The sequence below is a fragment of the Nocardia sp. NPDC059177 genome, assembly GCF_042755165.1.
Lineage (GTDB): Bacteria > Actinomycetota > Actinomycetes > Mycobacteriales > Mycobacteriaceae > Nocardia.
The window spans coordinates 57389-172731 of the sequence record NZ_JBHZBX010000011.1; the positions used below are offsets into that span (position 1 = coordinate 57389).

General features: G+C 70.3%; 103 protein-coding genes and 1 pseudogene (2 of these 104 running past the window's edge). 80 read left to right on the forward strand and 24 right to left on the reverse strand.

The window, feature by feature from the left end; translation table 11 throughout:
- On the forward strand, nt 1-197 hold the 3' end of the coding sequence (pdxS, locus tag ACFXK0_RS16020; protein WP_379411035.1) for a pyridoxal 5'-phosphate synthase lyase subunit PdxS. Its footprint begins 706 nt before the window's first position; the window shows 197 of its 903 coding nt (coding positions 707-903); the start codon falls outside the window, past its left edge; its stop codon occupies nt 195-197.
- A 114-nt stretch (nt 198-311) separates the two neighbouring features.
- Here the strand turns inward: pdxS and ACFXK0_RS16025 are convergent, their stop codons facing one another.
- Nucleotides 312-1139, reverse strand: a complete 828-nt coding sequence (locus ACFXK0_RS16025; RefSeq protein WP_379411036.1) for an SDR family NAD(P)-dependent oxidoreductase — start codon at nt 1137-1139, stop codon at nt 312-314.
- Nucleotides 1140-1247: 108 nt separating this feature from the next.
- On the opposite strand from ACFXK0_RS16025, the gene ACFXK0_RS16030 reads away from it, so the two are divergent.
- A complete protein-coding gene (locus ACFXK0_RS16030) occupies nt 1248-1823 on the forward strand; it encodes a TetR family transcriptional regulator (protein ID WP_379411037.1) in 576 nt (191 codons plus the stop codon).
- A gap of 9 nt (nt 1824-1832) precedes the next feature.
- Here ACFXK0_RS16030 and ACFXK0_RS16035 read toward each other — a convergent pair whose 3' ends face one another.
- Nucleotides 1833-2624 carry a hypothetical protein gene (locus tag ACFXK0_RS16035; RefSeq protein WP_379411038.1) on the reverse strand — a complete coding sequence of 264 codons (792 nt, stop codon included), beginning with the start codon at nt 2622-2624 and terminating at the stop codon, nt 1833-1835.
- Nucleotides 2625-2731: 107 nt separating this feature from the next.
- Here ACFXK0_RS16035 and ACFXK0_RS16040 point away from each other — a divergent pair, with 107 nt between their 5' ends.
- The 8 genes from ACFXK0_RS16040 (at nt 2732) to ACFXK0_RS16075 (ending at nt 10426) form a co-directional block, all read left to right on the forward strand.
- A complete protein-coding gene (locus ACFXK0_RS16040) occupies nt 2732-3466 on the forward strand; it encodes a sulfite exporter TauE/SafE family protein (protein ID WP_379411039.1) in 735 nt (244 codons plus the stop codon).
- 36 nt (nt 3467-3502) lie between these two features.
- The gene (locus tag ACFXK0_RS16045; RefSeq protein WP_379411040.1) at nt 3503-4456 is read left to right on the forward strand and encodes a hypothetical protein; all 954 of its coding nucleotides are present in this window, start codon (nt 3503-3505) and stop codon (nt 4454-4456) included.
- Between the two features lie 45 nt (nt 4457-4501).
- Nucleotides 4502-5302: an inositol monophosphatase family protein gene (locus ACFXK0_RS16050; protein WP_379411041.1), complete on the forward strand. Its 801-nt coding sequence runs from the start codon at nt 4502-4504 to the stop codon at nt 5300-5302.
- Between the two features lie 45 nt (nt 5303-5347).
- Nucleotides 5348-7300, forward strand: a complete 1953-nt coding sequence (locus ACFXK0_RS16055) for a nucleotidyl transferase AbiEii/AbiGii toxin family protein (protein ID WP_379411042.1) — start codon at nt 5348-5350, stop codon at nt 7298-7300.
- Between the two features lie 169 nt (nt 7301-7469).
- Nucleotides 7470-7970 (forward strand): hypothetical protein, encoded by a 501-nt coding sequence (locus ACFXK0_RS16060; protein WP_379411043.1) that lies wholly within the window; start codon nt 7470-7472, stop codon nt 7968-7970.
- 85 nt (nt 7971-8055) lie between these two features.
- Nucleotides 8056-8877: an acyl-CoA thioesterase gene (locus tag ACFXK0_RS16065; RefSeq protein WP_379411044.1), complete on the forward strand. Its 822-nt coding sequence runs from the start codon at nt 8056-8058 to the stop codon at nt 8875-8877.
- An 82-nt stretch (nt 8878-8959) separates the two neighbouring features.
- The gene (gene pdxT, locus ACFXK0_RS16070) at nt 8960-9577 is read left to right on the forward strand and encodes a pyridoxal 5'-phosphate synthase glutaminase subunit PdxT (protein WP_379411045.1); all 618 of its coding nucleotides are present in this window, start codon (nt 8960-8962) and stop codon (nt 9575-9577) included.
- A 93-nt stretch (nt 9578-9670) separates the two neighbouring features.
- Nucleotides 9671-10426 carry a YebC/PmpR family DNA-binding transcriptional regulator gene (locus ACFXK0_RS16075; protein WP_379411046.1) on the forward strand — a complete coding sequence of 252 codons (756 nt, stop codon included), beginning with the start codon at nt 9671-9673 and terminating at the stop codon, nt 10424-10426.
- A gap of 62 nt (nt 10427-10488) precedes the next feature.
- Here the strand turns inward: ACFXK0_RS16075 and ACFXK0_RS16080 are convergent, their stop codons facing one another.
- Nucleotides 10489-10989, reverse strand: a complete 501-nt coding sequence (locus ACFXK0_RS16080) for an SRPBCC domain-containing protein (RefSeq protein WP_379411047.1) — start codon at nt 10987-10989, stop codon at nt 10489-10491.
- A gap of 334 nt (nt 10990-11323) precedes the next feature.
- Between ACFXK0_RS16080 and ruvC the strand changes: the two genes are divergently transcribed.
- The 4 genes from ruvC to ACFXK0_RS16100 are packed head-to-tail and all read left to right on the forward strand — an operon-like array spanning nt 11324 to nt 14140.
- Nucleotides 11324-11893: a crossover junction endodeoxyribonuclease RuvC gene (gene ruvC / locus ACFXK0_RS16085; RefSeq protein WP_379411184.1), complete on the forward strand. Its 570-nt coding sequence runs from the start codon at nt 11324-11326 to the stop codon at nt 11891-11893.
- Nucleotides 11890-12489, forward strand: a complete 600-nt coding sequence (ruvA, locus tag ACFXK0_RS16090) for a Holliday junction branch migration protein RuvA (RefSeq protein WP_379411048.1) — start codon at nt 11890-11892, stop codon at nt 12487-12489. Before ruvC ends, ruvA begins: the two co-directional genes overlap by 4 nt.
- 3 nt (nt 12490-12492) lie before the next feature.
- Nucleotides 12493-13575, forward strand: coding sequence for a Holliday junction branch migration DNA helicase RuvB (gene ruvB, locus ACFXK0_RS16095; RefSeq protein WP_379411049.1), 1083 nt, complete (start codon nt 12493-12495; stop codon nt 13573-13575).
- 52 nt (nt 13576-13627) lie between these two features.
- Nucleotides 13628-14140: a GtrA family protein gene (locus ACFXK0_RS16100; protein ID WP_379411050.1), complete on the forward strand. Its 513-nt coding sequence runs from the start codon at nt 13628-13630 to the stop codon at nt 14138-14140.
- Nucleotides 14141-14148: 8 nt separating this feature from the next.
- On the opposite strand, the gene ACFXK0_RS16105 is transcribed toward ACFXK0_RS16100, so the two are convergent.
- A complete protein-coding gene (locus ACFXK0_RS16105) occupies nt 14149-14727 on the reverse strand; it encodes a DivIVA domain-containing protein (protein WP_379411051.1) in 579 nt (192 codons plus the stop codon).
- A 151-nt stretch (nt 14728-14878) separates the two neighbouring features.
- On the opposite strand from ACFXK0_RS16105, the gene ACFXK0_RS16110 reads away from it, so the two are divergent.
- The 6 genes from ACFXK0_RS16110 (at nt 14879) to ACFXK0_RS16135 (ending at nt 22208) form a co-directional block, all read left to right on the forward strand.
- The gene (locus tag ACFXK0_RS16110; protein ID WP_379411052.1) at nt 14879-16369 is read left to right on the forward strand and encodes a flavin-containing monooxygenase; all 1491 of its coding nucleotides are present in this window, start codon (nt 14879-14881) and stop codon (nt 16367-16369) included.
- Between the two features lie 156 nt (nt 16370-16525).
- Nucleotides 16526-16867, forward strand: coding sequence for a preprotein translocase subunit YajC (yajC, locus tag ACFXK0_RS16115; protein WP_379411053.1), 342 nt, complete (start codon nt 16526-16528; stop codon nt 16865-16867).
- 103 nt (nt 16868-16970) lie between these two features.
- Entirely contained in the window at nt 16971-18716 is a 1746-nt protein-coding gene (gene secD, locus ACFXK0_RS16120) for a protein translocase subunit SecD (RefSeq protein WP_379411054.1), read from the forward strand.
- Nucleotides 18713-19876: a protein translocase subunit SecF gene (secF, locus tag ACFXK0_RS16125; RefSeq protein ID WP_379411055.1), complete on the forward strand. Its 1164-nt coding sequence runs from the start codon at nt 18713-18715 to the stop codon at nt 19874-19876. The genes secD and secF overlap by 4 nt, the downstream gene beginning before the upstream one ends.
- 23 nt (nt 19877-19899) lie before the next feature.
- Nucleotides 19900-21612, forward strand: coding sequence for an ABC transporter substrate-binding protein (locus ACFXK0_RS16130; protein ID WP_379411056.1), 1713 nt, complete (start codon nt 19900-19902; stop codon nt 21610-21612).
- Nucleotides 21613-21635: 23 nt separating this feature from the next.
- Complete coding sequence (locus ACFXK0_RS16135) at nt 21636-22208, forward strand: adenine phosphoribosyltransferase (protein WP_379411057.1); 573 nt, start codon at nt 21636-21638, stop codon at nt 22206-22208.
- Here ACFXK0_RS16135 and ACFXK0_RS16140 read toward each other — a convergent pair.
- A complete protein-coding gene (locus tag ACFXK0_RS16140; RefSeq protein WP_379411058.1) occupies nt 22198-22809 on the reverse strand; it encodes a GNAT family N-acetyltransferase in 612 nt (203 codons plus the stop codon). The genes ACFXK0_RS16135 and ACFXK0_RS16140 overlap by 11 nt on opposite strands.
- Before the next feature lie 283 nt (nt 22810-23092).
- Between ACFXK0_RS16140 and ACFXK0_RS16145 the strand changes: the two genes are divergently transcribed.
- The 4 genes from ACFXK0_RS16145 (at nt 23093) to ACFXK0_RS16160 (ending at nt 27835) form a co-directional block, all read left to right on the forward strand.
- Entirely contained in the window at nt 23093-24670 is a 1578-nt protein-coding gene (locus tag ACFXK0_RS16145; RefSeq protein ID WP_379411059.1) for an ABC-F family ATP-binding cassette domain-containing protein, read from the forward strand.
- Nucleotides 24671-24798: 128 nt separating this feature from the next.
- Complete coding sequence (locus ACFXK0_RS16150; protein ID WP_379411060.1) at nt 24799-25746, forward strand: hypothetical protein; 948 nt, start codon at nt 24799-24801, stop codon at nt 25744-25746.
- Nucleotides 25743-27077 (forward strand): adenylosuccinate synthetase, encoded by a 1335-nt coding sequence (locus ACFXK0_RS16155; RefSeq protein WP_379411061.1) that lies wholly within the window; start codon nt 25743-25745, stop codon nt 27075-27077. The genes ACFXK0_RS16150 and ACFXK0_RS16155 overlap by 4 nt, the downstream gene beginning before the upstream one ends.
- 128 nt (nt 27078-27205) lie before the next feature.
- Nucleotides 27206-27835 (forward strand): NUDIX domain-containing protein, encoded by a 630-nt coding sequence (locus ACFXK0_RS16160; RefSeq protein WP_379411062.1) that lies wholly within the window; start codon nt 27206-27208, stop codon nt 27833-27835.
- A 124-nt stretch (nt 27836-27959) separates the two neighbouring features.
- On the opposite strand, the gene ACFXK0_RS16165 is transcribed toward ACFXK0_RS16160, so the two are convergent.
- Nucleotides 27960-28700 (reverse strand): metallophosphoesterase, encoded by a 741-nt coding sequence (locus tag ACFXK0_RS16165; RefSeq protein ID WP_379411063.1) that lies wholly within the window; start codon nt 28698-28700, stop codon nt 27960-27962.
- Nucleotides 28701-28872: 172 nt separating this feature from the next.
- Between ACFXK0_RS16165 and ACFXK0_RS16170 the strand changes: the two genes are divergently transcribed.
- From ACFXK0_RS16170 to ACFXK0_RS16265, 20 genes are all read left to right on the forward strand, one after another.
- Nucleotides 28873-30549: a fatty acyl-AMP ligase gene (locus ACFXK0_RS16170; protein ID WP_379411064.1), complete on the forward strand. Its 1677-nt coding sequence runs from the start codon at nt 28873-28875 to the stop codon at nt 30547-30549.
- Between the two features lie 27 nt (nt 30550-30576).
- Nucleotides 30577-30843: an acyl carrier protein gene (locus tag ACFXK0_RS16175; RefSeq protein ID WP_379411065.1), complete on the forward strand. Its 267-nt coding sequence runs from the start codon at nt 30577-30579 to the stop codon at nt 30841-30843.
- Nucleotides 30840-35426: an aminotransferase class I/II-fold pyridoxal phosphate-dependent enzyme gene (locus tag ACFXK0_RS16180; protein WP_379411066.1), complete on the forward strand. Its 4587-nt coding sequence runs from the start codon at nt 30840-30842 to the stop codon at nt 35424-35426. Before ACFXK0_RS16175 ends, ACFXK0_RS16180 begins: the two co-directional genes overlap by 4 nt.
- Before the next feature lie 243 nt (nt 35427-35669).
- Nucleotides 35670-38039, forward strand: coding sequence for a RelA/SpoT family protein (locus tag ACFXK0_RS16185; protein WP_379411067.1), 2370 nt, complete (start codon nt 35670-35672; stop codon nt 38037-38039).
- A 277-nt stretch (nt 38040-38316) separates the two neighbouring features.
- On the forward strand, nt 38317-39900 hold the full coding sequence (locus ACFXK0_RS16190; protein ID WP_379411068.1) for a cutinase family protein: 1584 nt from the start codon (nt 38317-38319) through the stop codon (nt 39898-39900).
- A 56-nt stretch (nt 39901-39956) separates the two neighbouring features.
- Nucleotides 39957-41171, forward strand: coding sequence for a hypothetical protein (locus tag ACFXK0_RS16195; protein WP_379411069.1), 1215 nt, complete (start codon nt 39957-39959; stop codon nt 41169-41171).
- Nucleotides 41172-41180: 9 nt separating this feature from the next.
- The gene (locus tag ACFXK0_RS16200) at nt 41181-42032 is read left to right on the forward strand and encodes a MinD/ParA family protein (RefSeq protein WP_379411070.1); all 852 of its coding nucleotides are present in this window, start codon (nt 41181-41183) and stop codon (nt 42030-42032) included.
- A gap of 8 nt (nt 42033-42040) precedes the next feature.
- Nucleotides 42041-42673 carry a hypothetical protein gene (locus ACFXK0_RS16205; protein WP_379411071.1) on the forward strand — a complete coding sequence of 211 codons (633 nt, stop codon included), beginning with the start codon at nt 42041-42043 and terminating at the stop codon, nt 42671-42673.
- A 94-nt stretch (nt 42674-42767) separates the two neighbouring features.
- Nucleotides 42768-43064 (forward strand): hypothetical protein, encoded by a 297-nt coding sequence (locus ACFXK0_RS16210; protein WP_022566424.1) that lies wholly within the window; start codon nt 42768-42770, stop codon nt 43062-43064.
- On the forward strand, nt 43061-43315 hold the full coding sequence (locus ACFXK0_RS16215) for a hypothetical protein (protein ID WP_379411072.1): 255 nt from the start codon (nt 43061-43063) through the stop codon (nt 43313-43315). The genes ACFXK0_RS16210 and ACFXK0_RS16215 overlap by 4 nt, the downstream gene beginning before the upstream one ends.
- Before the next feature lie 11 nt (nt 43316-43326).
- On the forward strand, nt 43327-43929 hold the full coding sequence (locus ACFXK0_RS16220; RefSeq protein WP_379411073.1) for a hypothetical protein: 603 nt from the start codon (nt 43327-43329) through the stop codon (nt 43927-43929).
- Nucleotides 43926-44741 carry a hypothetical protein gene (locus ACFXK0_RS16225; RefSeq protein ID WP_379411074.1) on the forward strand — a complete coding sequence of 272 codons (816 nt, stop codon included), beginning with the start codon at nt 43926-43928 and terminating at the stop codon, nt 44739-44741. Before ACFXK0_RS16220 ends, ACFXK0_RS16225 begins: the two co-directional genes overlap by 4 nt.
- Nucleotides 44742-44830: 89 nt before the next feature.
- Complete coding sequence (locus tag ACFXK0_RS16230) at nt 44831-46252, forward strand: hypothetical protein (RefSeq protein ID WP_379411075.1); 1422 nt, start codon at nt 44831-44833, stop codon at nt 46250-46252.
- The gene (locus ACFXK0_RS16235) at nt 46249-47745 is read left to right on the forward strand and encodes an SCO6880 family protein (protein ID WP_379411076.1); all 1497 of its coding nucleotides are present in this window, start codon (nt 46249-46251) and stop codon (nt 47743-47745) included. Before ACFXK0_RS16230 ends, ACFXK0_RS16235 begins: the two co-directional genes overlap by 4 nt.
- Nucleotides 47746-47752: 7 nt before the next feature.
- Nucleotides 47753-50095 (forward strand): hypothetical protein, encoded by a 2343-nt coding sequence (locus ACFXK0_RS16240; RefSeq protein WP_379411077.1) that lies wholly within the window; start codon nt 47753-47755, stop codon nt 50093-50095.
- Nucleotides 50092-50400, forward strand: coding sequence for a transposase (locus ACFXK0_RS16245; protein WP_379411078.1), 309 nt, complete (start codon nt 50092-50094; stop codon nt 50398-50400). Before ACFXK0_RS16240 ends, ACFXK0_RS16245 begins: the two co-directional genes overlap by 4 nt.
- A gap of 58 nt (nt 50401-50458) precedes the next feature.
- Nucleotides 50459-52126 carry a peptidoglycan DD-metalloendopeptidase family protein gene (locus ACFXK0_RS16250; protein WP_379411079.1) on the forward strand — a complete coding sequence of 556 codons (1668 nt, stop codon included), beginning with the start codon at nt 50459-50461 and terminating at the stop codon, nt 52124-52126.
- 68 nt (nt 52127-52194) lie between these two features.
- Nucleotides 52195-52707: a hypothetical protein gene (locus ACFXK0_RS16255; RefSeq protein ID WP_379411185.1), complete on the forward strand. Its 513-nt coding sequence runs from the start codon at nt 52195-52197 to the stop codon at nt 52705-52707.
- Nucleotides 52708-52741: 34 nt separating this feature from the next.
- A complete protein-coding gene (locus ACFXK0_RS16260) occupies nt 52742-54568 on the forward strand; it encodes a type IV secretory system conjugative DNA transfer family protein (RefSeq protein ID WP_379411080.1) in 1827 nt (608 codons plus the stop codon).
- A complete protein-coding gene (locus tag ACFXK0_RS16265) occupies nt 54565-54981 on the forward strand; it encodes a DUF4913 domain-containing protein (RefSeq protein ID WP_379411081.1) in 417 nt (138 codons plus the stop codon). The genes ACFXK0_RS16260 and ACFXK0_RS16265 overlap by 4 nt, the downstream gene beginning before the upstream one ends.
- A gap of 51 nt (nt 54982-55032) precedes the next feature.
- Here the strand turns inward: ACFXK0_RS16265 and ACFXK0_RS16270 are convergent, their stop codons facing one another.
- On the reverse strand, nt 55033-55590 hold the full coding sequence (locus ACFXK0_RS16270) for a hypothetical protein (RefSeq protein ID WP_379411082.1): 558 nt from the start codon (nt 55588-55590) through the stop codon (nt 55033-55035).
- Nucleotides 55591-55680: 90 nt separating this feature from the next.
- Nucleotides 55681-56577 (reverse strand): peptidylprolyl isomerase, encoded by an 897-nt coding sequence (locus ACFXK0_RS16275; protein ID WP_379411083.1) that lies wholly within the window; start codon nt 56575-56577, stop codon nt 55681-55683.
- Between the two features lie 85 nt (nt 56578-56662).
- On the opposite strand from ACFXK0_RS16275, the gene hisS reads away from it, so the two are divergent.
- Together hisS and ACFXK0_RS16285 are read left to right on the forward strand one after the other, a co-directional pair.
- Nucleotides 56663-57937 carry a histidine--tRNA ligase gene (hisS, locus tag ACFXK0_RS16280; RefSeq protein ID WP_379411186.1) on the forward strand — a complete coding sequence of 425 codons (1275 nt, stop codon included), beginning with the start codon at nt 56663-56665 and terminating at the stop codon, nt 57935-57937.
- A gap of 78 nt (nt 57938-58015) precedes the next feature.
- A complete protein-coding gene (locus tag ACFXK0_RS16285) occupies nt 58016-58654 on the forward strand; it encodes a hypothetical protein (protein ID WP_379411084.1) in 639 nt (212 codons plus the stop codon).
- Nucleotides 58655-58668: 14 nt separating this feature from the next.
- Here ACFXK0_RS16285 and ACFXK0_RS16290 read toward each other — a convergent pair whose 3' ends face one another.
- Together ACFXK0_RS16290 and ACFXK0_RS16295 are read right to left on the reverse strand one after the other, a co-directional pair.
- The gene (locus ACFXK0_RS16290; RefSeq protein WP_379411085.1) at nt 58669-59682 is read right to left on the reverse strand and encodes an Rv2578c family radical SAM protein; all 1014 of its coding nucleotides are present in this window, start codon (nt 59680-59682) and stop codon (nt 58669-58671) included.
- A gap of 31 nt (nt 59683-59713) precedes the next feature.
- A complete protein-coding gene (locus ACFXK0_RS16295; protein WP_379411086.1) occupies nt 59714-60688 on the reverse strand; it encodes an NAD-dependent epimerase/dehydratase family protein in 975 nt (324 codons plus the stop codon).
- Nucleotides 60689-60881: 193 nt separating this feature from the next.
- Here ACFXK0_RS16295 and ACFXK0_RS16300 point away from each other — a divergent pair, with 193 nt between their 5' ends.
- A complete protein-coding gene (locus ACFXK0_RS16300) occupies nt 60882-61211 on the forward strand; it encodes a type VII secretion target (RefSeq protein WP_379411087.1) in 330 nt (109 codons plus the stop codon).
- On the forward strand, nt 61208-62827 hold the full coding sequence (locus ACFXK0_RS16305) for a hypothetical protein (RefSeq protein WP_379411088.1): 1620 nt from the start codon (nt 61208-61210) through the stop codon (nt 62825-62827). Before ACFXK0_RS16300 ends, ACFXK0_RS16305 begins: the two co-directional genes overlap by 4 nt.
- Before the next feature lie 96 nt (nt 62828-62923).
- On the opposite strand, the gene ACFXK0_RS16310 is transcribed toward ACFXK0_RS16305, so the two are convergent.
- A complete protein-coding gene (locus ACFXK0_RS16310; protein ID WP_379411089.1) occupies nt 62924-63418 on the reverse strand; it encodes a hypothetical protein in 495 nt (164 codons plus the stop codon).
- A gap of 47 nt (nt 63419-63465) precedes the next feature.
- On the reverse strand, nt 63466-64395 hold the full coding sequence (locus tag ACFXK0_RS16315) for a neutral zinc metallopeptidase (RefSeq protein WP_379411090.1): 930 nt from the start codon (nt 64393-64395) through the stop codon (nt 63466-63468).
- Nucleotides 64396-64592: 197 nt separating this feature from the next.
- On the opposite strand from ACFXK0_RS16315, the gene aspS reads away from it, so the two are divergent.
- Nucleotides 64593-66404: an aspartate--tRNA ligase gene (gene aspS, locus ACFXK0_RS16320; RefSeq protein WP_379411091.1), complete on the forward strand. Its 1812-nt coding sequence runs from the start codon at nt 64593-64595 to the stop codon at nt 66402-66404.
- Nucleotides 66405-66476: 72 nt separating this feature from the next.
- Nucleotides 66477-67445: a DUF389 domain-containing protein gene (locus ACFXK0_RS16325; RefSeq protein WP_379411092.1), complete on the forward strand. Its 969-nt coding sequence runs from the start codon at nt 66477-66479 to the stop codon at nt 67443-67445.
- A 3-nt stretch (nt 67446-67448) separates the two neighbouring features.
- On the opposite strand, the gene ACFXK0_RS16330 is transcribed toward ACFXK0_RS16325, so the two are convergent.
- Nucleotides 67449-68468 carry a hypothetical protein gene (locus ACFXK0_RS16330; RefSeq protein WP_379411093.1) on the reverse strand — a complete coding sequence of 340 codons (1020 nt, stop codon included), beginning with the start codon at nt 68466-68468 and terminating at the stop codon, nt 67449-67451.
- Between the two features lie 193 nt (nt 68469-68661).
- Here ACFXK0_RS16330 and ACFXK0_RS16335 point away from each other — a divergent pair, with 193 nt between their 5' ends.
- Nucleotides 68662-69831, forward strand: a complete 1170-nt coding sequence (locus ACFXK0_RS16335; protein WP_379411094.1) for a phosphotransferase family protein — start codon at nt 68662-68664, stop codon at nt 69829-69831.
- Between the two features lie 73 nt (nt 69832-69904).
- Nucleotides 69905-70729, forward strand: coding sequence for a siderophore-interacting protein (locus ACFXK0_RS16340; RefSeq protein WP_379411095.1), 825 nt, complete (start codon nt 69905-69907; stop codon nt 70727-70729).
- Between the two features lie 7 nt (nt 70730-70736).
- Here the strand turns inward: ACFXK0_RS16340 and ACFXK0_RS16345 are convergent, their stop codons facing one another.
- Nucleotides 70737-72404: an alkaline phosphatase D family protein gene (locus tag ACFXK0_RS16345; RefSeq protein WP_379411096.1), complete on the reverse strand. Its 1668-nt coding sequence runs from the start codon at nt 72402-72404 to the stop codon at nt 70737-70739.
- 142 nt (nt 72405-72546) lie between these two features.
- Between ACFXK0_RS16345 and ACFXK0_RS16350 the strand changes: the two genes are divergently transcribed.
- The 6 genes from ACFXK0_RS16350 (at nt 72547) to ACFXK0_RS16375 (ending at nt 80327) form a co-directional block, all read left to right on the forward strand.
- Nucleotides 72547-73893, forward strand: a complete 1347-nt coding sequence (locus tag ACFXK0_RS16350) for a replication-associated recombination protein A (RefSeq protein WP_379411097.1) — start codon at nt 72547-72549, stop codon at nt 73891-73893.
- A 70-nt stretch (nt 73894-73963) separates the two neighbouring features.
- Nucleotides 73964-76630, forward strand: coding sequence for an alanine--tRNA ligase (gene alaS / locus ACFXK0_RS16355; RefSeq protein ID WP_379411099.1), 2667 nt, complete (start codon nt 73964-73966; stop codon nt 76628-76630).
- On the forward strand, nt 76630-77178 hold the full coding sequence (gene ruvX, locus ACFXK0_RS16360) for a Holliday junction resolvase RuvX (protein WP_379411101.1): 549 nt from the start codon (nt 76630-76632) through the stop codon (nt 77176-77178). Before alaS ends, ruvX begins: the two co-directional genes overlap by 1 nt.
- Nucleotides 77175-78719 carry an endolytic transglycosylase MltG gene (mltG, locus tag ACFXK0_RS16365; protein WP_379411103.1) on the forward strand — a complete coding sequence of 515 codons (1545 nt, stop codon included), beginning with the start codon at nt 77175-77177 and terminating at the stop codon, nt 78717-78719. Before ruvX ends, mltG begins: the two co-directional genes overlap by 4 nt.
- Nucleotides 78712-79530 (forward strand): shikimate dehydrogenase, encoded by an 819-nt coding sequence (locus ACFXK0_RS16370; RefSeq protein WP_379411105.1) that lies wholly within the window; start codon nt 78712-78714, stop codon nt 79528-79530. The genes mltG and ACFXK0_RS16370 overlap by 8 nt, the downstream gene beginning before the upstream one ends.
- 353 nt (nt 79531-79883) lie before the next feature.
- Nucleotides 79884-80327 (forward strand): B-4DMT family transporter, encoded by a 444-nt coding sequence (locus tag ACFXK0_RS16375; RefSeq protein ID WP_379411106.1) that lies wholly within the window; start codon nt 79884-79886, stop codon nt 80325-80327.
- A gap of 52 nt (nt 80328-80379) precedes the next feature.
- On the opposite strand, the gene aroB is transcribed toward ACFXK0_RS16375, so the two are convergent.
- From aroB to ACFXK0_RS16395, 4 genes and pseudogenes are all read right to left on the reverse strand, one after another.
- Nucleotides 80380-81495 (reverse strand): 3-dehydroquinate synthase, encoded by a 1116-nt coding sequence (gene aroB / locus ACFXK0_RS16380; protein WP_379411107.1) that lies wholly within the window; start codon nt 81493-81495, stop codon nt 80380-80382.
- A 446-nt stretch (nt 81496-81941) separates the two neighbouring features.
- Nucleotides 81942-82592: pseudogene (locus ACFXK0_RS16385) on the reverse strand (shikimate kinase); the annotation flags it as partial.
- A 98-nt stretch (nt 82593-82690) separates the two neighbouring features.
- Nucleotides 82691-83899, reverse strand: coding sequence for a chorismate synthase (gene aroC, locus ACFXK0_RS16390; protein ID WP_379411108.1), 1209 nt, complete (start codon nt 83897-83899; stop codon nt 82691-82693).
- A gap of 188 nt (nt 83900-84087) precedes the next feature.
- Nucleotides 84088-84561, reverse strand: coding sequence for a prepilin peptidase (locus ACFXK0_RS16395; protein ID WP_379411109.1), 474 nt, complete (start codon nt 84559-84561; stop codon nt 84088-84090).
- Between the two features lie 176 nt (nt 84562-84737).
- On the opposite strand from ACFXK0_RS16395, the gene ACFXK0_RS16400 reads away from it, so the two are divergent.
- From ACFXK0_RS16400 to ACFXK0_RS16415, 4 genes are read left to right on the forward strand one after another with little or no spacing between them, the layout of a single operon-like run.
- On the forward strand, nt 84738-85859 hold the full coding sequence (locus ACFXK0_RS16400) for a M24 family metallopeptidase (protein ID WP_379411110.1): 1122 nt from the start codon (nt 84738-84740) through the stop codon (nt 85857-85859).
- Between the two features lie 52 nt (nt 85860-85911).
- Complete coding sequence (gene efp, locus ACFXK0_RS16405; RefSeq protein WP_302870843.1) at nt 85912-86475, forward strand: elongation factor P; 564 nt, start codon at nt 85912-85914, stop codon at nt 86473-86475.
- Nucleotides 86476-86477: 2 nt separating this feature from the next.
- A complete protein-coding gene (nusB, locus tag ACFXK0_RS16410; RefSeq protein ID WP_379411113.1) occupies nt 86478-86987 on the forward strand; it encodes a transcription antitermination factor NusB in 510 nt (169 codons plus the stop codon).
- Between the two features lie 3 nt (nt 86988-86990).
- A complete protein-coding gene (locus ACFXK0_RS16415) occupies nt 86991-87257 on the forward strand; it encodes a YciI family protein (protein WP_379411114.1) in 267 nt (88 codons plus the stop codon).
- Nucleotides 87258-87323: 66 nt separating this feature from the next.
- On the opposite strand, the gene ACFXK0_RS16420 is transcribed toward ACFXK0_RS16415, so the two are convergent.
- The 4 genes from ACFXK0_RS16420 to ACFXK0_RS16435 all read right to left on the reverse strand — a co-directional run bounded on the left by ACFXK0_RS16420 (nt 87324) and on the right by ACFXK0_RS16435 (nt 93663).
- The gene (locus tag ACFXK0_RS16420; RefSeq protein WP_379411115.1) at nt 87324-87908 is read right to left on the reverse strand and encodes a hypothetical protein; all 585 of its coding nucleotides are present in this window, start codon (nt 87906-87908) and stop codon (nt 87324-87326) included.
- Nucleotides 87909-88144: 236 nt separating this feature from the next.
- Complete coding sequence (locus ACFXK0_RS16425; RefSeq protein WP_379411117.1) at nt 88145-91261, reverse strand: NERD domain-containing protein; 3117 nt, start codon at nt 91259-91261, stop codon at nt 88145-88147.
- Between the two features lie 111 nt (nt 91262-91372).
- Nucleotides 91373-92563 carry a serpin family protein gene (locus tag ACFXK0_RS16430; RefSeq protein WP_379411118.1) on the reverse strand — a complete coding sequence of 397 codons (1191 nt, stop codon included), beginning with the start codon at nt 92561-92563 and terminating at the stop codon, nt 91373-91375.
- 134 nt (nt 92564-92697) lie between these two features.
- Nucleotides 92698-93663, reverse strand: coding sequence for a zinc-binding alcohol dehydrogenase family protein (locus tag ACFXK0_RS16435; RefSeq protein ID WP_379411119.1), 966 nt, complete (start codon nt 93661-93663; stop codon nt 92698-92700).
- A gap of 100 nt (nt 93664-93763) precedes the next feature.
- On the opposite strand from ACFXK0_RS16435, the gene ACFXK0_RS16440 reads away from it, so the two are divergent.
- The gene (locus tag ACFXK0_RS16440; protein ID WP_379411120.1) at nt 93764-94339 is read left to right on the forward strand and encodes a TetR/AcrR family transcriptional regulator; all 576 of its coding nucleotides are present in this window, start codon (nt 93764-93766) and stop codon (nt 94337-94339) included.
- A 69-nt stretch (nt 94340-94408) separates the two neighbouring features.
- Here the strand turns inward: ACFXK0_RS16440 and ACFXK0_RS16445 are convergent, their stop codons facing one another.
- Nucleotides 94409-95032, reverse strand: a complete 624-nt coding sequence (locus tag ACFXK0_RS16445; protein WP_379411121.1) for an alpha-ketoglutarate-dependent dioxygenase AlkB — start codon at nt 95030-95032, stop codon at nt 94409-94411.
- Between the two features lie 93 nt (nt 95033-95125).
- Between ACFXK0_RS16445 and ACFXK0_RS16450 the strand changes: the two genes are divergently transcribed.
- The 17 genes from ACFXK0_RS16450 (at nt 95126) to ACFXK0_RS16530 (ending at nt 114651) form a co-directional block, all read left to right on the forward strand.
- A complete protein-coding gene (locus ACFXK0_RS16450) occupies nt 95126-95629 on the forward strand; it encodes a VOC family protein (protein WP_379411122.1) in 504 nt (167 codons plus the stop codon).
- A gap of 29 nt (nt 95630-95658) precedes the next feature.
- Nucleotides 95659-96456 (forward strand): MerR family transcriptional regulator, encoded by a 798-nt coding sequence (locus ACFXK0_RS16455; RefSeq protein WP_379411123.1) that lies wholly within the window; start codon nt 95659-95661, stop codon nt 96454-96456.
- Nucleotides 96457-96716: 260 nt separating this feature from the next.
- The gene (pyrR, locus tag ACFXK0_RS16460) at nt 96717-97352 is read left to right on the forward strand and encodes a bifunctional pyr operon transcriptional regulator/uracil phosphoribosyltransferase PyrR (RefSeq protein ID WP_379411124.1); all 636 of its coding nucleotides are present in this window, start codon (nt 96717-96719) and stop codon (nt 97350-97352) included.
- Nucleotides 97353-97428: 76 nt separating this feature from the next.
- Nucleotides 97429-98385, forward strand: a complete 957-nt coding sequence (locus tag ACFXK0_RS16465; RefSeq protein WP_379411125.1) for an aspartate carbamoyltransferase catalytic subunit — start codon at nt 97429-97431, stop codon at nt 98383-98385.
- Between the two features lie 70 nt (nt 98386-98455).
- Nucleotides 98456-99754, forward strand: coding sequence for a dihydroorotase (locus ACFXK0_RS16470; protein WP_379411126.1), 1299 nt, complete (start codon nt 98456-98458; stop codon nt 99752-99754).
- 12 nt (nt 99755-99766) lie between these two features.
- The gene (locus ACFXK0_RS16475) at nt 99767-100273 is read left to right on the forward strand and encodes a transporter (RefSeq protein ID WP_379411128.1); all 507 of its coding nucleotides are present in this window, start codon (nt 99767-99769) and stop codon (nt 100271-100273) included.
- Complete coding sequence (carA, locus tag ACFXK0_RS16480) at nt 100270-101385, forward strand: glutamine-hydrolyzing carbamoyl-phosphate synthase small subunit (RefSeq protein WP_379411129.1); 1116 nt, start codon at nt 100270-100272, stop codon at nt 101383-101385. The genes ACFXK0_RS16475 and carA overlap by 4 nt, the downstream gene beginning before the upstream one ends.
- Nucleotides 101385-104747 carry a carbamoyl-phosphate synthase large subunit gene (carB, locus tag ACFXK0_RS16485; protein WP_379411131.1) on the forward strand — a complete coding sequence of 1121 codons (3363 nt, stop codon included), beginning with the start codon at nt 101385-101387 and terminating at the stop codon, nt 104745-104747. The genes carA and carB overlap by 1 nt, the downstream gene beginning before the upstream one ends.
- A gap of 28 nt (nt 104748-104775) precedes the next feature.
- Nucleotides 104776-105600, forward strand: a complete 825-nt coding sequence (pyrF, locus tag ACFXK0_RS16490; RefSeq protein ID WP_379411132.1) for an orotidine-5'-phosphate decarboxylase — start codon at nt 104776-104778, stop codon at nt 105598-105600.
- Nucleotides 105601-106275: 675 nt separating this feature from the next.
- Nucleotides 106276-106596, forward strand: a complete 321-nt coding sequence (mihF, locus tag ACFXK0_RS16495) for an integration host factor, actinobacterial type (protein ID WP_030203531.1) — start codon at nt 106276-106278, stop codon at nt 106594-106596.
- Between the two features lie 5 nt (nt 106597-106601).
- Nucleotides 106602-107186, forward strand: coding sequence for a guanylate kinase (gmk, locus tag ACFXK0_RS16500; protein ID WP_379411133.1), 585 nt, complete (start codon nt 106602-106604; stop codon nt 107184-107186).
- 28 nt (nt 107187-107214) lie between these two features.
- Nucleotides 107215-107493, forward strand: coding sequence for a DNA-directed RNA polymerase subunit omega (gene rpoZ / locus ACFXK0_RS16505; RefSeq protein ID WP_067493623.1), 279 nt, complete (start codon nt 107215-107217; stop codon nt 107491-107493).
- Between the two features lie 28 nt (nt 107494-107521).
- On the forward strand, nt 107522-108739 hold the full coding sequence (gene coaBC / locus ACFXK0_RS16510) for a bifunctional phosphopantothenoylcysteine decarboxylase/phosphopantothenate--cysteine ligase CoaBC (protein WP_379411134.1): 1218 nt from the start codon (nt 107522-107524) through the stop codon (nt 108737-108739).
- Nucleotides 108740-108912: 173 nt separating this feature from the next.
- Nucleotides 108913-110124 (forward strand): methionine adenosyltransferase, encoded by a 1212-nt coding sequence (gene metK / locus ACFXK0_RS16515; RefSeq protein ID WP_379411135.1) that lies wholly within the window; start codon nt 108913-108915, stop codon nt 110122-110124.
- 14 nt (nt 110125-110138) lie between these two features.
- Entirely contained in the window at nt 110139-112721 is a 2583-nt protein-coding gene (locus tag ACFXK0_RS16520; RefSeq protein WP_379411136.1) for a primosomal protein N', read from the forward strand.
- Nucleotides 112722-112962: 241 nt separating this feature from the next.
- Nucleotides 112963-113775 carry an acyl-CoA thioesterase domain-containing protein gene (locus tag ACFXK0_RS16525; RefSeq protein WP_379411137.1) on the forward strand — a complete coding sequence of 271 codons (813 nt, stop codon included), beginning with the start codon at nt 112963-112965 and terminating at the stop codon, nt 113773-113775.
- Between the two features lie 219 nt (nt 113776-113994).
- Nucleotides 113995-114651: a maleylpyruvate isomerase family mycothiol-dependent enzyme gene (locus ACFXK0_RS16530; RefSeq protein WP_379411138.1), complete on the forward strand. Its 657-nt coding sequence runs from the start codon at nt 113995-113997 to the stop codon at nt 114649-114651.
- 241 nt (nt 114652-114892) lie between these two features.
- Here ACFXK0_RS16530 and ACFXK0_RS16535 read toward each other — a convergent pair whose 3' ends face one another.
- Nucleotides 114893-115343, reverse strand: partial view of an SDR family oxidoreductase gene (locus tag ACFXK0_RS16535; protein WP_379411139.1) — the 3' portion only. It continues 395 nt past the right edge of the window; 451 of the gene's 846 nt are visible here — the last part of the coding sequence; its start codon lies off the right edge, out of view; the stop codon is at nt 114893-114895.

Consider the following 115343-nt stretch of genomic DNA (forward strand, 5'->3'; position numbering starts at 1 on the left):
AGGGCGTCTTCGTCGGCTCGGGCATCTTCAAGTCCGGCAACCCCGCCGAGCGCGCCGCCGCCATCGTCAAGGCCACCACCTTCCACGACGACCCCGACGTGCTCGCCAAGGTTTCGCGCGGCCTGGGCGAGGCCATGGTCGGCATCAATGTCGAAGAGATCCCGCAGCCGCACCGTCTGGCCGAGCGCGGCTGGTGATCCGGCGCCCGATGTTGTTCGGGCACTGAGAATTCTGTCCCGTGGGCGTCGTGCGATGCGGCGCCCACGAGGCGTTTCGGCGGTATGGCACCGAACGGAATCGGGCCCGCCGAGTCAGGCGCCCACCAGTTCGGCGGTGATCGCGTCGAGGCGTGTGGCCCGCTCGGGGTCGAAGTCCCGGCCCGTCAACGGGATCGCCTTGCGGCGCCGCAAAGCGATCACCGGGTCGAAGGGTGGCTGGTCGAGGATTCCGACCAGGGGCGCGACCGCCTTGCGCACCGATTGCCCGACGACGTATCCGATTGCCTTGGTCAGCAGCCGCTGTGGTGTCGGCAGCGGATCGGCCATCGCGGTGCGGACCATCAGCGGGTTGTAGAGCACATAGCGGGTGCGCGCCGTGGGATGACGCTGCGCGAAGGCGACGCCGAGCAGGTCGTTGCCGCGCGAGGCCTGCATGGCGGCGCGGGTGCCGGTGTAGCCCGTGCGCAGGTGCAGGTCGTCCCAGTGGATCCGGCCCGGCATGCCACCGGGGCCCGCGATATTCAGCACGACCGGGGCCTGCGCGCGTTCCAGCGCGTCGTACAGGCCGTGCCCCAGCACATATCGGCTCAGATAGTGCAGCGCGAGGGTGAACTCGAACCCGTCCTCGGTCTCCTCGCGGCGCGGCCGGACGCGCTGGGCGCCGAACACCAGTCCGTCGACCACCTCGGTCGATGCGCTGATCCGGGTGAGCGCGGTCCGCATCCCGTCGAGGGTGCTCAGATCGGCGCGTACGAACACCGCGCGTTCGGCCGCGCCGAGCTCGGCGGCGTCGCGGGTGAACGCCGCGCCCTTCTCCGCGCCGCTGGCGACGGCGATCACCCGGTCGCCGCGTTCCAGTAGGCGTAGTCCGAGCCCTTTACCCATGCCGTCGGTGCCGCCGGTGATGACATACGTGCGCATCGAATCCTGTTCTCCTCGAATCGCTCTGGATGGTGGTCATCGGCCGATGATTCGAGGCTAGAAACCGGTGGGTCATCAAGTCAACATCTGATGACTTACCATGACTTCATGGCAGAGACCCCGCCCGCACCTCGACGCCGTGACCGCGCCGCCACCCGCGCCGCCCTGCTCGACGCCGCCCGGATCCGTTTCGCCGCACAGGGTTTCGACGGCACTGGGCTGCGCGAGATCGCCGCCCAAGTCGGGGTCGACCCGGCGCTGATCGCCCGCTACTTCGGTTCCAAACGGCAGCTCTACGCCGAGGCCATGCATGTGGAGATCCCGGTGGGGGTGGCTGCCGATCCGCACCGGCCCGTGGTCAGCATCGCCGACGCCCTGCTCCACGACGTGGTCTACCAGGACTGGTCGGCGTTCGGCGGCGAGCATCCCCTGCTGGTCATGCTGCGCTCGGCCGGGCACGAAGCGGTCCGTGACCAGCTGCGCATCCAACTCTGCGACGGCTATCTCGCCGAGATCACCGACCGGCTCGACGGCCCCGACCCTGCGCTGCGCGCGGAACTGATCGGTGCGCTGCTGATCGGTATGGGTGTGCTGCGCTCGGTGATCGGCGCGCCCGCGATGTCGGGGGCGCCGATCGACCGGACCAGGGTGCTCGCGGCGCGGATGGTCGACGCCCTTACCTGAGGTGGCGCGCTAGGGCTGTTCGAGATCGAGCGCGCTGCCGAAGTCCTCCGCGTATCCGAGCACGAGCATGTCGCGGGCGGGGAGCAGCACGGCCAGTTCGTGCCAGGCGATGGCGTCGGGCAGGCCGTAGAGGTGGACGAGATCGGAGACCACGGCGGCGGCCTCCGCGGCGCTCGGCGCGGTAGGCCGGTCGAAGGCCAGCAGCGCGGCGCCGATCGCGAGGTGCCGGTAGCCGTGCCCGGCCATCCGCCGGACGACAGCGTGATTGGTGAAGATGTTCCAGTCGTCGGCGAAGTAGCCGTTCGGGATTCCCGCGAGGGCGAGGTCGTCGCGCTCCACCGGGACGCGCTGCACCAGGACGGTGGCGTCCAGGGCCTTGTCGGGGGAGCTGTTGAGCCGTACGAGATCGTCGAGGTCGGCGTCGGTGGCCGCACGACTGCCCGCCAGCGACGGCCAGTCGACGCGGCGGTCGGGGGCGTCCAGGAGTGCGGCGATGTGGGCGAGGGTGGCGTTCTCGGCGCGATGCACCGCCACCGGGTCGTCGAAGTCGTAGTCCTCGGCCTGCTCCGCGGCTTGTTCGAGCACGAGCGTGGCGTGCATGCTCGTATAAGCGCACTGGTCCGGGTCGTCGTAGGTGCACAGCAGCCGGGCGTCGGGGTAGGTGGCGCGCAGGGCCGTCAGTGCCTCGCGCACGTCGGCGAAACCGGTGACGCCGTCCAGCCGGGCGACGGTGTTGGAATCGAGGCGATCTCGCACGCCGGGCTCACGGGGTTGGCCGGGTTCGAACAGCGTTGTCTGCACCGTGTCATCGTGGCACGCGTCACCGACAGTGTGGGTTGTCACCAGCTGACACCCACCCGAGGCGACCGGGAAGTCGCTGCCGGCTGGACGTACCGTACAGTCGGTCTGTGACCGCGCTCGACTTCTTCTTGCTGGTCGTCGCGGGTGTGTTCACCGGTTTGATCGGATTCGTCACCGGGATGGCCTCGATCGTCTCCTACCCGGCCCTGCTGGCGGTCGGGCTGCCGCCGGTTGCCGCCAATGTCACCAACACCGTCGCCATGGTCGCGGTCGGGGTGGGCGCGACGGCGAACTCCGGCCGGGAACTGACCGGGCGCGGACCGACATTGGTGCGCTGGGCGGTGTTGTCGGCGATCGGTGGTCTGCTCGGCGCGCTGGCGTTGCTCGTCGCGCCCGCGGGCGCGTTCGAAGTCGTCGTCCCGTTCCTGGTGGCCATCGCCTCGCTCGCGCTGCTGGTGCAACCGGTGGTGCGGCGGCACGTGGGTGAGCTGAACGCGCCGTGGATCGTGCCGCTGGGGGTGCTGCTCATCTCGGTCTACGGCGGCTATTTCGGTGCGGGCGCGGGGGTCATCTATCTGACGCTGATGCTGCTGTGCACCTCCGAATCTCTCTGGAGCGCTTCGGTACTCAAGAGTTTCCTGCTCGGCATCGCCAATCTCGTCGCCGCGGTCGGGTTCGCCGCCTTCGGGCCGGTGCACTGGGGTGCGGCGGTGGCGCTGGGCGCGGGGGCGTTCGTCGGCGGCTGGTGCGGGCCGCCGGTGGTGAAGGTGATCCCGCCGAGCGTGCTGCGGGTGGCCATCGGCATCGCCGGGCTCGGCCTCGCGGTGTACCTGGCACGCTGACGGACGTGTCGGTGCCGGCCCCTAGGGTGCTGAAACATGGGTTACGACATCAGTTTTCATCCGATCGACGTCCGGCTGGCCGAGGAGCGGATCACTCCGTTCCTGGCGGGGCGGGGCAGCGACGACGATCTGGACGACCTGGTCGCCGACGCGGTCCGCCAGGCCAAGGTGCGGTTCCGGGCGAACGCGTGGGGGCTCGGCACGAGCAAAGTCGTCGATCGCGCCGATTTCGATACGTCCCTCTACATCTGGGGCCGCCCGTTCTTCGTCACCGCCGAGTCCCCAGCCGCGGTCGCCGAGACCGTCCTGCGCTACACCAGGGCCGATACCGACACCGTCGACGAGCTGGCCCGCACCCAGCTCGCCCAGCTCGACCGGGCCCTGCTCGACCGGGTCGAACCCGATCCGAGCGGCACCCTGCCCGCCGACGAGCACCTGGCCACCGGTTTCCGCTGGAAACTCGACCTGCTGCGCGCGGCCGCCGTCGCGGTGCGCGCGGGCCGCCCGACGGTGCGCAACGGCGACGACGAGCTCGCCGCCGCCGACGTCCTCACCGGCAACGCGCAGTTCTGCACGGTCGAATTCCTCGCCGCGCTGCTGCCCGGCTGGATCGACCGCGGCCGGGTCTGGCCGACCGAACTCGCCGAGAACGCCGCGACCGACGGCTACGCTCCGCTCGGCGGCAACGATCCGCTGCTCGGTGTACTCGCGACCGAATTCCCCACGCTCACTTGGGAATCCAACTGGACCATTCCCACCAACTACGCCGTCGGCGGCTACACGGCACCGACCGAGGTCCGGCCGCTGCGTGACTGGCTCGCGCGGAATGCCGAACCGCTCGCGGCGGTGGGGGACCAGTGGAACGACCGCGCGCCGGTCCGGCGGACGCTGCGCAAGATCGACGAGGCGCTGGCCCTGGCCGAGTCGACCGGCACCGCCTTCGTCGAGGCCGCCGAGATCTATATCCCTATACAGGGCACGATCAACTGAAAAGTTCGGCTGTCGAAGTGCGCCGCGGTCCGTAGCCTGGAAGAGGTGCACCACTCCGATATCGAAATCGCTATTCGCGCAACACAAGTCGCTTCCGGAGTGATCCGGGACGCGTTCCGGGAGCCGGTCACCCGGCACGCCAAGCACGGCGACGACTTCGCCACCCATGCCGACCTGGCCGCCGAACGCGCCATTCTCGACCTGCTCACCACCGCCCGCCCCGGCGACCGTTTCGTGGCCGAGGAATCCGGGATCACCGGCGCCGAGGACACCGACCGCAGCTGGTTCGTCGACCCGCTCTGCGGCACCCGCAATTTCGCGGTCGCGACCTCGTTCGTCGCGGTCAATGTCGCCCTGCGGGTCGGCGGCCGGGTCAGCGCGGCCGCGACGGCGGATCCCTTTGCCGCCGAGGTGTTCTGGGCCGCGGACGAGGGTGCGTTCGTGCGCCGCGACGGCCGCGACGAACCACTCGCCCCGCGCGCGGACAGCCGGCTCGTCGACGTCGACCTGGACCAGCCGTTCCCCTGGTCGACGCCGGCGCGCCTGCTCGACGCGAACGGTTTCGCCGGCCGTTTCCACGCCCGTGTGCTGTCCACCTCACTGGCCCTGGTCTGGGTTGCCGCCGGCCGTCGCGCCGCCTATGTGACCGGCGGTGACCTCCGCGACAGCGTGCACTTCACCAGCGCCATCGCCATCTGCCAGGCCGCCGGCTGCGTCGTCACCGGTGTAGCGGGTCAGCCGTTACACACCGCCCCGCACGGCCTCATCGCCGCCGCCGACGCCGAAACCCATGCCCGTCTGGTCGAGGCGATCGGCGGACTGCGCGGGATCCGCGCCGCGGGCTAGGTGTGCGGCGCGAAATCCGGTTGCCCGCCCTGTGATCATGGACAAGTGAGTACCGAGGTCGACTTCGCCGGCAATTTCGAGATCCATCTGACCGTGCGCGCGGACGGGCCCGACGTCCTGGCGGCCCTGGAAAGCCATGGCGCGCAACGGGAGATGAAGTTCACCCACATCGTCCTCGCGCGCGGTCGCGTGGCCGATCAGCCGATGCTGACCCTGCGTCACACCGGTGATCTGGCCTCGGTCACCGCGACAGCGCGGTCGGCGGCCGAGGAACTCCGTGCCGCCGGATTCCCGCTGATCCGCACGAAGATCGAGGCCGATCGGTGGGCGAAAGGGGTGCCCGCCACCGATCGGGCGGCACGCGCGCTGGGGCCACACCGGTACTTCGAACACCACATCAAGGTGCTGCTGCCCGACGGCGCGGCACCGGCGGCGCTGATCGCCGCCTGCGCCGGGCACCAGGCGCACGTGTCCGCTAATGCCTGGCGCACCAGGCCGGACGGGCGCACCGAACGTTTCGTCACCCAGCGGTTCCGGCTGACAGGTGCGTGCAGCGCGGACAGCCGGCTGTCGCTGCTGGAAGCACGATTGCGTGCGGACGGCTACGAGATCCTGTCCACCGAACGGGAATTCGTCGTCCACGACAGCGACGAATCGGTCGATGACGGCTGGCTGGCCGAGGACCCGAGCGCGCTGCCGCCGACGCCGTGGCGGCACTTTCCCAGTGGTCCGTGGCGGGCCGAGCAGCAGCGGGTGCCTGCCGAACCGCCGTCGGTGGCACTCGCCGACGCGGGCAAGTTCCCGGCGACATTGCTGCCGGTCGGCGCCGACGGGGTCGGGCAGCGGCCGGTCTTCGACCCGGCCTACGCGGACCGGTGGTTCGGGGTGCGGCTGAGCGAGCCGTATTTCGACGACGACACGATCGCCGGGAAGTGGCGGGTGGCCCGCCGCGCCGCGCTCGACCACGTCCTGGCCGGCCTCGCCGCCACCCGGTGGGCCGAGCAGGTGATGGTGCGCGGCAGCGTGCTGCTGCGGGCCTGGTTCGGCGAGGACGCCAGGGAGCCCGGCGATCTGGATTTCGTGGTGCTGGACGCGGACTGGACCTTGGAGGACCCGCGCACCACCGCCGTGTTCGACGAGGTCGCCCGCGCCGCCGAGCGGTGTGGCACGTCGTCGTCGGTGCGCATCGATGCCGCGGGCGCGGTCTCGGACCGGATCTGGACCTATGACCGGGTGCCCGGCCGCCGGCTGGTGCTGCCCTGGTCGAGTACCGAACCCGGTGTGCCCGGTGGCAGTGTGCAACTGGACTTCGTCTTCGGCGAGCAGCTGCCGGAACCGCCGATCCGCGCCGAGGTCGCCCGGATCGGCTCGCCCGGACCGGGCGCGGTGCTGCTCACCGCGAGCCCACAGCTGTCGCTGGCGTGGAAACTGCTGTGGCTGGCGACCGATCGGTACCCGCAGGGCAAGGATCTCTACGACGCGGTACTGCTGGCCGAATGCACCGAGCTGCCGCCCGAGCTGATCCGGGCGGTCACCGCCGAGGCCGAGGACGGCCCGTGGGAAGCCGATTTCGCCGACGGTGTGATCTGGGCGCAGGAGGCCGACTGGCCCGAATTCGCCAAGGACCACCCGCTGCTGGCCGACGAACACGACGCGTTCGTCTGGCGCCTGGCCACCGCGCTCGCGGCGCACCGGCCCGACGGCACGGCCGGCGCCCTGGACCGGCTCACCGCGCGCTGTGGATATCGGCTCGACGAGTTGCGCGAGGTCTACCGCGCGGGCGGGCTGAGCGCGCTGGCACCTGCGCTCGACCGGTATCCGCAGTCCACGGTGTTCCGGCTGGTCACCCTGCACGCGGTGCTCGGACCGCAGCGGTGCACGCTGTGCGAGGCGGCGCGGCTGCTGACCGAGATGCCGGTGCCCGCCGACAGTGAGATGCCGGCCCGGGTCGACCCGGCGGTGATCGCCGCGGCGCTGGAATCGGTTGCCGCGCCCTGACGCTCGGCACGAAGTCCACAGAGCGTCGTTGTATGTGTCTCAGGGTTTCCTCAATTTCACTCGGTAGCGTCACCGCCGTGGCATCGTGGCCGGGCGTCGTGCGGGCGGACGGTGCGATGCCGTCGCCCGTAGGGTGAGAAACGAACGACCCGACATGAAGGACGAGTGGATGAAGTTTCGTAGGACCGGACGTGTGGCGATCGCTGGCCTGGCCGTGGTTGCCGCGCTCGGACTGAGCGCGTGCAGCGACGACAAGGGCGAGACGGTCGCCAAGCCCACCACGAGCACCAAGAGCTCGGCGGCAGGCACGCCCACCGTGAACCTTCCCGCGGTGCCGACCGTCGAGGAGCTCAACGAGAAGCTCACCACCGCCCTCGACCCGTCGATCCCGAACGAGCAGAAGCTCGACTTCGTCCAGGGCGTCGAGGCCGATCCCGAGCTGCCCAACCGCCTGGCCGTGGCCGCACAGGACGCCGGCGTGCAGGTGAAGGTCACCGACGTGACCTCCTTCGGCGACAGCGTCAACGCCAAGGCCGACTTCACCATCAACGGCCAGACCAATGTCGTCGACGTGCCGTTCGTGGCCGAGGACGGCAAATGGAAGGTCCAGAAGGCGTGGGCCTGCACCATGCTGACCAACCTCGGCCAGCAGTCGGCCGCCTGCGCCTGAGTCACGCACCCGGCGAACCCCGATCGGACTCGTGTCCGGTCGGGGTTTTTCGTGGTCCGGCCGGCGAGGCGATAATCTCGAGCACATGGCGACAATCGAAGAGGCGCTCGCGATCGAGCGGCTGGAGCGCGACATCTTCCGCGGTGCGTCCACCGAGTCCCAGTTACCGCGCACCTTCGGTGGACAGGTGGCGGGGCAGGCGCTGGTGTCGGCGGTGCGTACCGTGGACGCGAGCTTCCAGGTGCACTCGCTGCACGGCTACTTCCTGCGGCCGGGCAACCCCGAGGAACCCACCGTGTACCTGGTGGAGCGGATCAGGGACGGTCGTTCGTTCTGTACCCGCCGGGTCACCGGGGTCCAGGACGGGCAGGCGATCTTCATGATGTCGGCCTCGTTCCATCATGGCGACGAAGGACCCGAGCATCAGGATGTGATGCCGAAGCTCGAGGGTCCCGACGACCTGCCCGACGCCAGCGTGACCATGAGCCCGGAGCGGCTGTGGGCGATGCGCGAATGGGAACACTGGGACATCCGCACCGTCCCGCAGGACCAGGTGGTCGCGCGCGACGGCGCGGTCTCGCCACAGCAGGTGTGGTTCCGCTACCGGCACGCGCTGCCCGACGACCCGCTGTTCCACGTGTGCACCCTGGCCTACATGAGCGATATGACGCTGCTCGGTTCCTCGAAGGTGATCCACCCCGACGAACCCACCCAGAACGCCTCGCTCGACCACGCCATGTGGTTCCTGCGCCCGTTCCGCGCCGACGAATGGCTGCTCTACGACCAGTCCTCGCCCTCGGCGGGCTTCGGCCGCGCGCTCACCGGCGGCAAGATCTGGGATCGCGAGGGCAACCTGGTCGCCGCGGTCGTCCAGGAGGGCCTGATCCGGACACCGCGCCACCAGTAGCGCGAATGCACCCGCCGTCGGCACCACCGTGACGGTGACCGTGAGCGGGCGCACATCGGCCCGGCTCGTAAGCTCAGCGGCTGTGAACGCATTCCCGTCCGACCGGCCCACCATCGGTGTCCTCGCCCTGCAGGGTGATGTGCGCGAACACGTTGCCGCGCTGGAGCACTGTGGCGCCGAACCGGTGCTGGTGCGGCGCGAGGCCGAGCTGGCCGCCGTCGACGGGCTGGTACTGCCCGGGGGTGAGTCCACTGCCATCTCCAAGCTGCTGGTGGCCTTCGACCTGCTCGAACCCCTGCGCGCGCGGCTGCGTGACGGGCTGCCCGCGTTCGGGTCCTGCGCGGGCATGATCCTGCTGGCCTCGGAGGTGCTCGACACCAGGGCCGACGCCCAGCATCTGTCCGGCATCGATATGACGGTGCGGCGCAACGCCTTCGGCCGCCAGGTGGATTCCTTCGAGACAGACCTCGACTTCACCGGGCTCGACACGCCGGTGCGTGCGGTGTTCATCCGCGCACCGTGGGTCGAGCGGGTGGGGCCCGGCGTCGAGGTGCTGGCGCGGGTGCCGCACGGACCGGCGCAGGGCACGATCGTGGCCGTGCGGCAGGGCGATGTCGTGGCGACCTCCTTCCATCCCGAGGTCACCGGCGATCTGCGCGTGCACGAACTGTTCGTGGATCTGGTCCGCAAGTCTCGGTGAACGCCCGCGGCCACTCCTCGCGCGCGGCCCGAGTAGGCTGGTTCGAGCTTGTCCGCCCGGGCAGACGCGCAACCGACCTGAAGGAAGTAGGGCATGAGCGGCCACTCCAAATGGGCCACCACCAAGCACAAGAAGGCGGGAATCGATGCCAAGCGCGGCAAACTCTTCGCCAAGCTGATCAAGAACATCGAGGTGGCGGCCCGCACCGGTGGTAGTGACCCTGCGGGTAACCCGACGCTGTACGACGCCATCCAGAAGGCGAAGAAGTCGTCGGTCCCCAACGACAACATCGAGCGTGCCCGCAAGCGCGGCGGCGGCGAGGAAGCCGGCGGCGCCGACTGGCAGACGATCATGTACGAGGGCTACGGCCCCAACGGTGTCGCGGTGCTCATCGAGTGCCTCACCGACAACCGCAACCGCGCCGCCGGCGAGGTCCGCGTGGCGATGACCCGCAACGGCGGCAACATGGCCGACCCGGGTTCGGTGGCGTACCTGTTCGGCCGCAAGGGCGTGGTGACCCTCGACAAGAACGGCCTGTCCGAGGACGACATCCTCGAGCACGTCCTCGACGCGGGCGCCGAAGACGTCAACGACCTGGGCGATTCCTTCGAGATCATCAGCGAGCCCGGCGATCTGATCGCCGTGCGCAGCGCGCTGCAGGCCGCAGGCATCGACTACGACTCCGCCGAGTCCGGCTTCCAGGCCTCGGTGTCGGTCGCGGTCGACGCCGAGGGTGCCCGCAAGGTGCTCAAGCTGGTCGACGCGCTCGAGGACAGCGACGACGTGCAGAACGTCTACACCAATGTCGACATCTCCGACGAGGTCGCCGCCGAACTCGACGACGAGTAGATCCGGCAACAACGCTGAAACCGCCCCGGCCGTGACATCGGCCGGGGCGGTTCACGTTTCGGCTAAGACGCGCGTTTCTCGTAGTACCCCGCCATGGCCGGGTAGTAGTCCGCGAAGTCCGGTCGCTCGGTGTGGGTGCAGGCGGCGACGAACATGTCCGCGTAGTACTCCCAGCCGGGACCGATCTGCGGGATCTCGGTCAGCTGGTACTCCGAAGTGAGGTGGTGGACCAGACGGACCTCGGTGGCCGCCCCGGTGTCGAGCAGCGTCACCTCCAGCTGCCACACCCCGATCTGGTCGGTGGCGGACAGGCCCAGGTGGATCGGCGGCGTGCAGTCGTCGATGTTCATCCCGGTCCACGGCTCGCCCTCCTCGAACCGCATCTGCACGCGGATGGTGTTGCCGGTGCCCGCGTCGCCCTCCCAGGTGCCGTACCAGGCCACGGTCAGGTGCGGATCGGTCAACCGGGCCCAGACCTCCTCGATCGGCAGACCCAGGGAGCGGGTGATCACCAGATCCCGGCCGTCGGATGTCGGCAGGACCTCGCCGGTGGGTACGGGCATGCGCGGTTCTCCTCGGCTCGGTGGAGCGACGATCGGCGACGCAGTCGACGGTACGCCGCGGTATCCGCTGGTGTCGTGCCCGGCGCGGCCAGCACAATGGACCTGTGACACGAATCGAGGCGATCCGCCGGGGCCGAGGTGGAGCAGGTGCGATTCGTGCTGTTCGACGACCGTGCGCTCACGGTCTTCCGCGCGGCGCTGACCTAGCCTGAGCTGCCGGATCCTGCGTGGCGGCGAGGTTCTCGACGAGGAGGGGCTCGTGTCGCTGGTCGGGGGTCGCGGCGGAATGCTCTAGACTTTCGAACAACTGTTCGTGTCTTCGAAGGGGCTGCCGGTGCGGGTGATGGGCGTCGATCCCGGGCTCACCCGGTGCGGGCTCAGCATGGTCGACAGCGGACCGGGGCGCAAAATCGTCGCGCTCGATGTCGGGGTGGTGCGGACGCCGCCGGAGGCGGAGCTGGCGCTGCGGCTGATGGCGGTCGCCGATGCCGCCGAGGAGTGGATGGACACGCACCGTCCCGAAGCCGTCGCCATCGAACGAGTCTTCGCCCAGCACAACGTGCGGACCGCGATGGGGACCGCGCAGGCGGGTGGCGTGATCGCACTGGCCGCGGCGCGGCGCGGGATCAAGGTCGCCTTCCACACGCCCAGCGAGGTGAAGGCCGCCGTCACCGGCAACGGCACCGCGGGCAAGGCGCAGGTCACCGCCATGGTGACCCGGATTCTCGGCTTGCAGGTCGCCCCGAAACCGGCCGACGCCGCCGACGCGCTCGCCCTGGCGATCTGTCATTGTTGGCGGGCGCCGCTGCTGGACCGGATGGCGGCCGCGCAGGCGCAGGCCGACGAGGTGCGGCGCCGCTACGAACAACGGCTGGCCGAACAACGGAAGGTGGTGCGCGGGTGATCGCGTCGGTACGCGGTGAGGTACTCGAGATCGCGCTCGATCACGTGGTGCTCGAGGCCGCCGGGGTCGGCTACCGGCTCAATGTCACGCCGGCGACGCTGGCCGGGCTCACCCGCGGGGAGGACGCCCGGCTGTACACGGCGATGATCGTGCGCGAGGACTCGATGACGCTGTTCGGCTTCGCCGACACCGAGGCCCGCGACCTGTTCGGCCTGCTGCAGACCGTTTCTGGTGTCGGCCCGCGCCTGGCCATGGCGGTCCTGGCCGTCCTGGAACCCGAAGCGCTGCGCAAAGCGCTCGCCGAGAGCAATGTCTCCGCGCTGACCCGGGTGCCCGGCATCGGCAAGCGCGGCGCCGAACGCATGGTCGTCGAACTGCGCGACAAGGTGAACCTGGTGCCCGTCCCGGCCGGTCCGCCCGGTGCGCAGGCCCCGATCACGCCGGTGCGCGACCAGGTCGCCGAGGCGCTCGTCGGCCTGGGCTTCCCGGCCAAACAGGCCGAACAGGCCGTCGACACCGTGCTCGCCGAACAGCCCGCCGCGACCACCTCGGTGGCCCTGCGCGCCGCGCTCGGCCTGCTCGGCAAGAACAGGTAGGCCATGGATTCCGATTTCGACGCCGACGAATCCGCCGTCACCGCGAGCTATCTGCACTCCGACGGCGAGACCGAGACCGGCCTGCGCCCCACCTCGCTCGACGACTTCATCGGCCAGCCGCGCGTGCGCGAACAACTGGCCCTGGTGCTGCGCGGTGCCCGGCTGCGCGGCGCCACCCCCGACCACGTCCTGCTCTCCGGCCCGCCCGGTCTCGGCAAGACCAGCATGGCGATGATCATCGCCACCGAACTCGGCACCGCCCTGCGGATCACCTCCGGGCCCGCCCTGGAACGCGCCGGCGATCTGGCCGCGATGCTGTCGAACCTGGTCGAAGGCGATGTGCTGTTCATCGACGAGATCCACCGGATGGCCCGGCCCGCCGAAGAGATGCTGTACCTGGCGATGGAGGACTTCCGCGTCGACGTGGTCGTCGGCAAAGGGCCCGGCGCCACCTCGATCCCGCTCGACATCGCCCCGTTCACCCTGGTCGGCGCCACTACCCGGGCCGGCGCGCTGACCGGCCCGCTGCGCGACCGCTTCGGCTTCACCGGCCACATGGACTTCTACGAACCCGCCGAACTGCTGCGGATCCTGCAACGTTCGGCGCGCATCCTCGGCGTGCGGATCGACCACGCGGCCGCCGCCGAGGTGGCCGGACGCTCGCGCGGCACCCCCCGCATCGCCAACCGGCTGCTGCGCCGGGTACGTGACTTCGCCGAGGTCAGAGCCGACGGCGTCGTCACCACCGAGATCGCCTGCGCGGCGCTCGAGGTCTACGACGTCGACGCGCTCGGCCTGGACCGGCTCGACCGCGCGGTGCTCGGCGCGCTGGTGCGCGGCTTCGGCGGGGGACCGGTCGGTGTCTCGACCCTGGCCGTCGCCGTCGGCGAGGAAGCGGCCACCGTCGAGGAGGTGTGCGAACCGTTCCTCGTGCGCGCCGGACTCGTCGCGCGCACCCCGCGCGGACGCGTCGCCACCGCCGCCGCCTGGGAACATCTGGGCCTGGTGCCGCCGCCGGATCTGGTCATCGGTGCGATCGAAGTGCGTGGGCGCGAACCGCAACCGAGCGCGGAACTGCTGGACTGACCCGCCCGGACCCGGTGGGCACGGCGCGCCGCGGTCGTCTACTGTCGGCGTGGTGGCAGTCCATGCGGTGGTGCAGCGTCTTCCCGAGCCGTTGCGTTCCCTGCTGTTGAAGCACCGGGAACTCCTGAAATTCGCGGTCGTCGGCGCGATCACCTGGTTCATCGACACCGGCGTGGTCTACGCGGTGAAGCTGACCGTCCTCGGCGACAAGCCGCTGACCGCGCGGCTGCTCGGCGCGCTGATCGCGACCATCGCCTCCTACATCCTCAACCGCGAATGGTCCTTCCGGGCCCGCGGCGGGCGCCAGCGCAGCCACGAGGCCGCGCTGTTCTTCACCGTGAGCGCGCTGGGCATCGTGGTCACCATGATCCCGCAGGCACTGTCGCTGTACGTGCTGAATCTGCGTGTGCCGCATGTGGGTCCGACGGTGCAGATGGTCGCCAACTTCACCAGCGGCCAGATCCTCGGCGTCCTGCTGGCGATGGCGTTCCGCTTCTGGGCGTTCCGCCGCTACGTCTTCCCCGACGACCTGCGCGCCGCTGAACTGCAGAGCATCCAGGGGTAGGGGTTGGTTCAGCTCCGCCGTTCGGCGCGATCGAGCGCGGTGATCACCAGGTCGACGAAGGCGTCGACCTCCTCGCGGGAATAGCCGCGGGTACTCAGCCGCGCGTCGGTGAACCGCACGCTGCGCACATCGGCGGCGGTGAGACTGCCCGGCCCGTTGTGGGCCAGGGTCGCCGCGACCAGGTCGAGGAACGCGTCGACCTCGTCCTCGTGATAGCCGCGCCTGCCCACCGCGGACATGCTGAACCGCATCCGGTGCACGTCGTCGGGGGTGAGCATCTCGGCCAGATCGTCGCCGGTCCGCGCGGCCGGCACGGGCGCGCCGCCCTTCTGGCGGTATTCCAGTTCGGTGCGGACCCGGTCGAGGAAGTCGTCGACCTGATCGGCCTGGTAGCCGCGCCCACCGAAACGGGGTGCGCCGAAATGCACGTGACGGATGTCGTCGGCGGTGAGTGCGCCCTGACCGTCCAGGGTGGCCGAGACCAGTTCCAGGAAGGCGTCGACCTCGTCTGCGTGGTAGCCGCGATGCCCCAGCGTCGGCATGGCGAAGTGGGTGCGGCTCACATCGTCGGGCGTCACAGCGGTCATTGTGTCAGGAGTGTCCTTCTATCCCAGGGGTTTTCGGCACGGCCGGGCGGTACGGACATCGCTGGGGAACAGTCGCCGCCGGGCGTGACTGTACACCGGTACAATAGTGTGTCATCTTGTAACAGACACTTGTTTCGCTGGGAGGTCGGTCATGGCACCTCAACTGGACGCGGTCGTGGTGGGGGCGGGTTTCGGTGGCATCGGCGCCGCCATCGAACTCGACCGGCTCGGTCTGCGCGATTTCGTCATCCTGGAGCGGGAGGACGACCTGGGCGGTACTTGGCATGTGAACCGGTACCCAGGCCTGGCGGTCGACATCGCCTCGGTCACCTACTCCTATTCCTTCGAGCCGAACCCGTTCTGGAGCAGACTCTTCGCCCCGGGCGCCGAGCTGAAGAAATACGCCGAGCACGTGGCCGACAAGTACGACCTGCGCGGGCGGATGCGGTTCGGCACCGTCGTCGACGGCGCGCGCTGGGACGAGGACAACCAGCACTGGGTGGTGAGCATCGCCGGCGGGCAGACCCTGACCGCGCGCTACCTGCTCACCGCCACCGGGTTCCTGTCCCAGCCCTACACCCCGCCGTTCCCCGGCATCGAATCCTTCGCCGGCAAGATCATCCACACCACCGCCTGGGACGACTCCTACGACCTGACCGGGCGCAAGGCCGCGATCATCGGCACCGGCGCCACCGCGGTCCAGCTGGTGCCCGAGGTCGCCGAGCGGGTCGCCGAGCTGACCGTCTTCCAGCGCACGCCGATCTGGGTGGTGCCCAAGATCGACGCGCCGATCCCGGGCGCGGTCCAGCAGCTCTTCGCCAAGGTGCCGCTGACCCAGAAGGCCGCCCGCCTGGTCAACACCGGCATGCTCGAGGCGCTCATGGTGGTCGGCGTGCTGCACTACGCGCAGGCCAAACCGCTCAACAAGGCCGCCGCCGCGCTGGCCAAGGCACACCTGTTCGCGCAGGTCCGTGACCCGCAGACCAGAGCGCGGCTGACCCCGCACTACGACTTCGGCTGCAAACGGCCCACCTTCTCCAACCAGTACTTCAAGACCTTCAACCAGCCGCACGTGCGGCTCGAGACCAACTCGATCGACCACATCGAACCCGACGGCATCGTCACCGCCGACGGGCACAAGACCGAGATCGACACGTTGCTGCTGGCCACCGGCTTCAACCTGTGGGACGTGAACTTCCCGGCCATCGAGATCGTCGGGCGCGACGGGGTGAATCTCGGGAAATTCTGGCGCGACAACCGTTTCCAGGCCTACGAGGGCATCACCGTGCCCAAATTCCCCAACTTCCTCAGCCTCAACAGCCCGTACTCCTACAGCGGGCTGTCCTACTTCACCACCATCGAGGCCCAGATGAAGCACATGGGCAGGCTGTTCACCGAGCTGTTCCGGCGCGGCGAGGACACCTTCGAGGTCACCGAGCGGGCCAACGCCGCATTCCTCGACCGGGTCACCGCGAAGCTGGGCGCCTCGGTGTTCTACGGCGGCGACTGCTCCACCGCGCGCAGCTACTACTTCAACCAGCACGGGGAGGCGGCGCTGCTGCGCCCGACCAGCACCGCCAGCGCGCACCACGAGGCGGTCACCTTCCCGCTCGACGACTACACCTACGGCCGCACCGCCTGAACGGCCGTCCGAGGCCACCGGCCCCGGTCCGCACCCACGCGGACCGGGGCCGTTTTCGCCCGCGTGGCGGTGTCCGGTGTGTCGGCGCGGCGGAGAACTGGCAGACTGTCAGGCGTACTTGCACGTCCACCCACTGACTAGGGACTGACTTCGACGATGGACTTCCTGTTTCCGCTGCTGATCCTGGCCCTGCTCGTGCCGATGTTCTTCGGTATCCGCAAACAGAAGCGGGAGGCCGAGAAGGTCTCGAGCATGCAGGAAGGGCTGAAGGTCGGCGATCAGGTGATCACCACCTCCGGTCTGTACGGCACCGTCGTCGACCTCGACGAAGCCAGCGTCGACCTGGAGATCGCCGAGGATGTCGTCACCACCTGGCTGCGCCAGGCGATCCGTGAGGTGCGTGCCGAGGAGCAGGCCGCCGACGAGACCCCCGACGTGACCGACGCCCCGGTCGAGGAAGCCCCGGAGCAGACCGAGACCCGGCTGACCAAGGACTGACCTGTGCCACCCCCGCCGGGTCGCGCGCCGTCGTCGTGTGCCCGGCCGGGCACCGCTGTGCCCACCGATCCATCCTCGACTTCCGCCTAGGAGATGACCTGCTGTGCCACCTTCCCAGGGATCGGCGCATCCGTTCCGGCTGCTCGGCGTCTACGCCGCGCTGCTGGCCGTGATCTACGCGCTGGTGTTCTTCACCGGTGACCATTCCCCCACGCCCAAGCTCGGCATCGACCTGCAGGGCGGTACCCGCGTCACCTTGACCGCGCGCACCCCCGACGGCAGCCAGCCCAGCCAGGACAGCCTGAAGAAGGCCCAGGAGATCATCGAGAACCGCGTCAACGGTCTCGGCGTCTCCGGCTCCGAAGTGGTCATCGACGGCGACAACCTCGTCATCACGGTGCCCGGCGAGGACGGCCAGCAGGCCCGTGCGCTGGCCACCACGGCCAAGCTCTACATCCGGCCGGTGCTGGCCGCCACCCAGCCGCAGGCGGGCGGCACCACGCCGCAGACGCCGGCGCCCGGTGAAACCCCGGCCACCGAGACACCCGCGCCTGGTGAAACCCCGGCCTCCGAGACGCCGGCGCCCGGCGAGACTCCCGCCGAGACTCCGGCGCCCACCGCCGACCCGAACGCCCCGGCGGCGGGCGAGCCGACCACCCCGGCCCCGCAGTCGCGGGTGTTCCCGGCCCAGGCACCCACGCCGACGCCCGCGCCCGGTGCCCCCAGCGCCGCCGAGCAGCAGGCCAAGGAGATCGCCGACGCCAAGGCGCTGCGCCAGAGCACCGATCAGGCCACCCAGCAGCTCGCCATGGCGAGCATGGACTGCACCGTGCCCGACCCGCTGGCCGGCAACGACGACCCGGCCCTGCCGCTGGTCACCTGCTCGCAGGACGGCACCGAGGTGTTCCTGCTCGGCCCCAGCCGCATCGACGGCCAGGAGATCGCCGACGCCACCTCCGGCCTGAACTCCCAGCAGGCCCGCCACGAGGTGAACCTGGAATTCCGGTCCGCCGGCGCCGACGCGTGGGCGGACCTGACCGGCGAGTACGTGTACAAGCGGGTGGCCTTCGTGCTCGACTCGCAGGTGGTCAGCGCGCCGCAGGTGCAGCAGGGCCCGCAGCTGGGCGGCCGCACCTCGATCTCGGGCAGCTTCACCGCCGACAGCGCCGCCGAGCTGGCCAACACGCTCAAGTACGGTTCGCTGCCGCTGTCGTTCCAGACCTCCGAGGCCGAGACGGTCTCGGCGACGCTGGGCCTGTCCTCGCTCAAGGCCGGTCTGCTGGCCGGCGCGGTCGGCCTGATCGCGGTGCTGCTGTACTGCCTGTTCGTCTACCGGATGCTCGGCCTGCTGGCCGGGTTCTCGCTGATCGCGGCCGGTGTCGCCGTCTACGGCATCATCGTGCTGCTCGGGCGCTGGATCGGGTTCACCCTCGACCTGGCCGGGATCGCCGGTCTGATCATCGGTATCGGCCTGACCGCCGACTCGTTCGTGGTGTTCTTCGAACGCATCAAGGACGAGATGCGCGAGGGCCGCAGCTTCCGCTCGGCCGTGCCGCGCGGCTGGGCCCGCGCCCAGCGCACCAACCTCTCCGGTAAGACGGTCAGCCTGATCGCCTCGGTCGTGCTGTACCTGCTCGCCGCAGGCCAGGTGAAGGGCTTCGCCTTCACCCTCGGTGTCACCACCGTCCTCGACGTGATCGTGCTCTACCTGGTCACCGCCCCGCTGATGATGCTCGCCGCGCGCTCGCCGTTCTGGGCCAAGCCGTCGGTGAACGGGCTGGGGTCGATGCAGCAGATCGCCAGGGAGCGCGGCGCCGGGCAGTCCCGGCCGAAGGAGATGTCTCGATGAGCAACGACAAGCCCACCGACGAGTCGGTGTTCCTGGACAAGGCCGAGCCCACCCAGGGCCCGAAGCACGGTTTCTTCGAACGTCTCTACACCGGTACCGGTGGCTTCCCGATCGTCAGCAAGCGCAAGTTCTTCTACGGGGTGGCGGCAGTGCTGCTGCTGATCTCGGCGCTCAGCATCGGGCTGCGCGGATTCACCCTCGGTATCGACTTCGCCGGTGGCTCGCGTATCCAGGTGCCCGCCGCCGATGTCACCACCCAGCAGGTGGAGGACACCTACGCCGCCGCCCTGGGCCACGGCCCGGTCTCGGTGCAGCAGGTCGGCTCCGGTGACTCGGCCACCATCCAGGTGCGCTCGGAGACCCTGGACCGCGACCAGACCGCGCAGGTGCAGGAATCGCTGCGCACGCTGCTCACCCAGGAATCCGGCACCGAGGTCAGCGTCGACGCGATCAGCATCGCCGAGATCAGCGAGACCTGGGGCGGTCAGATCACCCAGAAGGCGCTGATCGCGCTGGTGGTGTTCGTGCTGCTGACGATGATCTACATCGCCATCCGCTTCGAACGCGACATGTCGATCGCGGCGATCGTGTCGCTGTTCTTCAACCTGATCGTCACCGCCGGCATCTACTCGCTGGTCGGGTTCGAGGTGACCCCGGCCGCGGTGATCGGTCTGCTCACGATCCTCGGTTACGTGCTCTACGACAACGTGGTCGTCTTCGACAAGGTCGAGGAGAACACCCGCGGCGTCCTGCACCTGAACAAACGCACCTACGCCGAACAGGCCAACCTGGCCGCCAACCAGACCCTGATGCGCTCGATCAGCACCACCGTCATCGGCATCCTGCCGATCATCGGCATGCTGGTGATCGCGGTGTGGCTGCTCGGCGTCGGCACCCTCAAGGACCTGGCGCTGGTGCAGCTGGTCGGCATGATCGTCGGCGCCTACTCGTCGATCTTCCTGGCCGTGCCGGTGCTGGTGTCGATCAAGGAACGCTGGGGCCCGGTGGCCGCGCACACCAAGAAGGTGCTCGCCAAGCGCGCCGCCGGTGACACCCGGGTACCGGTGTCCGCCGGTGCGCCGCGTGGTCCACGACCGGTCGACGCGGGCGCGCCCCGGCCGGGTGCGCGCCCGAGCGGAAAGCGGCAGAGAAGGCACTGACGGCGACAGCAGGGGGTCTCACCATGCGACGCAGCACGATTCGACTGATCGCCACGGTGGCCACGGCGGCGGTGGCCACCGGTGTCGTGGCCGGATGTTCGAGCAAGAACCAGGTGCCCTCCATCGGGTACGCCGTGGACGCGACGATCGCCAGTTACAACGGCGGCAGCACGCTCGGCGCGACCAGCGGCGCCACGGCCGTGTTCGGTCGGGTGCTCACCGGGTTCTTCTACACCGGACCCGATGGCCAGCAGGTAGCCGACACCGACGCGGGCACGGCCAAGGAGGTGCCCGGCGAGACCCAGACGGTGCAGTACCGGCTCAATCCGGACGGGGTGTACTCCGACGGGGTGAGCACCTCCTGCGACGATCTGGTGCTGGCCTGGTCGGCGCGCTCGGGCCGGTTCACCCGGCCCGGTGACAACGGCCAGGTGCCGCTGTTCGACGCGGCGAGCACCGCAGGCTACGAGGACATCGAACGGGTCGACTGCCAGCCCGGATCCAAGGACGCCACCGTGGTGTTCCGGCCCGGCAAGCACTACCTGCCCTGGCGCACCCTGTTCACCGCAGGCGAGCTGATGCCCGCGCACGTGGTGGCCCAGGCCGTTGGCGTGCCGAACGTGGTGGACGCGCTGCGGACCGGTGACGGCGCCGTGGTCGGCCGGATCGCCGACTTCTGGAACGCGGGCTGGACCATGGCGCCCGGTGCGCTGGATCTGGCGAAGTTCCCGTCCTCGGGGCCCTACCGGATCGAATCCTTCGGCGCGCAGGACGGTTTGGTGCTCGTCGCCAACGAGAAATGGTGGGGCGCTGCCCCGAAGACCAGCCGGATCGTGGTGTGGCCAAGGGGCACCGACTACGCGGCCAAGGCGAAGGAGAACGCGCTGGGCGTCGTCGACGTGGGCGCGGGCTCGGTCGCGGAGCTCGACCTCGACGGATTCGACACGCGGACCGTCCCCGGACGCGGTGCCGAACAGCTGATCCTCGCCAGCGGGGGAGTGTTCGGGCCCGCGGAGGTGCGCCGCGCGTTCGCGCAGTGCGTGCCGCGCCAGGCGCTGTTCGACACCCTGGGCAAGCCGGCCGAACCGGTCGAACACGGCCTCGGTGCCGGACCGCTGAACACCCATGTCGTGCAGCAGGATTCGCTGTACTACGCCGCGGTGGCCGGTGCCGCCGACCAGTACCGGGGCGCCGACATCCCCGCCGCCACCGCCACACTGGCCTCCGCGGGTGCCGCCCAGCCGACCGTGCGGATCGGTTACCGGACCCCGGACGCGCGCCGGGCGCAGACCGTGGCGATGATCGCCGAGTCCTGCCGGGGCGCGGGGATCACCGTGGTCGACGCGGGCGCACCGGATTTCACGCCGCGCAAGCTCGCCGAGGGCGCGGTCGACGCCGTGCTCGCCGGGCCGGGCGGGGCGCCGGGACCGGCCGGATCCACGACGAACGTCGCCGCGTTCGCGGCGTTGCGGGCCGGTAGCGGGCTCGATGTCGGCGGCTTCGCGAACGGTCGCTACGATGCCATCACCGATCAGCTTGCGGGCGAGGCCAACTCGGCCGTGACGCTGGATCTGCTCACCGAGGCCGAGAATCTGCTGTGGGCGCAGCTGCCGAGCATTCCGTTGTTCGCCACGCCGCGCACCATCGCCTTCGGCAACGGCATGCAGAACGGGATCGCCGGGCCGACACAGGCCGGTACCGGGTGGAACATGGATCGCTGGGTGTTGCAGCGGTGAGTGGACGTGATGGAGAGGTGTCGATGAGCAAGCACGCGGTGGTCGAGTCCGACGACCAGGTGGTCGCGCGGACGGAGAAGGCCGCCGACGCGGTGGCCCGGCTGACCCGCTGGCACGACGACTTCCCCACCCCGGGTGTGCGTTTCGCCGACCTCACGCCCGTGTTCGCCGATGCGGAGGGCTTCCGCGCCGTCATCGACTGCTTCGCCGCCGTCGCCCCCGATGCCGATCTCGTCGCCGGTGTCGACGCGCGCGGTTTCCTGCTCGGCGCCGGTGTCGCCGCGACCCTGGGCACCGGTGTGCTCGCCATCCGCAAGGGCGGCAAACTGCCGCCGCCGGTGGTCTCGCGCGAGTACCAGCTCGAATACGGTTCCGCCGCACTGGAAATCCCCGCGAACGGGGTCGACCTCGCCGGCAAGCGGATCCTGCTGCTCGACGACGTGCTGGCCACCGGCGGCACCCTGGCCGCGGCGGCCGCGCTGTTCCAGGCGGTCGGCGCCGAGGTGGTCGCGGCCGCCGTCGTGATGGAACTGGAGTTCCTGAAGGGCCGCGAGCACCAGGGCCACTACCCGGTGACCTCGATCGTCAAGCTGTAGTGGCGGGGCGCCACATCGGCCACAGCTTCGGCCCGCCCGGGATCTGGATCTCGCCGGTCACGGTGAAGCCGAAGCGCTCGTAGTACCCGATGTTGTCGGGATTGCTGGATTCGAGATAGGCGGGGCTGCCCACGGCGTCGACCCGGTCGAGGCGTGAGCGCAGCAGCGCCTGTCCGTGGCCGCCGCCGCGCGCCTGGGGTGTCGTGCCGATCATCGACAGATACCAGTGCGGCTCGGTCGGGTGGTGCTGCTTCATCAGGTCGCTGAGCTCACCGCCCGCGCGGGACCGCCGCCCGAACGCGCGGATCAGGCTCGGGGCCAGCCGCAGATCGGTTCCAGGCGAGGTCTGCCAGCGGTCCGGCGGTGCCCACAGGGCCGCCCCTGCGGCGGTGCCGTCCGGGTCGGCCGCCAGCTCGGCGCCGCCGAGTGGCACGTACACGTGCCGCGCGACGGCGGCGAAGAAGCGCGGGATACCCGCAGCCCGGCGGCGCGGGTCGGGCAGCAGCCAGCACGTCACCGGGTCGTCCTGGAACGCGGCGGCGAGGGTCGCGGCGACCGCTCGCACATCCGCTCGCGTGGCCTCGCGCACTGTGCCTGCCATTGTCGGCCTCCGTTGTCGTGGGCATTCGACGGCACCGAAAACGCCGGTCGTGGCGTGGATTCGCGGGTGCGCCGGGGTGTCGAACAGTCCCGGACGACTGTACCGGCACCGTGTGAACGCCCTCACCCTCGCGGAAAAGGGGGTGGCGCGTGCTGGCTCGCGGTGTTATCAATGAAAGGTCTTGTTCCCGACGATCGGAGTCGTGCGTTGATTTCTTGAGGTAGCGCTTCGGACGGTCCGCATTCCGCGCACCGTGTATCCGCCGCACCTCGAGGGGATCCGCATGGGCACTCTTTCTTTTTCCGATCTCACATTTCACTGGCCGGACGGCACCGTCGTGTTCGACGGTCTCGACGCCACCCTCGGCCCCGGGCAGATCGGCCTGGTCGGCGCCAACGGTGCCGGGAAATCCACGCTGCTGCGCCTGATCAGCGGTGAGCTCACGCCGCTGCGCGGGTCGGTCACGGTGCCGGGCAGTCTCGGCTATCTGCGTCAGGACCTGGGCATGCAGACCGGGCACCGGGTCGACGCGGTCCTCGGCATCGCCGAGGTACGGGCCGCGCTGGGGCGCATCGAGCGCGGCGCGGGCACCCCCGCGGACTTCGACATCGTCGGCACCGGCTGGCAGGTCGAGGAGGAGGCGGTGGCGCTGCTCGGCAAGCTCGGGCTCGACTATGTCGCCGGGTCGGTCGCCGACTTGGACCGCACCGTCGAGACCCTCTCCGGGGGCGAGACGGTGCTGCTCGGACTCGTCGCCGAACTGCTGCGCGAACCCGATGTGCTGTTGCTCGACGAGCCGACCAACAATCTCGACACGGCCGCGCGCGAGCGCCTCTACGCGGTGATCCGGCAGTTCGCCGGCACCGTGATCGTGGTCAGCCACGACCGGGAACTCCTGGAACGGATGGACGGCACCGCCGAACTGCGCGCGGGTGAGATCCGGTGTTTCGGTGGGGCTTTCAGCGAGTACGAGCGGATCATCGCGCAGGAACAGGAGGCCGCCAGGGCCGCGGTGCGCGATGCGCGCAGCGATGTGCGCAAGCAGGCGCGCGAGCTGGTCGACGCCCGGACCAAACTGGATCGCCGGGCCCGGTTCGCGCAGAAACAGCAGGACAACAAGCGGGTGCCGAAGATCGTCGCCGGCCTGCGCAAGAACGCCGCCGAGGTCTCGGCGGGCAAATTGCGCAACTCCCATCTGGAGAAGCTGGACTCCGCGCGCGAAACCCTCGACCATGCCGCGGAACTGGTGCGCGCGGACCGGGAGATCCGGGTGGACCTGCCCGGCACCCGGCTGTATCCGGGGCAGGAGGTGATCGAGCTCGAGCAGGTGCGCCTGGCCAACGGACCGGTGGTCGACCTGCGGGTCAGCGGACCCGAACGGATCGCGCTGACCGGGCGCAACGGGGCGGGCAAGACCACTCTGCTGCGCCGGATCATCGAGGAGGGGCCGAAGGTGGCGTGGCGGTTGCTGCCGCAGCGGCTGGATGTGTTCGACGAGGAGCGCACGGTCTTCGAGAACGTGGCCGCGGCGGCCCCGCACGCGAGTGTCGAGCAGATCCGCGCGCAGCTGGCGCGCTTCCTGTTCCGCGGCACCGATGCCGACCGCGCGGCCGCGGCCCTGTCCGGCGGGGAGCGGTTGCGGGCCGCGCTGGCGACGCTGCTGCTCGCCGAGCCTGCGCCCAAACTGCTCATGCTCGACGAACCGACCAACAATCTCGACCTGCCCAGCCTGGCCCATCTGACCCAGGCGCTGGCCGGATTCGAGGGCGCGCTGCTGGTGGTCAGCCACGACGCGCGGTTCCTGGACGACATCGGGGTCACCCGCACGCTCGAGCTGACATCCGACGGTCTGGTCGAATAGCCGGCGCAACAGCACGGTGGCCCGGCATCGGAAATGGTGCCGGGCCACCGCCGTTCGGGCGGCAGCCCTTGACGTCGTGAGTTATGGTCGTCTAGACTAAAACAAGCGAACGAGAGGGAGTGGTTCACATGGGGTACGGACACTGGAATGACACCGCGTACCGGGCGGGTAAGACGTACCGGGCCCGTCAGGGCCTGGACGACTTCGGCTACACGGCCGAGATGCGCGCCGAGCCGTACGAGACGTGGTGCGCGCACCCGCTGCTCGATCCGTTCGGGGTGACGGCGCGCGAATGCCGGGATTCGGCCGAGCACGGGAACTCGCTGCCGGTGGCGGTGCTGTTCGACGTCACCGGGTCGATGGGCAAGGTGCCGCGGATCATGCAGGACAAGCTCGGCAAACTGCACGGGCTGCTGAAGAACAAGGGCTACGCCGAGGACCCGCAGCTGCTGTTCGGGGCGATCGGCGACGCCGACACCGACCGGGTGCCGTTGCAGGTCGGGCAGTTCGAATCCGACAACCGGATGGACGAACAGCTGCGCGCCATTCTGCTGGAAGGCGGCGGTGGCGGCCAGAAGTCCGAAAGCTACGAGCTGGCCGCCTATTTCATGGCCCAGCACGTCGCGACCGACGCGTGGGACAAGCGCGGCAAGCGCGGCTATCTGTTCCTGATCGGCGACGAGCTGAACAAGCCGCGCCTGGCCGCCCGCCACATCCGCGCGGTCGTCGGGGACCACGTGCGCCGCGATGTCTCGGTCGAGTCGATCTACCGCGAGCTCGAGCAGCGCTGGCACGTGTACTACATCCTGCCGAACCAGTCTTCGTACTACCGGGATCCGGAGATCGCCGAGCACTGGCGGGCCCTGTTGGGGCAGAACTTCCTGAAGCTCGACGACCCGGCCGCGGTCTGCGAACTGATCGCGCTGACCATCGGGCTGGGGGAGGACCGGGTCGACCTCGACACCGGCCTGGCCGATCTGCGCGATATCGGTTCGGTGGACGAAGCCGACGCGGTGAGCCGGGCGCTGGGCTCGAACCCGGTACGGACGGTCCGGGCACTGCCGCCCGGCAAGTGAACGACGAGAAGGAAAGGGGCACAGCGGTGTTCGGTGGGCAGCATCTGGTCGTCGTCGACCTGGGATTCGGCGACGCGGGCAAGGGCGCGACGGTCGACTGGCTGTGCGCACCGGAAGCCGGTCTCGAGGTGGCGGCGGTCGTGCGGTTCAACGGCGGTGCGCAGGCCGCACACAATGTCGTCGCCGACGGCCGCCACCACACCTTCGCCCAGTTCGGGGCGGGCACCTTCCACGGCGTGCCGACCCTGCTCTCCCAGCACATGCTGGTGGAGCCGATCGCGCTCGCCGCCGAAGCCGAACAGCTGGCCGCCCTCGGCGTGCGCGACCCACTCGGCCTGCTCGCGGTCGACGGTCGCGCCCTGCTGACCACCCCGATCCACATCGCGGCCAACCGTGCGCGCGAGGACGCGAGGGGTTCCTCGCGGCACGGTTCCTGCGGGCGTGGCATCGGCGAAACCGCCTGGTACGCACTCGAACACGACGCGCCGACGGTCGCTGACTGCCGGACACCTGCGGTGCTGCGCGCCAAACTGGACCGTCTCGCCGCGCACTACGACACCCTGGTCGGGCCGAGCGCGCACGGCTACGAAGCCGTCGACGACCTGGTGGCGATGTACGGCGACTTCGCCCGGGCGGTCCGCGTCACCGACGACGGGGCGCTCGCGCAGTTCGCGGCGCGCGGCAGGCTGGTCTTCGAAGGCGCGCAGGGGGTGCTGCTCGACGAATGGCGTGGCCTGCACCCGCACACCACCTGGTCGACGGTGGAACCACGCAACGCCCGCGCCATGATCGCCGGGATCGGCGGCACCGCCACCGTGCTGGGCGTCACCCGCACCTACATGACCCGTCACGGCGCGGGCCCGTTGCCGACCGAGGCGCCACTGGGAAACCCGGAGCCGCACAACGGCACCGGCCCCTATCAGGGTGCGTTCCGGCAGGGTCACCTCGACCCGATCCTGCTGCGCTACGCCGTCGAGGTCTGCGGCGGGGTCGACGGGCTGGTCGTCAACCATCTCGACGTGCCCGGAACACTGTGTGCCGCAGGGGCATACGCGACCGGATCGGGTCATATCACCGAGCTGATCCCGGGTCGGTGGCGTGATCTCGAGCACCAGCGGCGGCTCACCGACCGGCTGGCGACGGTGACACCGATCCTCGAACCGATCGCCGGTGACCCCGCGGATCTGCTCGCCGGACGACTGGGTGTGCCGGTCGTCTTGACCGGCCACGGACCCGATCGGCGGGACCGGATCGTGCGCCGACCAGTGGTCGGCCCGGATACGGCGGGTGCCGCGCGCCGGGTCGTCACGACGGGCGCGCGGCCCGCATGAGCGGCACCGGGCAGCCGGTCCACACTCGGGGACGGCGCGGTGGTGGTCCACGTATCGAAGGCCCGCCCTGTCGGTCCGCGGAAACGGAGGTTCCCATCAGCGGCGCGCGTGCGGCAGGATGGCACGACGTGGAGCAATCCGTCGTATCGATCGATGTCGTCACGTTGCGGTGCTGGGAAACCGACAGCGCGGTGCGCATCGGAATCGCCGAGCGCGAGTTCGAGCCGTTCACCGGCGAACTCGCGCTGCCCGGCGTGCTGCTGGGCCGCGGCGAGCGGCTGGCCGAGGCCGCCCGGCGCGCGGTGCGCACCAAACTCGGGGTGCCCGCCGAGGCGATCGGGGCGGTCGGCCAGCTGGTCACCTTCGACGAACCACACCGCGATCCGCGCGGACCGACGCTGTCGATCGCCATGTGGGCGGTCGTCGCCGAGCACACCGGCCCCGCCGACTGGGTCGAGTTCGACGCGGTCCCCCCGCTGGCCTTCGACCACAACCGGATCGTCGAGACCACCCGCGGCCTGCTCGCCGGCCTGCTGTGGAAGGACCTCACCCTGACCAGGGCACTGGCCGGCGCGGAATTCCCCGCCACCCGCGCCGTCGACCTCAGCACCTCACTCCACGGCACCCGCCCCGACCCCGCCAATCTCAATCGCACCCTCGCCGCGATCCCCGGCCTGGAACGCACCGGCGAACGACGCCGGGTGAAGGCCACCGGCCGTCCCGCAGTCGTGTGGGCCTTCGGCGAAACGGAGCACTAGCACGGCCACCGAGCCGCCGACCTCCCACGCCGGGTGTAGGCCACGGCCGACCTGCCGTCGCCTGGGTCTTCGGCGAGACGGAGCACCAGCACGGCCACCGATCCGCGCCGACCTGCTCCGTGGGCTAGACCGCGTCGACGGGCAGTTCGTAGATCGCGCAGGTCCGGCGCAGCACCGGATACGAGACATTGCGCACGGGAACTCCGCCGACGGTCTGCCCGTGCTCGGTGCCCGCGTGGGCATGGCCGTGCAGCGCGAGGTCGGCGCGACCGGCGTCGATCGCCTCGCCCAGCGCCTGACACCCCAGTCCCGGGTAGATGGACGGTCGCTCGCCGACGAGTGTGTCGACGACGGGGGAGAAGTGCGTGACGGCGATCCGGGTGGCGCAGTCCAGCTCGTCGAGGGCCGTGCGCAGGCGGGCCGCGTCGATCGGGCCGCGGCGCATCCTGGCCCGGTGCTCGGCCGACCCGGTGTCTGGATCACCAGGATGACCGGCGAAGCCACCGGCACCGCCCATCACTCCCGCGATCCCGATCCGGTGCCCGCGGATCGTCAGCGTCGTCGAATCACCGTCCAGGACAACGACTCCGGTCTCGGTGAGCCGCCGCGTGACGAACTCGCCGCGATTCTCGTCATGGTCGTGATTGCCCAGCACAGCGACCACCGGCACCGGCAGATCGGCGAGTTCGGCGCACAGCAGCTCGGTGGCGGCCCGGGTACCGCCCTCGGTGAGATCCCCGGCCAGGATCAACAGGTCGGCCTGCCCGTCGAGTGCCAGGAGATCAGGCCGGAACCGCCCGGCGACGGCGGGCCGCAGGTGCAGGTCGGCGGTGGCGGCCAGCCGGATCGGCGCGATGTTCCCCACCGGCCAAGGAGGCCACAGCGGAGGGTGGCTGTCAATCCGATTCCGAGGCCACCCCAGGGGTTGGGAGTGCCCACCCCGAGGGTTCGGCGGGTGGCCCCTGAGGGCACTTCCGACGGGTGGTCGAGGAGCGCAGAGTGATAGCTACGCCATCGACCCCCGAAGGAACTCCTCTATGCAGTCCAGCTACGTGCAGCATGTCAGGCAGCAGTTCACCCGGTACGCGGACACCCGTTCTTACACCTACCTGCGGGAATCCGGACGGGACCTGGTCGAGGAGGTCGTCACCTACCGTGAGCTCGACCGGTCGGCCCGGGCATTTGCCCAGTGGTTGTCCGGGCGGCCCGAGGCGGCCCAGCCGGTGGTACTGCTCTACCTCGACGGGATGGCCTTCCTGCGGGCCTTCCTCGGCTGCCTGTACGCCGGTGTCGTCGCCGTTCCCGCGCCGCTGCCGCACGAGGAGCGGGCCGCGGCACGGGTGAACGGCGTGATCGCCGACTCCGGCGCCCAGCTCGTGCTCACCACCGGCGACTTCGCCGCGCTCGTCGCCGCGCACACCACAGCCACCGTCGTCGCGACCGATCGGCCGCTCGGCGACGCCGACGCCTGGGAGCTGCCCGACCTCGATCCTGGCACGATCGCGTTCCTGCAATACACCTCGGGATCGACCGGCACACCCAAGGGCGTCGTCGTCACCCACCGCAACCTGCTGCACAACGAGGCGGCCATCGCCCAGCGCGGGATCAGCGCGGACTCGACCGCCGTCAGCTGGATTCCGCAGTTCCACGACATGGGCCTGATCGGCATGCTGCTCGGCGCCGCCTACGCCGGCGCGAACCTGGTGTTCATGGCGCCGACGACCTTCATCAAACGACCGGTGCGCTGGCTCCAAGCCATCGACCGGTACCGGGCGACCTGCACCGCGGCCCCGAACTTCGCCTACGACCTGATCCTGCGCCGGGTCAGCGACGAGCAACTCGCCGAGCTGGACCTGAGCAGCCTCGAGGCCGCGCTGAGCGGCGCCGAGCCGGTGCGGGCAACGACCGTGGCGGCGGTGCTGGCACGATTCGCTTCCGCCGGGCTGCGTCCGACAGCTTTCATGCCCGCCTACGGACTGGCCGAGGTGACCCTGCTGGCCAGCGCCGCCACGATGGGCGCGGCACCGGTGTACTACGACCGGCCGGGCGATGCCCCGCTGGTTGGCTGCGGTCGCGCGGCCGAGGGCCTCGAGATCCGCATCGTCGACCCGGCCACCCGCACGGCACTGCCCGACGGCGCCACCGGTGAGATCTGGGTGCGCGGGGACAGCGTCGCGGCCGGCTACTGGAACCGGCCCGCCGAGACCCGCGAGGTCTTCGACGCCCACCTCGGCACCGAGGGCCCGTTCCTGCGGACCGGCGACCTCGGCCTGCTGCGCGACGGCGAACTGTTCGTCGCGGGCCGGCTCAAGGACCTGCTGATCGTCAACGGCCGCAACATCCATCCCAGCGATGTCGAGGCACTCGTGCAGGACCTGCATCCCGCGCTGGCGGGCAACGCGGGCGCGGCGGTCGCGGTCGACGTGGGCGGCCGGGAACGACTGGTGCTCATGCAGGGCGTGCGACCGCACCTGCTCGGCGACACCACGATGGCCGAGCTGACCGCCACGATCAAGATCGCGGTGGCCCGCGGATTCGAGGTGCCCGCACCGAATGTCGTGCTCGTCGCCGCCCGCTCCGCCCGCGCGGTGCACCGCACCACCAGCGGCAAGGTCCAGCGCGGGTCGATGCGCGAGGCGTTCCTCGCCGATCGCCTCGAGCGGGTGCTGCACGAGGATCTGGAACCGGCGCTGAGCCGGTCGCTGACCGTCTGACCGTCCACATCAAGCCAGGAGCCGACCATGTTCCGCACTACCGCCCACACACCGACGACGATCCAGGCCTGGCTCGTCGAGCGGGTCGCCGACTACCTCGACCGCACACCCCACCAGGTGGATCCGGCGACTCCGCTGGCCGAACTCGGGATGGACTCCGTCTCGGCGGTCTCGCTGTGCGGCGAGATCGAGGACCGCTGGTCCGTCGAGATCGACCCGACGCTGGTGTTCGACTATCCCACCGTCGCCGCCATCGCCGCCTACCTCGCCGACGAGTTCGTCCTCGCGGCATGAGCGGTCAGCGCCCGGACTCGGCAGCCGGCGTCACCACCGAGGGCGACATCGCGATCGTCGGCCTCGACTGCCGCTTCCCCGGTGCCGCCGATCCCGCCGCGCTGTGGCAGCTGCTGCTCGACGGCCGCGACGCGATCTCGGCGGTGCCCGCGAATCGCTGGCACGCCGAGGACTTCCACGACCCGGCAGGCGGGCCCGGCACCATCAACACCCACAGCGGCGGGTTCATCGGCGACGCCGACGCCTTCGACCACGAGTTCTTCGGAATCACCCCGCACGAGGCGGAGGCGATGGACCCGCAACAGCGGCTGCTGCTGCAAGCGAGCTGGCGTGCCTTCGAGGACGCGACGCTCGACCCACGGGCCCAATCCGGTTCGCGCACCGGGGTGTACATCGGCGTGATGGCCAACGAGTGGGCCAACCTGCAGATGTCGGATTACGCCGCGATCACCCCGCAGCACGGCTCGGGCAACGGCTACTTCATGACCGCCAACCGGCTGTCCTACCAGCTCGACCTGACGGGCCCCAGCCTGGCGGTCGACACCGCCTGTTCCTCCTCGCTGGTGGCGGTCCATCTGGCCTGTGCCGCACTGGCTTCCGGTGAATGCGACCAGGCACTCGCCGGTGGTGTGAACCTGGTGCTCACCCCGGCGGTCGGCGTGTTCTACACCCAGGCGGGGCTGTCGGCGCCGGACGCGCGCTGTAAACCGTTCAGCGCCAACGCCGACGGGATCGTCCGGGGTGAAGGTGTCGCGGTGCTGGTGCTGCGTCGCCTGGCCGACGCGCAGGCGGCGGGTCTGCCGATCTACGCGGTGATCAAAGGCAGCGCGGTGAACTCCGACGGCCGCAGCAACGGCATCACCGCGCCGAACCGGTGGGCGCAGCAGCAGGTGATCGGCGAGGCCTGCCGCCGGGCCGGCGTCGAGGCCGGGGCGGTCGATTTCCTGGAGGCGCACGGCACCGGGACAGTGCTCGGGGACATGATCGAGGTGAAGGCGCTGGGCGGGCTGCACGGTCGCGACCGCGCGAAGCCCTGCGGAATCGGTTCCATCAAAGGCAATCTGGGCCACACCGAGGGCGCGGCCGGGGTCGCCGGGATCATCAAGGTCGCGCTGAGCCTGCACCACGGCACGGCGGCGCCGACCAGGTTCACCGACCAGGAGAATCCGCGCTTGCGGCTGGAACACCACGGGCTGCGCCTGCTCGCCGAACCGATGCCGCTCGCCGGACCGTCGCTGGCGGGGGTCAGCAGCTTCGGTATCGGCGGCACGAACGCACACCTCGTACTGGGTACAGCCCCGGTGGCGGCGGATGCCGCGGCGGGTGGCGGTGGGGTGCTGACCGTGTCGGCCGACAATGCCCAAGGACTGGAGCGCAACGCGCAGCGCATGGCGCGGATGCTGAAGTCGGTTCCCGCGGATCGGTTCGCGCAGGTCTGCTGGACGAGCAATCGGGTGAAGTCGTCGGGACGGCATCGGCTCGCGGTCGTCGCCACCGATCCGGCGGAGGCGATCACGCGCCTGCGGGCCGGCGCGGAATCCGGTGTGGCCGCGCCGGTCCGGGCCGGCTGGATGTTCACCGGCCAGGGATCGCAGTTCGCCGGCATGGCGCGGCCGCTCGACGCGGTGAGCGGGTCGTTCCACCGGGCGCTGCGCACCGTCGACGCGGCGATGACGGCGCACCTCGGCTCCTCGATCCGCGAACTGCTGCTCGACGACACCGCCGTCCTCGATCGCACCGAACTCGCCCAGCCGGGGATCTTCGCCATGGAATACGCACTGGCACAGGCACTCGCCGACGCGGGCGTGCGCCCGGCCTGGGTGATCGGGCACAGCATCGGGGAATTCACGGCGGCGGCCGTGGCCGGAGTCGTCGACCTCGACGACGCGTGCCGCCTGGTCGCCGCTCGTGGCAGGCTGATGCAGCAATTGCCCGGCGGGGGTGGGATGCTCGCGGTCCGTGCGACGCCCGCGCAGCTCGCCGCCCTGCTCGACGGCGAGCGCGACGTGGCCGTGGCGGCCGTGAACGGGCCCACCGATCTGGTGCTCTCCGGCGACGCGGCGGCGCTCGACCGGATCCGGACCGCCCTCGCCGAGCAGCAGGTGGTCAGCAAGCCGCTCACCGTGTCGCACGCGTTCCACAGTCCGCTGATGGCGCCGATGCTGGAGGAGTTCGCGGTCCTCGCCCGGGACTGCACCTACCGGGCACCGGCGCTGCCGATCTACTCGACCGTGCGCGGGCGCCTGCTCGACCCGGCCGAGACGATGGACGCCGAGTACTGGGTCGAACATGTCCGCGCCACGGTACTTTTCGGCGACGCCTTGGCGGCGGCGGCCGAGACCGACCCCACCCACGTCATCGAGATCGGCCCGCGCCGCATGCTGACCCCACTCGTCGGGCGGCTGCGCCCCGATCTGCTGCCACGGTGCCTGACGCCGAGCCCTGGTCCCGGCGCGACCGGCCGCGAACTCGCGGAAACCGTCGCCGCGCTGCACCGCGACGGCCTCGACCCCGACTGGGACCACCTCTACGACCCCGAGCAGCGCGTCCGCCGGCGGCTGCCGGTCTACGACTTCTCGACCGAGCACCGCTTCTGGCTCGAACCGACCACGCTCACCACACCTTCCACTCCAGCGGAGGACACCACCATGGACCAGATGATCGCGCTCTTCCGCGAACAGAACGCGCTGCTGGCGAGCCTGGCGCCCGGCGCGACGGCGACCCGCACACCCGGCGCCACCACCGCCCTCGCGCCCGGTGCCACCGCGACTCTTGTGCCGGGTGCCGCCGCGACCATGGTGCCGGGCGGCGCGGCGACCCTTGTGCCGAGCGGCGCCGCGACCATGGTGCCGGGTGCCGCGGCGACCCTCGCGTCTGGTGGCGCCGCGACCGGCGGCTCCCCGCAGGCGGTTCCCGCCGTCGATCCCGGCGTGATCGCCGGCATCGTGCACGGGGAGTGCGGCCGGGTCAGCGGGTACGCCGCCGACCGGCTCCGCGATACCGAAACCCTCACCGGCGAGCTCGGATTCGACTCGATGATGCTCGCGGACCTGTTCGGTGGCCTGATGCGCAAGCTGCCGGGACTGCGGATCGACCCGTCCTGGCCGAGTGCCGCGACCACCCTCGGTGACGTCGTCGGCTACGTCACCGGGCAGGTCGCCGGGACACCCGCTCCGGCACCGACTGCTCCGGTTCCGGCTCCGACCGTTCCAGTGTCGGCACCGGCTGTTCCAGCTCCGGCCCCGAATGTGCCGGTTGCGGCACCGGCTGTCCAAGCTCCGGCGCCGGTCGTTCCGGAGACGCCTGCGGTGGCCGTCACCCCCGAATACCGGATCGCCGACTTCCCCGAGGTGCGGGCGATCGCGGACCGGCTCACCGGCGCGGCGGCACTGGGCCTGGACAACCCGTACTTCCTGGTCAACGACGGCGTCACCCGCGACACCTCGCTGATCGACGGCGTCCCGGTGGTGAACTTCTCCAGCTACAACTACCTCGGCCTGTCCGGCCACCCGGCGGTCGTCGCGGCCGTGCAGGACGCCGTCGCCCGTTACGGCAGCTCCTGCTCGGCCAGCCGGGTGCTCTCCGGGGAGAAGCCGGTGCACCGGGAACTGGAGGCCGAAATCGCCGCGCTGCTGGGCACCGAGGACGCGATCGCGCTGGTCGGCGGCCACTCCACCAACGTCACGATCATCGGCCACCTGGTCGGCCCCGAGGACCTGGTGATCCACGACAGCCTCGCCCACGACAGCATCCTGCAGGGCTGCGTCCTGTCCGGCGCGACGCGGCGGCCGTTCCCGCACAACGACACCGCCGCCCTCGACCGGCTGCTCGGCGAGCTGCGCCCCCGCTACCGGCGCGTGTTGATCCTCATCGAAGGCGTCTACAGCCAGGACGGCGACATCCCCGACCTGCCCGCGATCATCGAGATCAAGAAGAAGCACCGGGCGCTGCTGATGATCGACGAGGCGCACAGCATCGGCGTACTCGGCGCACACGGCGGCGGTATCGGCGAGTACTTCGACATCGACCGCGCCGACGTCGAACTGTGGTCGGGCACGATGTCGAAGGCCCTGGCCGGCTGCGGTGGCTACGTGGCAGGCAGCGCGGACCTGATCCGCTTCCTGAAGTACACGACGCCCGGCTTCGTCTACAGCGTCGGCATGACACCGATGAACGCCGCCGCCTCGGCGGAAGCGATCCGGCAGCTACGCGCCGACGGCACCGCGCTGGAACGTCTGCGCCACAACGCGCGCCTGTTCCTCGAGCTGGCCCGCGCCGCCGGCATCGACACCGGCGACAGCCACGACACCCCGATCATCCCGTGCATCGTGGGCGACTCGCTGCAGACGATGCGGCTGTCGAACACGCTGCTGACCCGCGGCATCAACGTCAACCCGATCATCTACCCCGCCGTCCCCGAAGACTTCGCGCGGCTGCGCTTCTTCATCACCGCCTGCCACACCGAAGAACAGATCCGCGACAGCGTCGCGATCCTCGCCGAAGAGCTCGGCAGCACGCCGATGTCGTCATCGCCAGCGGCGCCTTCGTCACTTCCGGCGCCACGACCAGCACGTATCCGCTGAATCGACATCACCCCGACCCTGCTCGGCCGCCTCGACGGTCACAGCGTGCGCAGGCGACCGGCACCGGTCGACGGACGCTGATCGAACCGCAGGTAGAAGGCCGATTCCAGGCCGAGTCGGGACCGTCGTACGCCCGTGACCGCCGGGAATGGAACACCCGGTCGGTGTGGGGACTAAAGTTGGGGTCCCGGGCGGTTGCAGCACTCGGCCGAAGGGTCCGAATGCAGCGTGAGAGGCGGTGGCATGACTCGACAACTCGGCGAGGCGAAGGTTGGGCAGGAATCCACCGGAGCCCCGCGGACCGACGGTGCCCCGGCGACCCCCGAACCCGCGAAACAGTCCCCGACCGCGTCTGTGCCCAGCTCGGCATCGCGGCGCGTGCGGGCCAGGCTCGCGCGCCGGATGACCGGTCAGCGTGGCATCGCGGCGGTGAAGCCGGTCCTGGAACCGTTGGCCACCGTCCACCGGGAGCTGTACCCGAAGGCCAACCTGGCGCTGCTGCAACGCGCCTTCGACGTCGCCGACGAACGGCACGCCAAACAGTTCCGCAAGTCGGGTGACCCCTACATCACCCACCCGCTGGCCGTAGCGAACATCCTCGCCGAGCTCGGCATGGACACCACCACGCTGGTCGCAGCGCTGCTGCATGACACCGTCGAGGACACCGGCTACTCCCTGGATCAGCTCAAGGAGGAGTTCGGTCAGGAGGTCGCCCACCTCGTCGACGGCGTCACCAAGCTCGACAAGGTCAACCTGGGCGCGGCCGCCGAGGCCGAGACCATCCGCAAGATGATCATCGCCATGGCGCGGGACCCGCGCGTGCTGGTGATCAAGGTCGCCGACCGGCTGCACAACATGCGCACCATGCGCTTCCTGCCGCCGGAGAAGCAGGCCAAGAAGGCCAAGGAGACCCTCGAGGTGATCGCGCCGCTGGCGCATCGCCTGGGTATGGCCACGGTCAAATGGGAGCTCGAGGACCTCGCCTTCGCGATCCTGCACCCCAAGAAGTACGACGAGATCGTTCGCCTGGTCGCCGACCGCGCGCCCTCGCGCGACACCTACCTGGCGAAAGTGCGCGCCGAGATCGTCAACACCCTCGCCGCCTCGCGGATCAACGCGATCGTCGAAGGCCGCCCCAAGCACTACTGGTCGATCTATCAGAAGATGATCGTCAAGGGTAAGGACTTCGACGACATCCACGACCTGGTCGGCATGCGCATCCTGTGCGACGAGGTCCGCGACTGCTACGCCGCGGTCGGCGTAGTGCACTCGCTGTGGCAGCCGATGGCCGGGCGGTTCAAGGACTACATCGCCCAGCCGCGCTACGGCGTCTACCAGTCGCTGCACACCACCGTCGTCGGCCCCGACGGCAAGCCCCTCGAAGTGCAGATCCGCACCCAGGACATGCACCGCACCGCCGAGTTCGGCATCGCCGCGCACTGGCGCTACAAGGAGACCAAGGGCAAGCACTCCGGCGACGCCGCCGAGGTCGACGACATGGCCTGGATGCGCCAGCTGCTCGACTGGCAGCGCGAAGCCGCGGACCCGGCCGAGTTCCTGGAGTCGCTGCGCTTCGACCTGAAATCGCCGGAGATCTTCGTGTTCACGCCCAAGGGCGATGTGATCACGCTGCCGCAGAAGTCGACCCCGGTCGACTTCGCCTACGCCGTGCACACCGAGGTCGGGCACAAGTGCATCGGCGCGCGGGTCAACGGCAGGCTCGTCGCGCTGGAACGGCAGCTGGAGAACGGTGAGGTCGTCGAGGTGTTCACCTCGAAGGCACAGAACGCCGGGCCGAGCCGGGACTGGCAGAACTTCGTCGTCTCCCCGCGCGCCAAGGCCAAGATTCGCCAGTGGTTTGCCAAAGAGCGTCGCGAGGAAGCGCTCGAAAGCGGCAAGGAACAGATCTCCAAGGAGGTCCGCCGGGTCGGGCTGCCGCTGCAGCGGTTGATGAGCGTCGACGCGATGACCGCCGTCGCCCACGAACTGCACTACTCCGACATCTCCGCCCTCTACACCGCCGTCGGTGAGCACCAGGTCTCGGCGCACCACGTGGTGCAGCGGCTGATGGCCCAGCTCGGCGGCATCGGTGACGTGGAGAACGAGCTGGCCGAGCGGTCGACGCCGTCGACCACGCCCGCTCGTCAGCGCGTCACCGGCGACGCCGGCGTGCTCATTCCCGGCGCGACCGGCACCGTCGCCAAGCTCGCCAAGTGCTGTACGCCGGTGCCCGGCGACGAGATCATGGGCTTCGTCACCCGCGGCGGCGCGGTGAGCGTGCACCGCACCGACTGCACGAATGCCGGTTCGTTGCAGGAACAGTCGGAACGGATCATCGACGTCGAGTGGGCGCCCTCGCCCTCGTCGGTGTTCCTGGTCGCCATCCAGATCGAGGCGCTCGACCGCACCCGGCTGCTCTCCGATGTCACCAAAGTGCTCGCCGACGAGAAGGTCAACATCCTGTCCGCCTCGGTGGCCACCCACGGCGACCGGGTCGCGATCAGCAAGTTCACCTTCGAGATGGGCGACCCCAAGCACCTGGGTCATCTGCTCAATGTCGTGCGCAATGTCGAAGGCGTCTACGACGTGTACCGGGTGACCTCCGCCGCCTGACCCGGATCCGGCCCGGGCACCCGCGACAGCGAAGGTGCCCGGGCCGCTTCGTGTCCCGGACACCCCGGCACTTCGCCAGAGATTAGCTGGCGCTCGCGGTGTTTGCTGGGGCAGTGAAAGGGCCCGTTTGGGCAGCGGTTGGGTTGACCGGAATCTGTTACGGTTTAGTGCGTTTCAACGCTCCACTGGTCAGCCGAAACGGACTGTGATGCGGATCGATATGGCTCGGTGCACGACACGACTCACGGTGACGATGATCGCGTTCACCGTCGCTTCGGTGACGGCATCGACAGGCGCGGCCGCCGCGCAGGAGAGCACTCCGGCGGCGCCGTCCACCCAGGTGTCCATCGATGCGTGTCCGGCACTGTACGCCTTGGGGATTCAGGGCACCGGGGAATCGTCACCGGACGCCGCGCCCAGTACCGACACCGGCATGCTGTCCACGGTCTTCCGGCCGCTGCTGGCCCACTCCGCCGACACCGGTCTCCTCGGCCGGGCCTACGTGCCGTACGAGGCAGGTTTCGGCGGCGCCGTACCGGGCGGCGCGGTGCCCTACACCGAATCGGTCGACGGTGGCCTGCGGCGGCTGCGCGACATGGCGACCCAGGTGACCCAGCGCTGCCCCGACACGCGGATCGCGGTGGCCGGGTATTCGCAAGGCGCCCATGTCGCCTCGCTGTTCGCCCAGGAGGTCGGCGCGGGCACCGGTGCACTGCCCGCCGAGAAGGTCGCCGCCGTCGCGCTGTTCGCCGACCCCACCCGCGCCGAGAACGCCCCGCTGTTCCCCGGCGCGCCCGGGCTCACGGTGCCGGCCGCGGCGCCGGGTACCTCCGGTGCCGCGCTGGCCGCGCTCGGCGAGGTCCGCCAGGGTTCGGCCCCCGGCGGTGGGCTGGGCCCGGCCGCCGACCAGACCACTGATTTCGGGCAGTTGACCGGGCGCGTCGCGAGTTTCTGCGCGACCGGTGATCTGGCGTGCGATGCCCCGCAGGGCGCGCCGCTGGTGCGTGCGGTCACCAATCTGGTCAGCCAGGTGAAGCTGTCCGGCGGCGACCCGATCGGGTCGCTGGTCTCGATCGCCGAGGCGCTGGCCTACACCTCGATCAAGACCGCGACCACGGTGGTGAACGCCGATCTCACCGGCAGCACGCTCGCCGATGTGTCGCTGGCGCCGCAGAAGTCGATCTCCCAGCGCATCGCCGACGCCGCCGACCCCCGCAGCACGCTGGATCTGAACGCGTCGTACCAGGCGCTGCTGAAGGTCGGCATGATCGGGCTCAACGCGGTGGTCACGGCCGTGAAAACGGTGCTCACCCCGGCGAATATCGCCGAACTGAGCACCGCGGGCCTGTCGAACCCGCTGGTCGGGCTGACCCTGCTCGGCACGAAACTGGCCGGCGCGGTGCCGGAACTGGTGCCGCCGACCACCGGCGTGCGGCTGGTCAGCGAGGCGTTCACCGAGGTGCAGCGCAATGTCACCGACAACCAGGAACTGCTCGACGTGACCACCTGGGTGCGCTACTGGAACACGATGCAGCGCCATGACGGCTACTCGCGCATGGGCGTTCGCGCCGACGGCGCGTCGCCGACGCAGTACGTGGCCGACTGGTTCGCCGCCGCGGCCCGCGATGTGGCGGGCGCCGCAGGCCACGGCGCGATTCCGGCCGGTGGCTCCGACCGCGGCGCGCCGGGAATTTTCAGCAGCCCGACCGGCGCGTCTACGACAACCAGACCGCCGGGTGGGGGACAATTTCCGTTCGGGACAGGAGCCGATGGCGCCTCATCCGGCGGCGCGTCGATTCCGCCTGCCGCGTCACCCGCAACGACTGCACCCACGACTACCCGTCCGTTCTCTGTGAACTGATCACCGAGAGGTTCTTCGATGCGAATCCATGTGCCCGGCGACGCGGAAAGGGGTGAATGTTGAAGTCGTACAACGAACTGTCGCGCTGGTATTCGGCGCTGGAGCCCGAATCCGGCACAGCCGACCCCGCGCGCCCGGACACCGCCGAGCCGGCGGCCGAGGCCGACGACGGTCCCGCGCGATATTCGCAGCACCCCGAGCGCACCCCGTCCGCCGACCAGGTCGCGCACGAGGACCGCACGCCACCGCACACCGACGCCAGCCACCTGGACACCGCGCCCGCCTCGATCCCGGACGCCGCCGTCATGGATCTCGCGCCATTCGAGGCCGCGAAGCCCGTTGTGCCGGACGTCGTCGTGGACCACCTGGTGCCCGACCGTACCGCCGGGAACTATCCGACCCTGGACCCCGCCCACACCGACCCGGAGCCCGGCCGCACCGTGGGCTACCCGGAACGGGACTTCCGTACCCAGGGCTATCCGGAAAAGGACTTCCGTACCCGGGAATACGACGACGTGGACGACGACCCGTACGAGCCCGCCCCGCCCCCGCCGGCCGAACTGGCCGCCCGGCGCAGCGAATACACCGGCGGCTGGTCGGACTGGGTCGCCGCACCCGGCCCCGAGGACGACTACGACGCCCAGCTCGTCCAGTTCCCCTGGCCCGAGGCCGCCGCCGACGAATACGACGAAGCCCATGTCCTCGCCCCATCGGGCGCGCTGCGCGCCACCCGCGCGCGCAACCGCTCCTGGCTCGTCCTCGCCGTCTCCGTGCTGGTGCTCGTGCTCGCCGCCACCGGGGTGCTGTTCCTGCTGTTCGGGCGCGGGCCCGGCGACACCGCCAAGCATGCCGCGCCACCGCTGCACTTCACGGCGGGAAACCTCACCGCCGAGACCGCGACGGGCGAGTGCCCGACCGAACGCACCGGCAGCGTCGTGCGCAGCGCCGAGGCCGGCGGTACCGGCTCCGGCCCCGACGCCGTGCTCGCCTTTCAGTACGCCTACTACGTGACCCGATCGGGGGAGCAGGCCAGAGCAGTGGTCACCCCCGATGCCGAGGTCGCGCCCGCGGCCGTGATCCAGCGCGGCATCGACTCCATCCCGGTGGGCACCACCCACTGCGTGCGGATCACCACGGTCGCCGACGACCGGTACACCGTGGAGGTCACCGAGTTCCGTCCCGCGGGCGCCCCGGCCACCTACACCAAGCAGTCGGTGCGAACCGCGCTGGTCGGCGAGCGCACGCTCATCACGGGCATCGCGGCAGGGTAAGGAGAGGCGATGACAGACGACTGGAGCCGATGGCTCGACGAAGCCCCCGAGGGGGAGCCGTCGGGCGATGCGGCGCGTGATCCGGCTCCGGTGGTGCGGTTGCGGCGCAAGACCGGTGACCGGTCCGAGGGCACCCGCAGGCCGATCCTGGTGGTCGGCGGTTGCGGCGGCGCGGGCACCACGACCACGACCCTGGGCCTGGCCGCCGAACTGGCTGGGAGCGGGGCGACGGTGGCGGTCGACGCGACCGCCGCGGGCAGCGATCTGGCCCTGCGCGGCGCCGACAAGCACCTGCATCCGGTGAACCTGCAGTCCTGGGTCTACGGCCGCGGCGGTGACGAACCGGCCCCGCTCGAGGACTGCCTGTCGCGTTCGACCTCCGGCTTCGGACTGCTGTGGCGGGACGCGACGCCGCTGCGCAGGCGCGCGACATATCTCACTGTCGCGCGTGCCATCGACACCGGCGGGTACACCGCGGTGTACGACGGCGGCAACCCGATTGCCGGTCGGCAACTGCGTCCCCTGCTCGACGACGCCGATATCGCCCTGGTACTGGCGATTCCGGCGCGCGTCGACGCCGCGAACCGGCTGCGGGTGACCCTGGAATGGCTCGACGACCACTACGGCGACGACGGTGCCGGGGTGGTGGCCGATACGACCATCGTTGTCTCGCACCAGTATTCACAGGACGACTCGCGCGTTGCCGAGCATTTGCGCGAGCATCTGTCGGGCTGGGTCCGCGAGGTCGTGGAGATCCCCTACGACCCGCATCTGGCGCGCGGGGAGCTGGTTCGCCACGCTGAGCTGGCCGAGACGACCCGCGCAGCGTATGGGAGCTTGCTCGCGGGGGTGGCATCATGACGGCCGCTATGAATCTTCGTCGTCGTCGTGAACCGGCGTCCCCCGGGATCGGTGTCGTCGCGCCGGCCGAATCGCTGCGCGCGCCGATCTGGGACCGCCCGGTGCCCGGGGTGGGCCGCGCGCCCCTGGTGTGGCTGCTCGGCGTGCACGGTGGCTCGGGTGCCACCACCCTCGCGCACGTGCTCGCGCCCGCCGCCGACGCCCGTGGGCAGTGGCCGGGCGGGTTCGAGCGGGAATCGCCCTACGTCGTCCTCGTTGCGCGCGAGACCATCTCGGGGTTGACCCGCGCGCACGATCTGCTGCGCCAGCACCACGCGAACCTGGCCGGTCCGTCGCTGGTGCTCGGCCTGATCACCGTGGCCGCGCGGCCGGGGCGGGTGCCGCCGGAGATCCGCCGCTATCGCGACGTGGTCGGTTCGCTGGCCGGGCGCGTCTGGCAGGTGCCGTGGTTCGAGGAATGGACCCTGGTCGAGTCCGAGGCGCTGCCGGTGTGGTCGCCGGGTGACCCCGTGGCGATGCGGAAGCGCCGGATGGATCCGCTCGACGAAGTACCGGTCGAAATCGGTGAACTGGGTGTCGATCTGGTCGCCGCGATCCGGACCTGTATCGGCACGCCCGGAGCAGGGGAGGCTCGACCGTGAACGCCGGGCGGTCGGGCCGCCGGTGGTGTACAAACGTGTGTCGGCGTCGAAGTGTTTGTGGCACAACACCTTTACAGTGGGAGAAAGGCACCCGATGAGCATGATCCTCCTCGCCGTGCAGGACACGTACGGCACTGTCCTGGCCCAGGTGGGTAATCCGACACCGGAAGCTCCTCCCGGGTCGGAGAAGATCCTGCAGCTGGTCCGCTATCTGACCTGGTTCGTGCTGCTGTCGGGTATCTGCGGTATCACCTACGCGGGCGGCAAGTTCGCCTGGGAGCGCTGGACCGGCGGTGGCCTCGAGTCGCCGAAGATGGTGGCCGGCGCCATGATCGGTGGCGTGGTCGCGACCAGCGCGGGCACGATCATGAACGCGGTCATCGGTACGTGATCACTGTGTTCGCCTACAAACAGATCCCGGCCGATGTCCTGGCGCCGATGACCCAGCTGCTCAACTGGCTGCTCTGGTTCGTCCTGCTCTCCTGCCTGGCCTGGATGATCTTGTCGGCGGGTCGGCTGTGGATCGCCTTCCGCAGTGACCTGGCCGTCAACGACGCCTCACACGGCGTGCTGATGAGTCTGCTCGGAGCCGCGGTGGCCAGCACCGCGTCCGCGATCGCGCTGGCGTTCCTGCCGGCGTGAGGGGGAGTGTTATGACACGGCCGGTCGCGGTCGGCATCGCAGTTCTGGCCGCGGCCGTGGGCTGCGGCCACGATGACGACACCGATGCGGGCCCCGGCCTGTCCGCCGCCCCGACCGGGGTGCGCTGGCAGGGCTATCAGGGAATCGCGCTGCCGCACGCCGAGCAGGGCCCGCGCTCGGTGACCGCGGGCGCCGCGACGGGTTTCGAGCATTCTCCGCGCGGGGCCGGGCTCGCGGCGCTGACCCACACCATCCGGTTGTCGGTGGCGCCCGACTCCGAATGGGCGAGCGTGGCCGATCGCGAGCTGGTCCCCGGACCGGCACGCGACGAATGGGCGATCAACCGGGTCCAGCTGTCGATCACCGGGCCCGCCGCGCCCGAGTACGCGCCGAGATTGTTGGGTTACAAAATCGCCGAATACGGTGACGAGCGGTCCCGCGTCGAGATCTACACCGAGTACTCCGACAGGTCACGGGCGGTGAATCACACCACGGTGGACTGGTATCGCGGAGACTGGCGACTGCGGTTACCCGACCCGCTGTCCACCGACCGGCCCGTCGACGCCGTCGACGAATTACCCCCCGACATCGTGATTTTGGAGGCACCGCAGTGAGCGAGAAGGAGCCGGGCACGCGCGAGCGCTCGTCCTTCGGCATGATCGCTTCCGGTGCGCTGCTCGCGCTGATCCTCGTCGTCGGCGCGCTGGTGTACTTCTCCAGTGGCGGCGACGAAGACAGCGAGCCCGTCGTGGCGCCTCCGCAGGCCGCCGGTGGCACCGGGTTCGCCGAGCCGGATGTCGATCTGCTGGGCAGGCGCGTCGACATTCCGAACAACCCGGCGGGTCAGCCGCTGGCGCAGGTGCCGGGAACGCAACGTACACCGGCGGATCCGGACTGGCTGACCGCCGCGCCGGAGGGCACCAAGAAACCGCACGGCTGGCAGCGTGTCTTCGGCGCGTCGGTGCCGTTCTCCACTTCCGACGGGCCGACCCGGATCGAGAACGGGCTGGCCGTCGGCTACGCGCGGACCCCGCAGGGTGCCGCGCTGGCCGCCGCGCAGATCACCTACCGGCTCAACGCCCGGCCCGCCGACCGGGAGCTCTACGTCGAGCAGGTGCGGGTGAGCACGGCGCAACTGGCGGCCTACGACAGCGCGCTGTCGAGTTCCCGGTTGCCGAAACAGCAGCCGGAGACGGTGACCCGGTACTTCGTGGCTCCGGACGCGTTCAAGATCGACGACTATGCCGACGACATGGCGATCGTGCGGCTGGCCTCGCGCGGCCCGGTGCTCGACGGCAAGCAGCTCTACGCGGCCATGCGAATGATCGTGGTGTGGGACGAGGGGGACTGGCGGCTCAAGCCGTCGACCACGACCAACACCCAGACCGAATATGTGGAATCGCTGGCGGGGTGGACGACATGGTGAGCATCGATGTGCAGCACAGTCCGGATCGATTCCCTGCGGACCATCGAGGGGTGCCAACAATGCTGAGGCGGATCTTCACAATTCTCGCGGTGGTCTTCACCGTGATGATCGCGACGCCGACGGTCGCGATGGGCGAGGACTACGGATTCGACCAGGCGTGCAACGAATTGCACGACACCCTCGACAGCGTCGCCATCCCGGGGATCTCGCTCGGTGATGCCGCCTCGGCGGTCTGCAAGGCCGGCAATGCCGCCTCGCATCCGGGCCAGGCGGCGGACGCGGTCAAGGACAAGGCGTGGGACTCCACCTTCGGCAAGGTGGTCGACTCGCTGATGAAGGGCCTCGGTGAGGCGCTGATTCTCGCGCTGACCTTCTGGATGAAGGTGCCCAACGAGGCGGTGAGCGATTCCGGCGCCCTGTTCACCAAGATCAACGACTACACCTATCAGATCCAGATATTGCTGTTGATCGCCTCGGTGATCATCACCGGCGGCCGCTTGGCCGAGGCCAGACGCGGCGCGGCGGTCAGCGAGGCCGCCGAATCCTTCCGGCTCTTCGCCCGGGTGGTGTTCAGTTCGTGGATGCTCGGGGCGGTGATCGTCGCCGGGACGCGGGCCTCGGACAAGTTCTCCGAGTGGATCATCACCGACTCCACCGGCGGCAATGCCAAGAACATGGCCGAGCTGATGGTGAAAACCAGCAAGCTGCAAGCATTTTCGCCCGGTCTGGTGCTGATCATCGCCATTGTCGGCCTGCTCGGCGCGCTCGCCCAGATCGTGCTCGCCATCGTGCGGCAGGGTCTGCTGGTGGTCGCCGCCGGTGTGCTGCCGCTGGCGGCGGCGGCCTCGGCGACCGGCACCGGGAAGCAGTCGTATCAGAAACTGATCGGCTGGATCATCGCGTTCATGCTGTTCAAACCGGTCGCGGCGATCGTCTACATGATCGCGTTCACGACCGCGGGCCACGCCGACGAGACCACCTCCTCGGGTGGGCTGCCCAGCGGCGAGGACGCGCAGCGGATGCTGGTCGCGCTGGTGCTGCTGTGCAGTGTCGCGTTCGTGCTGCCCGCGCTGATGCGCCTGGTGGCGCCCGCGGTCGCCACGGTCGGCACCGGTGGTTCCGGTCTGATGGTGGCCGGTGGCACGGCGGTCGGCGCGATGGCGCTCGGCGCGATCGGCACCAAGGCGGTCGCCTCCCGGCCCGCCGCGGCGCCCGGTTCGGCCGGCTACTTCGGCAGTGGCGGGGGCGGATCCCGGCCCGGTGGCGCGGCGGGCGCGGCCGGTGGCGCACCCCGACCCACCCCACCCCCGCGCGGTGGTGGCGGAGGCGGTGGTGCGGCGGCCACGCCGGCGGCATCGGGAGCGGTGCCCTCGGGCGCGGCCCGCGGCGTGGCGGCCGCGCGCGCGACGGCCGGTGGCACGGCCCGCGCGGATCAGGCGGCCGGTGACCTCGCCGGTGACCGCTGGGCGAATCGTTCACCCGACCTCGGCAGGAGCACGATTCCGCGATGACGACCTCGGTGACCGACACCTACGAGCGCCGTTCCTACGGGCTGTGGCAGAAACCGCGCAGCGCCGGCCTTTTCGGCCTGCGCTGGGAAGAGACCGTGATCGGTTTCGTCGTGGTGATCACGGCACTGATCTGCGCCATGGTCGGCGGATTCAAATGGGGCTTCATCGTCGGCGGCCTCGGCGCGCTGGTGATGGTGCCGCTGGTGTGGCGGACGGGGGGCCGCTCGGGCTACGAGACGGGACTGATGATGTTCAACTGGATGCGCTCGCGCCGCAACGGCGAGCACGTGTACCGCGGCGGCCGGTTCTCCCGGATCCCCGGCGGTGTCACGAAACTGCCGGGGCTGCTCGCCCCCTCGAAGCTCTACGAGGGCATCGACGCCGGTGGCTACCACTTCGGGATGATCCACCTGCCCGCGTTCGCGCAGTACACCGTGGTGCTGCGGGCCTGGCCGCAGGGCCACGAGGCGGTGGACCAGCCGGTGATCGACCGCTGGGTGGCGGCCTGGGGCACCTTCCTCGCCTCGGTCGGCCAGACTTCCGACATCGTCGCGGTGGTGCCGGTGATCGACACCGTGCCCGAGACCGGTAACCGGCTGCTCAACGAGGTCTCCACGATCACCCGCCCGGAAGCGCCCGAGCTGGCCCAGCAGGTGATGTACGAGCTGGCCACCGAATTGCCGCAGGAGCGCGTGCAATTGCTGCCGCGGGTGGCGATCACCTTCAAGGCCACCACCGCCGAGCGGCGCAAGAACCCGGCCGAGGAGGCGGTGGAGATCGGGCGCAGGCTGCCCGGCATCTGCGCGGCGCTGGCCGAGGCGGGCGTGCGGGCGCAGCCGATGTCGGCCGAGGAGGTCATTTCCTTCATCCGCCGCAGCTACGACCCGGCCGCCCAAGCCGATCTCGAGGTCGCCGCCGCCGATCCGGGCGGGCACGGCCTCGGCTGGGACGACGCGGGCCCGGTCTCGCACGACGAGAAGTGGGATCACCTGATCCACGACGGTGGCCGCTCGGTCACCTGGGAGATGGACGCCGCACCCGAGGGCGCGGTCGACGAGCGGGTGCTGCAGCGACTGCTCGCGCCCAATCCCGAAGTGCCACGCAAGCGCATCGCGATCGTCTACCGGCCGCACTCGGCCGCCGACGCCGCCGAGATCGTCGACGACGACTTCAAGAACGCGCTCGTGGCGCAGCAGAGTGAACGCGGTGTCGTCTCGGCGGCCGCGACACTGCGGGTCGGTGCGACCCAGCAGGCTCGTGAGGAACAGGCCCGCGGGCACGGTGTGACCCGCTTCGGCGCGCTGGTGACGATCACCGAGCCGCTCCGTGGCGATCTCCCGCGCATCGAGGCCATCACCCGCGACCTCTCGACGCAGGCCCGGCTCAAGATCCGCCGCTGCTACCGATACCAGGCCGCCGCCTTCGCGGCCTCGCTCGGATGCGGTGTGATCCTGCCGGAGCACGCGACCATTCCGAAGGCATTGGCGGGGTGAGGCGATCATGGGACGCGACTACGAACCTCCGGTGCGCGACCGCGACGACATCGCGTTGCGGCCGGTGCACCGGCCGCCGCGGATCCGCGGCGAACGCGAGCCGCGGCCCGCGGGGAGCAACCCGCGCGTGAGCGAGGACGTGCTCGGCCTCGACGAGCGCACCACCCGTGCCGAGGACACCGCGGCACGGGACTCCCGCGCGAGCGAGGAGCGCGGACAGGGCGAACGCCGCTCCCGCGAGGACGACCGTTCGCGTGCGCGGGGCGCGCAGCCACGCCGCCCGGCACCGGAGAACCGGTCGCGCGCGGAGGACCCGCGCCGTGGCGAGGACGCTCGCGCACCACGCCAGGATCCGCGCGGCGAGAACACCGGCCGCACGCGCGGCGAGCGGACCCGCGGGCCACGTCCGGCCGCGGGTCAGGGGGAGCGGCGCACCCGTGGACCGCGCCCGGAGCTGGCCCGGCTCGGGCTGCGCGAGGAGGATCACGGCCCCCGCCTCGAACCGCCACGTCCCGCCAAGCCCCGGCCAGGCAAGTCCGCCCGCCCGGTGAAGGCCGTGCGGCCCGACCGCCCCGACGACGCCGCCGACCGCGCGATGGGCACCGGCCGCTCCGCCAAGTCCAAGGGCAGGCCGGACCGCCGATCCCAGGGCCCATCGCTGCTCGACGACGCCACCCGCGCCCGCTACGAGATGATCCAGCGCGAGCAGTCGGGTCTGCGCGCGGCCTGGGCCACCTTCCGCCTGCACACCGACGACCTGCGCCGCAACAACGCCCAGGCCCGCACCGAAGCCGTGGTGGGTGACGGCTTCGACCGCACCACCGCCGAACTGACCGACCGTGGCTACTCCGGTCCCGGCGGCGGCAAGATGAACGTGGTCGGCCGCCCGGTCGAGTACCGCGCCACCACCGCCCAGGTCGCCGGCCTGTGGCCGTGGTCGGTCGGCGCGGGCGCGCCGCTGATCGGCACCCCGCTCGGTTCGCATCTGCACACCGGCGCCCCCGTGTGCTTCGACCCGATGAACTGGTTCATGCGCGGCAGCTTCATCACCGCGCCGAGCCTGTTCGTGCTGGGCCTCAACGGTTTCGGCAAGTCCTCGCTGGTGCGCCGGATCGTGCTGGGCGGCATCGCCCAGGGCATCACCCCGCTGATCCTGGCCGACGTGAAACCCGACTACCGCAAGATGGTCGAACTCGTCGGCGGCCAGGTCATCGACCTCGGTTACGGCCACGGCAAACTCAATCCGCTCGCCGCGGGTGTGCTCGGCGCGGTGGTGCCGCGGCTCACGGACTTCCCCGCGCTGCAGACACAGGTGCTGCAGGATCTGCGGGCCAGGCAGGTCACACTGATCGCCGGTCTGGTGGAGCTGGTCCGCGGCGCGCGCGTCGCCGACTTCGAGGAAACGCTGATCGCGACGGCGCTGCGCATCCTGTACAAGCCGGGCAGCGGATTCACCCCGGACAAGCCGCCGATCATGGAGAACCTGCTCGAGGTGATCATCGGCGGTGGCGCGGAACTGATGCTCGACGCCGGCGCCGACGACGAGGACGAATACCAGCACGCGATCAAGAACCTGCGCCGCTCGCTGCGCGCGCTCACCCAGGGCCCGTTCGGCGCGATCTTCAACGGGCAGACCACCGTGCCGATCGACACCAGCGCGGTCGCGGTGTGTATCGACGTCTCGCACATCCCCACCGGCGACAAGAAACTCAAGGCCGCGGTCATGCTGGCCTGCTGGGCCGACGGTTTCGCCTCGGTCGAGGCCGCGCACGTGCTCGCCGACGCGAAACTCGGTCCGCAGCGCTACTTCCAGGTGGTGATGGACGAGCTGTGGCAGGTGCTCGGCCTCGGCGACTTCATGGTCGACCGGGTCGACGAGCTGACCCGCCTGCAGCGTGGCCTGGCCACCGCGCTGATCATGATCAGCCACACCATCAAGGACCTGCAGGCGCTGGGCTCCGACGCCGCGATCGCCAAGGCCATCGGTTTCCTGGAACGCGCGCGCGCCAAGATCTTCGGCGCGCTGCCGGCCGAGGAACTGTCCCGGCTGGATTCCACGGTGCCGTTCACCACCGCCGAGCAGGAGATGGTCACCGGCTGGTCGGCGCCGCAGGCGCTCACCGGCGAGGCGTTGCGGCCGGGCCAGCAGCGGCCCGCACCGCCGGGCACCGGCCGGTTCCTGCTCAAGATCGGTGAGGATCGCCGGCCGGGCATTCCCTTCCACATGGAGTTCACGGTGTCGGAGAAGGAAAGCGGAATCCACGACACGAATCAGCGGTTCAGCGAGTTCGGGGACAACCCGCGTGGCGCGTCCGCGGCCGAATCGCCGGCGAACGGGGGTCAGCCATGATGCCGCACCGGTCCTATCGCCGGGTCTCGCCCGAGGTCCGCAAGGCCGCCGTCGAGCAGGTCTTCGCGCTGACCGACAAGCTGCGCAGCGAGTCCGAGGCCTGCCGGGTGGTGGCCGAACAGATCGGCGTGCACGCCAATTCGGTGCGCAACTGGGTGCGCGCGGCCGAGGGCCCGAGCCTGGAGCGGATGGACGCCACCGCGTTGCGGCGCAAGGTGGTCCTGCTCCAGCAGCAGCTGGCCGCGGCCGCGGAGATGAACCGCACACTCGCCGACACCCTCAACGAAACCCGGCGCCGCACGTGAACACCGCCGCGGCGGACCCGGATCCCGGCGCCCGGCGCGGCACGGCAGGAGGCACCCGGTGAACGCCCGCACGATCGTGATGTCCGCGCTCGGCGCGGTGGTCGGGCTGGTCGCGCTGGTGCTGGTGATCGTGCTGCCCGCCGCCGACGAGACCTGCGAGACCGGTGACGTGCTGGTCGGTTCGTCGGCCGCGACCCTGCCCCAGCTCGGCGGCGACTGGTCCGGTGACCCCCGCGCCGCCGCGTCGAGTACGCCCGCGCCGACCTCGAATCCGGCGGTGACCGCGACCCCGTCGCTGGCGGCCGGTGTGGGCCCGCTGCGGCGGACCCTGCCGCTCGAGGTGGGCACCTTCACCATTTCCGATGTGTTCGGTTCGCGCGGGGGTGATCACCAGGGCATCGATATGGCCGCCGCCGACGGCACCACCATCTACTCCGTCTCCGACGGCCGGGTCGTCGCCGCCGGTCCCGCGTCGGGATTCGGCAACTGGATCGTGGTCGACTCGGTCGACACCAACGGCCGCGCCTACTCGGCGGTCTACGGCCACATGTGGGACAGCGGCGTCAAGGTGCGCACGGGGCAGACGGTGACCGCGGGTCAGCCGATCGGGATGGTCGGCTCGGCGGGCGAATCCAGCGGCCCGCACCTGCATTTCGAGATCGTGCCCGGCGGCCGGTTCACCGGTGGCCGCCAGATCGACCCGATGCCCTGGCTCGACGGCGCGCCCACCCCGGATGTCGGTGGCGCGCGGGCCTTCTCCAGCGACGCCAGCTGTGTGCGCGGCTTCGGCAGCGCCGGTGGCCTGCTCGCGGTCGGGAAAGTGCCCGCCGAGCTGGAGATCTGGTATCGCCGCGCGGGCACGGTCTGCCCGGAGATCTCCTCCTCGCTGCTGGCCGCGCAGGCCAAGCAGGAGTCGGGATTCCGGCGTGGGCTCACCTCGCCCGCGGGGGCGCAGGGCCTGGCCCAGTTCCTGCCGGGTACCGCGGTGAGCATCAATCCCGACGACGGCAGGCCCTATGTGATCGACGCCGACGGCAACGGCCGGGCCAGCGTGTGGGACGACGGCGACGCGATCATCGGCCAGGCCCGCTACATGTGCGCGATCGCGCACAAGATCGCGGGCTGGATGGCCGAGGGCAAGGTCTCCGGTGACCTGACCGCGCTCACCCTGGCCGGGTACAACGCCGGTGAGGGCGCGGTGCTCGCCTCCGGCGGCCTGCCCAATCAGGTTGCGGCGCACTACTCCGAGACCCGGCCCTACGTCACCAACATCCTGTCGATGGAACCGCAGTACCGCGCGCCCGGCGCGCAGGGCCGGTTCACCCCCGAAGAAGGTGGTGGTGGCGCGCAGGTCGTCGAGGCCGCCCACGACTGGCTCGGTACGCCGTACGTGTGGGGTGGCGGCGGCGCGCAGGGGCCCAGCAGCGGCGGGTTCGACGGGCCCGGCCTGACTTCGGCGGCGGTGTTCGCGGCGTCGGCGGGCGCGGTCACGTTGCCGCGCACCGCCGAACAGCAGTGGGAGGCAGGCTATGAGGTGCCGATCACCAAGATCGCCGCGGGTGACCTGGTGTTCAGTGACTTCGGCAGGCTGGGGCCCGCGCAGGTGGGGATCTACGCGGGCAACGGCCGGATGATCCAGGCGACGCCGGCGGCGAGCACCCGCGGTGGCGGCGGCGTCGTCGAGGTGGCGGTACCGGGCGACGCGCGGGCGAGGAGGGTGTTGTGACCACACCGTGTCGGACACCGGCGATAACCTGGTGGGACAGAACACGAATCCGCACGATTCCGGCGGTGATGCTCGTGGCGGTCCTCAGCTCGGTCGCTGCCTGCGGCGGCGACTCCGGCTCCGCGCGTCCGGACCAGGTCACCACGACCACCCGGCTGCTGGAGGCGGCCGCGGCGGCCGACCCGACCACCGCCGACGGGGTCGCGGTGGTGGCCCTGCGCGAGATCTACACCTGGAACCCGGTGAGCGAGCAGCCGGGTAGCTCATTGCAACGTGCACGAAAATGGCTGGGGCCCAGCATGATCCGTATGCTGGACAGTTCGGCCGGAGCCACCGATACACCGAAACCGTCGCTGCAGTGGGCGGACTGGGCGAAAGCGAAGGCGCGGGTGGAGGCCTTCACCTTCGCCTCGGGCGAGCAGGCACCCGCGAGCGCGGATCCGGCGGTGGCGCAGTACAAGATCGGCGTCGAGCAGACGGTCGTCTACCCGGACGGACGCACCGTGGCGCTCCCGCCGAGCACGGTGATCGCGACCGTGGTCCGCACGCCGCAGGGCTGGCGTCTGGACGCGTTCCGCTGAACCACCATCCGACAAGGTCCACAAGGAGGCACACGTGGCGAAGAAGAAGGTGACGGATCCGGCCGCGGTCGGACCGGACACGACGCTGATCCTGATCGTGGTCGGCTTTGCGACCCTGATCACCCTCGCCGTCGCGCTGCACCTGGGCAACGCGATCGCGGTGGTGCCGCAGGACATTCCGATCAACCCGATCGCCGTGGTCGCCGATCTGGCGCGCGGCAAACTGCACTGGCCGCGCGCCTCGACGGTGATCGTGCTGCTGGTCATCGCCTCGCTCATCGCGTATGTGGTGATCCGCAGGCGGCTGGCCAAACGAGCGGTCATCGGCCGATTGGCGGTGGACGACAAGGCCGACCACATGGGGACCGGCAGCGCGATTTCCTCGATCACCGAGGCGGGCGTGCGGGAGAAGGCGAACCAGCTCGGCGTGCGGTTGCGCGGCGGTGACGCGCCCGGCGTCCCGATCGGTGTCGCGGTGGCCGACGGTTCGCCGCTCTACGGCTCCTACGAGGACCTGCACCTCGACATCTGGGGTCCGCGCCAGGGCAAGTCCACCTCCCGGGTGATCCCGGCGATCCTGGCCGCGATCGGCCCGGTGATCACCACCTCCAACAAGCGCGATGTCGTCGACGCGACCCGCAATGTGCGCGAGGACCGCGACAGCCGCACCTTCGTCTTCGACCCGCAGGGCGTCGCCGGCGAGCGCGCCAAATGGTTCTGGGATCCGCTGGCCTGGGTCGACCACCGGCAGGAGGGCTGTGAGATGCGCGCCGCGCGGCTGGCGGGCCATTTCGCCGATGCCGAACGCGGCGAGGGTGACACTGCCGACAGCTTCTTCGAACCCGAGGCCGAGGACCTGCTGGCCGGGCTGTTCCTGGCCGCCGCCATCGCGCGCAAGCCGATCACCCAGGTGTGGGAATGGGTGACCGACCCGCAGAACGCCGAGCCGATCGAGCTGCTGCGTGGCGCCGGGCACGACTTCACCGCCTCCGGTCTGGCCATGCAGTACAACACCGAACACCGGACCAAGAGCGGCATCTTCGCCATGGCCAAGAAGATGATCCGCTGCCTGCAGTTGTCGAATGTGCACCCGTGGATCGCGCGGGGCAACACCGACCGCTATCAGTTCGACGAGCTGGAATTCCTCGAGCGCAACGGCACCCTGTACTGCCTGTCGCTGGAGGGGCGCGGTTCGGCGGCGCCGCTGGTGAGCGCGTTGACCGAGGCCGTCATCGACGTCGCCATGCGCAAGGCGTCGCGGTCCTCGGGCGGGCGGCTGCCGGTGCCGCTGCTCGCGGTGCTCGACGAGGCCGCGAACGTGGTGCGCTGGAAGGATCTGCCCAAGCAGTACAGCCACTTCGGTTCCCGCGGCATCGTCGTGATGACCGTGCTGCAGTCGTGGGCGCAGGGCGCACGCTGCTGGGGCGAGGCCGGTATGAGCGCGTTGTGGTCGGCGGCCAACATCAAGGTGCTCGGCAGCGGCATCGACGATATGGCCTTCCTGCGCGATCGATCCGAGGCGATCGGCGAGTACGACTCGATCTCGCAGTCGATGTCGCAGTCGGGCAACAACAAGAGCTACTCCCGCTCGCTGAGTTCCTCGGTGACCTTCACTGCGCAGGGCCTGGCGACGCTGCCGCGCGGCCGTGCGGTCGTGTTCACCTCCGGCCAGCCCGCGGTGCTCGTGCGGACGGTGCCGTGGTGGGAGTCGGACTACGCCGACGAGGTACGCCGGTCCATCGAGGACAACGATCCGACCCGCAAGACCCGCATCGACGATCTGATCGGCACGTCGCCGGTGCTGTCGAAATCCCTACCGCCGGACGAAATCGGTGACATCGAGGAGGCCACACCGCTGTGAGCAATGAATTTTCGGGCGCGAACAAGAAGGAACGGGTCTACGCCGACGTGTCCGAGTTCGTGAAGAACTACCTGAGCGAGCTCTATCAGCGGCAAGTCACCGATATCAGCGACACGGTGTGGTGCCCGGAATGGTGGCGTCATCCCGAGGCGGCGGTGCGGCTCGACGCGTTGTGGCAGGCGTGGGAGCACTACCGGATGCAGGGCGGCCCGGGAATCAGCGTGTGGTTCCTCGACCACGCGGACCCGCATATGACCAAGCTGTTCGATCCGCGCGGACCGTTCAAGTACTGCAGTGTGCGCAACGGTCACAAGGAGATGCTCAAGTCGCTGCCACTGGAGAATCCCGACGCCAATCTGTGGACGGCGCCGGAGAACGGCCTGTGGGACAAGGACCATCCGCACGGCGCGTGAATACCTGGCGCGCTCCCTCGACCCGCCCCGGCGGATCGAGGGAGCGGCCGGTCAGCGTTCGATGCCGCGTTCGAGCCCGCGTTCGAGTCCGCGCGCTTCCAGACCGCGGGCCCGCATCGGCGTGTGCCGGGTGGCCGCGTCGTGCAGGCGAATCGCGTCGTCGGGCGAAATGCCCTGCCCCATCTCGACCAGCATGCGCACCTGGCTCAGTTCGGGCGCGACCCCGGCCCGCTCCAGATGGGCGGCGATCGCGGCCCGCCGCTCGACGGTGTCGTAACCGACCTGCTGGGTGGCGACACTCGTCGACGCGGTGGCGAATACCGAGGACGGGTCCTTTTCCAGGCTGAGCCCCCGCTGCTGGGTGGCCTGGTTGCCCATCGACATCATCTGGCCGAGCTCGATATTGCGCGGGTCCTTGGCCTTGAGGTCGCGGGCCTCGCGCAGCTGGAGTTCCTTGGCTTCCTTCATCTTCGCCTCGACCGCCTTGGCGCGGGCCTCGGCCTCTTTCTGGCCGTGTTCGCGCGACTTCAGGGCGACCAGGGTGGCCATCTGCAGCATGGTGCGCATCATCGATGCCGTTTCGCTGCCGATGTCGTCGAGTTCCGCCATGACTGCTCCCCGATGCTGCTGTGGAAGTGGACATCTGAGCCTACCCCGGGAAGGACACGAGTGGATGTCCTCCCGGGGTGGCCGCGCGTCTCAGCCGACCGTGACGGTGTTGAACGAGATCGGCATGGCGGGCGGGCCGTCCTTCGCGCCGTTCTTGACACCCGCGCCGGCGACCTTGTCCAGCGTCGCCAGACCGGCCTCGTCGATGGTGCCGAAGATGGTGTAGTTCGGCGCCAGCTCGGTGTCACCGAAGACCAGGAAGAACTGGCTGCCGTTGGTGCCCTTGCCCTCTGGCGAGGTACCGGCGTTGGCCATGGCGATCACGCCGCGCTGGTAGTTCACCGGCTGGCTCAGCGCCGGGTCGTCCGGCGCGAACAGGTCGGTGGGGTACTCGTTGTCGAAGCTGTAACCGGGGCCGCCCCCGCTGGTGGCCGTCGGGTCACCGCACTGCAGGATGCCGAAGCCGGGGGAGGCCACGATGCGGTGGCAGCTGGTCTGATCGAAGTAGCCCTGCTCGGCCAGGCTCACCAGCGAGTTGACCGTGCACGGCGCCTGCGCGCTGTTGAGCGAGAGTCCGATCGGGCCCTGGGTGGAGTCGATCGAGACCTTGACCTCGGGGCCGTCGGTGGCCACCGTGGTCGTCGCGGGCGGGGTGACCGGTTTGGCCGCGGGCTCGGTGTCGGCCGGGTAGCTGCAGTCGACCGTGGCCGGCTTGGCGGCGGGCGGCGGCGGGCCGGGCAGGTCGAGCGGGGTGTTGACGAACTGCGTGGTCGGCACCGTGGAGGACGACTCGGCGGCCGTCGAGTCCTCGTCACCGCCCTTGGTGAGGAAGTACACGCCGGCCGCGGCGGCCGCGACCACGACGACGCCGAGGACCGAGCCCGCGATCGTCAGGCGCTTGCGCTTCTTCTCCTGCTCGGCCCGCCGGGCCAGCTGGCGCTCCAGCTTGCGCTTGGCCGCCGCCCGTCGCTGTTCGTTACTCGGCACTACCACGTTCCTCCTGTGTCGTCAGGTTCGTCTAGAGGGTAACCGGTTGGACGCGAGGGGCGCCCGTGGGGAAAACTGGATGATCGTGACCAAGACCAGCAGCTTCACCGCCCCGAAGGGGGTACCGGATTACCTGCCGCCCAGCTCGGCCGAGTTCGTCGCCGTGCGTGACGGCTTGATCCACGCCGCCCGGCTCGCCGGGTACGGCCACATCGAGCTGCCGGTCTTCGAGCAGACCGCGCTGTTCGCGCGGGGTGTCGGCGAGTCGACCGACGTGGTCAGCAAGGAGATGTGGACCTTCGCCGACCGTAACGGCGAGAGCTTCACGCTGCGTCCGGAGGGCACCGCGGGCGTCATGCGGGCGGTCATCCAGCACGGTCTGGACAAGAGCGGGCAGCTGCCGCTCAAACTTTGCTATGCCGGTCCGTTCTTCCGCTACGAGAACCCGCAGGCCGGTCGCTACCGGCAGCTGCAGCAGGTCGGTATCGAGGCGATCGGCGTCGACGATCCCGCGCTCGACGCCGAGGTCATCGCCATCGCCGACGCCGGTTTTCGAGGCCTCGGCCTGGACGGGTTCCGCCTGGAGATCACCTCGCTCGGCGACGAGACCTGCCGTCCGCAGTACCGGGAGCTGCTGCAGGAGTTCCTGCTCGCGCTGCCGCTGGACTCCGAGACCCAGCGCCGCGCGCGGATCAATCCGCTGCGCGTGCTCGACGACAAGCGGCCCGAGGTGCGCGAGCTGACCGCGAACGCGCCGCTGATGATCGATCACCTCTCGGAATCGGCGAAGGCGCACTTCGAGCAGGTCCTCGGCCACCTCGACGCGCTCGGCGTGCCGTATGTGGTCAACCCGCGGATGGTGCGCGGCCTGGACTACTACACCAAGACCACCTTCGAATTCGTGCACGATCAGCTGGGCGCGCAGTCCGGCATCGGTGGCGGCGGCCGCTACGACGGGCTGATGGCCCAGCTCGGCGGGCAGCCGCTGTCGGGCATCGGGTTCGGCATCGGGGTGGACCGGACGGTGCTCGCCCTGGCGGCCGAGGGCAAGTCGGCGGCCGATCCGGCCCGCTGTCAGGTCTACGGCGTGGCGCTCGGTGACGCGGCCAAGGCGCGGATGGTCGCGCTCGGCGGTGCGCTGCGCGGCGCGGGCATCAGCGTCGACCTGGCCTACGGCGGGCGCGGGATGAAGGGCGCGATGAAGGGTGCCGACCGCTCCGGCGCGAAGTACACCCTCGTGCTGGGCGACCGCGACCTCGCCGAGAACACCATCGGGGTCAAGGAGATGGCGACCGGCGAGCAGCGGCAGGTGCCGCTGGGCGAGGTCGTCGGGGTGCTGCGTACCGCACTCGGTAACTGAAGTCCGGGGCGGTGCAGGCGCGGGTAGTCTGACCGCGCCGGCGCCGGACCCGCCGCTGACCGGTGGAGAGGGAACCAAGTGAACGGGGACTCCGGCCGCGCGGAACCGGTCGGCATCGACCTGGTCGCGCCCGAGGTGTTCGCGCCGATGTTGCGCAAACTCGCGCTGGCCGCGCTCGGCGTCGGCGTCGGGGTGACGTTGCTGTCGGCGATCTGGCTGAGCTGGCTGCCCGCGCTCGTGCTCGGGCTGGTCGTCGCGGTACCGACCATCGGCTATGTGTTCGCCTTCGGCCGTCGGCGGATGTGGTTGAGCGGCACCGTGATCCACGCGCACCGGCTCGTCGGCGAACGCCGGATCGACCTGGCCGCGGCGACCGGCGTGCAACTGCTCGTCTTTCCCGGCCGGTTGAGCCGGATCGTACTGCGGGTGACCGCGGGCGCCGACACCCAACTGGTGCCGCTGGCGATGTACACCGACGCGGACAGCGGCCGGGAACTGCACCTGCTCGGATTGCGCAAACTCGCCGACGCGCTGGCCGCCAGTGAGCTCGCCGCGGCCGTGGCGATCTCGGAAGTGCTGGTACAGCAGTTGCGCGCCGAGGCCCGCGACGCCGGGCTCACCGAACGGCCGCTGTATCGCGGGGTGCGCTTGGTGCGGGCCAAGGACGCGGTGTCACCGGTGGTGCTGAGCGACACCGAGGTCGCCGAGCTGGGCTGAGTGCGTCCGGTCGTTCAGCCGAACAGCGCCAGCTGGGTGTCCGGTGCCGGCGGCGTCGGCGACCGCGGGGTGGTTGTGCCTTGGGGGCGGTGCAGGCCGTACGCGGTGAGCAGCGGATCGATCCGCTCGCGCAGCCAGGTGCGGTACGCGGGGCTGACGGTGCCGCCGCGGGCGTAGAGCTGACGGTAGCGGCGCATCAAGGCCGGATGCTCGGCGGCGAGCCAGCTCAGGAACCAGTCGCGGGTCGGGCCGCGCAGGTGCATCGGGAAAGCCGTGGCACTGGTGGCGCCCGCCTCGGCGATCGCGGCGACGAGGGCTTCCAGGTGCGCGCGGCTGTCGGTGAGGCACGGAATGATGGGCGCGGCCATGACGTGTACTGCGAATCCGGCCTCGGCCAGGGCGCGCACCAGCTCCAGGCGGGCACGGGGTTCGGGGGTGCCGGGTTCGAGGCTGTGGTGCAGGTCCGGGTCGAGGATGGCGATCGATACCGCCACACTGATCTCCACCTGTCGCGCCGCCTCGGTGAGCAGCGGGAGATCGCGACGCAGCAGCGGGCCCTTGGTGAGAATCGAGAAGGGCGTGCGCGCCTCGGTGAGCGCGCGAATGATGCCGGGCATCAGGCGATAACGACCCTCGGCGCGCTGATAGGGGTCGGTATTGGTGCCCAGCGCCACCGCCTCCCGCTGCCAGGACCGGCGGGCGAGCTCGCGCCGCAGCACCGCGCCGACATTGGTCTTCACCACGATCTCGGCGTCGAAATCGCGACCGGCGTCCAGCCCGAGGTATTCGTGGCTGCCACGCGCGAAGCAGTAGCGGCAGGCGTGCGAACAGCCACGCATCGGATTGATCGTCCAGCGGAACGGCAGCGCCGAGTTCTCCGGCATCTTGTTGAGCGCGCTCTTGCAGAGCACCTCGTGGAAGGTGATGCCGTCGAACTCGGGGGTGCGGACGGTGCGCACCAGACCCGCCCGGGTCAGTCCGGGCAGTGCGCCGTCATCGGCGTCGAGGGTCTGGTTCTGCCACCGCACCCCACGAGTCGAACATTCGTTCGAACTGGTGTCAAGCGGCGCGCGGGGCCCGCAGGAAGTCGACCAGGTCGGCGACGGTCTGCTGGACCGGGCGCGGCTGGTAGCCGAGCTCGCGTTCGGCCTTGCCGTGGTCGACGATCGGTGCCGAGATCACCGCGCCCAGCGCGGCCTTGGACAGGATGTCGGAGCCCAGGCGTTTGCCGATCGGTTCCAGGACCGGCAGGAGCGCGCCCAGCGCCTTGGCCGGGATGGCGAAGCGCGGGCCCTTGACCCCGGCGTGCGCCGCCGCCATCTTGCACAGGTCGAACAGGGTGACCATCTCGCCGCCGAGCAGGTAGTTCTCGCCGGTACGGCCCTTCTCGCCGGCCAGGATCAGGCCCTGGCCGACATCGCGCACATCGACCAGGTCGAAACCGCCGCCGATCATCACCGGCGTGCGGCCGCGCACGGCCTCGAGGACGGTGCGGTTCAGGCGCGAGAGCCGATCGGGGAAGTCGACCGGGCCGTAGACGCCGGTCGGGTTGACGATCACCGCGTCCAGGCCGCGCTCGATCACCGCGCGCAGCTTCTCCTCGCCCGCCCACTTGGACCGGTCGTACACCGGCAGCTCCGGATCCACCGAGCGGCCGGTGGTCTCGTCGATGTGACCACCGGCGCGGTACTGGTCGAACGCGTGGATGGAGCTGGTGTGCACGAACCGGCGCACGCCGACCTCGAGCGCCGCCTCGGCGGTGACCCGCACGCCCTCGGTGTTCACCCGCCAGGCCAGATCGTTCTTCTCGGCGAGGGTGATCAGCGCGACCAGGTGGTAGACCACCTCGACGTCGGCCAGCGCCGAGCGCATCGACGCCGGGTCGAGCACATCGCCTTCGACCCAGGTGACGGCCGGGTCGGACGTGGTCGGGGCGGCGCGATCGATGGCCACGACGTCGTGGCCGCGCTCGACGAGCTGCGGGATCAGGTTGGTACCGAGGTAGCCGGCTGCGCCGGTCACTGCGACCTTCATGCGGCCGAGGATATAGAACATGTTCTAGTTTTCCTAGTGAATGGCATAGATCCAGGCAGACACGGGTCGAAACACGTCGGGGTGTTCGGCTATATTTGGCCCACTGCGCTGTCGGGTCGTCGCGCCGGGAGTTTCGCGACCCCGGCCGGGCAACCCGGAGAAGACTTTTCACGACGAGTTGGGGGGATTTCGCATGACCGATCTCTCGGTCGAAACAGATGCTGTCACGGCTTTCGCCGCGACCAATTCCGTAGTGGCCGCCGATGTCGCCTCGGCGGGCATCACCGACGCGGCAGGCAACGTCGCCGCGATGACGCCGGTGTTCGGCCTGATCGGCGCCGATTATCTGGCGATGTTCGCGGCCGCGCAGGCGTTGCAGGCCAAGGACATCAACGATCTGTCGGCCAAGTTCAGTTCGCTCTCCGATGCCGCCTTCAAGACGTCGGTGACCCTGGAGACCAGCGATCTGTCCCGCGCCGCCGACATCGCGCGCCAGTCGGCCGGTCTCGGAGGTGGAGCATGAAGCCGCTGAGCGCCGACGCGGGCGTCATCACGCCCGACACCGCCCTGGCCACCGCCGATGCCGCCACCCAGTCCACGTTGGCCACCCTGCCGGTCGACTACGCCGATCAGGCCATCCTCGACGTACCGCTGATGCAGGTGCCCGAGGACGTCGACGAGCCGATCTTCACCCTGGCCCAGAAGATCACCGACGAGACCCAGGCCGCGGGCACGCTGCCCACCGCCGGGCTTTCCGGACTGTCCGGGCTGACCGACGGTTCGGTCGACGCCCAGGACATCCTCTCCGGTGTCGCCGACGACGCGGCCACCGCCTTCGGCGACGCGCAGACCTCGATCGACGCGCTCGTCGCGCCGGTGCTGTCCAACGCGCAGACGGTGTTCGACCAGGCCAAGAGCGCGCTGTCGGGCGCCACCGGCGGCACGACCCCCGCCAGCACCTCGGCCGCCACCACCACGCAGAGCGAAGATCCGGTCGCCGCCCTGCTGAGCGGCCTGTCGCTGCCCGAGCTGCCCGGCATCGAGTCGCTGTTCGATCCGATCCTGTCGCTGCTGGAGAGCTTCGGTACCGGGCTGTTCGACTCGATCGACCCCACCTCGATCCTGAGCAGTTCCTCGGCGATGATCGAGCAGGCCATGAGCCTGGCCCAGGGTGGGGTGAAAACGGTCCAGCAGCTGTGGGAGGGCGAGTCCTCCGACGCGGCGACCACCGCCAGCCAGCAGGCGCAGACCGAGGGCGGAGAGACCAGCCAGCGTGGTTTCGATATCGCCGCGCTCACCCAGCAGGCCGCGGCCGTCGTCCAGTCGGGCAACGCGCAGCTGTCCAGCATCGCCACCACCTTCGCCGCCCAGGCGGCCGCGCTGGCCCCGACGATCATGCTGCCGCCGACCCAGGCCACCCTCATCGGCCTGGCCACCGAGCACCTCGGTGAGGCGGTCACCGTGGTCAACGTGACCCGCGGCCAATTGGCCGGGCACACCGCCGAACTCAGCGGTGTCGTGCAGCAGATCGCCGCGCAGAGCGGGCTGCCCTCCCCGGAGGAAGCGCTCACCGCGGTCTCGGAGAACATCGGCGAGCCGCTGCTCACCCAGGCCGAGGAAGCGCTCACCGGCACCGACGACTCCACCCTGGCCGCGACCACGACCAGCCCCGGCACCACCACTACCCCGGGCACCACGCCCTCGGGCCTCGGCACGGGTGGTTCGACCGGCAGTCCCGGCGGGACCGGCGGCTCGCTGGGTGCGCTCGGCGTCGCCGGCGGCCCCAACGGCACCGGTGGCAGTGCAGGCACGCCGAGTTCGGGCACGCCCAAGTCGGCAGGTGTCCCCGGCGCGGCTGTCCCCGGTACCGCCCGCGGCATGACCACCGGACTGGGCGGTCTGGGCGGCAACACCACGGCAGCGAGCACCAGCGGGTCCAACTTCATGGGCGGTGGCAGCGGCGCGGGCGCAGGCGCGGGTCAGCGTGGCGGCACCGACGAGGAACACGGCCGTACCGTCACCCCGTACCAGAGCCGGACCGGCAACGACGATCTCACCGGCCCGCTCGGTGAGTCCACGCCCGATGTCATCGGCGCGGTCCACGAGGACGAGCGCGAGGCCGACGAAGACCGGTTCTGAGCGGCGGGTTCGTCGGCGGTCCGGAGACCGCCGACGAACCCGTGCTCAGCTCTAGAAGGTGCTCAGCTCTAGAAGGTGCTCAGCTCTAGAAGGTGCTCAGCTCTTGAAAGCGTCGACAAGCTTCTTGCAGAGGTCGGCGAACCGCTTGCGCGCGGCCTGCTGGTCGCCGTCGAGCCCCTCGGTGGCACCGGGGGAGTAGACCACCAGATGTACCTCGCCGGCCGGATCGTCGGGCATCAGGTCGATGATCTGGGTGCCCTTGCCGTCACCGGCCGGGATGCCGAAATCGACCTCGGCGAGCGCGGTGATCTCGTCGCGGGCCGCCGCGATCACCTCGGGTGCGACCGTGCCGGTCACCTTCTTCGGCTCGGTCTCGGGCTTGCGATCCTTGCTCACCACGTCGGGCCTGTGCACGGCCGCGCCGTCGGCGAACACCTGCAGGACCGGCCGCAGGTCGGTGCGCTGGGACCAGCCGTCCGGAATCGTCGTCAGGCTGACCAGCGGTAGCGGCGCCGGGTCGGCGTGCGCGGCGGCACTCATCCCCGGCAGCGCGAGCGCGCAGACGAGCAGTCCGGTCATGGTCAAGCGCATGGGTTCCCCTCGATCGGAAGACAGTGTGTCGGTGTCGCGTTCGGGGGTCAGCGTAGCCCGGGCGGGTTGTTCAGGTCACCCGCGGAATAGGTGTCACACGAGGACACCGCGCCGGTGCGGTAGCCGGCCAGGAACCACTTCTGGCGCTGCTCGGAGGATCCGTGCGTCCACGACTCGGGGTTGACCCCGCGCCCGGCCGCACGCTGGATCCGATCGTCACCGACGGCATTGGCGGCCGAGAGAGCGTCGCGGATGTCGTTGTCCGACAGCGGCTTCAGGAACGGCTGACTGCTGCCCGGGGCGGGCTGCTTGTCGGCGAAATGGGCCCAGATCCCGGCGTAGCAGTCGGCCTGCAGTTCGGTGCGGACAGCGCCGGACTGCGCGCCCTTCGGATCGCGCTGGGCGCGGCCGATGTCGCCGAGCTGATTCTGGATGTGGTGGCCGACCTCGTGCGCGACGACGTACTCCTGGGCCAGCGGGCCCGCGCTGGCGCCGAAGCGGTCGGTGAGCTCCTGGAAGAAACTGGTGTCGAAGTAGGCGGTCTGGTCGGCCGGGCAGTAGAACGGGCCGACGTCGCTGGTGGCATTGCCGCACCCGGTGCTGACCGCGCCGGAGAACAGCACCAGCCTCGGCTCCACGTACCGGGTGCCGGTCTGCTTCGGCAGTTCCTGCGACCACACCCCGTCGAGGCTCTGCGCGGTCGCCACCACCCGGCAGTCGACGTACTTGTTGGCGTCGGCGCCGGTCTTGCAGTGTGCCGGAGTGCCGGCGGTGCCCGCCGCACCGGCCTGCTGCTCGGTCTGCGCGCCGGTGAAGCTGCCCAGCACCGAGCCGGGATCGCCACCGATCAGCAGCGTGATCACCAGCAGGATCAGGCCGCCCGCGCCGCCACCGATCGCGAGTTTGCCGCCCGTGCCGGGACCGCCGCCCGAGGATGCCCGTCCGGGATCGATCTGCATACCTTCGTTGAAGGTCATCGCCGTACTCGCCTTCGCTCGGTTGTCCAGCAGGCCACCAGCATGATTCGCCGTCGGCGGGCGGCGGACGGCGGGCAGGTGTCACAAGCTTGACACGGTGAGCCGGATATCGGTTTTCACTCCGCGAACGTGTCTCACTACGATGGCAGTGCACCTGGTCTTCTCCGCCGGTGCGACACGTCGTCGAAAGGAATACCGTGCTGCGCACCCACTTGGCTGGTTCGCTGCGAAGCGAGCACGCCGGTCAGACCGTCACCCTCACCGGCTGGGTGGCCCGGCGTCGTGACCACGGTGGCGTGATCTTCATCGATCTGCGCGATGCCTCCGGTGTCGCGCAGGCCGTGTTCCGCGAGGGCGAGGCGGCCGAGCAGGCCCACAAGCTGCGCGCGGAGTACGTCGTGCAGATCACCGGTGTGGTGGAGCAGCGGCCCGACGGCAACGAGAACCCGGAGCTGCCGACCGGGCAGATCGAGGTCGACGTCAAGGAACTGGTCGTGCTCAACGAGAGCGCGCCGCTGCCGTTCCAGCTCGACGAGACCCCCGGCGACGAGGCCCGCCTCAAGTACCGCTACCTCGACCTGCGCCGCGAGGGCCCCGCGCACGCCATCCGGCTGCGCTCCAAGGTCAACGCCGCCGCGCGCGAGGTGCTGGCCCGCCACGAGTTCGTCGAGGTGGAGACCCCCACGCTCACCCGCTCGACCCCCGAGGGCGCCCGCGACTTCCTGGTGCCCGCGCGGCTGCAGCCGGGCAGCTTCTACGCCCTGCCGCAGAGCCCGCAGCTGTTCAAGCAGCTGCTGATGGTCAGCGGTATCGAGCGCTACTTCCAGATCGCGCGCTGCTACCGCGACGAGGACTTCCGCGCCGACCGGCAGCCCGAGTTCACCCAGCTCGACATCGAGATGAGCTTCGTGCGCCAGGAGGACGTGATCCTGCTGGCCGAGGACGTGCTCGCCGCATTGTGGAGCCTGGTCGGCTACGAGATCCAGACCCCGATCCCGCACATGACCTACGCCGAGGCCATGCGCCGCTTCGGTTCCGACAAGCCCGACCTGCGCTTCGGTGTCGAAATCACCGAGTGCACCGAGTTCTTCGCGCAGACCCCGTTCCGGGTGTTCCAGGCCGAGTACGTGGGCGCGGTCGTGATGCCCGGTGGCGCGAGCCAGCCGCGTCGCCAGCTCGACGCCTGGCAGGACTGGGCCAAGCAGCGCGGCGCCAAGGGCCTGGCCTACATCCTGGTCAACGAAGACGGCACCCTCGGCGGCCCGGTCGCCAAGAACCTGTCCGATGCCGAGCGCGAGGGCCTCGCCAAGCATGTCGGTGCCGAGCCGGGCGACTGCGTCTTCTTCGCCGCGGGCGCCACCAAGGCACAGCGCGCGCTGCTGGGCGCGGCGCGCGGCGAGATCGCCCGCAAATGCGACCTCATCGACCCGAACGCCTGGGCTTTCGTCTGGATCGTCGACGCCCCGATGTTCGAGCCGACCGCCGACGCCACCGCCGGCGGTGACGTGGCCCTGGGCTACTCGGCCTGGACCGCGGTGCACCACGCTTTCACCTCGCCCAAGCCGGAGTCGATCGACACCTTCGACACCGACCCGGGTGCCGCGCTGGCCTACGCCTACGACATCGTCTGCAACGGCAACGAGATCGGTGGCGGTTCGATCCGTATCCACCGCCGGGACGTGCAGGAACGCGTGTTCCAGGTGATGGGCATCGATCACGACGAGGCCCAGGAGAAGTTCGGCTTCCTGCTCGACGCCTTCTCCTACGGCGCACCGCCGCACGGCGGCATCGCCTTCGGCTGGGACCGCATCACCGCGCTGCTGGCCGGCGAGGACTCCATCCGCGAGGTCATCGCCTTCCCGAAGACCGGCGGCGGCGTCGACCCGCTCACCGACGCGCCGGCGCCGATCACCGCGCAGCAGCGCAAGGAGGCGGGCATCGACGCCAAGCCCGAGGTCAAGGCCGACGGCAAGGCCGCCGCGCCGAAGACCGCCGCCGCCGAGAAGTAGCGCGGTTTTCGCAGTGGCCGGTACCTTCTGGTCAGCTCGCCGTCGTCACGGCGACTCGACCAGGAGGCTCCGGTGCTGCACCTGCGTGTCATCAGCCCGTCCCAGCGCACCGACGAGCTGGTGCGGATGCTCGAAGCCGACCCCGGCGTCACCCATCTGACGGTGGCGCGCGGGGTCGCGCTCGATCCGGTGGGCGATCTGGTCCAGGCCGACGTGGCCCGCGAGGGCGCCAACAAGGTGCTCGCCGATGTGAAGGCGCTCGGCATGGTCGAACACGGCGGTATCACCCTCGGTCCGGTCACCACGGTGCTCTCCGATGCCGCCGACCGGGCGGTGCGGGCCGCGCCCGGCGATCCCACCGACGCGGTGGTCTGGGAACAGCTGATCAAGGAGACGCACGAGGAAGCCTCGCTCAACGCCACCTTCGTCGCGTTCCTGACCATCGCCTGCCTGCTGGCCTCGGTCGGCGTCGCGACGAACTCGCCGGTCACCATCGTGGGCGCGATGGTGGTCGGCCCGGAGTTCGGTCCGTTGGCGGCGCTGTCGGTGGCCCTGGTGCGGCGCAACTGGCGGCTGGCCCGGCGGTCGGTGATCGCGCTGGCGGTGGCGTTCCCGGTGGCGATGGTGATCACCCTGTTCGCGACGCTGATCTGGGAACGGTTCGGCTGGATCACCACCGAGGGTGTGATCGACGCGCACAATGTCGACTTCATCTACGAGGTGGGACCGTTTTCCCTGGTCGTGGCCCTGCTGGCGGGTGCGGCCGGCATGCTCTCGCTGGTGACGGCGAAATCGGCGGCGCTGATCGGGGTGTTCATCTCGGTCACCACCGTGCCCGCCGCCGGTTACGCGGTGGTGGCCGCGGCCATCGGCCAGTGGCACCGGGCCTTCGAGTCAGTCGGGCAGCTCGCGGTCAACCTGCTCGGCATCGTCGTGGCCGGGGTGCTCGTGCTGGAGCTGCGTCCACGCGCGGGCAACGAGGCCGGGCCGCTGCACCGGTTCCAGCGGGCGATCGGGATGCGCACGCCGTTCGACCGGTGAGGTTCAGATGCGCGCCACCGGGCCCGCGGTGAGCATCCGGTAGCCGTAGGTGACCGCGACGGCGCAGACCGGACCGGCCACGAACAGCCCGAAACCGCACAGTGCGAGACCCACCAGGGTCACCAGGGTGATCGTCAGCGCCAGCAGCAAGGCGGCCCACAGATTGGCGATCACCAGCTGCGCGCTGGCCTTGATCGCCTCGACCGGACCGTAGTCCTGGTCGATCACGAAGTGCATCGAGAACATGCACAGGAAGCCGACGATCAGGCCGGGCAGCAGGCACAGCGCGGCGGCGATCAGGGTCGCGGCGAAGGCCAGCAGCGCGGTCAGCAGGACATTGCCCGCGTTCACGAATCGGAAGAACGAGCCGAATGCCGGTGGGTAGCCGTCGGTTTCGTAGAGCGCGCCGCGCACCATCACCGCCTGCAGCAGCCACAGCGCGACCAGCACGATCAGGAACAGGAACAGCACCGTGAACAGCGAAGTGGGCTCGAAGATCTGGACGACGGCCAGGAACGCGAGATAGATGAGCACACCGACGCCGGTGACCCCCAGCCACGGACCGGGGTTGGCGCGGAACCGCTCCCAGCCGTAGCTCAGTGATCGGCCGACATCGAGGGCTTGTGCTCCCGAATGGTAGTAACCCGGCGGCTGCCCGGCCGAACCGCCCGACACGCCGGGCGCGGGTGCGGCGGCATAGGCGCCGCTGTCCGGTTTCGCCTGGGCTGCGGGGTAACCGGGACCGGTGCCGGCCGGACCGTACTGCGGTGCCGGTCCGCTCGCGCCGGCTATCGGGGGCGCGGGCTCGACCGGCTCGTTGCCGTATTGCGCGGCGCCGGGGCCCTCGAACTGCGGATAGCCTGCGCCACCGGCCATTCCGTGCCTGCTGTGACCGCTGCCCGCGCCCGGGGGAGCACCCTGGCCGGGCGGGGTGGGGGGTGGTCCGGCGAACTGTCCGCCACCGCCGGGAACGGGCGACCCACCGGGGGAATCGCTCGATGCGGCGTACGGTGTGTCGGTCACTGTGATAGACCTTTCGACTCAACCGGTTTGCGGTGTGGCGCACAGCAGTTGACGATGAGAAAACCTGACAACCGTCGAGTGTGTCAAGCGAACAGGCACACTCGCGCAACCTCGGCGCCAACACGCCGAGCGACGCGGAAAGGTTGTGCAACCGCTCGCTAGAAGTGACCAGGTACGAGTAGCTTGAGAGGCGATGACCGCACTATTGGCCGAACGCGCCGCCGACGTCGTGTCCGCAGCACAACAGTTGCTCACAAAGCGAATGGGTGCTCCGGTGAAGCTGAGCGATCCGATGGAGCTCAGTGGCAGTGGTAGGACGACAGTCCTACGCGTGCGTGTTGCGGAAAACGCATTTTCGTTGCCGCGCACGCTGATCGTGAAACAGGTGCGCGGCTCCGCTCAGGACCGCCGCACCGGCGGCATGGCGCCCGGAGTCGCCAGCATCGATGCGGCATTCCTGCGGGAGGCGGTGTCCTACCAGTTCACGACGGCGCTGAGCCGCGAACAGCGGCCGGGCGCCTTCCTGATCGCGCACAGTGTTCCCGATCGTTTGCTGGTGCTGTCGGATCTGGGCGACAACGCGCTGCTCACCTCGGTGCTGCGGGCCAGGGTCGAGCCGGGTACCCGCAACGCGCTGATGGCCTTCGCCCAGGCGCTGGGCCGGATGCACGCCGCGACCGTCGGGCGCGAACCCGACTTCGTCGCGCTCATGCGCCGGGTCGATTCGGTGCATCGCGTCGACGGCATCGCCCAGCAGGCCCAGGCCGCGATCGCCGAGGTGCCTGGTCTGCTCCGGACCGAACTCGGCATCGAGGTCCCCGGCGAGATCGCCGAGCGCATCGTGCACGGCAACCGCCTGTTCACCGGCGGCCGGTACCGCGCGTTCAGCCCGTCGGACCTGTGCCCGGACAACGTGATCATGAACGACGAGGGCGCGCGGTTCCTCGACTACGAGTGGGGCGGTTTCCGCGACGCCACCCTCGACATCGCGTACGCGCTGGTCTCGTTCCCCGGCTGCCTGTGCGATTTCGAGCTCTCGCGCAGCCGGGCCAGGGAGATGGTCGAGGCCTGGCGTTCGGCGGTGGTCGGGGTCTGGCCCTCGCTGGCCGACGACGCCGTGCTGGCCGAACGGATACTCGAGGCGCGGCTGATCTGGGTCTGGCTGTCGACCTACTGGTTCCTGCCCGCCGATCACACCCGCATCGCCACCGCCCGCGAGCACGGCCTGTCGGTGCCGCGTTCGGAGGCGTTGATCAACCGCTGGTCGGCGCTGGCCGAGGACGCGCGGGTCACCGGCGACGACGCGGTCGGCGACTTCGCCGAACAGGTCTCGGCCATGCTCGAGGAACGCTGGGCGGAATAGGAGCAGCCCACTTTCCGGCGCGACGGGAGTAGCGTCGGCGGATGTCGGATCATCCGAGGAGTTGGGAGCAGGCGTGCCGAAACCGGTCAGCGTCACCGTCGTCCGCAAGCAGTGGTTGACCCCGCACCTGGTGCGGGTGGTCGGCACCGTCGATCCGTCGGAGTTCGTCCCGAACGGATTCACCGACGCCTACGTGAAATTGATCTTCCCGGTGCCCGGGGTCGAGTATCCCGAGCCGTTCGATCTCGACGCCGTCCGGGCGACGCTGAGACCGGAGAGCCAGCCGGTGCTGCGCACCTACACCGTCCGGTCCTATGCCGCCGGCACCGGCGAGATCAGCATCGATTTCGTGGTGCACGGTGCCGAGGGTGTCGCGGGCCCGTGGGCCGGGTCGGTCGAACCCGGCGAGCGGTTCCTGCTGTTCGGCCCCGGCGGTGCCTTCGCGCCCGACCCGGCGGCCGACTGGTTCCTGTTCGCCGGCGACGAATCGGCGCTGCCCGCCATCGCGGCCGGGCTGGCCGAGCTGCCCGCCGGTGCGCCCGCGGAGGTGTTCGTCGAGGTCGGTGGCCCCGACGACGAGATCGCCCTGGACACCCCCGCCGACCTGCGGTTGCACTGGGTGCATCGTGGCGCGTCCGCCGATGCCATCCCCGACGAGCTGGCCGGTGCGAACGCACCCCTGGTCGCGGCGGTGCGGGCCGGCGACTGGCTGCCCGGCCAGGTGCAGGCGTTCGTGCACGGCGAGGCCGAGGCCGTGATGCGCAATCTGCGCCCGTACCTGCGCAAGGAACGCGCGGTCGCGCCGAAGTGGCTCTCGATCTCCGGATACTGGCGCCGCGGGCGGACCGAAGAGGGCTTCCGCGAATGGAAGCGCGAACTGGCCGCCGAGAGTTCGTGATCGGCGCTCAGCCGATCGGGGCGCCGCGCTGCTCGAGCCGTCCGCCCGCGGGAACCGCGAAGGACATGCCGTGGCGCACCCCGCTGCCCGGATCGGTGACATCGAGGACATAGAACCAGTCCATCTGCGCCTGCCCGGCCGTCACCTCGAGCACGCCGAAGCCGTGCGAGTCGAGTTCGACGTAACGCAGATGACGATTGGCCGTCTGGATCGCCGCCTCGGCGGCCACCGAGGCGGTCCGCGCGGGGACCTTCAGCAGATCGCCGACACTGGCGGAGGTCACCGACGGGACCACGAACTCCGCGCCTGCAGTCGGCCCGCCCGGGTAGTTCGCGGCATCCACCGGCAGGTCGGCGGCCCAGGAGGTGTGGATGTCGCCGGTGAGGAACACGACGTCACCGACCTGGTTGTCGGTGATCGCCGAGAACAGCGTGCGGCGGTCGGCGGTGTAGCCGTCCCACTGGTCGCCGTTGACGGTGATACCGCCCTGCGGCAGGCCGAGCGCGGCGGTGATCGCCTCGGTGGTGGCGGCTTCCAGCGGCGGGAAGACCAGCGGCGCGATCATCACCGAGTTGCCGACGAGCTTCCACCTGGCCGGTGAGGACACCAGACCCGCGGTGAGCCACTGCATCTGGGCGCGGCCGGTGATGGTGCGCGCCGGATCGTCGGCGACCCGCCAGCCCGCGCCCGGTCCCGCCTCCTCGTCGCGGTAGCTGCGCAGGTCCAGCATCGACAGCTCGGCCAGGGTGCCGAAGCGCAGCCGCCGGTAGATCTGCACCTGCCCGTCGGCGCGGGTCTCGCGCACCGGCATCCATTCGAGGTAGGCGCGCGTGGAGGCGGCTTTGCGGTCGGTCCACGCGCCCTGGGTGGCCGGATCGTGGTTCTCGGCGCCCTCACGCCAGGAGTTGTCGGCCGATTCGTGGTCGTCCCAGGTGCAGATGAACGGCAGCCGCGCGTGCAGGGCGGTCAGATCGGGATCGGTCTTGTACTGGCCGTGCCGGATCCGGTAGTCGGCCGGCGAGACGATCTCGTGCGCCGGATCGTGTCCGCGCACGGCACCGGTGCGGCCGGTGTACTCGCCGCGCGCGTACTCGTAGAGGTAGTCGCCGAGGTGCACGACCGCGTCGAGGTCGGTCCGCGCGGCCAGGTGCCGGTAGGCGCCGAACCAGCCCGCTTCCCAGTTCGCGCAGGAGACCAGGCCCAGCCGCAGCCGGTCGATCTCGGCGTCGGTGGCGGGCGCGGTGCGGGTGCGCCCGATCGGGGAGGTCTGGCCGAGCGTGGTGAAGCGGTAGTAGTACTCGGTGCCGGGGGTCAGGCCGGAGGCGTCGACCTTGACGGTGTGGTCGGATTCGGCCGAGGCGGTCACGGTGCCGGAGGCGGTGATGTCGCCGAAACCGGCGTCGGTGGCGATCTCCCAGCGGACCCCGGTCGCCGCGCCGAGCCCGGAGCCGGGGGTCGCGTCCTCGGCGACGGTCACCCGGGTCCAGAGGATCACCGCGCCGGGCAGCGGGTCACCGGAGGCGACGCCGTGGCGGAAGACGGAGTTCGCCGCGTGCGCGGGGGCGGCGGTGCCGAGGACCGCGACCGCCGCGACGGCCGTGCCGCCGGCGAACAGGGTGCGCCGGGCGAAGTGTCCGTGCGGCGGGGAAACGACGGTGCTGGAGTTGTCGGCCACGATGAGCGATCACAGCCCACCGCGGGCGCCGGCGCAAGTCGGCGGACCGAATATTGGTCAACTGCCCATTTTTTGCGTCGTCCGTCGCCGCGGCCGGGTCGGTCCGGCGGAGCTGTCCGACCCCGTCGGTACCCTGCTCGGTGTGAGCGAGAGTCTTTTCGACGTGCCCGGCGCGCACGCCGACCCCGAGCCCGGCGCCGACGCGATGATCCGTCGCGATCCGGGCGCGCCGCTCGCCGTCCGCATGCGCCCACGCACCCTCGACGAAGTGATCGGCCAGCAGCATCTGCTCGGTCCCGGCTCGCCGCTGCGCCGCCTGGTAGAGGGTTCGGGTGCGGCCTCGGTGCTGCTCTACGGGCCGCCCGGCACCGGCAAGACCACCCTCGCCTCGCTGCTGTCGCAGGCCACCGGCCGCCGGTTCGAAGCGCTCTCGGCGCTCTCGGCCGGGGTCAAGGAGGTGCGCGCGGTGATCGATCTGGCGCGCAGGCGGCTCTCGGCAGGTGAGCAGACCGTGCTGTTCATCGACGAGATCCACCGCTTCTCCAAGACCCAGCAGGACGCGCTGCTGGCCGCGGTGGAGAACCGGATCGTGCTGCTCGTCGGCGCGACCACCGAGAACCCGTCGTTCTCGGTGGTGTCCCCGCTGCTGTCGCGATCGCTGGTCCTGCAACTGCAATCGCTGACGCCCGAGGACATCAGGGCGGTGCTCGAGCGCGCGGTCACCGACGAGCGCGGACTGGCCGGCGCGGTCACTGTCGCCGACGACGCGCTCGACCACATCGTGCGCATCGCGGGCGGCGATGCCCGGCGGGCGCTGACCGCACTGGAGGCCTCCGCCGAATCGGCCGACGACGGCACCGTCGACCTCGAACTCGTCGAAGCCGCCGTCGACAAGGCCGCGGTGCGTTACGACCGCGCGGGCGACCAGCACTACGACGTGATCAGCGCGTTCATCAAATCCATCCGTGGCTCCGATGTCGACGCCGCCGTGCACTACCTGGCCCGCATGCTCGCCGCCGGCGAGGACCCGCGATTCATCGCGCGGCGCTTGATGATCCACGCCAGCGAGGACATCGGCATGGCCGATCCCACCGCCCTGCAGACCGCGACCGCCGCCGCCCAGGTGGTCCAGCTGGTCGGCCTGCCCGAATGCAAACTGGCCCTGGCCCAGGCCACCATCCACCTGGCCACCGCGCCCAAGTCCGGCGCGGTCACCTCGGCGATCGGCAAGGCGATGACCGATGTGTCGGCGGGCAAGGCCGGCGCCGTCCCGCCGTACCTGCGCGACGGGCACTACGCCGGGGCCGCCCGCCTCGGCAACGCCCAGGGCTACAAGTTCCCGCACGACGCCCGCGACGGCGTCGTCACCCAGCAGTATCCGCCCGACGAACTCGTCGGCACCGACTACTACGAGCCCACCGATCACGGCTACGAGCGTGAGGTGGGCCCCCGCGTCACCCGGCTGCGCCGGATCGTGCGTGGCAGGTGATCGTGGCAGTGGTGTGCGCCACCCCGGTCGATGAAAAACCACGTGCGCCGCACCGGTAAGCTGGGTATTTGTGCAGACCCACGAGATTCGCCGACGCTTCCTGGACCATTTCGTCCGCGCCGGACACACCGAGGTGCCCAGTGCCTCGCTGATCCTGGCCGACCCGAACCTGCTGTTCGTCAACGCGGGCATGGTCCAGTTCAAGCCGTATTTCCTGGGACAGGAAGCGCCGCCGTACTCGCGCGCGACCAGCGTGCAGAAGTGCGTGCGCACCGGTGACATCGACGAGGTCGGCGTGACCACCCGCCACAACACCTTCTTCCAGATGGCGGGCAATTTCTCCTTCGGCGACTACTTCAAGGAAGGCGCCATCACCCTGGCCTGGGAGCTGATCTCCCGGTCCCAGGAGGAGGGCGGCTTCGGTTTCGATCCCGAGCGGATCTGGGTCACCGCCTACGAGTCCGACCCGGAGGCCGCCGAGATCTGGCATCGCGTCGCCGGGATCCCGAAGGAGCGCGTCCAGTTCCGCGACGGCAAGGACAACTACTGGGACATGGGCGTACCCGGTCCCGGCGGTCCCTGTTCGGAGATCTACTACGACCGCGGCCCGGCCTACGGCAAGGAAGGCGGGCCCGTCGCCGACGAGGACCGCTACCTCGAGATCTGGAATCTCGTGTTCATGCAGGACATCCGCGGTGACCTGAGCCCCAAGCAGGGCCACCCGCCGATCGGCTCGCTGCCGCGCAAGAACATCGACACCGGCATGGGCGTCGAACGCGTCGCCATGCTGCTGCAGGGCGTGGAGAACGTCTACGAGACCGATCTGCTGCGCCCGATCATCGACAAGGCCGAGCAGCTCACCGGCCGCTCCTACGGCGTCGAGCATGCCGACGACGTGCGCTTCCGTGTGATCGCCGACCACGTCCGCAGCTCGGCCATGCTCATCGCCGACGGCGTGAACCCCGGCAACGACGGCCGCGGCTACGTGCTGCGCCGCCTGCTGCGCCGCATCGTGCGCTCGGCTCGCCTGCTCGGCGCCGAGAAGCCGGTGATGGCCGAGCTGATGAAGGTCGTCGCCGATCTGATGTCGCCGTCCTACCCCGAACTGGGCACCGACTTCTCCCGCATCGAGACCGTCGCGGTCGGCGAGGAGACCGCCTTCCGCAAGACCCTCGACACCGGGGAGACCCTCTTCGGTAACGCCGCCACCGCGGTGAAGTCCAAGGGCGGCAAGCAGATCGCGGGCTCGGACGCCTTCGCGCTGCACGACACCTACGGCTTCCCGATCGACCTCACCCTCGAAATGGCCGCCGAGGCAGGCCTTTCGGTGGACGAGGACGGCTTCCGCTCGCTCATGGCCGAGCAGCGCAAGCGCGCCAAGGACGACGCCCAGGCCCGCAAGCACGCGCACGCCGACCTGACCGTCTACAAGGAACTGGTCGACCGCGGCGCCACCGAGTTCACCGGCTTCGACGAGCTCACCTCCGAGGCGCACGTGCTGGCCCTGATCGCCGACGGCGTGCGGGTCCCGGTCGCGCAGGCGGGTTCCGATGTCGAGGTCATCCTCGACCGCAGCCCGATGTACGCCGAGTCCGGCGGCCAGATCGCCGACCGCGGCACCATCACCGCCGCCGGCCTGAAGCTGCGCGTCAACGATGTGCAGAAGATCGCCAAGAAGCTGTGGGTGCACAAGGCCACCGTCGAACAGGGCCAGATCACCGAGGGCGATGTCGTGCTCGCCCAGGCCGATCCGGCCTGGCGTCGCGGCGCCACCCAGGGCCACTCCGGCACGCACATGGTGCACGCCGCGCTGCGCCAGGTGCTCGGCCCCAACGCCGTGCAGGCCGGTTCGCTGAACAAGCCCGGCTACCTGCGCTTCGACTTCAACTGGCAGGGCGCGCTGTCGGAGCAGCAGAAGGCCGATATCGAGGCCGTCTCCAACGACGCCGTCGGTTCCGACTTCCCGGTGAACACCTTCGTCACCGATCTGCCCAAGGCCAAGAAAATGGGCGCCATGGCGCTGTTCGGCGAGAACTACGGCGACGAGGTGCGTGTCGTGGAGATCGGCGGCCCGTTCTCCATGGAGCTGTGCGGCGGCACGCACGTCGAGCATTCCTCGCAGATCGGCCCGATCACCGTGCTCGGTGAATCCTCGATCGGTTCCGGCGTGCGCCGCGTGGAGGCCTTCGTCGGCCTGGACTCCTACAAGTACCTGGCCAAGGAGCGCGCGCTGCTGGCCGGTGTCGCGTCCTCGCTGAAGGTGCCCTCCGACGAGGTGCCCGGTCGGGTGGAGCAGCTCGTGGAGCGGCTCAAGGTCGCCGAGAAGGAACTCGAGCGCACCAAGATCGCCGCGGTGCTGTCCTCGGCGGGCACCTTCGCCGACCAGGCCGAGCGGGTCGGCGCGATGCGCCTGGTCGCCGCCGCCGCGCCCCAGGGCGTCACGGCCGGTGATCTGCGCACCCTGGCCACCGACATCCGCGGCCGCCTCGGCAGCGATCCGGCGATCGTCGTGCTGCTGGGCGATGTCGACGGCAAGGCGCCGTTCGTGGTGACCGTCAACAAGGCCGCCCAGGACCTCGGCGTCAAGGCGGGCGATCTGGTGGCCAGCTTCGGCCCGAGCATCGCGGGCCGCGGCGGTGGCAAGCCGGAGATGGCGCAGGGCTCCGGCTCGGAGCCGGCGGGCATTCCCGCGGGCTTGACCGCGGTCCGCGCCCGGGTGGCCGAACTCGCCGGCTGATGAGCACCCCCGGTTCAGCCGACGACGACGCCGCTGATCGACCGGATCCGGCGACCGACCCCGGTCGGGGCCGCCGGATCGCCGTCGACGTCGGCAGTGTCCGCATCGGGGTCGCCGCCAGCGATCCCGACGGAATTCTCGCGACCCCGGTCGAGACCGTCGCGCGCGCCAAATCCGGGCGCGCGGGCGGTCCGCCCACCGATATCGCGAGAATTGCCGAGATTGTGCGGGAGTACGAAGCGGTCGAGGTGATCATCGGGTTGCCACGCACCCTGCGAGGGGAAAACGGCACGGCAGCGGGGATTGCCCGCAAGTTTGCCCGGCAGTTGCGCCGGGTGATCGACCCGATTCCGATACGCCTTTCCGACGAACGTTTGACTACGGTGTCTGCTGCACGTGCGCTGCGCGACAGCGGAGTTCGCGCACGTGGCCAGCGGCAGATGATCGACCAGGCGGCAGCCGTATCGATCCTGCAAGGATGGTTGGACGAGCGGAGTTCGGTGTTGAAGGACGCAGAGACGACGAATGCGGTCGGAGATGATGCATGACCGACCGATGGGCCAGGGCCGAGGAACGCTACCGGGCGCGGGAAGCTGATCGGCGCTACCCCCGGCGCGACGACTGGGGTCTGGATGCCCGCACCGCGCGCGAAGAGGAGCAGCAGCCCGCGGGGCCGGCCGGCTGGGACGACGAGGACGGTACCGACGTCATCCCACGCTACGAGGACGAGCCCTACGACGAGCCGGAGCCGGAACCGGTCGCTCCACCGCGGCGCGTCCGCGAGCGCGCCGCGCCCGCGAACCGCAAACCTCGCGACAAGCCCGGCGAGAAGCCGCGGGCGAAAACCGGCGAGAAGCCACGCGAGGGTGCTCGCGCGCGCCCGGCGTCGGGCCGCAACAGCAAGCGGTCGCGGATCGCCTCGCGTAAAGCGGCCGAGCGCAAACGGCGCCGCCGCAATGTGTGGCTGATCACCGGACTGCTCATGGTGCTGGTCGTGGCGGGCGCCGGCTACGCCGGCTACAAGCTGATCGGCAGCCTCAACCCGGCCGAGGACTTCGCCGGCCCGCCCGGCGCCCTGGTCATCGTGCAGGTGCACAACGGTGACACCGCGACGCAGATCGCCGAGGCCATGTACGAGCGCGGCGTGGTCGCCAGCACCCAGGCGTTCTACCAGGCGGCCGTGCAGAACACGGGGATGAACAGCGTGCAGCCCGGGTACTACGCGATCGGGGTGAACAGCCCGGCCGCCGACGCCGTCACCGCGCTGGTCGGTGGGAAGGCGCGCGTCGGCAATGTGACCGTCTCCGAGGGCCGGCTGCTGCACGACAAGCACGACGCGAGTACCGGCGGCCGCTACGACGGCATCTACCGCAAGATCGCCGACGCCAGCTGCTACGGCACCGAGAAGAAGTGCGTCACCTACGAACAGCTCGACGCCGCGGGCGCGAGCATGGACCTGGCCGCGCTCGGCGTGCCGCAATGGGCGATGGACGGGGTGCGCGCGTCCCCGGACCGCAACAGGCAGCTCGAGGGCCTGATCGCGGCGGGCACCTGGGACTTCGACCCGAGCGGCACCCCGGCGCAGATCCTGCACCAGCTGGTGACCGCGAGTGTGCAGCGCTACGAATCGACCGGCCTGCTGCAGTCCGGCCTGAACACGCGGCTCTCCCCGTACGAGACGCTGGTCGCGGCCTCGCTGGTGGAACGTGAAGCCAAGCCGCAGGACATGAGCAAGGTCGCCAGGGTGATCGTGAACCGGCTCGAGGTCGATCAGATGCTGCAGTTCGACTCGACGGTGAACTACACCCTCGACACCACCGAGGTGGCCACCACCAACGCCGACCGCGCCACGGAAACCGCCTGGAACACCTACGCGATGTACGGCCTGCCGGTGACCCCGATCGCCGCACCGTCGCTGGAGGCGGTGAAGGCGATGGAGAATCCGGAGCCAGGGGAGTGGCTGTACTTCGTCACCGTCGACAAGGAGGGCACCACCCTGTTCACCGACGACTACCAGGAGCACCTGCAGCTGGTCGCGCAGGCGCAGCGCAGTGGCATCCTCGACAGCTCCCGGCCCTACGGTGGCTGAGCAGCGCAAGGCCGCGGTACTCGGTCAGCCGATCGCGCACTCGCGGTCGCCGCAGCTGCACCTGGCCGCCTACCGCGCGCTCGGCCTGGACTGGAGCTACGAGCGCATCGAGTGCTCGGCCGAGCGGTTGCCCGGGTTGGTCGACGGACTCGGCCCGGAGTGGGTCGGACTGTCGGTGACGATGCCGGGCAAGGAAGCCGCCCTGGCCCGCGCGGACGTGCGCACCGACCGGGCCGTGCTGGTCGGCTCGGCCAACACGCTGGTGCGGACCGAGGCGGGCTGGCTGGCCGACTGCACCGATGTCGACGGCGTGCTCGGCGCGCTGCGCGGCGGCGGTGTCGACCGGCTGCGCGAAGCCGTGGTGCTCGGCGCGGGCGGCACCGCGCGGCCCGCGCTGCTGGCCCTGTCGGAACTGGGCGCGGCGTCGGTGACCGTGGTCGCGCGTGACGCAGGCCGGGCCCGCGACGCGCTCGACCTCGCCGAGCGGCTGGGGATGGCGGTGTCGGCGATCGGCTTCGACGCGGATGCGCTCGCCGCCGTGTGCGCGCGGGCGGGCGCGGTGGTCAGCACGATTCCCGCGAGCGCCGCGGCCGCGGTCGCCGGCCCGGTGGCGGCGGCTCCGGTGGTCCTCGACGCGATCTACAACCCCTGGCCGACCCCGCTGGCCGAGGCCGTGGCGGCGGCCGGGCACACGGTGGTGAGCGGTCTGCAGATGCTGGTCAACCAGGCCTATCGGCAGGTCGAGTTGTTCACCGGACAGCCCGCGCCGCGTGCGGCGATGGTGGCGGCGCTCGCGGAGTCCCTTCCCTAGCACCGAACCCCGGATTACCCTGTAGCTCAACACAATCTACGGGAGGGGTCGACTCGTGATCGGTCGAGTAGTAGGGGTCGCCGTATTGTCTGTCGCCGCGTCCGGGCTCGTTGCCGGCGCGCCGGCGGTGGCTCGAGCCGGGTGTGCCTCGGCGCAGCCGACGTGGGGGTTCGTCTGTGTGGCGGCGGCGTCGAATGGCTCGATGGCGAACTGCCTGAAGAACCGGCCGCTGTGGAATGATCGGGCGCAGTGCGTCGCGCGCACCGACGGCAGCGGCCGCTACGACATGTGGATACCGTCCTGATCCGCAGAATTGATACCGGTTCTAGTTTTGGCGAGCTAAGGTGTTGCCCATGAGCGCTTGGGTGTTACGAGCCGTCGGTCTCGGCGCGTTGGTCGTCGCGTTGCGGGTCCTGCTCGGATTCGCGATGGCGGTATTGCCGACCTACGGCATGGTGTGGCGCGCCGCCTGCCTGCTCGCGATCGTGTCCGTCGCGGTCCTCTGGGGTATGCGGGACGCGCGTTCCGACGCCGACGACCTGACGGTGCGCTGGCTGGCCGCCGGCTTCGGGGCGGGGCTGGGCAGCAGCGCGGTGTGCTGGGTGCTCGATCAGGTCCCGCGCGTCGAGCTCGGTGACGCGGGCGCGCTGTTCGAGCTGACCTCGGCCGCCTCGTTCATCATGCTGCTGGTGTTCCTGCCGTCGATGGCCGGCGTCGCCTTCGGCCGTGCCCGTTCGCGCCGTGCCACCGGCACCGCCGCGCCGGCCACCGAACCGGTGCTGGCCGCGGCCAACTGACGAGTCGAGCGATCGTGCCCCGGCGAAGGAATTCGCCGGGGTACTCTGCGTCTCAGAGCAGGATCGCACCGCCCGCGGTGCCCTCGCGAGCGATCGCCGAGTACGCGGCCGCCAGCAGCGACGGATCGGGCCCTTCCAGCCGGCCCGGCTTGGCCAGACCGTCGAGCACCACGAAACGCAGCACACCCGAGCGGGTCTTCTTGTCGGTCTGCATCGCGTCCATCAGCTGGGGCAGCGCGTCGCCGTCATAGCTGACCGGCAGGCCGACGCTCTCCAGGATGGTGCGGTGCCGGTCGGCGGTGGCGTCGTCGAGACGCCCGGCCAGCCGGCCCAGTTCGGCCGCGAACACCAGGCCGACCGACACCGCGGCGCCGTGGCGCCACCGGTAACGCTCGCGCCGCTCCACGGCGTGGCCGAGGGTGTGTCCGTAGTTGAGGATCTCGCGCAGGCTCGATTCCTTGAGGTCGGCGGCGACCACGTCGGCCTTGACCTGGATGGCCCGGCGTACCAGTTCGGGCAGCACGTCCCCGGTGGGATCGAGGGCGGCTTCGGGATCGCGTTCGATCAGGTCGAGGATGACCGGGTCGGCGATGAAACCGGCCTTGATGATCTCGGCCATGCCCGCGACGATCTCGTTGCGCGGCACCGTCTCCAGCGTGACCAGGTCGACCAGTACCGCGCTGGGCTCGTGGAAGCTGCCGACGAGGTTCTTGCCCGCCTCGGTGTTGATGCCGGTCTTGCCACCGACCGCCGCGTCGACCATCGCCAGCAGCGTGGTCGGCACGTGCACGATGCGCACGCCACGCATCCAGGTCGCGGCGACGAAACCGGCCAGGTCGGTGGCCGCGCCGCCGCCCAGGCTCACGATGGCGTCGTTGCGGGTCAGCCCGATCCGGCCGAGCACTTCCCAGCAGAATCCGGCAACGGCCAGGTCCTTGCCGTCCTCGGCATCGGGGATCTCGATGCGGTGCGCGTCGACCCCGGTCTCGGCCAGCGCCGTGCGGACCGCCTCGGCGGTCTCGGCCAGCGGCGGCTGGTGGAAGATCGCCACCGTCCGCACGGCATTGCCCGCGGTGACGGACTCGACGAGGTCGCCGAGCAGCCCGCGGCCGATGATCACCGGGTACGGGTCGGCGGTGCGGACCTGGATGGTGGTCGGCTCGTTCACGTGCGCTGCTCCGATTCTTTCTGGTCGGTGGTGGGGCGTCGGCCGCGTCGCCGCGGCTTGGTGCGTCGGGTGCGGTCGCTCGGCGCGGCCGTACGGTCCGGGGTCGGCTGGCTCGCCCCGGTGCGGTGACCGGCCGGCTCCGGCGTGCCGGTGCCGGTGGTCGCCGGGGCGGCCGGGCTCGCCGCGGAGCCGCGGTCGCCCGGTGTGGCAGTGCGATTGGCGGCCTCGCGGTTCGCCGCGGCCGTCCGGATGCGGGCGCCACCGCGGCGCGACCTGGTCCGGCGGGACCGGCGGGAGCCGGCCGTGCGCTGCTCGCCCTGGCCGGACCGCGCGGTCGCGCCCTGGGCGTCGGTGCCGGACTCCGATCGTGCCGCGCCGCCACGGTGCCGGCCGGTATCGCCGGTCGCGGCCGGGTCGACGGTTTTCGGTTGCTCGGCGCCCGCGCGTCGCGCGGCCGCGGCCCGTGCCCTCGACTGGCGCCGGACCCGGGACCGATTGCTGCCGCTGCCGGGCCTGCTGGTCACCGAACCCGAAGCGGCAGCGGCGTTTCCGCTCCGGCGCTGCGGGTCGAGGTCGGTGCGCACCGATTCGAGTCCGAGCTTGGCCAGGATCATCCGCACCACCCGGCCCGGGCTGCGCCCATCGGTACGCACCCGCACCGTGGCGACCTCCTTGTACAGCGGCCGCCGGAGATTCATCAGCTCGCGGTACTTGGCGGCGGGGTCGGCGCCGTTGAGCAGCGGCCGGGCATTGCTCGACCCGGTGCGCCGAAGTCCTTCGCCGATACTGATTTCCAGGTACACCACGGTCGCCCCGCGCAGCACCGCGCGAGTCCGGTCGGACAGTACCGAGCCGCCGCCGAGGGAGACGACGCCCTCGTGTTCGAGCACAGCCCGGCGCACGACCTGCTCCTCGATCCGGCGGAACTCCGGTTCGCCGTCGGTGGCGAAGATCTCCGGGATGCTGCGCCCGGTGTCGGCCTCGATCCCGGCATCGGTGTCGTAGAGCTCGACGCCCAGTTCCCTGGCGAGTTTGCGCCCGATCGTGGACTTCCCGGAGCCGGGCGGACCGACCAGTACCACCCGCGCGCGCGGCACGTTCGCGACCGCGTCGGTCGCGGTGTCGGCAGCGGGGTCGACGGTCGTCGGCGGGGGGCCCGCGTCATCCTGCGCGGCCCCCTGCTGCCCCGGCCCGGTCACGACGTACGGCTGTCCGCGGGCACGTGCGGGCGGTTGCCGATCCGCTTGACGTAACTGGTGATGTTGTCGACGGTCTCGGCCACCGAATCGCCGCCGAACTTCTCCAGCGCGGCCTGCGCCAGCACCAGCGCCACCATCGATTCCGCGACCACCGCGGCCGCGGGCACCGCGCACACATCCGAGCGCTGGTGGATGGCGACGGCTTCCTCGCCGCTGGACATGTCGACGGTCGACAGCGCGCGCGGCACCGTCGAGATCGGCTTCATCGCCGCGCGCACACGCAGCGCCTCGCCGTTGGTCATGCCGCCTTCCAGGCCACCGGCCCGGTTGGTCGAACGCAGCACCCCGTCGGGGCCGGGACGCATCTCGTCGTGGGCCTGGCTGCCACGCCGGCGCGCGGTCTCGAAACCGTCGCCGACCTCGACACCCTTGATCGCCTGAATACCCATGAGGGCGGCGGCCAGGCGCGAGTCGAGGCGCTGCTCGCCACTGGTGAACGAACCGAGCCCGATGGGCAGGCCGTCCACGATGACCTCCACGACGCCACCGAGGGTGTCGCCGTCCTTCTTGGCGGCCTCGATCTCGGCGATCATCGCCGCCTCGGCGCCGGCGTCGAACGCACGGACCGGGCTGGCGTCGATGGCGTCGAGATCGCCGGGTGCCGGGGTGACACCGGTGGTGTTCGCGGCGGTGCCGATCGACACCACGTGCGAGATGACCTCCACACCGAAGGCCTGCCGCAGGAAGTTGCGGGCCACGGTGCCCGCGGCCACCCGGGCCGCGGTCTCGCGCGCGCTGGCGCGCTCGAGCACCGGCCGGGCGTCGTCGAAGCCGTACTTGAGCATCCCGGAGTAGTCGGCGTGCCCGGGACGCGGGCGTGTCAGCGGCGCATTGCGCGCCATCCCGGCCAGTTCGGTCTCGTCGATCGGGTCGGCCGACATCACCTCGGTCCACTTGGGCCACTCGGAGTTGGCGACCTCGATCGCGACCGGACCACCCATGGTGCGGCCGTGGCGCACGCCACCGACCAGGGTGACCTTGTCGGCCTCGAACTTCATCCGGGCGCCGCGCCCGTAGCCGAGCCTGCGGCGCGCGAGCTGTGCGGAGACATCGTCCGATGTCACCTCGACTCCGGCGACCATCCCTTCCAGGAGGGCGACGAGAGCGGGACCATGGGATTCTCCGGCAGTTATCCAGCGCAACACGCCGACCATCTTCCCACGTCGACGCGCGTAGGCGGGCACGTGGTCCGACGTGACGAGCGGCACGTCCACGGTGCACCGGGCCGCGCGGTGGCGTCCACCGCCCCGATCTCGCCGCGCCGAGCAGGTCCGCGGCCCGGCCGGAGTGTCCGGATCAGCGTCTCCGCGGCCTCGGCGCGTCGCGGCCCCGGTCATGTCAGCGCCATCGCCGAGACGGTGGCCAGACACATCGCGGGCCCGTGCGGCACCAGCCTGCCCGGCCGGATCCCGCGCGCGCCGTCGACGGCGCGACCCAGCGCGGTCCGCAGCCACTGCCTGCCCAGTATCGCGGCGGCGGCGAGCCCGGTGAGCACCGGCGCCGCGCACGCGGCCCAGGTCCACGCCGGTGGCCCGGCCAGGGCCGCGGCGGCGCCCAGCGCGACGGCCAGTTTCACGTCCCCGGCGCCGAGGGCCGCGGGGGAGAGCAGATGCGTCACCAGATACGGCATCGTCAGCAGCGCGGCGCCGATCACGGCGGTGGCGAGCTGCCCGGTGTACCCGGCATAGAGGAAGACGGCGGCGGCGCCGGCACCGGTGAGTGCGTTCGGCAGCCGGCGGGCATGGATATCGATGACGCCCAGCAGCAAACACCAGGCGACGAGCAGGCAGTACGCGGCAGTTGTCATGCCTCGATCGTGCTGGCCGGCGCTCCGCAGATCGACCCCCTGCACCGCGATTGTGGACAACTTTCGGTGTTGTGGACAGACCGGTCTCCAGTTTCGCGCGCCCGGCGTGCCCCGCCGTGGCGGAATCTGCCGCGTTCGGTGCCGACGTGTCGCGGGTCGAGCGGTAGCGTTGACCCATGTGTGCTGATTACCCGGGCCCCGACCATGCCGCGCGGCGCGGCGCCCTGCGGAGCCTGCTGGTGGAGAACGGAGTCGACGCGCTGCTGGTGACCGATCTGGTCAACGTCCGCTACCTGACCGGCTTCACCGGCTCCAACGCCGTCCTGGTGGTGCACGCCTGGGACATGCGGGGCGCCGAGGACCGCACCGTCCTGGGCACCGACGGCCGCTACTCCGCGCAGGTCGCCGCGCAGGTGCCGGATCTGCAGGCCGAGATCTCCCGCGCGACCGCGCGCCGCATCCTCGAACTGGCCGGGGAGTGGCAGCTGGGCCGGGTCGGTTTCGAGAGTCATATCGTCACCGTCGAGCAGCACAAGTCCTTCCAGGAGCAGCGGACCGGGCTGCAACTGGTCCCCACCTCCGGGCTGGTCGAGCAGCTGCGCATGGTCAAGGACCACTACGAGGTCGCCCAGTTGCGCGCGGCCTGCGCCGCCGCCGACGCCGGCCTGGCCACCCTGCTCGAGCGCGGCCTCATCCGCCCCGGCCGCACCGAACGTCAGGTCGCCCGCGACCTGGAATGGGCGATGTTCGACCACGGCGCCGAGGCGATCTCGTTCGAGACGATCGTCGCCGCGGGCGCCAACTCCGCCGTCCCGCACCACCGGCCCACCGGCGCCGTGCTGTCCGCCGGTGACTTCGTCAAACTCGACTTCGGCGCCGTCGTCGACGGCTACCACTCCGATATGACCAGGACCCTGGTCCTGGGCACGCCCACCGACTGGCAGCGCGAGATCTACGACCTGGTCGAGCAGTCGCAGCGGGCCGGTCGCGCGGCGCTCGCGCCGGGTGTGGACACCGCCGCGGTGGACGCCGCGGCCCGATCGGTGATCGATGCCGCCGGCTACGGCCCGCAGTTCGTGCACGGGCTCGGGCACGGGGTCGGTCTGCAGATCCACGAAGCGCCGGGAGTGGCGAAAACCAGTACCGGTACACTTCTTGCTGGCGTGGCGGTGACCGTCGAACCTGGTGTGTACCTTCCCGGCCGCGGCGGGGTCCGGATCGAGGACACGCTCGTGGTGCGTGAAGGGGGCCCGGAACTGCTCACCCTCACCACCAAGGACCTGACCGTCGTCGACTGACGCCGGTCGCACCCAGACCGCAGCAGTAAACGAACGAGGAGATCCGAGGACAGTGGCGGACACCAGCGACTTCAAGAACGGCCTTGTGCTGAAGATCGACGGTCAGCTCCAGCAGATCGTCGAATTCCAGCACGTGAAGCCGGGCAAAGGCCCCGCGTTCGTGCGGACCAAGCTGAAGAACGTCGTGTCCGGCAAGGTCGTCGACAAGACCTTCAACGCGGGCGTCAAGGTCGAGACCGCGACCGTCGACCGTCGCGACATGACCTACCTGTACCACGACGGCACCGACTACATCTTCATGGACGGTGACACCTACGACCAGATCTCCATCGCGGAGGCCACTATCGGCGACGGTGCGCGCTTCCTGCTGGAGAACATGGGCGTGCAGGTGGCCGTGCACGAGGACGCGCCGCTGTTCGTCGAGCTGCCGGTCACCATCGAGCTCGTGGTGCAGCACACCGACATCGGCCTGCAGGGCGACCGCTCCACCGGCGGCACCAAGCCCGCCACCCTGGAGACCGGCGCCGAGGTGCAGGTCCCGCTGTTCATCAACACCGGTGACAAGCTGAAGATCGACTCGCGCGACGGCAGCTACCTCGGCCGCGTCAACGCCTGATCGTGACGGACTCCTCGGCAGACAAGAAGGGCTCGTTCAAGAAGCTCGGCGCGCGCCACAAAGCGCGCCGTCGCGCCGTCGACCTGCTGTTCGAAGCGGAGGCGCGCGACGTCGACGTCTCCGACCTGCTCGCCGAGCGTGCCGAGCTCGCGACCCACGACCAGAGCGTGGCTCCCGTGCACACCTACACCGGCACCCTCGTCGAGGGCGTCGCCGACGATCTCGACCGGGTCGACGGCACCATCGAGTCGTATCTGCAGGACTGGACCCTGTCGCGGCTGCCCGCCGTCGACCGGGCGATCCTGCGGATCGCGGTGTGGGAGCTGTTCCATGCCACCGATGTGCCGCCGGTCGTCGCGGTCGACGAGGCGGTGGAGCTGGCCAAGGAGCTGTCCACCGACGACTCGCCGTCGTTCGTGAACGGTGTGCTCGGCCAGGTCGTGCAGGTCGCGCCGCAGGTCCGCGCCGCGGCAGCCGCCACCCGGGCCCCGCGCCCGGAACCGGAGGCCTGAGCGGTGGCGAACAAGTACCTGGTGATGGTCATGCGCACACCGGCGTTCGACGCGTCCGTGATCGAACCGCACCGCGTGTTCCTGCAGGAGCTGATCGACAAGGGTCAGCTCCAGGAGAGCGGCAAGTTCACCGACGGCAGTGGCGGCGCGTATGTGATCCTGGCCGAAAGCCTCGATGCCGCAACGGCGATCGCGCACACCGACCCGGTGCACACCACCGGCGCCTCGGAACTGACGATCTACGAATGGGAAATCACCGCCTCGGCGTGAGTTCTGTTCCCCGACAGCCGCGGATCCTGCCCGGATCCGCGGCTGCCGCTGTTCGAGGCCGGTTCGTCAGATCCGGTGCAGGCAATAGGAGACCGGCGGTACCCGGTGGGTCACCTTTTCGGTGACCGTGTACTTCTTCGCCGATGCGGTGCAGACCGACGGGTCGTGGGCGTCGACCCGGGTGTCGACGACGAAAGTTCCCGCACCACAGGGGACTTTGCGCAACCATTTGAGGTGGAAATTGACATTGCCCGGATCGTTGACGCACTCGCCGACGGCCGCGTGCAGGTGGGTGCACAGGTACTTGCGTTTGCTGTTGGTCTTGCTCTTCCCCGAGGTGCTGAATTCGTGGTCCTCGAGCACACAGGGTTCGGTACTGCGGACCTTGGTCACGATCACGACGGCTTCGGGATGGTCGCAGGGGCGGTGCTCGAAGACGGTGGCATTGCGGTGTCCCTCCACGAAGAACCCACAGTCACCGACTTCCGGTCGGCGCGTGTCGGACTGGACGATGCCGATGATCATGGTTCCGGCCAGGCCGACCACCACCGCACCGAGTGCCCCGATCCACACCCATTTGCGGCGTCCGCCGAAGAAGCGAGCATTGCGGGCCCGCTGCTCGCGGTAGCCGGGGCGCTTGCGCCGACCCACGGGCGGGCTGCTCGGTCCGGGTTGTTGCTGGTCGTGCGGTCCAGGTGACGGTTCCACCGGGCCAGCTTGCCAGAGCCGCAACGGAACTCGCGCGGCCGGGCGTGCTCCCGACGGCCTCCGCCGGTGGGTGTACTGGCCCGGCGGAGGCACGACCGGCGCCGGGGGCGCGGTGTCGGGATGTGCGCGAGGCACGTCGACGATCCTGCTACCTCGAGTGCGCTCGAGGTCAAGCGCGGTCAGCGATCGGGATGGACCACCGGAGCCAGGAACCCGGTCACCTGCCCGGCCGACGGCTGGCCGAGGCGGCGGCCGAGAACGTCGGGTGCGTCGGCGGCGGCCCGGCAGCGGTCGGGATCGGTGTTCGCCGGGTCGGCCGAATACCGGTCGCCGAGCATGGTCGCCCTCGCCACTTCGCGACCGGTCCGCAGTTCGTAGACCACCACGTCGTAACTGGCCCGGAACAGGTTCACGGTGCGGCCGATCGGTTCCCCGGGCGCCGGCGCGTACTGACAGGTCTGCACGAGTTCCCGCAGTTCGAGTTGCGACATGCACGCGATGAGCTGCACGGTCGACGGATCGCTCGGCCGCCAGGCCCGCGCATCGCGCTCGGTGACCATGTCACCCAGGCCACCGGACAGATAGATCGGACTCGGCCCGTCGCGCTCGTACGCGGCGGCGTTCGGGAACGGTTTACGGTCCGCCCCACACATCCGGTCGTAATCCGACATCACGAACCTGCTCGCCTGCACCGCATTGATCGTGAAGAACACCGCCCCGAACAGCGCGATGAACAACACCAGCCCGATCCCGGGCCCGATCCGCGGCAACCAGCCCGCCCGCGGACTCCGCTCCCGTTCCCGCACCGGCGTATTACGCCACCGTTCGAGCAGCGACCCCCCACGGGCAGTACGCCGCCCCGGTTCCCGCACCCGCCCCGCCGCCACAGGCGAAACAGGCGCGCGCTCGTGGTCGACCCAATCACTCCAGTGCTCGGAGTCGTCGAACTGTTCCCCCGGTGCCGGTGCACTGCGCTGCGAAGAACGCGGATCATCCGACGAGGACGACCACGCGGCCGCACCAAGCGCGCCGGCAGCCACACCAGCCGCGCCGACAGCCGCATACCCACCGGACGAACCGCCGCTCGAGCCCTCCTCGTCGTCCGCCCACGTATCACCGTCATCGGCCCACGCCTCGCGCCTCTCGCCACCGCCCGACGCGCCGCGATTCTCGCCGCCCGGCACTCCCTGGTCGCTGTTGCCGGTCGATGGGTAGTGGCCGTGGTCATCGCCCGATCCGCCGCGATTTTCGCTGGCCGACGCTTCCTGGTCGTCGTGGCCGGTCGACGCGTACCGACCGTGGTCATCGCCCGATCCGCCGTGGTCCCCGTGATCGGCCGGCTCGTCCCGGCCACCGTCATCAGCCCAGGGGCCTTGCCCCGCATCGTCGTATCCCGGCGATCCGAGCACTGCACCAGCTGGGTCCGCCGACTCGGTGCGCGACCCCTCCCGACCCCCGTTTCCGGGCTGGGTCCCGTGTCCAGCATTCTCGGACCTGAGTGAACCCGGCACGGCATGCGGACCCTGGTCATCCGCCGGTCTGGAGTCGATGGCCGCGGAGTCCTCTGCCGCGACGCGGGCCGGATCGACAGGGGCGGTCGACTTGATCAGCGAGACAGCGGGTTTCGATTCGGCGCCCACCGGCAGGTCCGCCGGTACGGTGTCACCCGATTCGGGCTCGATGACACCTGTGCCATCATCGGGCGCCGGGTCCGCAGGCGGTTCATCGCCACCGTGGGGCGCCGCCTCCGTACGGGAGTCGGCACCGCTGGTCGGCGAGTATCTGGTACGAACTTCGTCGTCATCGGCAGACGTAGTGCCCGCATGGAGGTCGTGGCCACCGGTGGGCGACGGGTCCGCGGGACGTTCTCCGCCACCGGCAGCCGTAGTGGCCCCGTGGAAGTCGTTGTCGCCGGTGGGCGCCAGGTCCGCAGAACGTTCTTCGTCGCCGTCGAGCACGGTCTCCGCACGGAGGTCAGCGGCACCGTCGGGCTCGATCGACTCGAGCGGCGAGGCGGCGGGTGTCGATCCGGCATCCGCGGTCGAGTCGGCTGGTCCGGCCTCGCCGACACCGTCGAGTGGTAGAGCCTTCTCGACCCGGCCGGTGCCACTTTCGGGTGCGGTGCCCACGGGACGCTCACCCTCACCGGCAGGCGGTGTGGTGGTCCGGGAGTCGTCGTCAGCGGTGGGAGGCCGGCTAGCCGTTTCCTCGCCACCGGCAGGGGCCGCGTCCGGGCCAAGGGCATCGTCACCGTCGGGCGTCGTCTCCGGTCGGAGCTGATCGCCATCGTCGGGCACTGTGCCAGCCCGGAGTCCATCTGCGCCGTCGGGAGTGGTGGCGGTGTCCGGATCGGTGATGTCGGTTCCGGGGTCGCTCGCCGGGGCCGTTTCGGCCGTGACCGGTGTGTTCGCCGGATCCGGCTGTGGCGAATCCGCCTCACGCACCGGCGAATCCGCGCCGGTCGTCGGGGAATCGGTTCCGGTGGGCGGTTGTGGGCGGTGGGTGAGGCGGTCGATCGCGGCGAGGAACGCGGGTGGGCTCGCGTGGGCGAGTCGTGAACCCGACCAACGCGAACCACCGGTCGTCGGGATCTCGTCGGTGTCCTCGTCCTGGCCGAGGTCGATCGGTGGTTGCTCGGCGGGCCGGCCGGTGCCCGACGGCTGCAACCGGGCGGGAAATCCCTGGTCCGCCAGAGCGACCCGGGTCGGCAGCAGGTGGGTGAGGTTCAAGGCCTCGAACACCCGGCGCACATCGTTGACGCTGATCCGCATGGTGCGCCCGGTCTCGGCGTGGAAGTAGTCGCGCAGGGCGGTGGAATCGTCCCGGTCGACGAGCACGGCCCGGTACCCGTCGGCGATGCGCGCCTCTTCGAGGGTGATCTGCGATCCGGGCTGGGGGACCAGCGCGACGACCGCGTTCACCCACCCGAAGATGCCGGCTTGCTGCAGCAGGTTCTTCACCGCGAAGACCTGGCGGCGCACCTGGACGAACGGGTTCGGCACGCGGACCGCGTGATACAGCGCGGCCGGTGCACCGTCGACCGTCCACGGACCGTTCGGTGGGGTGGCGAGGATGCCGGCCTGCCGTTCGGTGAATCCCTTCACCTCGATGACCGTGGCGCCCTGCGGCGTACAGACCAGCGCGTCGACCTCGACCGAGCCGCCGCGGCTCTCGGACACATGGGCGCGGAAGATCGCGACACCACCGGCGCCGGGCGCCCAGTCCTGGACCGCCGCGCCGACGATCTGTTCTGCGCCTTCGAGTTCGGTTTCGTCCGCGACAACGACGATCACCACGACCCCCTGTGTAACCGATTGCGGACCACTACCAGGATACGACCTCTGTCAGTGGTCCCGAAACCCAATCTTGTTGCTGAACAACGTGATCGACAAGACCGATTACCGGACTCACTGCGGCGCACCGGGCATTCGGTCCGGATCGGGATCGGTGGTCGGTCGTGGCCAGGCCACCGGCGGCCGGGTGACCTGGCCCGCGACCAGCACCAGGCCGGTCGGCCGGTCGACGGCGACGAACCCGAACGGGCGGTCGATGTCGACCGAGATGTGCGTGGCCATCGCGGACTGCGGCACGCTGCCGGCGACCAGGGCGACCGCGGTGACCGTCGCCGCTTCGAACCCGGCGGCATCGAATCGGGCGACGACTTCCTGCGCGGCGGCGCCCACCGCGAGCGGAAATTCCGACAATCCCGGGAAATGGCCGGTCGAATCGTCGAACGCCGAAGTGAGCCCGAACAGCGCGGCGTGGTCTCGGAGATCGTGCTCGGAACGCACTTCGAACGGCGGGAGCTTCAGATGGACGGAGTCGCCGCCGAAGCTTTCCCGCCGGATCACCCGGAGGCAGGGCGCTGTGGTCTCCGGGGCGAGGTCGGTGCGTACCGAGACGGCGCCGTCGAGTGCCGCGAGCCCGGTGGTCACCGCCTGGGCGGGACCGTTGTCGCCGATCAGCAGATGCACATCCAGCTCGCCGCGACCGGTCACGACCACCCGCGTCACCGCGTCGTCGAGCACGGCCACCGAACCATCCGGATGGCTCCGCCGCCGCAGCCCGGGCCCCCGATGCCCCTGCCATGGACCGGATTCGGGAGCGAGCAGGGTTTCGTCGAACGGCTCACGCCAGCGGGTGCGGGCCAGCAGCGCGGTCGCCATGGCGAAGAGAGTCTGCTCGGAGATCTGTACCGGGAACTTCTGGATCAACCCGTCGGTCTTCTCGCGCGCCCACGCGTCCAGCACCGCCGGATCGCCCAGGACGCCGACGGTCCCCTCGGGCACACTGCGCACCCACTCCGGACGCAAGGACAACTCGGGCCGCACCCACGCCCCGATCGCCGTCGACACCTCCCGCGAGGTGTCCAGCGATTCGAGCATCTCCAGGCCGGCCGCGTGCGCGTACTCGGCCGGAACACTCGCCGCCGCCGACAGTTCCGCCCGTGCGGGACCGGCCGCGGCACCGGCCAGAATCGCCAGTAACGGCCACAGCCCCGCCCCCGACACGACCGCGTCCCCGCCCCCGAACGTCGCGCACCAGCGCGACGTCAGCACATTCGCCGACCGCACGTGCGGCATCAATGAACTCCCCATGCCCCGGATCCTACGACCAGCCACCGACATCCGGCCTGTCGTGGGCCGATTACCCCGCCCGCCCCGCGTCGGTGCCGGGTGGCGGTGAAGGGGTGCAGGACCGGGCCGGCAGCAGTCGGGCGGTCGCCGAAACCTCAGGGGCGCAACAACACCGTGCCCATCGCGACCCGCTCCTCGAGCTTGCGATGGGCTTGCGCTGCCTCGGCCAACGGCAGCACCGCGTCGACGGTGCCGACCAAGGTGCCGTCGGCTGCGGCGGCCAGGGCGGCGGCGCGCTGCCCGGCGACCTCGGCCAGCCACGCCGTGCCCGCGCAGCCGGTGAGGGTGAGGCCGCGCAGGATCAACTCGGCGGCCCCGAGCTGTGCCGGAGCGCCCGAGAGCCAGCCGTAGCTGATGATGCGGCCGCGCAGCGGGGTGACCAGGTCCAGGAGGGGCTGCACCGAATCGCCACCGATCGAATCGAACACCACGTCGACCGTGCTGCCCGCCAGCAGTTCGGCCAGCCGCTCGGACCAGTCGGGCGCGGTGTGGTCGATCACCGCGTCGGCGCCGTGCTCGCGGGCCAGCCGCGCCTTCGCCGGCCCGCCCGCGGTGGCGATCACCCGGGCGCCCAGCGCAGTGCATCGCTGGGTGAGCAAGCTGCCGATCCCCGTCGCGGCGGCCTCGACCAAAACGGTCTCGCCCGCGGCCGGTGCCGCGGTCCGCAGCAGGGCCAGCGTCACCGAGCCGGGCATGAGGATCGCCGCGGCGGCCTCCGTCGCCAGACCATCCGGAATCACGGTCACCGAATCAGCCTCGGCGACAACGAGTTCGGCGTAGGCGCCGTAACCGGTAGTCGAGGCGACCACCCGTGCCCCGCGCAATGCCGGGTCGACGCCGTCGCCGAGTTCGGTCACCGTGCCCGCCGCCTGGAACCCGAACACCGCGGGCAGCGGCGCGGGGAACGGGAACGCGCCCGCGCGCACCTTGGTCTCGGGGTAGAGCACCGGAATCGCCTCGGTGCGCACCAATATTTGCCCGGCGCCGGGGCGTGGTGGCTCGACCTCCCGGGCGACCAGGACCTCGGGTCCGCCGGTCTCGGTCATTACGATTGCCCGCATAAGAACTCCATAAGTTGACTGCTGGTCCAGATATCTTTCGACGATATGGACCGGCGGTCAACTTGTCAACGGATCGGCGGGTGCCGAGAAAGCGGGTGCGATGACCGAGCGCCGTCCGACCGAGCGTGCCGACGCCGCGCGCAACCGGCGCGCCATCCTCGACGCCACCGCGGCGCTGCTGGCCGAACACGGCGCCGCCGGCGTGACGATGGACCGGGTCGCCGCGGCCGCGGGCGTGGGAAAGGGCACCATCTTCCATCGCTTCGGCAGCCGTGCCGGGCTGCTCTACGAACTCGTCGCCGAGGGCGCGATCGCGTTGATGGACGCGGTCTCCACGGGCCCGCCGCCGCTCGGGCCCGGTGCACCGCCCGCCGACCGGCTCATCGCCTTCTTCGCGGCCATCACCAGCCTGTTCACCGACGACGTGGAGCTGATCGCGGCCTACCAGGCGATGCCCCCGCATCCCCGCAGCGCCGAATTCCACACCTTCTGGGCCGACCACATCGCCGCACTCCTGCACGAAGTGCGCCCCGATATCGACGCGCGGACAGTGGGCGCGATGCTGTTGTCCAGCATCGGCGGGGAAGTCGGTCAGCAGCTGGCCAGAGCGGGGGAGGTCGATCGGCTGCACGCCGCGGTCCAGGATCTGGTGCGATCGGTACTCCGCGCGCCGTAGCCGGGTCGCCGACGATGGGCGTCGGGTGTCCTGGCGCTGCGTCTGTCCGTCGCCGCGGTGGGTCGACGTCTACCGGACGTTGCGTGGGCGGAACTGGATGCTGATGCGCGGGCCGACCGGGCGGGTGGTCTTGGGGACGGCGTGTTCCCAGGTGCGTTGACACGCGCCGCCCATCACCAGCAGGTCGCCGTGCCCGGCGGTGAACCGCACACTCGCGCCGCCCCCGCGCGGACGCAGCAGCAGGGCGCGAGGCGCGCCGACGGACACGATGGCGACCATGGTGTCGACGGTGGCGCCGCGGCCGATCGTGTCACCGTGCCAGGCCACGCTGTCGCGGCCGTCGCGATAGAAGCACAGGCCCGCCGTGCGGAACGGTTCACCCAGTTCGCCGGCGTAGTGCTCGCTGAGCGCGGTGCGGGCGGCCACCAGTACGCGGTCGGGCAGCGGGTCGTTCTCCCCGTAGAACGAAACCAGTCGTGGCACATCGACGACCCGGTCGTACATCGGCCTGCGTTCGGCATGCCACGGCACCCGCTCGGCCAGCCGCTCGAACACCACGCTCGCACCACCGAGCCACCCGGGCAGCACATCGACCCACGCCGTCTGGTCGAGCTGTGCGCGCCGGATCGCGTCCATCGAACCCAGGCCGACCGCGTCACCGTCGAACAGTGAACCTTGCAGGGGCAGCGACATGGCCTGAGTCTACCTCGTAATCGAACATATGTTCGTATTCGAGTGTTGCCGGCTGACCGCGGGCTTGACCCTCCCGTAGCGGGAGGGTCGAGCATGGCTCCCATGACCTTCCCCGCCTTCGACATCAGCCCCGTGCCGGTCCCCGGCCCCGACGCGGTGGCGCCCGAACCGTTCCGTGGCATCTACGGGATGCCGATGTTCGTCACCGTGCCCACCGCGGATTTCGCCGCCTCGATCGACTTCTGGTCCCGCGCACTGGGATTCATCGACCTGTTCTCGGTGCCCGGCCAGGTCACCCACCTGCGCCGCTGGGCGTTCCAGGACGTACTGCTCGTGCCGGGGGAGCGCCCGGCCGAGGCCGCACCGCTGACCGTGAGTTTCTCCTGTGTGCTGGACGAGCTCGACACGATCGCCGCTGCCTGCGAAACCGCCGTGCCGGGGTGCACGTCGGGTCCGCGGCTGATGCCGTGGGGCTCGAGCGAGCTGGAAGTCTGTACCCCCGAGAACCTTCGGGTGGTCATGACCGCGGCCCGTCCCTACGACCCCGACAGTCCCGCGGCCGCGAATCTGCGGGCGATGGGGATCGAGGCGCCGTGACGGGGTTCGGGCACGGCAGACTGGTGGTCGTGCCCGAATCTGCCGATCACCGCACCGTGGGCGCGGCGGCCGACCTGCTCGGCGTCACCACCCGCACGCTGCACCACTGGGACGCTGTCGGTCTGGTCCGCCCGTCCGACCGCACCGCCGCCGGCTACCGCCTCTACACGGCCGCCGACCTGGCCCGGGCTCAGCGCGTGATCGTCTACCGCGAGCTCGGTGTGCCGCTCGACGAGATCGGTGTCCTCCTCGACGCGACCACCGGCGAAGGGCTGGCGACCCTACGTACTCAACGTGCCCAGCTGCGCGCCCGTATCGACCGGCTCCAGCAGATGGCCGGCGCGGTCGACCGCATGATCGAGGCCAGGCAGTCCGGCATCCTGCTGTCCGCCGAAGAACAGGTCGCGCTGTTCGGCCCGCAGTGGCAGCCCGCCTGGGTCGACGAAGCCCGCGCACTGTGGGGCGACACGGCGCAATGGATCCAGTACGCCGAACGCGCCGCCGGCAGGACCACCGACGAGTGGCGCCAGATCACCGCGGCCACCGACGCCCTGCACGCCGACCTGGCCGCCGCCTGCCGATCCGGCCTCCGGCCCGGCAGCCCCGAAGCGAACGCCTTGGCCGAACGTCACCGTGACTCTTTCGCCCCGTACTTCGACTGCACCCACGCCATGCACGCCTGCCTCGCCCGCCGCTTCGTCACCGACCCCGGCTACACCGGCTTCTACGACTCCCTCGCCCCCGGCCTCACCGACTGGCTCCACGACGTCATCGCGGGCAACGCCCGCGTCCACGGCATCGACCCCGCCACGGCTACCTGGATCTGAACCCATCCGTTCGGATGGTCGTGAAGGTGGTCACGTGTGCTCGCCGCCGGAGCGGCCATCCGGGCGGGGAAAGACCCGCGCTCACAGGGCTTTCGGGCCAGGTGTGATCGGTGCCGCACCGCGGACCGGGGCGGCGGCCGGCGTGGTAGCGCTCACAGGCAGCGCTACCTGGTCAAAGGGAGGTCGGAGCGCTGATAAGCTGACGGGCGAGTGAGACATCCTTTAACGGACCGTCCGGTGAGGCGGGGAAGGAGGTCGGCATGGCTGTGCCCGAACGGGCGGCCAGAACCGGCGCGGCAGAAACATCGCAGCGGCACACCCCGGAGTGGGTGGCAGGCGGCCGCGAACTGCTGTCGCCGTCGGATGTGCATCGCACCATCGCGCGAATCGCGCACCAGATCATCGAGAAGACCGCCCTGGATTCCGGCGACGCCGACGCGCCGCGGGTGGTTCTCATGGGCATCCCGACCCGCGGCACCACTCTCGCCAACCGGCTCGCCGCCACGATCGAGGAATTCTCCGGCGTGCGGCCCGCCCTGGGCTCGCTCGACATCACCCTCTACCGCGACGACCTGCGCAGCCGTCCGCATCGCCCGCTCGAGCGCACCTCGGTGCCCGACGGCGGCATCGAGAACGCCTTGGTCGTTCTCGTCGACGACGTGTTGTTCTCCGGCCGCACTGTCCGCTCGGCCCTCGACGGCCTGCGCGACCTCGGCCGCCCCCGCGCCGTCCAGCTGGCGGTGCTCATCGACCGCGGCCACCGCGAACTGCCGATCCGCGCCGACTACGTGGGCAAGAACGTGCCGACCTCGCGCGCCGAGGACATCTCGGTCCTGCTCACCGAACACGACGGACACGACGGTGTGTATCTGCACCAGGAGGCGCAGCAGGCATGAGGGAGCGCAGCGACCGAGCAATGAACACAGCCATCCAATGGTTCATGCCGGAGCCGAGCGCCAGCGAGGTGGAGGCATGAAGCATTTGTTGACGGTCGCCGACTTGGATCGCGGCACCGCCACCGAACTCCTCGACGAAGCCGAGCGCTTCGAACAGGCCCTGCTCGGCCGCGAGGTGAAGAAGCTCCCGACGCTGCGCGGCCGCACCGTGATGACCGTGTTCTACGAGAACTCCACCCGTACCAGGGTGTCCTTCGAGGTCGCGGGCAAGTGGATGAGCGCCGACGTGATCAACGTCAGCGCGTCGAGTTCCTCGGTCTCCAAGGGCGAATCGCTGCGCGACACCGCGCTCACCCTGCACGCGGCGGGCGCCGACGCGCTGATCGTGCGTCACCCGGCCTCCGGTGCCGCGCACCAGATCGCGCGCTGGATGGAACAGTGGGCGCGCGAGGAGAACCGTGCCGCGCCCTCGATCATCAACGCCGGTGACGGCACCCACCAGCACCCCACCCAGGCGCTGCTCGACGCGCTGACCCTGCGTCAGCGCCTCGGCGATATCGAGGGCAAGCGGATCGTGCTGGTCGGCGACATCCTGCACAGCCGGGTCGCCCGCTCGAACGTCTTCCTGCTCGACACCCTCGGCGCCGAAGTGGTGCTGGTCGCGCCGCGCACCCTGCTGCCGGTGGGCGTGGACAGCTGGCCGTGCCGGGTCGCGACCTCGCTGGACGCCGAACTGCCCGGCGCCGACGCGGTGATGATGCTGCGCGTGCAGGCCGAGCGGATGAACGGCGGGTTCTTCCCGTCGGTCCGCGAATACGCGATCAACTACGGACTGTCCGAGCGCAGGCTCGGCGTGCTCGGCGACGACGCGGTGGTGCTGCACCCCGGTCCCATGCTGCGCGGCATGGAAATCGCCTCGGCGGTCGCCGATTCGCCGAAAGCGGCAGTCCTGCAACAGGTGACGAACGGAGTGCACATGCGGATGGCCGTGTTGTTCCGGCTGCTCGTCGGCACCCAGGAGGTGGCGGCGTGAGCGGTCAGCGCCCGGAGGCGGCAGCCTGTGTAACCACGCAGGGCGCCCGAGCACGCCAGAAGGAGACAGCGTGAGTGAACTGCTGATCAAGAATGTGTTGCCCTACGGGGAAGGCGAGCCGGTCGACGTGCTGGTGCGCGGCACCGTCATCGCCGAGATCGGCACCGGCATCGAGGCGCCGGCCGACGCCGAGGTGATCGACGGCAACGGCCAGATCCTGCTGCCCGGCTTCGTCGACCTGCACACCCACCTGCGTGAGCCCGGTCGCGAAGACACCGAGACCATCGAAACCGGTTCGGCCGCAGCCGCACTCGGCGGCTACACCGCGGTGTTCGCGATGGCCAACACCAACCCGGTCGCCGACTCGCACGTCGTCACCGATCACGTGTGGCGGCGCGGCCAGGAGGTCGGCCTGGTCGACGTGTTCCCGGTCGGCGCGGTCACCGTCGGGCTCGAGGGCAAGCAGCTCGCCGAGATGGGCACCATGGCCGCCGGTGTCGGCCAGGTGCGGATGTTCTCCGACGACGGCCACTGCGTCTACGACCCGCTGATCATGCGCCGCGCCCTCGAATACGCGAACTCCCTCGGCGTGCTCATCGCCCAGCACGCGGAGGAGCCGCGCCTGACCAAGGGCGCCGTCGCGCACGAGGGCCCCAACGCCGCCCGACTCGGCCTGGCCGGCTGGCCGCGCGCCGCCGAGGAGTCGATCGTCGCCCGCGACGCGCTGCTGGCCCGCGACGCCGGCGCCCGCGTGCACATCTGCCACGCCTCCACCGCGGGCACCGTCGAACTGGTGAAATGGGCCAAGTCCCAGGGCATCTCGATCACCGCCGAGGTCACCCCGCACCACCTGCTGCTCGACGACTCGCGCCTGGAGACCTACGACGCGGTCAACAAGGTGAACCCGCCGCTGCGCGAGTCCGCCGACGTCACCGCCCTGCGCCAGGCACTGGCCGACGGCATCATCGACTGTGTCGCCACCGACCACGCCCCGCACGCCGAACAGGACAAGTGCTGCGAGTTCGCCGCCGCCCGCCCCGGCATGCTCGGGCTGGAGACCGCGCTGTCGATCATCGTGCAGACGATGGTCCAGCCCGGCCTGCTCGACTGGCGCGGTGTCGCGCGGGTGATGAGCGAGCGGCCCGCCGCGATCGTGGGCCTCGACGACCACGGCCGCCCCATCGCGGTCGGCGAACCGGCCAACCTCACACTCGTCGACCCCGACGCCGAGTGGACGGTGCGCGGCGCCGAACTGGCGAGCATCTCGAACAACACTCCGTTCGAGGACATGACGTTCCCGGCGCAGGTGTCAGCCACCGTGCTGCGCGGCCGGGTCACTGCCCGCGAGGGCAAGGCGGCCGGGATCTAGGAGGCCAGGAACATGGAAAGAACTCTGTGGGTACTCGGGTGTCTGATCTTCTTCGTGGTGTGCCTGTGGCTGATGTATCGGGCCTGGCAGAAGAAGGCCGCGCGCCAGCAGGACCGGATCGGTGAACTGCCGGCCGTGCCCGCCGAGCTGGGCGCGCAACTACTGGAACCGACCACCGGCCTCTACCTGGGCAGCACCCTCGCGCCCAGCTGGCAGGACCGGATCGCGGTCGGCGACCTGGGATTCCGGGCGACCGCCGAACTGACGCGGTTCGAACGCGGAATCCTGCTCGAACGCGACGGGGCGACGCCGATCTGGATTCCGCAGGAATCCGTCACGGCCGTGCGCACCGAACGCGGACACGCGGGCAAAGTGATGACAGACAATGGTGTGCTGGTAATTCGCTGGACACTGCCGACCGGAACCGAGATCGACACCGGATTCCGGGGCGACGACAAGACGGTGTACCCGGCATGGACCGCGGATGCGACCAGGGTGACGACGGGAGACGACGAATGACGAAGATCAAGGCAGCCCTCGTGCTGGAGGACGGCCGCGTGTTCCGCGGTACCGCCTTCGGCGCCGAGGGCCAGACCCTGGGCGAGGCGGTGTTCTGCACCGCGATGACCGGCTACCAGGAAACCCTGACCGACCCCAGCTACGACCGTCAGATCGTGGTGGCCACCGCCCCGCAGATCGGCAACACGGGCTGGAACGACGAGGACGACGAGTCCGGCAAGATCTGGGTCGCCGGTTACGCGGTGCGCGACCCCTCGACGATCTCCTCCAACTGGCGTGCCACCGGCACCCTGCAGGACCAGCTCGACAAGCAGAACGTGGTCGGCATCGCCGGCATCGACACCCGCGCGGTCGTGCGCCACCTGCGCACCCGCGGTTCGATGAAGGCAGGCATCTTCTCCGGCGCCGCCCTCGCCGGTGACGACGAGCTCCTCGCCCGGGTCAACGGCCAGCCCTCCATGCTCGGCGCCGACCTGGCCGAAGAGGTCAGCACCGACGGCATGTACACGATCGAGCCGGTGGGCGATCACCGCTTCACCGTCGTCGCGGTCGACCTGGGCATCAAGACCAACACCCCGCGCATGTTCGCCGAGCGTGGCGTGCGCACCCACGTGGTGCCGTCGAACACCTCCCTCGACGACATCCTGGCGCTCGACCCCAACGGCGTGTTCCTGTCCAACGGCCCCGGCGACCCGGCCACCCAGACCGGCGCGATCGCGCTGACCCAGGGTGTCCTGGAACGTTGGATTCCGCTGTTCGGCATCTGCTTCGGCAACCAGATCCTGGGCCGGGCACTGGGCCGTAACACCTACAAGATGAAGTTCGGTCACCGCGGCATCAACATCCCGGTCGTGGAAGAAGGCACCGGCCGCATCTCCATCACCGCGCAGAACCACGGCTTCGCGCTGGAAGGCGAGAAGGGCGAGGTGTTCGACACCCCCTTCGGCAAGGCCGAGGTCTCCCACATCTGCGCCAACGACGGCACCGTCGAAGGTGTGCGACTGATCGACGGTCGCGCCTTCTCGGTGCAGTACCACCCCGAGGCCGCCGCAGGCCCACACGACGCCGCATACCTGTTCGACCGTTTCGCCGGTCTCATGGAAGGAGCCTGATGCCTCGCCGCGAGGATCTGAAGCACATCCTGGTGATCGGCTCTGGCCCGATCGTGATCGGCCAGGCGTGCGAATTCGACTACTCCGGTACCCAGGCGTGCCGGGTGCTGCGGTCCGAGGGACTGCGCGTATCGCTGGTGAACTCCAACCCGGCGACCATCATGACCGACCCCGAGTTCGCCGACTCCACCTACGTGGAGCCGATCACCCCTGAATTCGTCGAGAAGGTCATCGAGAAGGAGCGCCCCGACGCCATTCTCGCCACCCTGGGCGGGCAGACCGCGCTCAACACCGCGGTCGCGCTGCACGAGCGCGGGGTGCTGGAGAAGTACAACGTCGAGCTGATCGGCGCCGACTTCGACGCCATCCAGCGCGGTGAGGACCGGCAGAAGTTCAAGGACATCGTCGCCAAGGTCGGCGGCGAATCCGCCCGCTCCAAGGTCTGTTTCACCATGGACGAGGTCCGGGAGACGGTCGCCGAGCTCGGCTTCCCGGTCGTCGTGCGCCCGTCCTTCACCATGGGCGGCCTCGGCTCGGGCATGGCCTACAACGACGAGGACCTCGACCGCATCGCCGGCGGTGGCCTCGCCGCCTCGCCGACCGCGAACGTCCTGATCGAGGAGTCCATCCTCGGCTGGAAGGAATTCGAGCTCGAGCTCATGCGCGACGGCCGCGACAATGTGGTCATCGTCTGCTCCATCGAGAACGTCGACCCGATGGGCGTGCACACCGGCGACTCGATGACCGTGGCCCCGGCCATGACCCTCACCGACCGCGAATACCAGAAGATGCGCGATCTGGGCATCGCCATCCTGCGCGAGGTCGGCGTCGACACCGGCGGCTGCAACATCCAGTTCGCGGTCGACCCGAAGGACGGTCGCCTGATCGTCATCGAGATGAACCCGCGCGTCTCGCGTTCCTCGGCGCTGGCGTCGAAGGCCACCGGCTTCCCGATCGCCAAGATCGCCGCCAAGCTGGCCATCGGCTACACCCTCGACGAGATCGTCAACGACATCACCGGCGAGACCCCGGCCTGCTTCGAGCCGACCCTGGACTACGTCGTGGTCAAGGCGCCGCGGTTCGCGTTCGAGAAGTTCCCCGGTGCCGACGACACCCTCACCACCACCATGAAGTCGGTGGGCGAGGCGATGTCGATGGGCCGCAACTTCACCGAGGCCCTGGGCAAGGTGCTGCGCTCGCTCGAGACCAAGGCCACCAGCTTCTGGACCCTCGACGACGGCCGGTGGGCCCCGGTGGATTCGACCGACCCGGCGTCGGTGCGCGAGGCGATCGAGGCCATCCTCGCCGACCTGCGCGTGCCCACGGAAGGCCGCATCTACCAGGTCGAACGCGCTCTGCGCTACGGCGCTTCGATCGAGGAAGTCGCGTTGGCCTCCGGTGTCGACCCGTGGTTCGTCGCCGAGGTGGCCGGGCTGGTCGCGCTGCGCCAGGAAGTCCTCGACGCGCCGGTTCTCGACGAGGACCTGCTGCGCCGCGCCAAGCACTACGGCCTGTCCGACCGTCAGCTCGCCGCCCTGCGGCCCGAGCTCGCGGGCGAAGCGGGCGTGCGGTCGCTGCGCCACCGCCTCGGCGTGCGCCCGGTCTACAAGACCGTCGACACCTGCGCCGCCGAGTTCGAGGCCAAGACGCCGTACCACTACAGCGCCTACGAGCTCGATCCCGGCGCCGAGTCCGAGGTCGCACCGCAGCGTGAGCGCGACAAGGTGATCATCCTGGGCTCGGGCCCCAACCGCATCGGCCAGGGCATCGAGTTCGACTACTCGTGTGTCCATGCGGCACAGACCCTGTCGGCCGCGGGCTACGAGACCGTCATGGTCAACTGCAACCCCGAGACCGTCTCCACCGACTACGACACCGCCGATCGCCTCTACTTCGAGCCGCTCACCTTCGAGGACGTCCTCGAGGTGTACCACGCCGAAACCGAGTCGGGCACCGTCGCCGGGGTGATCGTGCAGCTCGGCGGTCAGACCCCGCTGAGCCTGGCGCAGCGGCTCACCGACGCCGGCGTGCCGGTCGTCGGCACCTCCGCGGCCGCGATCGACCTGGCCGAGGACCGCGGCGAATTCGGTGACGTACTCGTCGCCGCCGGGCTGCCCGCACCCAAGTACGGCACCGCCACCACGGTCGAGCAGGCCAAGAAGATCGCCGCCGAGATCGGCTACCCGGTGCTGGTGCGCCCGTCCTACGTGCTCGGCGGTCGCGGCATGGAGATCGTCTACGACGAGACCTCGCTCGAGGGCTACATCTCCCGCGCCACCGAACTCAACCCGGATCACCCGGTGCTGGTCGACCGCTTCCTGGAAGACGCCATCGAGATCGACGTCGACGCCCTGTGCGACGGCGAGGAGGTCTACCTCGGCGGCGTGATGGAGCACATCGAGGAAGCCGGCATCCACTCCGGTGACTCCGCCTGCGCGCTGCCCCCGATCACCCTGGGCCGCAGCGACATCGAAGCCGTGCGCCGCTCCACCATCGCCCTCGCCAAGGGCATCGGCGTGAAGGGCCTGCTCAACGTGCAGTACGCCCTCAAGGACGACATCCTCTACGTCCTGGAAGCCAACCCGCGCGCGAGCCGCACCGTGCCGTTCGTCTCCAAGGCGACCGCGGTGCCGCTGGCCAAGGCATGCGCGCGCGTCATGCTCGGCGCCTCCATCGCCGACCTGCGTAAGGAAGGCATGCTGCCGCCCGAGGGCGACGGCGGCCACGTGCCGCTGGACGCGCCGGTCGCGGTGAAGGAAGCCGTGCTGCCCTTCCACCGGTTCCGTCGCGCCGACGGCACCGGCGTCGACTCGCTGCTGTCGCCGGAGATGAAGTCCACCGGCGAGGTCATGGGCATCGACGCCGACTTCGGCACCGCCTTCGCCAAGAGCCAGGCCGCCGCCTACGGCTCGCTGCCGACCGAGGGCACCGTGTTCGTCTCCGTCGCCAACCGCGACAAGCGCGCCATGGTGTTCCCGATCAAGCGCCTGCACGACCTGGGCTTCCGCATCCTCGCCACCGAGGGCACCGCGGAAACCCTGCGCCGCAACGGCATTCCGTGCGAACAGGTGCGCAAGCACTCCGACCCGGAAGCCACCGACCCGGCCACCGGCATGCCGCAGGCCTCGATCGTCGAGCAGATCCGCGACGGCGAGATCGACATCGTGTTCAACACCCCCTACGGCAACTCGGGCCCCCGCGTGGACGGCTACGAGATCCGCACCGCCGCGGTGGGCGCGAACATTCCGTGCATCACCACCGTGCAGGGCGCGGCCGCGGCGGTGCAGGGCATCGAGGCGAGCATCAACGGCGGCATCGGCGTGCGCTCGCTGCAGGAACTGCACTCGGTGCTGCGTGGCTGATCGGCACGACGACGAAGGAGCGGGATCGATGAAGACATTCGGCAGCCGGTTGCAGCACGCCATGCGGCACTTCGGCCCGGTCTGTGTCGGCATCGATCCGCATCCCGGACTGCTGCGCGCCTGGGGCCTGTCCGCGGACGTCGACGGACTCGAAGCCTTCGCCGAGATCTGCGTCGAGGCCTTCGACGGCCGCGTCGCCCTGGTCAAGCCGCAGGTCGCGTTCTTCGAGACCTACGGCTCCGGCGGCCTCGCGGTCCTCGAACGCACCATCGAGGTGCTGCGCGCCTCGGGCACCCTCGTGCTGGCCGACGCCAAACGCGGCGACATCGGCTCCACCATGGACGCCTACGCACACGCCTGGCTCGGTGACGGCCCCCTGGGCTCCGACGCGGTGACGGTCTCCCCGTACCTCGGTTTCGGCTCCCTCGACCCGGCGCTGAGCCTGGCCAGGGAAAACGACCGCGGCGTGTTCGTCCTCGCCGCGACCTCGAATCCCGAAGGGGCGCAACTGCAACGGATCACCACCGTGGACGGGCGCACCATCGCCCAGACGATGGTCGACGAGGCGGCGGCCCGCAACGCAGGCCCCGGCTTCGGTTCCGTCGGTGTGGTCGTCGGCGCGACCCTCACCGAGGCACCCGACCTCTCGGCCCTCAACGGCCCCATCCTGATGCCCGGTGTGGGTGCTCAGGGCGGGGGCGCGGACTCCATCCGTGCCCTGGTCCCCGCGGCGAACCTGACCGCCGTCCTGCCGAACGTCTCGCGCGAACTGCTCGGCGTCGGCCCGTCGGTGACCGCGCTCTGTGACAAGACGGCGCAGCTGCAGGAGGAGTTCGCCTTCCTGCAGGCCTGAGACAACCGAATCCGGCAGCCGGGGTGACGCATCGTCGCCCCGGCTTCTCGTCGTGTCCTGCCCACGCGGCCCCGAGCGCGCTCCCGCTCGATCAGCGCCGGCCCGAAACCGGTCGCGACCACCCCGAACGGTCGGTGGTAAGACCCCGGCTCTGCACCGACGACCAGGTGCTCGACGCCCTGGTGGTCGCGGAGGCCGCGGTGACGGCGATTCCCTGCGGTCTGGTCCGACTACCTCGCCAGGGCAGTCCCGATTCCGGCCCGGATCGACGACGTCACCGCCACCGCCACGGGCGCGGTTCTGGACCGGTTCCGTTCCCGATCGTGACGACACGCGGTGCGAAATCACGCGACACGCCGGGATTTTCGGGAAACCCCCTGGTCGGGCGGTAGCGAGTTTGCCGGGCTGGTGAGCCCCCGGATCGCTACCCGGTGGCTAACATCGCCCATATCGGTATAACCGCAGGTGGGGGTGCATTTTCTGGATTCGTCGGTAGGATCGGTGCGGAGGAATCCGGTGTCACCGCATCTGGCCCGCGCGCCCCATACGGCATCCGTATTCCTGCCCTGACCTGGGGGTCGGGTTCGCAATCGGCGCGCACCGTGGGTACGGTCGCACAGACCGTTCGGGTAACCGGCGGTAGATCTAGCAATGAACGATGAGACGGAGGAACCCGTGGCCCTTCCCCAGCTGACTGACGAGCAGCGCGCCGCTGCTCTGGAGAAGGCGGCTGCCGCTCGCCGCGCTCGGGCAGAGCTCAAGGAGCGCCTGAAGCGTGGTGGCACCAACCTGAAGCAGGTCCTCACCGATGCCGAGTCCGATGAGATTCTCGGCAAGATGAAGGTGTCGGCGCTGCTCGAGGCTCTGCCGAAGGTGGGCAAGGTCAAGGCTGCCGAGATCATGACCGAGCTGGAGATCGCCCCCACCCGGCGGCTCCGTGGCCTGGGCGACCGTCAGCGCAAGGCGCTGCTGGCTCGCTTCGACTTCGACTCCTGATCCAGGTGGTCGAACACACGCGGAAGGGTCGGCTGGTTGTACTGGTCGGCCCCTCGGCCGTGGGTAAGTCCACGGTCGTGCGGTGCGTGCGGGAACGCCTGCCCGAACTGGTCTTCAGTGTGTCGGCGACGACGCGGGCCCCCCGGCCCGGGGAAGTCGACGGCCGTGACTACCGTTTCGTTTCCCGAGCCGAGTTCGACGCCATGATCGCGGCGGACGAACTGCTCGAATGGGCAGACATCCACGGGGGGTTGCAGCGTTCGGGCACCCCCGCGGCCCCGGTGCGCGAAGCACTGGCGGCCGGACATCACGTCCTGCTCGAAGTCGATCTCGAGGGCGCCCGATCGGTCCGCCGGGCGATGCCCGAGGCCCTGCTGGTGTTCCTCGCCCCGCCGAGCTGGGACGAACTGGTCGCGCGGCTGCGCTCGCGCGGCACCGAGACCCCCGAGGTGATCGAGCGCAGGCTCGAAACCGCCCGGGTCGAATTGGCGGCCTGTGACGAGTTCGACACGGTGATCGTGAACGCCGAGGTGACGACGGCCTGCGAGCAGTTGGTATCGTTATTCGTTAGCACAAATTCGAGTTCTTGACCCACTAACCTTCCAGGAGCCTCCTCTAGTGAGCACGGACATCACCGCAGCACCCGCGTACGACACTCCGATCGGCCTCACCAACCCGCCGATCGATGAGCTGCTCGAGCGCACCTCGTCCAAGTACGCCCTGGTGATCTACGCGGCCAAGCGCGCCCGTCAGATCAACGACTACTACAACCAGCTCGGCGACGGCATCCTCGAGTACGTGGGCCCGCTGGTCGAGCCCGGTCTGCAGGAGAAGCCGCTGTCGGTCGCCATGCGCGAAATCCACTCCGACCTGCTCGAGCACACCGAGGGCGAGTGACAATCTCTTTTCCGGAGGCGTAGAGACCATGCGGATCGTCGTCGGGGTCGGCGGGGGCATCGCCGCCTACAAGGCGTGTGCCCTCGTTCGCCGGTTCACCGAGACCGGCCATCAGGTGCGGGTGATTCCCACCGAGTCGGCCCTGCAGTTCGTCGGTAAGGCGACCTTCGAGGCACTGTCCGGCCAGCCGGTCAACACCGGCGTGTTCGCCGACGTGCCCGAGGTCCCGCACGTCCGGATCGGCCAGGAGGCCGATCTCGTCGTCATCGCCCCCGCCACCGCGGACCTGATGGCCCGCGCGGCCCAGGGCCGGGCCGACGACCTGCTCACCGCCACGTTGCTGACGGCCCGATGTCCGGTGTTGTTCGCGCCCGCGATGCACACCGAGATGTGGGAGCATCCGGCGACGGTGGCCAATGTTGCGACGCTGCGCGCGCACGGCGCCAACGTCATGGAACCCGCGTCGGGCCGGCTCACCGGCACCGATACGGGTCCGGGACGGCTGCCCGAGCCGGAGGAGATCTTCGGTCTGGCCTCGCTGCTGCTCGAGCGTGCCGACGCGCTGCCGCGCGATCTGACCGGTCGCCGCGTGGTGATCACCGCCGGTGGCACGAGGGAACCTCTCGACCCGGTGCGCTTCCTCGGCAACCGCAGCTCGGGCAAGCAGGGCTATGCCCTGGCCAGAGTCGCTGCCCAGCGTGGTGCCCAGGTGACGCTGATCGCGGGCAACACCATCGAGCTCGCGCCGCCCGCCGCGGTCGAACTGGTCCACATCACCACCGCCGACCAGCTCGAGATCGCGGTCGACAAGCACGCGCTCGGCGCGGACGCGGTGATCATGGCCGCCGCGGTCGCCGATTTCCGGCCGACTCATGTCGCCGCCGCGAAGATCAAGAAGGGCGCCGACGAGCCCGACGTGATCCCGCTGACCAAGAACCCGGACATCCTCGCCGGCCTGGTCGACGCGCGCACCGACGGCAAGCTCGCCGGGACCGCGATCGTCGGTTTCGCCGCCGAGACCGGTGACGACAACGGTGACGTGCTCACCCACGCGCGCGCCAAACTGGCCCGTAAAGGCTGCGATCTGCTCGTGGTCAACGCGGTCGGCGAGGGCAAGGCGTTCGAGGTCGACACCAACGACGGCTGGCTGCTCGGCGCCGACGGCACCGAACAGGCCCTCGATCACGGATCGAAGGCGCTGCTGGCCAGCCGGGTGCTCGACGCGCTCGTCCCACTGTTGCGCTGACCGGGCAGATCCGTCACCTCGGCACGAAAATCGTTGCGCGGCAACGAGGATCGCGCAGTGTACCGCCGGCGTGGTCGATCGCGGCGTGGCTTGGTACTAACTCGCCACCGTGTCGGTGGTTTGGAATAGTCTTGAAGAGAACGAAGTAACCCGTTGAGGGAGAGGGAATAACTGTGCGTACGACAGGCAGTCGGCTATTCACCAGTGAGTCCGTGACCGAGGGCCATCCGGACAAGATCTGTGACGCGATCAGCGATTCCATCCTCGATGCGTTGCTCACCGAGGATCCGGGCAGCCGTGTGGCGGTGGAGACCCTGGTCACCACCGGGCAGGTCCATGTCGCGGGCGAGGTCACCACCTCCGCCTACGCCGACATCCCGCGGATCGTCCGGGAGAAGGTCCTCGAGATCGGATACGACTCCTCGGCAAAGGGTTTCGACGGTAACTCCTGCGGTGTCAACATCGCGATCGGCGCCCAGTCGCCCGATATCGCGCAGGGCGTCGACACCTCGCACGAGGCGCGCGTCGGCGGTTCCGACGACGCGATCGAGCGTCAGGGTGCCGGCGACCAGGGCCTGATGTTCGGCTACGCCACCACCGACACCCCCGAGCTGATGCCGCTGCCGATCGCGCTGGCGCACCGGCTCTCGCGCAAGCTCACCGAGGTCCGCAAGTCCGGTGTGCTGCCCTACCTGCGTCCCGACGGCAAGACCCAGGTCACCATCGAATACGACGGTGACCGTCCGGTCCGCCTCGACACGGTCGTCATCTCCACCCAGCACGCGGCCGATATCGACCTGGACAACCTGCTGGCCCCCGATATCCGCGAGAAGGTCGTCGACGCCGTGATCGGCGATCTCGACCTGCCCTCGCTCGACACCTCCGACATCCGGCTGCTGGTCAACCCGACCGGCAAGTTCGTGCTCGGTGGGCCGATGGGCGATGCCGGTCTGACCGGTCGCAAGATCATCGTCGACACCTACGGCGGCATGGCCCGCCACGGTGGTGGCGCGTTCTCCGGCAAGGACCCGTCGAAGGTGGACCGCTCGGCCGCCTACGCCATGCGCTGGGTCGCCAAGAACGTCGTGGCCGCCGAACTGGCCGAGCGGGTCGAGGTGCAGGTCGCCTACGCCATCGGCAAGTCGGCTCCGGTCGGTCTGTTCGTCGAGACCTTCGGCACCGAGAAGGTCGATCCGGTCCGTATCTCGGCCGCGATCTCGGAGGTCTTCGACCTGCGTCCGGGCGCGATCATCCGCGATCTCGACCTGCTGCGCCCGATCTACGCGCCGACCGCGGCCTACGGCCACTTCGGCCGCACCGATGTCGACCTGCCCTGGGAGCACACGGACCGCGCCGACAAGCTGCGCGCGGCCGTCGGCCTGTAGTACCCACCGCCCGCGTGGCAGCGGACGATCCATCGACAGCAGCGGGACACCCGATCGCCCGGGTGCTCCCGCTGCTCTCGCCCGCGCACCTGGACCGCGACTTCGACTACCTGGTTCCGCCGGAACTCGACGCGATCGCCCAGCCCGGTGTCCGGGTCCGCGTGCGCTTCGCGGGCCGCCTGGTCGACGGCTACCTGCTCGCCCGCCTCCCACATACCGACCACACCGGCAAGATGATGCCCCTCGAACGCGTCGTCTCCGCCGAACGAGTCCTCACCCCCGAAATCCTGCGCCTGGCCACCACGGTCGCCGCCCGCTACGCAGGCACCCGCGCCGACGTCCTGCGCCTGGCCATCCCACCGAGGCACGCGAGTACCGAAAACGGCGGCGCGAAGAAGTCGGCCAAGAAGAAGTCCGCCGAGCATCACGTGACGCCACCGCCGGGTACGGAATCCCACACCGCCACCCGGCCATCCGATGCCGACGCCACGCCACCGGCTCCGCCCAACCTGTCACCAGGCGATGCGTCCACACCCGGCGATCCAGTCCTGGCTACGCCGGGCGATGTGGCGACGGCTGTGCCCGGCGATGCGGTAGCGGCTGGTGATGTGGCGACGGCTGTGTCTGGTGATGCGGCGACGGCTGTGTCTGGTGATGCGGCAACCGCTGTGCCTGGTGATACGGCAGCGGCTGTGCCGGGTGATGCGGCAACCGCTGTGCCTGGCGGTGCAGCCATGGCCGCAGCCGCGCCGCCCGGCGAGGTGCCGAAGGAACCTGGTCCGATTCCGGACATCGGTTCCATCGTCACCCAGCGGTCGTTGCCCTCAGGTGGCATCGCGCGCGCCGCGCCGAACGGCCCGTCGCCGATGCGAGGTGCAGCCTCGAAGGAGGTCGGTTCGGAGCGAGGGCAGGCGTCCTCGGACATCTCGGATATTGCTGTGCCGGAGCATGTTTCGGGTGATGCGGTGGACGCGCCGGACTCCGGGGCCGAGGCGCCTGTTGTCGACACCACCGCCTGGGCGCGATACCTGCACGGTGGCGCGTTCGTCGCCGCACTGGCGGATGGCCGCGGGCCGCGGGCAGCGTGGCAGGCGCTGCCGGGGGAGGACTGGGCGGCGCGGCTGGCCGAACTCGCGGCGACCGTGGTGGCGGCCGGGCGCAGTGCGGTGCTGATGGTGCCCGATCAGCGGGATCTCGATCGATTGCTGGCGGAATGTGTTCGGCTGGTGGGGGATTCGGCGGTCGGGCTGTCGGCGGGGCTGGGCCCGGCGGCCCGGTACCGGCGGTGGCTGGCGGTGCTGCGCGGGCAGGCGCGGATCGTCGTCGGGACGCGGGCGGCGGTGTTCGCCCCGGCGAAAGACCTCGGGCTGATCGCGCTATGGGACGACGGCGACGACACCTACGCCGAACCGCGCTCGCCGTACCCGCACGCCCGCGAAGTCGCCATGCTGCGCGCCCACGAGACCGGGGCCGCCTTCGTCGCGGCCGGATTCGCCCGCACGGCCGAGATCCAGGCCGTGGTCGAATCCGGTTGGGCCCACGACCTGCTCGCCGAACGACAGGTGCTGCGGGAGGTGATGCCCCGGATCAGCGCCCCGGGTGACACCGACTTCGCGCTGGAACGCGATGCGCTGGCCCGCGCGGTGCGGATGCCCGGCGTCGCCTTCGCGGCCGCCCGCTCCGCGCTCAAGGAGAACGCCGCGGTCCTGGTCCAGGTGCCGCGACGCGGCTATGTCCCGTCGCTGGCCTGCGCCAAATGCCGTACTCCAGCTCGCTGCCGGCACTGCAACGGCCCGCTGTCGCTGCCGCAGTCGGGCAACGGCGAGGCGGCCAGCCCGCAATGCCGGTGGTGTGGCATCACCGAAGCCGCCTTCCGTTGTCAGGCTTGCGGGGCCAGGGCGCTGCGGGCGATGGTGATCGGCGCGGCCCGCACCGCCGAGGAACTCGGTCGCGCCTTCCCCGGCGTCCCGATCCGTGGCTCCGGCGGTGGCGAAGTGCTCGACACCGTCGACCCGGGTGCCCAGGTGGTGGTCGCCACGGTCGGCGCCGAACCGCTCGTGCCGGGTGGCTACGGTGTCGCGCTCCTGCTCGACGGCTGGGCCCTGCTCGGGCGGGCCGATCTGCGCGCCACCGAGGACACCCTGCGCCGCTGGATGGGCGCCGCCGCCCTGGTCCGGCCGCGCGGGCAGGTCATCGTGATGGCCGACCCCGGCCTGCCCACCGTGCAGGCCCTGGTCCGCTGGGACCCGGTCCACCACGCCGCCGCCGAACTGGACGCCCGCGCCGAGGTCGGCTTCCCGCCCGCGGTCCGCCTGGCCGCGATCGACGGCACCACCGCCTCGATCGCAGAATTGCTCGATGTCGCAGTCCTCCCCGACGGCACCGAAGTCCTCGGCCCGGTACCCCTGCCACCCACCGCCCGCAAACCGTTCTCCGGTGGCGACAGCCCCACCGAGGTCGAACGCATGCTGCTGCGCGTCGCCCGCACCGCAGGCGCCCCCCTGGCACGCGCACTCACCGCCGCCCAAGCGGTCCGCAGCTCCCACCGCTCCGACGCCCCCCTCCGCATCCAGATCGACCCAGTCGACATCGGCTGACCCAGCACCGCGGCAGCCACTGCTGTGGCCGTACTGCTGTAGCCGGCGCTGTCGCCGCTCCGGTCGGCTGTTCACGGCGCCGCATCCTCCCCGCTGATCGCACGGAGGGCGGCGGCGAGGGGCGGTCGGGGCGTGGTGCTGGGGTGTCGTTCGTCCAGCGAGCTGGGGTTTCGCGGTCGCTGCCGGCAGCTGGAAATGAAACGTGTTCTATTATGTGGCCGGAGTGACGGAGAGGATCGCGATGGAGTTCTTCACGAAGCGGGCCGGGAGCTATGTGCCGACCGAGCTGGCCATCAGCCGCTGGTCGCCGAACCAGCTCAACGGTGTCGCGGTGAGTGGGCTGCTGGCGTTGGAGGCCGAGAAGCGCGGTCCCGGTGCGGGTTTCGTGCCTGCCCGGTTCACGGTCGACCTGTTCCGTCCGGTGCGCAACGAACCCATCACCCTGGGCAGCGCGGTGGTTCGGGCGGGCAACCGGATCACTGTCGCCGACTCGTGGCTGATGCAGGGTGGCGAGACGATGGCGCGGGCGACGGTGGTCTTCCTCGCCGCCACCGAAGCGCCGCCGGGTGAGGTCTGGCAACCGCCCTTCGACGTGCCGATCCCCGAGCAGCGGTTGGTCGACCCCGACGGGCAGCCACCCCTGCTGAAATGCGGCGACGACGACTGGATCACCGAATTCACCGCGGCACAGAACGCCGAGCGCAAGGTCACCTGGCACAACCTGCCCGCCCTGGTGGCCGGTGAACCCTTCTCGCCCTTCCAGCGCGCGGCCGCCACCGGCGACATCACCAACCTCGTCTGCCACTGGGGCACCCAGGGCGTCGGCTACATCAACGCGGACATGACCCTCACCCTGTCGCGCCTGCCCATCGGCCAGGAACTCGGTATGCAGGCACTCGACCATGTCGCGACCGCGGGCGTCGCGGTCAGCACCGCCACCCTCTACGACCGCGCGGGCCGCCTCGGCACCTGTGTCATCACCGCCGTCGCCAATGCGGGTCGCCAGGTCCGGGTCACCGAACCGGGAGACCACGTGGCGGCCGCCACCGACTAGAAAACTTCAGGTGCTCCGCGCTCGAATGCGCCCGCCCAGCTGGTGCCGGCGGTCGAACTGGCCCGACCCACATGGCGAGGTACCCGGCCGACCGCATTCGGCGGCCCACCGGATCCAGATGACGGCGGTGGGCCTCGCCGATGAATTCGGCCGACTTCCGCCGTCACCAGTACGAGCCGTGCGTGCCCCGGCCAGCCCTGGTACCGAATCGGAGGACCCATGACGCAGACCCTTGCCCGCGACGAACTCTGGGCGCTGGCACACGCCGAGCGGGCCGCCCTGGCCGAGGATCTCGCCGGACTCGACGACGGGCAGTGGGCGACGCCCTCGCTGTGCGGCGACTGGACGGTCGAGGAAGTGCTCGCCCACCTCACCGCGGCGGCGAGCGTCGGCCGACTGCGCTGGCTGCGCGGCGTCCTCGGCGCTCGCTTCGACTTCGACCTGCACAATGCCCGCCGCCTCGCCGAACACCGCGGCACCACACCCGCCGAAACCCTGGCCCGCTTCCGCGCGATCGTGACCAGCACGACCGGCGCGTCCGGGCACACCGCCGCCTGGCTCGGCGAGGTCGTCGTCCACGCACAGGACATCCGCCGCCCCCTCGGTCTGTCCACCGTGCCGACGATCGAGGCGACCACTGCCGTCGCCGAGTTCTACGCGAGCCGCGACTTCGCCGTCCCGAGCAAAACCCTGGCCGACGGCCTGCGCCTGGCAGCCACCGACGGCCCCTTCACCACCGGCAACGGCCCACTGGTCAGCGGGACGACCCTCGCCCTGACCATGGCCATGGCAGGCAGAGCCAGCTACGCCGCCGACCTCACCGGTCCCGGAGCGACCGTCCTCCAGAACCGGCTGGCCGCCGAAATGGCCGGGTGATCCCCCGAACATCCGTCGTGGCCACCCCGCGTCGGCGCCGACCCGGCCCGCGTCGAGCACCGCGATAAGGAGACCCGGCGGACCGGGTCGAGCACGAACTCGACCAGCGGCGGCCGCGTCGCCGACCATCGCCGGTATTCGCCGATTTCGTGGTGAGTCGAGAGAAGGACCGCCCGGATCGGTCTCCCCGCATCGCCGCACCGAGATACGCGCAGCAGGTGGCGCGTACCGTGTGGCGAACTCAGGCGAACAGCGTGCGATGGCGGCGGGCCCACTGCGCGTACGAGGTGGCCGGTCGGCCTAGTACCCGCTCGATATCGCCGCTGACCTGGATCTCTTCGGCCGTCGGCGTACCGAGGATGGTGAGCGTGTGGTCGGCCACCGATTCGGGCATGAACCGCAGCATGTTCTGCTTGGCCTGCGCCGGGGTGAGTTCCGCGAAGGAGACCGGTGCGTCGACGGCCTCGGCGAGGGCGGCGGCCTGCGCCCGCGGGGTGATCGTGGCCGGACCGGTGAGGGTGTAGGCCCGCCCGTCGTGGCCGTCGTCGAGCAGCGCCGCCGCCGCGACCGCGGCGATATCGGCCGGGTCGACCGCGGGCAGCCCGACCTCGCCGAACGGTGCGGCGACCGTCCGCTGGGTGCGCACCGATTCGATCCAGGCGAAGGTGTTGGAGAAGAACCCGCCGGGCCGC

Coding starts and splice junctions, on each gene's coding strand:
- ruvB (WP_379411049.1), top strand. CDS start 12,493: ATGGATTCCGATTTCGACGCCGACGAATCCGCCGTCACCGCGAGCTAT.
- ACFXK0_RS16430 (WP_379411118.1), bottom strand. CDS start 92,563: ATGGGGAGTTCATTGATGCCGCACGTGCGGTCGGCGAATGTGCTGACG.
- ACFXK0_RS16205 (WP_379411071.1), top strand. CDS start 42,041: ATGAATCTTCGTCGTCGTCGTGAACCGGCGTCCCCCGGGATCGGTGTC.
- ACFXK0_RS16375 (WP_379411106.1), top strand. CDS start 79,884: ATGAGCGCTTGGGTGTTACGAGCCGTCGGTCTCGGCGCGTTGGTCGTC.
- pyrF (WP_379411132.1), top strand. CDS start 104,776: ATGAAGACATTCGGCAGCCGGTTGCAGCACGCCATGCGGCACTTCGGC.
- carB (WP_379411131.1), top strand. CDS start 101,385: ATGCCTCGCCGCGAGGATCTGAAGCACATCCTGGTGATCGGCTCTGGC.
- ACFXK0_RS16315 (WP_379411090.1), bottom strand. CDS start 64,395: ATGACCTTCAACGAAGGTATGCAGATCGATCCCGGACGGGCATCCTCG.
- ACFXK0_RS16310 (WP_379411089.1), bottom strand. CDS start 63,418: ATGCGCTTGACCATGACCGGACTGCTCGTCTGCGCGCTCGCGCTGCCG.
- ACFXK0_RS16305 (WP_379411088.1), top strand. CDS start 61,208: ATGAAGCCGCTGAGCGCCGACGCGGGCGTCATCACGCCCGACACCGCC.
- ACFXK0_RS16400 (WP_379411110.1), top strand. CDS start 84,738: ATGTGTGCTGATTACCCGGGCCCCGACCATGCCGCGCGGCGCGGCGCC.
- ACFXK0_RS16135 (WP_379411057.1), top strand. CDS start 21,636: ATGAGCAAGCACGCGGTGGTCGAGTCCGACGACCAGGTGGTCGCGCGG.
- ACFXK0_RS16150 (WP_379411060.1), top strand. CDS start 24,799: ATGGGGTACGGACACTGGAATGACACCGCGTACCGGGCGGGTAAGACG.
- coaBC (WP_379411134.1), top strand. CDS start 107,522: ATGCGGATCGTCGTCGGGGTCGGCGGGGGCATCGCCGCCTACAAGGCG.
- ACFXK0_RS16220 (WP_379411073.1), top strand. CDS start 43,327: ATGACACGGCCGGTCGCGGTCGGCATCGCAGTTCTGGCCGCGGCCGTG.
- ACFXK0_RS16060 (WP_379411043.1), top strand. CDS start 7,470: ATGAAGTTTCGTAGGACCGGACGTGTGGCGATCGCTGGCCTGGCCGTG.
- ACFXK0_RS16300 (WP_379411087.1), top strand. CDS start 60,882: ATGACCGATCTCTCGGTCGAAACAGATGCTGTCACGGCTTTCGCCGCG.
- ACFXK0_RS16045 (WP_379411040.1), top strand. CDS start 3,503: ATGGGTTACGACATCAGTTTTCATCCGATCGACGTCCGGCTGGCCGAG.
- ACFXK0_RS16295 (WP_379411086.1), bottom strand. CDS start 60,688: ATGAAGGTCGCAGTGACCGGCGCAGCCGGCTACCTCGGTACCAACCTG.
- ACFXK0_RS16185 (WP_379411067.1), top strand. CDS start 35,670: ATGACTCGACAACTCGGCGAGGCGAAGGTTGGGCAGGAATCCACCGGA.
- ruvX (WP_379411101.1), top strand. CDS start 76,630: ATGAGCACCCCCGGTTCAGCCGACGACGACGCCGCTGATCGACCGGAT.
- ACFXK0_RS16240 (WP_379411077.1), top strand. CDS start 47,753: ATGGGACGCGACTACGAACCTCCGGTGCGCGACCGCGACGACATCGCG.
- ACFXK0_RS16530 (WP_379411138.1), top strand. CDS start 113,995: ATGACGCAGACCCTTGCCCGCGACGAACTCTGGGCGCTGGCACACGCC.
- ACFXK0_RS16140 (WP_379411058.1), bottom strand. CDS start 22,809: ATGGCAGGCACAGTGCGCGAGGCCACGCGAGCGGATGTGCGAGCGGTC.
- ACFXK0_RS16270 (WP_379411082.1), bottom strand. CDS start 55,590: ATGGCGGAACTCGACGACATCGGCAGCGAAACGGCATCGATGATGCGC.
- ACFXK0_RS16175 (WP_379411065.1), top strand. CDS start 30,577: ATGTTCCGCACTACCGCCCACACACCGACGACGATCCAGGCCTGGCTC.
- ACFXK0_RS16075 (WP_379411046.1), top strand. CDS start 9,671: ATGAGCGGCCACTCCAAATGGGCCACCACCAAGCACAAGAAGGCGGGA.
- ACFXK0_RS16435 (WP_379411119.1), bottom strand. CDS start 93,663: ATGCGGGCAATCGTAATGACCGAGACCGGCGGACCCGAGGTCCTGGTC.
- ACFXK0_RS16195 (WP_379411069.1), top strand. CDS start 39,957: ATGTTGAAGTCGTACAACGAACTGTCGCGCTGGTATTCGGCGCTGGAG.
- ACFXK0_RS16180 (WP_379411066.1), top strand. CDS start 30,840: ATGAGCGGTCAGCGCCCGGACTCGGCAGCCGGCGTCACCACCGAGGGC.
- ACFXK0_RS16130 (WP_379411056.1), top strand. CDS start 19,900: ATGCGACGCAGCACGATTCGACTGATCGCCACGGTGGCCACGGCGGCG.
- ACFXK0_RS16200 (WP_379411070.1), top strand. CDS start 41,181: ATGACAGACGACTGGAGCCGATGGCTCGACGAAGCCCCCGAGGGGGAG.
- secF (WP_379411055.1), top strand. CDS start 18,713: ATGAGCAACGACAAGCCCACCGACGAGTCGGTGTTCCTGGACAAGGCC.
- ACFXK0_RS16235 (WP_379411076.1), top strand. CDS start 46,249: ATGACGACCTCGGTGACCGACACCTACGAGCGCCGTTCCTACGGGCTG.
- yajC (WP_379411053.1), top strand. CDS start 16,526: ATGGACTTCCTGTTTCCGCTGCTGATCCTGGCCCTGCTCGTGCCGATG.
- ACFXK0_RS16025 (WP_379411036.1), bottom strand. CDS start 1,139: ATGCGCACGTATGTCATCACCGGCGGCACCGACGGCATGGGTAAAGGG.
- ACFXK0_RS16245 (WP_379411078.1), top strand. CDS start 50,092: ATGATGCCGCACCGGTCCTATCGCCGGGTCTCGCCCGAGGTCCGCAAG.
- ACFXK0_RS16450 (WP_379411122.1), top strand. CDS start 95,126: ATGGCTCCCATGACCTTCCCCGCCTTCGACATCAGCCCCGTGCCGGTC.
- ACFXK0_RS16465 (WP_379411125.1), top strand. CDS start 97,429: ATGAAGCATTTGTTGACGGTCGCCGACTTGGATCGCGGCACCGCCACC.
- ACFXK0_RS16525 (WP_379411137.1), top strand. CDS start 112,963: ATGGAGTTCTTCACGAAGCGGGCCGGGAGCTATGTGCCGACCGAGCTG.
- ACFXK0_RS16395 (WP_379411109.1), bottom strand. CDS start 84,561: ATGACAACTGCCGCGTACTGCCTGCTCGTCGCCTGGTGTTTGCTGCTG.
- pyrR (WP_379411124.1), top strand. CDS start 96,717: ATGGCTGTGCCCGAACGGGCGGCCAGAACCGGCGCGGCAGAAACATCG.
- ACFXK0_RS16255 (WP_379411185.1), top strand. CDS start 52,195: ATGCTCGTGGCGGTCCTCAGCTCGGTCGCTGCCTGCGGCGGCGACTCC.
- ACFXK0_RS16145 (WP_379411059.1), top strand. CDS start 23,093: ATGGGCACTCTTTCTTTTTCCGATCTCACATTTCACTGGCCGGACGGC.
- ACFXK0_RS16170 (WP_379411064.1), top strand. CDS start 28,873: ATGCAGTCCAGCTACGTGCAGCATGTCAGGCAGCAGTTCACCCGGTAC.
- ACFXK0_RS16475 (WP_379411128.1), top strand. CDS start 99,767: ATGGAAAGAACTCTGTGGGTACTCGGGTGTCTGATCTTCTTCGTGGTG.
- mltG (WP_379411103.1), top strand. CDS start 77,175: ATGACCGACCGATGGGCCAGGGCCGAGGAACGCTACCGGGCGCGGGAA.
- ACFXK0_RS16445 (WP_379411121.1), bottom strand. CDS start 95,032: ATGTCGCTGCCCCTGCAAGGTTCACTGTTCGACGGTGACGCGGTCGGC.
- carA (WP_379411129.1), top strand. CDS start 100,270: ATGACGAAGATCAAGGCAGCCCTCGTGCTGGAGGACGGCCGCGTGTTC.
- ACFXK0_RS16030 (WP_379411037.1), top strand. CDS start 1,248: ATGGCAGAGACCCCGCCCGCACCTCGACGCCGTGACCGCGCCGCCACC.
- ACFXK0_RS16110 (WP_379411052.1), top strand. CDS start 14,879: ATGGCACCTCAACTGGACGCGGTCGTGGTGGGGGCGGGTTTCGGTGGC.
- ACFXK0_RS16335 (WP_379411094.1), top strand. CDS start 68,662: ATGACCGCACTATTGGCCGAACGCGCCGCCGACGTCGTGTCCGCAGCA.
- ACFXK0_RS16065 (WP_379411044.1), top strand. CDS start 8,056: ATGGCGACAATCGAAGAGGCGCTCGCGATCGAGCGGCTGGAGCGCGAC.
- ACFXK0_RS16210 (WP_022566424.1), top strand. CDS start 42,768: ATGAGCATGATCCTCCTCGCCGTGCAGGACACGTACGGCACTGTCCTG.
- ACFXK0_RS16440 (WP_379411120.1), top strand. CDS start 93,764: ATGACCGAGCGCCGTCCGACCGAGCGTGCCGACGCCGCGCGCAACCGG.
- ACFXK0_RS16080 (WP_379411047.1), bottom strand. CDS start 10,989: ATGCCCGTACCCACCGGCGAGGTCCTGCCGACATCCGACGGCCGGGAT.
- ACFXK0_RS16105 (WP_379411051.1), bottom strand. CDS start 14,727: ATGACCGCTGTGACGCCCGACGATGTGAGCCGCACCCACTTCGCCATG.